The organism is Undibacterium sp. FT79W (assembly GCF_014284215.1).
GTDB classification, from domain to species: domain Bacteria; phylum Pseudomonadota; class Gammaproteobacteria; order Burkholderiales; family Burkholderiaceae_D; genus Undibacterium; species Undibacterium aquatile.
The window spans coordinates 288,357-393,839 of record NZ_JACOGB010000006.1 but is presented as its reverse complement, the minus strand read 5'-3'; the positions used below and the strand labels follow the sequence as shown (position 1 = coordinate 393,839).

Genomic DNA, 105,483 nt, shown 5'->3' with positions numbered 1-105,483 from the left:
GATTTCGATGAGCTTGGTACCCAAGCCATTGAGCAGTGCATACACCAGCACTACGTGAAACGCTATGACCAGCCCTATGCCCAGGAACTTCTTGCCCGGCTCTTGCTGGCGATCTGAAAAATCCATTAATACTCCTCCAACCCCACAAGGTCTACTATTGACTCACGTCAAAACGGTTCAAACAAAAACAATTATAAATACGCTATGCGGTCAGTAGTTTCCTACACAGAACGCACCGGTTTTTCTTAAGCAAAATAGAGACCAGAATTTCAATCCGTTATTCAGCTTTAACTACCGCAGCAACGACGATCAATTCTGCAATCGCAAATTCGCATTTAATCCAAGCGGATTACCGAGATCTGAATATATCCGAGCATCGGTTGCTCAAAACATTACACATTTACACGAATCAATTTATCAGACTGCGAAGTAAAAAAACCAACTTCGTGTAAATATTTTTGTCCAACGTAACTTGATGTAAATAAACTTATATTCTACAGAAAAATATGTAAATTTATCTGCCAAATTTTTCCGAAGGCGCATAAAACCATTTCTCGCCATCAACTGTCAATAGCTAGCAAATAGTATTCCACAGAAAAACAACAGCGATTATTCTGCCAAAAAAAGAAAAATAAAGGAAATGCATTAATTTGTGCCTTGCAGCATAAAATTAGTGCATGGCCCCCTCTATGAAAAACTTTCATAAAATTATTCGTTATTGAATACTCAGGGCTGAATAAAATTTACTTTCAATAGAAATAAAAGCTGAAATCCCACAAAAGTTGCGCCGGTTTCTCTTTGTTTTTTAATGCATGACAGCAAAAATTTTTTATTATCTGTCACTTAAATCGTGATCACTGTCTATAAATGCGCAAAATCGCACCATTTAAGTGCAATCAAAAGCAATAAAAATTTTCTTCCTATCTCCTTATTTCCAGAAACTTAAGATAAGGTTACGGCGCACTACTAAGAAATTCCTCCGCCTTTTCATCAGATTAACAAATGACTGCATCAGGTGGCCGGAATCAGTGCCACTGAGGTTGGTCATATCTGGAAGTTGGAGACATTGCTATATGAATTTTAAGTTCGCAAAAAACAAATCTGCCGAGGTCATGCATCTGCACGGATACAAACGGATGTGTGCCATCGGTAGTTTTCTCCTTATAGCTCTGTACTGCGGAACCAGTACCGCAACTACTCCGCCCAACAAAGACGCGGGTTTTGCCGATCCGACAAAAGTCTTAAGAACAATCTTTCCAGTTGCGGAAACCGGGTTCGATCCCGCTGCAACGCGCGACTTATATTCAAATACGATTAACGAAGTTGTCTTTGAACGCTTATTCAGCTATGACTATTTGGCCAGCCCTGCCAGAGTTATCCCGGAGACCGCTGCAGAGTTACCAGAAGTCTCTGCGGATGGAAAAAACTACACGATACGCCTCAAGAAAGGCATTTACTTCAGCCCGGATGACGCGTTCAAAGGAAAAAAACGTGAACTGACGGTGGAAGATTATGTTTACTCTTTCAAGCGCTTAATGGATCCGAAAATCGCATCAAGCCACCGCTGGTTGCTGGAAGATAAGATTATTGGTCTGGATGCTTATGCCGCCAAAGCGAAGAAAACCGGGAAATTCGACTACGACGTCAAAATTCCGGGACTGGAAATCGTCGACAAGTACACCTTACGTATACATCTCAGCCGCCCTGATTTCAATTTACCGATGATTTTATCGTATGCCGCGATGTCGGCAGTCGCACGGGAAGTCATAGAAAAATATCAGGACTTACAGGGCTTGGCGATGGCGAATCCAGTCGGCACCGGCCCTTATAAGTTAACAGAGTGGGTACGTGGCTCAAAAATGGTGCTGGACGCAAATCCAGACTATCGTCCCGTCTATTGGGACTACGCCGCCAGCGCAGATCCAGCGGATCAGCAAATTGTTAAGGCGATGAAAGGCAAACGCATGCCGCAAATCGGCAAAGTCATCGTCAACGTCATCCTCGAAGATCAGTCTCGCTTGCTAGCGTTTCAAAAAGACGAAGTCGACTTATTTCAGCTTTACGGCGGACTCGCCCCGCAAGTCATGAAAAACGGCAAGCTGAAACCGGAATTCGAAAAAAAGGGCGTGCAGCTCTCGCGCATTATCGATCCAGAGCTAACGATTTATTACTGGAATATGCAAGACCCTGTCTGGGGTGGCCTGAGTAAAGAAAAAATCGCCCTGCGCCGTGCGGTCGCCATGGCGCATAAAGTCGAGGACGAGATCCGGATTGTCGATAACGGCGAAGCGGTTCCCCTTGAATTTCCCATCCCTCCCAGCGTGGTTGGACACGATCCAAAATACCGCAGCAGCATTCAATACAACCCGGCGGCGGCAAACGCGCTGCTTGATCAGTTCGGCTACAAAAAAGGAAAAGACGGCTATCGCACCCTGCCAGACGGCCAACCACTGGAAATCACCTATACGGCGCAAACCGAATCACGCGGCAAATTACAAGCAGAAGTATGGAAGAAAACCTACGACAGCGTCGGCATCCGTATGAAAGTGGATTTCCGTCCTTTTGCTGAAATTCTGAAAGCAGAAAAGCAATGCCAGTTGACACAACGTATTTCGCCGTGGATTGCCGATTATCCCGACGGCGACAATTTTATGCAGCTGTTTTACAGCAAGAATATTCATATGAATAACAATGGCTGTGTTGCGATTCCTGAATACGACAAACTGTATGAAGCATCGCAAAAATTGCCAGCAGGCGAAGAACGTGACGCGCTGTATCACAAAATGGCGCGGGTAATGGAAGTCTATTCGGCGCAAAGAATCGGTTATGCACGCTATCGCAATATGCTCTCGCAAGCGCGGGTCATCGGTTATAAAAAGCATCCTGTGATGCATGTCGAGTGGACCTACATCGACATCGATAAAAACAAGTAATGCACCATCTTCTTCCGAATTACCAGGACATCTCATGACCGCTTATATCTTGCGCCGCTTGTGGCAAATGGCACCCACCATGCTGGGTGTGATTCTGCTGGTATTTTTTCTGTTTAACTGGGTCGGCGGCGATCCGGCCTACCTGCTGGCAGGCAAAATGTCTAACGTCGAACAAATTGCGAATATCCGCACCCAGCTTGGCATAGACCAGCCTTACTATGTTCAGCTTTGGATTTTTATCAAGCAAATTCTGACCTTTAATTTCGGCAATAGCTGGAGTACCGGTGAGGCGGTATCGTCGATTATCGGCAGCCGTCTCGGTCCTTCATTGACGGTGCTGATTCCACTGACGATCTTGGAAACACTGATCGCCATTGCGCTCGCGCTGGCCATTGCATTTAAACGCGGCTCGCTGACTGACCGTACTGTCATGATTGCGTGCACGGTTGGTATGTCCATCAGCATTCTGGTGTACATCATCGTCGGCCAGTACTTCTTCGCGTATCAGTTAAGTCTGTTCCCGGTACAAGGATGGGGCAACAGCTTTGGCGAAAATTTATTCAAATACTCTGCCCTGCCGATTTTGATTGCACTGGCGGTTGGTGTCGCGCCGAACCTGCGCTTATTCCGCAGTTTTGTTCTCGACGAAGTGAATCAGGATTATGTACGCACAGCGCGCGCCAAGGGCGTGCCTGAACGGCGTGTGAAATGGGTTCACGTGCTGCGCAATGCCTCCATTCCCATCATCACCCATGTGATGTCGAACTTACCTGCACTGCTGATCGGTGCATTTTTGATTGAACGCTTTTTCTCGATTCCCGGCATAGGCCGCGAAGTGATACTGGCGGTCGAACGCAGCGACTTTCCCGTCATCAAAGCAATTACCGTTTATGTCGCCGCAGCCACCATGATATTTAACCTGTTGACTGATCTGCTGTACCAGGCGGTTGATCCACGCGTGCAGTTAAAATAAGGATCACACAAGATGACTATGCAAACTCAGACTTCCCCGGGATTATGGACGCTCGCATGGCGTCGCTTGCGTGCCGACAAAATTGCCATGGTTTCTCTGGCGATCGTCACGGCATTTTTGCTGATGCTCATCCTGTCCGCCAGCGGCATGATTGCTGCCGACTGGGAGCAGGAAACCGGCGTCAGTTACGCACCGCCACACTTTATCGGCGCGGATGGGCCTGTAGAAAAAGCAGACGCTACTTATACGGCGCAGGCCAGCCCGGCGGAAAATCCGCTCGATCCTTTGAAAGATGTCTTGCGCGAATTGCGTCAGAAGACTTCCGGCCAAACTGAGTCACTGGATTTCTATGGCATCAGTGATCCGCTGGCAAAAGAGATGGCCGACATCAATACCGCACTAGCAAAGTCAGGCAAAGCCATCGTTGCAGAACGTGCAAGCACCCTCCCTTTTGGGGCCGACAAATGGGGGCATGACATTATCAAGAAAACGATTAAAGGCGCAGAAACCTCGATTGTGGTAGGTCTGGTTGCCGCCGTACTGGCAACATTACTGGGCACTTTATTCGGCGCATTTGCCGGTTATTTCGGCGGTCGCACCGATGATTTTTTTAACTGGTTTTACAGCATTTTCACGTCTATCCCTTACTTGCTGCTGGTACTTTCGGTTGCAGCAGTTTTACAGCAAAAAGGCGTTTCCACCATCATCCTGATTCTGGCCTTCACCGGCTGGACCGGTCCATTCCGCCTGATGCGCGCCGAATATATGAAGCACAAAGCGCGCGAATACGTGTGGGCTGCCGACGCCATCGGTGCGACCCATTTCCGTAAAATGTTCATCCATATTTTCCCGAATGTCAGCCACGTCGCGCTGGTGCAAGTATCGATACTGGTGGTCGGCTTCATCAAATCAGAAGTGATACTGAGCTTTCTCGGCTTCGGCGTTCCGGTCGGTACAGTATCGTGGGGCAGCATGCTCAATGAAGCCCAGAATGAACTAATCCTCGGTAAATGGTGGCAACTGGTGGCGGCGACCACCGCGATGGCGGTGCTGGTGACGGCATTTTCTATGTTCACCGACGCCCTGCGCGATGCGCTTGATCCTAAGCTGAAATAAGGAAGCACCATGACTCACTCTACTTCGCCATTACTTCAGGTCGAGAATTTACGCGTTTCTTTTCGTATCAATAAAAAAGACAGTGTAGAAACGGTCAAAGGCGTGTCATTCAGCATTCCTCATAACGCCACAGTCGCATTGGTGGGCGAATCGGGCAGCGGCAAATCGGTCAGCTCACTGGCCGTAATGGGCTTGCTGCCACCGGACACCTCCAGCATTGCTTCTGATAGCAAAATTCTGTTTGAAGGCCGCAGCCTGCTGGAACTCAGCACAGAACAACGGCGCGAGCTGTGCGGCAAAGACATCTCCATGATTTTTCAGGAGCCGATGACGTCTCTCAATCCGGTCTTCACGGTCGGCTTTCAGATCGCCGAAGTCCTGCGTCTGCACATGGGCATGAATGCCAAACAGGCACGTGCCAGAGCGATTGCACTGCTGGAAGAAGTCGGCATTCCAGACCCGCAATCCAAAGTGGATGCGTATCCCAGCCAGATGTCGGGCGGTCAGCAACAACGCGTGATGATCGCGATGGCGATTGCCTGCGAGCCTAAATTACTGATCGCCGATGAACCGACCACCGCGCTGGATGTGACGATACAAAAACAAATCATCGATCTGATCGACGCGCTGCGCGTGAAGCACAAAATGTCGGTGCTGTTTATTACGCACGATCTGGCACTGGTCGGTGAAATTGCTGATCACGTCATTGTCATGCAGCATGGCGTCATTCGCGAGGCCGGCACGGTGCAACAGATTTTCGAGCAACCGAAAGACACTTACACGCAGGCGCTGCTGCATTGCCGCCCTTCGCTCGACACCCGCCCGTGGCGCTTGCCCGTTATCGCCGATTTCATCCATCATCAAGGTGCCCTGCCCGCTCAAAAAGAACGACAACGCGGCATTCGCGGCGATGAAGAAATCATCCTCGAAGTCAATAATCTGGGGAAAAGCTTTTTTACACGCGATGGCTTTTTCGGCAAAAAAGAATTCAAAGCGGTCGAGAATGTTTCCTTCAAACTCGCCCGTGGCAAAACGCTGGGCGTGGTCGGCGAATCCGGCTCGGGTAAAACCACGGTGGGCTTAACGCTGATGCGCCTGCATCAGGCCACCAGCGGACAAGCGATATTTGACGGCAAAGATATCTTGTCGATGACGGACAAAGCGTTTTTACCGTACAAGCGCCGGATCCAGATCATCTTCCAGAACCCTTACGCGTCGCTCAATCCACGTTTCACCATTGGCCAGATCCTGATGGAGCCTATGCTAATACACCAGATCGGTGCCAGCAATAATGAAAGAGTGGCGATGGCAATGCAGTTGCTCGATAAGGTAGGTTTACCTGCTGCGGCCTTTCACCGTTATCCGCATGAGTTTTCCGGCGGCCAGCGTCAGCGGATTGCGATTGCGCGCTGTCTGACGATGAAACCGGAAGTGCTGATCTGCGATGAATCGGTATCGGCGCTGGATGTCTCGGTGCAGGCGCAGGTGCTGAATCTGCTGCAGGATTTGCAGGAAGAATTCGGCTTATCTTATATCTTCATTTCGCATGATCTGGCGGTCGTGAAATACATCGCCGATCAGGTCATGGTAATGAATAAAGGCAAGGTGGTGGAACTGGCTAATTCGGATGAGCTTTATCTGCATCCGCAACAACCTTATACCCAAACGCTGTTGCAAGCGATACCGCGCGGGCTGCAAGCAGCGCATGTTAACGGCGGCATCTGAGCAGACGATGGAGTAATGATGCCCCGGGCGAATCTGACCCGGCCCTCTGCAAATAATCTTTTTCGGGGAGTATGCTTAAAAACAGCTGAATAGTCCGAATAAACATTGGGCATTAAAAATATACTGGGGGGAGTATATTTAGAGTAAAAATACCAGTTGATCACGCTTATTTTTCTGTGCACATCAGCTGTGAAAAACGAAATCAAGGTATGCATGTTAGGCGAAGTTAAGCCAGTCTTTCGCAATAAAGAAGCATGGATAGGGGATGTTGTGATCGCGATCAGAAACAAAGGCCGCCCGCCGGTGCAGCATTAAAACATCCGGGCTTGCACTTGTCCCCGACTGATCGTCCAGATGCCATCATTTGATTGAAAGTTAGTATTTGCCCGATTTGCGCGAAGCATCTACAATTCCGACCTGTTGTTGCCACCCCGCTATCCGGAAAGCAACGAAAACCGGCTTAATAAGAAGCTGGTGAAAGTAATCAGTAAAGGAAAATTTTTAAAAACCTGCTTGAAAGTAAAACAGGCTTTTAAAAATGACCGAAAACCACATCGTAATATTGATGCGGCCTTTCAAGGCATTTTCGGCTAACAGCCGCATCCGCATTACGACAATACCTGGAGTCAACATGGCATTTCTGCAAGGCAAAAAAATTCTGATCACCGGCTTACTGTCGAATCGCTCTATCGCTTACGGCATCGCACAGGCATGCAAACGCGAAGGTGCTGAACTCGCATTTACCTATGTCGGCGATCGTTTTAAAGACAGAATTACCGAATTCGCAGCAGAATTTGACAGCAAACTGATTTTCGATTGCGACGTCTCCAGCGACGAACAAATCGACGCTACCTTCAAAGATCTGGCACAGCATTGGGACCGTCTTGACGGTCTGGTTCATGCAATCGGCTTTGCCCCGCGCGAAGCGATTGCCGGTGAATTCCTCGACGGCTTTTCACGCGAAGCTTTCCGCATCGCACATGACATCTCTGCCTACAGTTTCCCGGCTATGGCGAAAGCGGCCCTGCCTCTGTTGCGCGAAGATTCTGCCTTGCTGACGCTGTCTTACCTCGGCGCTATTCGTGCGATTCCGCATTACAACACGATGGGTCTGGCCAAAGCATCGCTGGAAGCATCTGTACGTTACCTCGCAGAAGATCTCGGCAAAAAAGGCATACGCGTCAATGGTATTTCTGCTGGTCCGATCAAAACACTGGCAGCATCTGGCATCAAAGACTTCGGTAAGCTGCTGGGCTTCGTGGCTGACCATGCACCACTGCGTCGCAATGTGACTATCGAAGATGTCGGCAATACCGCAGCATTCCTGTTGTCGAATCTGGCCAACGGCATCACCGGCGAAATCACTTATGTTGACGGTGGCTTCTCGCATGTGATGGGTCTGAATGTCGATTCTTACAACCATTAAGAAGCGCTATATACTGACATTTAAAAAGGTGCACTGGCTGCACCTTTTTTATCGCCTGTCGTATTGTCGTACGCCGTCAATTTCAACAAGAATCTCTCGTGATCGTTTTGCAATCGATTACACTTGGACAAAATCAACGTAGCACCACCCTTCGTCATACGCCACGAATTCACTCAATACTATGCGCGCCGTTTTTCAGCTTCCCACAAAACTGACTCAGCAACTGATAGTCCTGATGATTTGTCTGATCGGCCTTGCCAGCAGCAATCATGTATGGGCAGAGAATGACGGATGCCATCCTGCATGGCCGGCCTGGTCGAATTTCAAAAAAACATTTATCACCACCGATGGCCGCGTGATTGATCACAGTGGCAGCATTAAACCTACCGTCTCCGAAGCACAGGCTTACGCGCTGTTCTTTGCCCTGATCGCCAACGACAGGGACAGTTTTGACACACTCCTGCGCTGGACAGAAAACAATCTCGCCTACGGTGATCTGACCGCCCACCTACCCGCCTGGCAATGGGGCAAACGTGCCGATGAAACCTGGGGCATCATCGATAAAAATGCGGCATCCGACGCCGACTTATGGATCGCCTACACGCTTGGCCTGGCGGGCGATGCCTGGAATGAAAAGCGCTACACGGCGCTCTCAAAATTACTTGCGCAACGCATCCTGAACGAAGAAACGGCGAACATCCCCAAACTGGGCTTGACGCTGTTACCCGCGCCAACAGGATTTGCGTTAGCGGATAAGTCCTGGAAGCTCAATGCCAGTTACCTGCCGATTCAACTCTTGCGCTGGTTTGACAGCACAGATAAAGATCCGCGCTGGAAGCAACTGCTGGCCTCATCCATGCAAATTATTTCTGGCTCGGCTCCGCAAGGCTACGCCGCAGACTGGATCCTGTTTCATCCCGACCAAGGCTTCACCGCTGACATCAACGGCGCAGAAAAAGGCGATGGCGGTTACAACGCCATCCGGGTGTATTTATGGGCGGGAATGATGAACGAGCACGATCCTGATCGCGCCACCTTAATCAAGGCATTGTCACCAATGGCAAAACTGACTGAAATGAAAGGCTACCCACCGGAGTTCGTCAACATCTTGACTGGCGAAGTAAAAAGCCCGGGCTCATCCGGATTTTCTGCCGCACTGATACCCTTCCTGCAGGCTGGCAAAGCAAGTAAAGCGCTGCAACAGCAGGAATTGCGATTGGAAGCACAAGCCATCAAGGCCGACGCATATTACGATCAGGTCTTATCCTTATTTGCCCTCGGCTGGCGCGAAAAACGCTATGCTTTTTCTGCAAAAGGAAAAGCAGAAATGGCCTGGCAGAAGAGCTGCAAAAAAATCAGATAAGCCGCCCGCACGCGATGAAACTCGCCCTTTCAGCTAAGACAGGCCGCTGCAATTGTTAAAAACTGGTGCTAATTTTCGTAAAATCATGTATCATTTCGTTTTTGCACTGCAATAAAACGCAGTAAAGAAAACTGTAGCATCGCAAGCCTGTGCATCTCCGTACCGGAGTTAGCATGTAAAAGCCCTCCCGCCCTGCATGTCTGGTTACACCAAAGACATCATCCTGGCGCAAAGCTTTTGTGCCGAAATCTCATTGTCGTCCGTTGTTGGATTCTCTGTGTTTATTTCGTTTGGTTGGCGCTGCATTTTTGCGCGCGTTTGTTTCTCATCGCGCTAAATTTTTACGAAAGTATTCCATGAGTTTTGAAGCACTAGGCCTCCACGCCAACCTGATCCGCGCCCTGACAGATTCCGGCTATACCAAGCCAACACCAGTACAGGAACAAGCCGTTCCCGCAGCGATCAACGGACGTGACCTGATGGTCTCTTCCCAGACCGGCTCCGGCAAAACTGCGGCATTCATGCTGCCAGCCTTGCATAAATTGATTTCCGCTGAAGTCGTTACTTACGACAACAGCAAAACACCAAACCAAGAACGTCAATCCGCCCGCTCACGTGGCGACCGTCCTCGTTTCGTCGCAGCAAAACCAAAAATGCTGGTACTGACGCCAACCCGCGAACTCGCGTTGCAAGTCACAACCGCAACTGACAAATACAGCGCCTATTCACGCCGTATCAAAGCCGTATCGATTCTGGGTGGCATGCCTTACCCAAAACAGATGCAGTTGTTGTCGCGCAATCCTGAAATTCTGGTCGCAACTCCGGGTCGCCTGATCGACCATATGGATTCCGGCAAGATCGACTTCTCTGAATTGCAAATGCTGGTACTCGATGAAGCAGATCGCATGCTGGACATGGGCTTCATTGATGACATCGAAAAAATCGTTGCCGCGACACCCGCCACCCGTCAAACCATGCTGTTCTCTGCGACGCTTGATGGCGTTGTCGGCAACATGGCAAAACGCATCACGACAGATCCTATGGTGATTCAGATTGCAGGCTCTGCCAGCAAACATGAAAACATCCAGCAAAAAGTTCACTTCGTGGATGATCTGTCCCATAAAAATCGTATGCTCGACCATTTGTTGCGCGACGAATCCATGGATCAGGCCGTAGTATTTACTGCGACTAAACGTGATGCAGATACGATTGCAGATCGCCTCAATATCGCTGGCTTTGCCGCTGCTGCACTGCATGGCGACATGCATCAGGGCGCGCGTAACCGCACACTGGACGGTTTGCGTCGTGGTCAGATCCGCGTATTGGTCGCAACTGATGTTGCTGCCCGTGGTATCGACGTACCAGGCATCACCCACGTATTCAATTACGACTTACCTAAATTTCCTGAAGATTACGTACACCGCATTGGCCGTACTGGTCGCGCAGGCCGTAAAGGTCTGGCAGTATCGCTGGTCAATCACGCAGAAGGCATGCATGTCAAACGCATTGAGCGCTTCACAAAACAATTGATCCCGGTCGATGTGATCGAAGGTTTTGAACCGAAGAAAACAGCATCTGCACCACGCTCTGCCGCGCGCAAACCAGGTGGCTGGAAACCGGGCGACAACCGCAAACCAGGCGGTGGCGGCTTTGGTAATAGCAAACCAGGTCAACGCTCATTCAGCAAACCAGCTGGTGCAGGCACAGGCGCTGCGCCACGTAAAGAAGGCAGCGGCGGCTATAAAGGCAATCGTTCCAGCGAAGGCAGTACACGTCGTTCATTTGGCGACTATTAATCGTCTGCTGGACGAAGCTGAACAACGGACGGTGCGGCTTCATTCTGCTGCATAGTACGTCGATATAGCTTTTGCCAGATAAGCAATATCACAAAAAAGCGATCACTACGGTGGTCGCTTTTTTTATACTGAGCGCCCCGGCGTATAATCATTAACTTGATGAACGCACTATCCTGATGATCTATGACCACCAACATTGAACCTGCTGTTCGCCTGACATCGTTTTCCCATGGTGGCGGTTGTGGCTGCAAAATCGCTCCCGGCGTCCTCGCTGAAATTCTCAAAAAATCAAGTGGCTTTCCAGTACCACCCGCTTTAATGGTCGGCATAGAAACGGCCGATGATGCTGCGGTGTATAAACTCAATGACGAGCAGGCGTTGATCGCCACCACCGACTTTTTTATGCCCATCGTCGATGACCCATTCGATTTCGGGCGCATCGCCGCCACCAATGCCATTTCCGATGTCTATGCCATGGGTGGCACGCCCATCATGGCGCTGGCACTGGTAGGCATGCCAGTCAATCAACTGCCGCTTGATGTCATAGGAAAAATCATTCAGGGCGGAGAATCCATTTGCGCCGAAGCCGGCATTCCGATCGCCGGCGGCCATACGATAGATTCGGTTGAGCCGATTTATGGTCTGGTCGTCATGGGCCTGATACATCCATCAAAAGTGAAACGCAATGCGGATGCCAAAGCTGGCGATAAGCTTATCCTTGGTAAACCTATTGGCGTAGGCATCTTGTCTGCCGCGCTCAAAAAACAAGCGCTGGATGACGCGGGTTATGCCAGTATGATCAACAGCACGACCAAGCTGAATCGCCCGGGGCAGCAGCTATCCCAACTCGACGATGTGCACGCGATGACAGATGTCACCGGTTTTGGTCTGCTCGGGCATTTATTAGAAGTCTGCCGCGGCGCCAATGTCACCGCCAGACTCAGCATGCAGGACATCCCTTTGCTGGACAAAGTAGAGCAACTCGCCACCGAGGGTTTTATCACCGGTGCCTCTGCCAGAAACTGGGCCGCCTACGGAAATGAGGTCAGACTGAATGCCGGTATCAGCGCTGCGCAACAGGCATTGCTGACCGATCCTCAGACCTCCGGGGGATTATTAGTTTCCTGTGAGGCGTCAGCAACAGATGCTGTTTTAACGATTTTCCGTGAAGGTGGCTTCTTTGAAGCGGCCGTCATTGGTGATATTGTTGCAGGCTTACCTGCAGTTGAAGTTAACCCCTGATTTTTTTGAATAGCCCGAAGATATGAATCAATTAGAACAACTGAAGCAATATACGACTGTCGTTGCCGATACCGGCGATTTTCAGGCAATCAAGGCCTACACACCGCGCGATGCCACCACGAATCCATCGCTGATTCTGAAGGCTGTTCAAAAAACAGAATATAAACACTTGCTGGAAAAAGCAGTCAAAGATACTGCAGGCAAATCCATCGATGAGACGATCGATCATCTGCTAATCGCCTTCGGCCTGCAAATTCTGAACGAAATTCCCGGTCGTGTTTCAACTGAAACCGATGCCCGCCTCTCTTTTGACACCGAAGCAACCGTCGCTAAAGGCCGCCAGTTAATCGCGATGTATGAAGCCGCTGGCGTATCACGCGAACGCGTATTGATTAAAATTGCCTCAACCTGGGAAGGCATACGCGCCGCAGAAATACTCGAGAAAGAAGGCATCCGCTGCAATATGACCCTGCTGTTTTCACTGGCACAAGCGATTGCCTGTGCAGAAGCTGGCGCGCAACTGATTTCACCATTTGTCGGGCGTATCTACGACTGGTACAAAGCAAAAACCGGTCAGGAAATATTTGGCGCTGATGATCCAGGCGTGTTATCCGTCAAAAAAATCTACACTTACTATCGCAAATTTGGCTACAAAACCGAAGTCATGGGTGCCAGCTTCCGCAACACCTCGCAAATTCTCGAACTGGCGGGTTGCGACTTATTGACGATCAGCCCGGATTTACTGCAAAAGCTTGCTGATACCAACTCGGTAATCACACAAAAGCTGAGCGCAGAAGCGGCAGCCTCTTCTGATCTGGAAAAAGTCAGTATGAATGAAAAAATATTCCGCTTCCAGCTTAACGAAGACGCGATGGCAACCGAAAAACTCGCGGAAGGCATACGTGCGTTCTGCACAGATACAGTAAAGCTGGAACAAATGATTGCAGCACTAAAATAAGTGTCACTGAACACGTCAGCGTATTCAATCACATTGCACGCACAACGGCTGCACGATTGCTAAACAATTGCGGTAGCGCTGTTGTTCATTTTTGATCTGCAGCACAGCAACAAAACCATCGCAGGGATAGAATTTTCTATCCCTGTTTTTATATCGACATCCGTATGAAAAAAGTCATTAATCTGACAAGCTGGAACCGACGCGAACACTTTGCTTTCTTTTCCCAATGCGACGAGCCATTTCACGGCATCGTCGCCAATATAGACTGTGACGCCGCCTATCAATATTGCAAGCAAACAAAAACGTCTTTCTTTCTGTTTTATCTGCACCGCGTTTTACAGGCGATCAATGATACCGAGGCAATGCGCTATCGCATCGAAGATGGTCTGGTCGTTGAATATGCGCGGATACACGCGAATGCCACCATCAGCCGCGCAGATAACACCTTTGGCTTTTGCCCGATACAGTTTCACGAGGATTTTTCCGTATTTTCAACAGATGCGAACAGTGCGATGGTCAAAGTAAAAAATGACACAGGTCTGTGCTTTACCGATGAATGCAAACGCAATGATGCCATTCATTTTTCTGCGATGCCGTGGATTAATTTTACAGGTATCACGCATGCACGCCGTCATGATGGCATGGATAGCGTACCGAAAATATCAGCAGGAAAATGTCATCTGCAAGATGGAAAAATGCAGTTACCTGTCGCCAGCTTCGTTCACCACGGACTGGTTGATGCTTACCACATCCATCAATTTCTGAGCCGACTGCAACAGAGCATGAACGAACTACCAGAAGCATAATTCTGGCATGCCCCACAGCCTATATTCCATGCGGGCTGGCAAGGCACAAGCCAGCCCCCACCAACACCAGCGTCAACACTGCAGCATAGAATAGTTTGAAGGTGAAATACCCTCAAGCCCCGCCAGATAAGACCAGATCAACGCCGCGATTGGCTAACTGATCAGCGCGTTCATTGCCTGGGTGGCCTGTATGCCCACGCACCCAGCGCCATTCAATCTGATGCGTCAACTGTGCCGCATCAAGTTCCTGCCAGAGATCGACATTCTTGACCGGGGCCTTAGATGCCGTTTTCCAGCCTTTGGCTTTCCAGCCAGTAATCCACTCTGTAATTCCCTTCAACACATACTGACTATCAGTATGTAAAACGATATGACATGGTCGCTTCAGTGCACCCAGCGCGCGGATTACCGCCATCAACTCCATGCGGTTATTAGTGGTTTCCCGTTCACCGCCGAATAACTCTTTTTCTTTCGTTCCTGCAACCAACAGGGCACCCCAACCACCGACACCAGGATTGCCCTTACAAGCACCATCTGTATAAATTTCTATCTTATCCATATTTATTTTTTTGCTTTATTTGCGACCGGAATGGCGGCACCGCGTACAACACGCTTCTGCTTCAATGCAGGCCCTATCATGCGCATGCCCCGCACCCGTTTAATTGCCTGCATGACGTAGACTGAGCCGAAATACGGCCACCATCGTTGTCCGGCTTTTTCCATGAATTGAAAACGATGCAACCATTTTTCAGTATGGCAAGACGGCGCGTAACAGCCGAAATGAACTTGCCCGATTTCCATATTTAATAATTTCAGCCAGTCTTTCAAACGGGCCGGGTTGATGAACTCACCGTCATGCGGCAGATAATAGTTTTTATTCAGCCGCCCGACAAATTGTCTTGCGCCCCACAAACTGGTCTGATTGAAACCCGTCACGATCAACCTGCCTTCAGGAATCAACACCCGTTCTACTTCGCGCAACATCTGATGCGGCTCCGCAGCAAATTCCAGTACATGCGGCAAAACGATGAGGTCTATGCTCTGCGTTTCAAAAGGCAGTTCAGAAAAATCATGCGTCACCACGACCCGGCTCGCACTTTCTTCCGTCAGATTCGTTAAATCCGGATTTGAACACCATCGATGCGGCATACGACTCGCCGCCAGTGCGTTAATCTGCGGCAAGCCGATCTGCAACGCATTAAAACCGAATATATCGACCGTGATCTTCGCCAGCAAGGCTTCTTCCCAGTCGCGAATATACCGTCCCGCAGGTAACTCCAGCCAGGTATCGAGGTCTATAATGTTCTTTTCCACAGCTTCCATACGTGTCTATGACGAATTCTCTGAGTATATTGACTGTGCCCGCTTTTGACGACAATTATCTGTGGGTCATCCACGACGGCAAACATGCGGCAGTCGTAGACCCCGGAGATGCGGCCCCTATCTTAAAGACGCTTGAAGCACATCAACTGACATTGTCAGCCATTTTACTGACGCATCATCATAGTGATCATATCGGCGGCGTTCCGGCGTTATTGCAGCACTTTAACGTGCCAGTATATGGCCCTGTAAATGATGGTATTCAGGCGGTCAGCCATCCCTTAGCAGAAGGCGACATCGTTGATATCCCTGAGATGAGCTGGACGCTGCAAGTGATCGCGGTACCGGGTCACACGCTGGGGCATATCGCCTATTTTGCATCAGCGCAGCACTGGTTATTTTCCGGCGATACACTCTTCGCCGGTGGTTGCGGGCGCGTGTTTGAAGGAACGCCCGCACAAATGTTGTCTTCACTTGATAAACTTGCTGCCCTGCCCGACGATACGGCGGTCTATTGCGCGCATGAATACACGCTGTCTAATTTGCGCTTTGCCAAAGAAGTTGAACCCGATAATCAGGCCATCGCAGAACGTTTACTCCGCGAGCAACGCAAAAGAGATGAAGGTATACCGACAGTGCCGGGACAGATAGGACTGGAAAAGCACAGCAATCCATTTTTGCGCAGCCGCGAACCTGCTGTTATTGCACGACTGCTAAGTGCAGGAAAAATATCTGCACATCAAGATGATGCTTCCACTTTTGCCGCCTTGCGCGAGTGGAAAAACAATTACCGATAATATCGAGAAGCCGCATCTGGCCCTCAGCACGGCTTCAACAACGTTACTGATTTTTTCATGTCTGAACAAGTTCAATCCTTAAAATCCCTGACCTTATTTTGCAAGGTCGTCGACAACTACGGCGACATCGGTATCTGCTGGCGTCTGGCAAGACAACTGGAGCGCGAACATCACATCAACGTCCACTTGTGGGTAGATGATCTGCGCAGCTTTCAGCGGATTTGTCCTGACGTAAAACTGAATATCGATACGCAGAACGTCGCCGGAGTCACCGTACATCACTGGCGCGACCAGAACGGTACATTTACGCCGGAAGATGTCAGCGACATCGTCATTGAATTTTTTGCCTGCGACATTCCACCCTCCTACATTCAGGCGATGGCGCAACGGCAGCCTCGTGCGGTATGGCTGAATCTGGAAGGTTTAAGTGCGGAAGCATGGGTGGAAGGCTGCCATACGCTGTCATCGCCTCACGGCTCACTGCCACTCACAAAATATTTTTTCTTCCCAGGATTTAACAGCAAAACCGGCGGACTCCTGATAGAGTCAGAATTAGAGCAGCAGCGTCAGCAATTTATATCAGACCCGGCGGCAATCACTGCGTTTCTCTCCGGCTTAGGATTAACCACAGACGAAATTAACTCGCTGAAGGTTTCACTTTTCTGCTACCCACATGCCCCGGCAGCCGCCTTGTTTGATGCATGGAAAAATAATGCAACGCCCATCACCTGCCTGGTGCCGGAAGGTGTTGCTGAGGAAGCGGTTAAGGCGTTCACAGGCAAACCCGCAACTGCTGGCAGCGTTACCACGATCGGTGCACTGACCATACGCGTACTGCCGTTTGTACCGCAACCTGACTATGACAAACTGCTGTGGGCGTGCGATCTGAATTTTGTCCGCGGAGAAGATTCGTTTGTCCGTGCGCAATGGGCAGGCAAACCATTTATCTGGCATATCTATCCGCAAGATGAAAATTTGCATCATGTAAAGCTGAACGCGTTCTTGCAATGTTACGGAGTTAATAGCAACAAGCTTGCGGCGATGATGCTCGCCTGGAATGCTGTGACGCTCCCCCCTATTCAGTGGGAGACCGTATGGCATGCATTGGCAGCAGACATGCAACAAATGACTGATCTGGCATTGCAATGGCAGCAGCAACTGATTGCCAATGGCGATATGACATCAAATTTACTGAAGTTTGCTCACACAGTTCATCAGCAAAGTGTAAATAATGAATAAAAATAAGGTAAAATACGCGGTTAATTTTTAATGTGTTTTTCAAATTGAATCAAACGGGCTTGCGGGGCGTTCTGCCAGTAGGCGACAGATGATTTTTATGCAACCTACTTTTTATAATTATTCGCTATGAAACCTGCAAAAGAAATTCGTGTTGGCAACATTATTATGGTCGATAGCAAGCCTATGATCGTCTTGCGCTCTGATGTCAACGGTTCAAGCCGCACAGGCTTCACCTACAAATGGAAGATGAAAAATCTTCTGACAAACAGCCCACAGGAAAGTGTTTTCCGTGGCGATGACAAATTTGACGTTGTTGTCCTCGACAAAAAGCCAGTAACTTATTCTTACTTCGCTGATCCATTGTTTGTATTCATGGATGCTGACTACGAACAGTATGAAATCGAAGAAGAAAATCTGGGCGATGCATTGCATTACCTGAAAGACGGCATGGAATGCGAAGCTGTTTTCTATGATGGCAAAGCGATCTCTGTTGAATTGCCAACAACGATTGCACGTCAGGTTGTGTACTCTGAGCCTGCAGTTAAAGGCAATACTTCCGGTAACGTATTGAAAGAAGCGAAGATCGAAAATGCGATCGAAGCGCATCAACATACCGTACAAGTGCCGCTGTTCGTCAGCCAGGATGACGTGATCGAGATCGATACACGCACAAACGAATACAAACGTATCGTTCGCAACTGATTTCATCAGAATCAAAAAAAGCTACTCACTGAGTAGCTTTTTTTTCGCCTGCTTTAACTGACTTCAGCATCCTCGTCCGACCAATTTAAGCATGTGAACGAGGAAGTGGAGGCAACAAATCAGAATGCAGGAACAACAGCACCTTTGTATTTTTCTTCAATGAATTTCTTCACTTCAGGAGAATTCACAGCTGCAATCAGCTTTTTAAATGCCGGGCTGCTTTTATTATCGTCACGTGCCACCAGCAAATTTGCGTACGGAGAATTGGCATCTTCAATGAACAAAGAATCTTTCACCGGATTCAGCTTTGCTTCGATAGCGTAATTTGTATTGATCAATGCCAGATCAACCTGGTTCAAAACGCGTGGCAAGGTTGCCGCTTCCAGTTCTTTGAATTTCAGATTTTTCGGATTCTCAATAATATCTTTTTTGGTTGAAGAAATATTACTTGGATCTTTTAATTTCAACAGTCCCTGTTTCGCCAGTAACAACAAAGCACGCCCCGAATTTGACGGGTCATTTGGAATAGCAACAGTCGCACCATTCGGAATATCCGCTACTTTTTTGTATTTAGAAGAATAGGCCGCGAATGGCTCAACGTGCACTTTAGCGACGGGCACTTCGATATCGTTTTTATGGCTCTTTTTAAATTCATTCAGATAGGGCTGATGCAAAAAGAAATTTCCATCCAGATGTTTTTCGTTGACCTGAACAGCAGGCTGAACATAATCAGTGAATACTTTGATTTTTAAGTCCACACCTTCTTTCGCCAGAAGTGGCTTCACAAACTCAAGAATTTCCGCGTGCGGAACCGGCGTTGCTGCGATAGTCAAGGTATCAGCAGCAGATGCTGCGCCGGAAGCAAGCAAAGCTGCTGCGCTGAAAGTGCTTGCCAACAAGCTAGCTAAGTGACGTTTAAAAGAGAGAGCCATAATTTATTATCCTTAAATTTATATAAATGAAATTACTTACGGGTAAATCGCAACACCAACTTGTCTCCGAAGAATTGTAATAACTGCACCAGCACTATCAGTATCGTTACCGTTACGACCATGACGTCCGTCTGAAATCGTTGATATCCAAAACGCAGCGCCAGATCACCAAGGCCACCGCCGCCTATCACACCAGACATCGCGGCATACGACACCAGGGCGATTGTCGTTACAGTTCCCGCCGCCAGCAGGCCAGGCAAGGCTTCAGGTAGCAAGGCGTGAATAATGATCTGATGCGTTTTCGCTCCCATCGCCTGACAAGCTTCAATAATGCCGCGATCCACTTCACGTAAAACGTTTTCTACCAGACGCGCAAAAAAAGGCGTCGTCCCGATGACCAGCGGAGGAATAGTGCCCGCGACACCCAGTGATGTACCCACCAGCAACAAGGTGAACGGAATCAGGACAATCAGCAAAATAATGAAAGGAACCGAGCGAAGAATATTCACCACAAACGATAACAACGCATAAATACCGCGTTGCTCTAACAGCTGATTTTTACCGGTAAGGAATAGCAATACACCCAAAGGCAAACCCAGTAGCACCGTAAAAAATAAAGAGAAACCCGTCATCGTCAAGGTATCCAGTGTCGCCTGTGCGATGTCTTCCCAGTCTATGTTTGAAAAATCCATCAGTGCGCTCCTTCAATGATTTCTGTACGCACATCGAGGTCCCGCAACAAATTCAATACCACCGCAATTTGATCCGGCGCTCCCGACAATTCCACTAACAGTTGGCCATACGGCGTGTTCTTGATGCGGGAAATTGTTCCCTGCAAAATCGTGATATCCGCTTTAGTCTGCGCTGCGATACGACTCAGTATCGGTTCATGCGTCGCCGCGCCGACATAGGTCAGACGCAGCAACTGGCTGTTTTCATGACGCTGAATTTTCTGCAACAGGTCGAGATCAAGCGCCTGATTTTCTGCGACCAGACTTTGCGTTACCGCATGCTGTGGATGCAGGAATACATCGGCGACATCGCCACTCTCAACAATCTCGCCAGCGTCGATCACCGCAACCTGATCGCAGATTGTGCGTATCACCTGCATCTCATGCGTGATCAGCACGATCGTCAATCCCAGTTTCTGGTTGATGTCTGACAGCAAGCGCAGAATCGCCTGCGTCGTTTCAGGGTCAAGTGCTGACGTTGCCTCGTCACACAACAAAAGATGAGGGTAATTTGCCAGCGCACGGGCAATACCTACCCGTTGCTTTTGCCCACCCGACAATTGCGATGGAAATTTATGCCGCTGATCACTCAGTCCGACCAATTCCAGTAACTCATCGACGCGCTGCTGACGCGCATCTTTACTGTAAGTACCGGCGAGCTTGAGAGGGAAATCTATATTTTCAGCAATAGTTTTTGCGTTCAACAAATTAAAATGTTGAAACACCATGCCGATACGTTGCCGCAAGCTGTGCAACTGTTCTGAATTAAACCGGGTGATGTCTTCACCTTCAATCAGAACCTTGCCGCTGCTTGGGCGCTCAAGTAAATTCAACGCTCTCAGCAAAGTACTTTTACCGGCTCCTGAGCGTCCGATGATGCCGAAAATCTGCCCCTTGCGAACAGTCAGATGTATGTTGCGTAGCGCATGTACTTCACGCCCGCCAACCTGATAATGCTTTTCTAATTGCTCAATATGAATCACTGAATCTCAAACCAATAAATAACGAATGATGGATTTTATCGAAGATACCAAATTCGTTCCAATCATATAAAGTAACTTGTATATACAAAAATTCGTATAAGCGATGCAATGCGTGCATCCAGCACTTCAGAAAATCTCATTCATGATTGTCGGGGCAAAAAAAAATGCGGCCTCAGCCGCATTTTTTCTTCGATTAATGAGAATCAGGATTTCGACAAGACACCCTGACAAGTCGCCTTCTGGCCACCGTTTGCTGGTAATTTTGCACATATACTATCTAGCTGTGCATGCACTTTCTGGAAAGTCACCTGGTGCTTTCTATCTTTGTTCCACTCGCCTAATTTCTTGCCCATTTTTTCAAGATAAGCATGATTGCGCTGATAAAAAGCATTTTCTGTTTTCGACAATTCAGCAAAGACACCTGAAACTGCTTTTTCAATACGCGCATCGTCTTCTGGCGTCAGTTCGATCAGACCGACCACATAATTCGAACCCCATTGCAAGCGGGTTGCAGGCCCTTTTGCTGCGTTATATGCCTGTTCATACCAATTCACTGCAGCCACTTTATCGCCACGCTTCTTCGCGTTCGAGCCCAAGGTTGACATGAAATAATACGGCGAATGCGAGCGTTTTAATTCTGCTTTCAGCAAGGTATCCGATGCATCCAGCAAATCCACATTTCCTAATGCATAGGCAGCGGAACTGACCACCGATTGCCGCTCATACGCGTCGCTAGTAGCCTGCTCGATTTGCGACACACGCTTCTGCACGTCTTTTTGCAAGGCTGCCGACGGTTTAGCATTATCAAGCTTAGCCAGCGCGATCTGCGCAATGATGGCGCTCAGTCTGTCTGTTTTCGATATGCTGTTATCGTCAGCGAGCTTACTCAGGGCGACATTCCATGCCGCAGTGAGTTTGCCACGCTGCTCTGATTTTGCGGAAGTTAAAAATTCCGTCAGCTCCGCCGCCGAACCAGCGACAAGATCAAGGTTGTCACGTGCAACTTTCGCATCTGCAAGTGACTTGATTAAGCGCTCAGTGGCCTGCTGTTTGTCAATGGCAGGAACTGTCTGCCCGGGTCTGGCATTGGCAGCCGCAAATAAGGCTTTCAAATACAGACGCGTTGCATTTAATCCAGCTGGACTTAACTCGGACAAACGCAATAACGTCGCTGGCAAATCTTTGTTGTTCACCAGCTTTTGCTGAGGATCATCCCATGAATAATCCGCCAACAGGCTCCAGTCATCCTGCTTCAGCGACTTATTCCCCGCTAAAGCCAGCTTTAAGGAATCAGCCACCGATGCAGAGGTATTCAATGCCAGCGTCAGCACCTGCAGATAGCGCTCAGAATCGACCTCGCCTGGCAAGCGGGTAATTTCAGTTCCATCCGGCTTGAACAATATCATCGTCGGGTAACCACGCACTTTGAATTGCGCCGCAAATTTCTGCGCCCCCGGGCTATCGCCATCCAGATACACAGGAATGAAATGCCGTGACTTATCAATGAATTCCTGACGATTGAATATCGTTGCCTTGACTTGATTGCAGGGCGGGCACCAGACCGCTCCCCAGTAAAGAAATAACGGTTTATTGGTAGACTTTGCTAAGGCGAAAGCCGCATCCACATTATTATCTTTGCGCCATTCGATACCACCCGCTTGCGTAGCATGTGCAGAAGCACTCGCAGTTTTATCCAGCGCGACGGCCAACGGTGCAGCCAACGTACCCACTAGCAGCGTTACCAGCAGGCTCGCAGAGAAAGAAGCATTTGTTTTCATAGAGTAAGTAAAAATACAAACAAGGGATTGAGTGTAGCAAAATTATGTCTGCGAATACGCCTTCTGGAGCACATCACTTAGATTGTTTTCACGCAACGATATACAGAAAAATTATTGTTTCATATTCGATAAATGCATTTTTCATCTAAGTAAAGAAGAATACTATCGTTTCCTTCTGCGCTTAATTTATGGAAGATAGCGGTAACTTATATTTGGGAGATCGCACATGAAAACAAACTCAGGTTTGCAAGCGCAACGTCGCTTAAGCATTGTCGGTATCGTTGCACTGATTGGTGCCAGCCTGCTTGCCCCCTCGCTCACTGCTCAGGCTGCCGAGCCGCTGCTGAATGCGTCTTATGATGTCACGCGTGAATTATTCAAAGAAGTGAATCCGGCTTTCGTCGCGGAATGGAAAAAGAAATCCGGAGAATCCATCACGATTAATCAGTCACATGGCGGCTCCAGCAAGCAGGCACGCTCTGTTATCGACGGTCTGGCAGCATCAGTAGTCACGATGAATCAGGCAAACGATATCGATATCCTTGCGGAGAAAGGTCTGGTTCCGCAAGACTGGGCGAAATCATTCCCAAACAACTCTGCGCCATTTTATTCGACCATGGTGTTCCTGACGCGCAAAGGGAATCCAAAACGCATCGCCAGTTGGGATGATCTTGGCAAACCTGGCGTCAAAGTGATCATTCCCAATCCCAAGACTTCCGGCAACGGACGCTATTCCTACCTCGCTGCGTGGGGCTCGGTTATTAAGAGCGGGGGTAACGAAGCACAAGCGCGACAATTGGTTGATCGTCTGTTTAAAAATGTTCCGGTACTCGATGCCGGTGGACGCGGCGCGACCACTACTTTTACGCAAAGGGAAATCGGTGACGTCTTAGTTACTTTTGAGAATGAAGTGCAACTGGTCAAGCAGGAATTTGGCGACAACTACGATGTCGTTTATCCGAAAACATCGATACTCGCAGAATCACCGGTCGCCGTTGTCGATAAAGTTGTTGATAAACTCGGCACACGCAAAGTAGCAACAGCGTATCTGCAATTTTTGTACAGTGAACAAGGACAGGAAATTGCCGCCAAACACTTCTTCCGCCCGCGCTCGGAAGTCGCATCTAAAAAATATGCAGCCAACTTCAAAGCGATCAATCTCTTCACTGTCGATGAAGTTTTCGGTGGCTGGAAACAAGCACAGAAAAAGCATTTTGACGATGGCGGTGAATTCGACAAACTATATCAAGCCAAAAAATAAATAACACTCGCCATGTAAAAAAGCCCTGTTGATACAAACAGGGCTTTTTTTTATTGATGAAATGCGGGTGAAAAGTGTCACTTCTTTTGCAGATACACTTTAATTTCCTTATCGGAGCGGCGGATATGCAAAGACAACCAATCCCGTAAAACAGACGAAAGCTGCGATGCTACGGTAATGCTTCCCGCTTCGTACTGGCTCTGTAATTTATTCAGTCGTTCCGTAAATTGATGATGTCCCTCTTTGTGCCGCTCCAGATTTGGAAATTTCAGTGTCGCCATCGCTTGCTCTTCACGAAGAAGATGATCTTTTGTGTAGGTGATCAGTTCACTCATGATTGCCTCAATTACTTCCTGACCGCGCCCGACACTGGTCGCTGTATGCAACTCATTGACCAGATTGACTAGTTTTTTGTGATCTTCATCAATCGGCCCGTTATCGATCACCATGTCGTCGGCCCACTCAAAATATGCCATGTCCGTATCCAGATTAAACGTTGAGTAACGCAGGCGAAGCGCGTGAGAAACCAATTGATGAATTTGTCGTACCTAACTTAAAAATACTGACAGCCTGCACCAGAGAGTTTGCCTGATGATCCAGAGACTGGGTTGCGGCCGCGGCCTCTTCTACTAATGCGGCATTTTGCTGCGTTACCGTATCCATTTGAGCGACCGCTTGATTCACCTGTTCAATGCCAGTCGTCTGCTCTTTACTTGCGGTCGTAATTTCTCCCATCAGATCCGCCACACGACGCACGTGTACCACGATCTCATCCATGGTGCTACCTGCCTGCTCCACCAGTCGGCAACCATCACTCACATTACCTACCGAATCAGAAATCAGCGTTTTGATTTCCTTCGCGGCATTCGCAGATCGCCCGGCAAGCGAACGAACCTCGGATGCCACAACCGCAAAGCCGCGCCCCTGCTCACCCGCGCGGGCGGCCTCAACTGCCGCGTTGAGCGCCAGTATATTAGTCTGGAACGCAATACCATCAATGACGCCGATAATGTCCGCAATCTTGCGCGAGGAAACATTGATTGCTTCCATCGTCTGCACAACTTCACCGACGACGGCACCACCTTTAGCAGCGACCTGAGCCGCTGATTCGGCAAGCCGGTTGGCATGCATGCCCGACTCAAAGTTATCTCTCACCGCTGATGCCAGTTGCTCCATCGAGGCCGCAGTTTGCTCAAGTGCGCTGGCTTGCTCTTCGGTACGAGAGGAAAGTTCCATATTGCCGTCTGCGATTTCATGTGTGGCGGCAGCCATCAAGTCTGTACCGCCGCGCACCTGATTTACGATGTGCACAAGGCTGTCGTTCATTTCCTGCATGGACTGCAATAACTGACCACACTCATCTTTCGTGGTGATCTGCGCTTTCGTCGTCAAATCACCCGAAGCAACGGTACGGGCAATATGCACTGCCTCACTGAGTGGTCGCGTAATTGAGCGCGAAATAAACCACGTCAGCCCGACACCAACGAATAAACCTGCGATAGTCAGCACAATCAGCAATGCAGTGGCCGAGGCAATACGATCCCGCACTTCCCCACTACTGTTAACAACAATTTTTTTCTGTAAATTTGTCAGGGCAACGATAGGTTCTTGCAATGCATCCAATGCCGGTAATGTCTCGCTGTTCATCGTCTGAATTGCGCCGGTTTTGTCTCCGGCATCTATCTGTTTCAGCACTTTTGAAAACGAAGCGACATACGCTGTCCGTCGTTCGGTCAAGGTCGCCAGCAAGGCCTGACCTTCAGGTAAATAAATCAGCTGTTTCAGAGTGTCTAAGGCAGCACTGATGACCTGCTTATTCGCCTCAATCGATTGCTTGACTCTGCCGGCCTGAGTGGCGTCATCCGCAATCAGAAGCTCCATCGTATTCCGCGCATTGGCCCGGGTAGTGGCGTTAATGACATTCGCTGCCTCGGCTTTTACCCAATCCTTTTCAATGATTCTGCTGTTCACGGCATTCACTTCTGCGAAACGTTGCAGCCCTGTGCCACCCATGCCCAGCGTCATTAAAATCAAAATACCAAAACCGATCGACAAACGAACGCCTATCTTTAAATTTGCAAATGCGTGCATCGCTCATCTCCTTTTTTCCAGATAGCTTCACGGCAAAACTCTCAATACTACACAGGCGATTTTAATGGGGCGAGATTGCGCATGATATACATCAATAGAACTACTCCAGACAATTCATCGAACTACGCAGAGATTGTTTTATCAAGATGGAGATTTTCACCCACAGTAAACATGGCTATGCGCAGGTGAGCAAGCGGCAACATCATGCAGCTTAAATCAGATGAAGAGGGTCTCGCTGTATTGCTTACCAATATGCGAACTGGGGCGCGCTGCCTTACCGATAATTTTTCATTGAGTGATAAGGCAGAACACAAGAATAATGCAGCTCATGAATGTATCCCGACTTCAACGAGCAAAACCGACATCACAATAAAAAAAGCCAGCTTAATAAATTAAGCTGGCTTTTACCTGGCGTCCCCAAGGGGATTCGAACCCCTGTACTCACCGTGAAAGGGTGATGTCCTAGGCCTCTAGACGATGGGGACATATTCTGTCCTTGTTACTGACCTGCACTTACCTGACAACCGGAAGTGGATTTAAAGCTGGCGTCCCCAAGGGGATTCGAACCCCTGTACTCACCGTGAAAGGGTGATGTCCTAGGCCTCTAGACGATGGGGACATATTCTGTCCTGGTTACTGACCTGATACTGCTTTACTTGCTGCCCACAATAAACATACTAAATTTATTGGCGTCCCCAAGGGGATTCGAACCCCTGTACTCACCGTGAAAGGGTGATGTCCTAGGCCTCTAGACGATGGGGACAGCAAGTATTTTCTGTTTCGCATACTGCCTAATGGCAGTGCACTTTTTTGGTGGAGGTAAGCGGGATCGAACCGCTGACCTCTTGCATGCCATGCAAGCGCTCTCCCAGCTGAGCTATACCCCCGACACAGAATAGAAGCGAGATTATAGGGGATGAACGCTTTATTGTAAAGCCCTCACCCGCTCTCGCTATCGATTAATCAGCAGCAATCACAGCAAGGCGCTGCAAAACAACTTCGCGACCAAACAATTCGACAACCGCATCAATTGATGGCGTCTGCAACTGCCCGGTTAACAGCAGACGTAATGGCATCGCGAGTTGCGGCATCTTCAACGTATGATCTGCCAGCACCTGCTTCAGTGCAGCAGACAAAGCGGCTTTATTCCATTCGACTGTTTTGCAAGCTTCTGCGTATTGGCGCAATGCTGGCATCACTGCAGCAGTCACATGTTGCGTCAGCAAAGCAGCATCCGCCGCTGGCTGACGATAAAACAGCATGGCCGCCTGCCCCAGTTCCACCGTCGTATTCGCGCGCTCTTTCAGCAAAGCAATCACTGCAGGTAAGGCTGGCGCGTCGGTGAATACGGCGCCATCTTTTTCCATCTGCGCACGGATTAAATCGGCAAGACGCTGATTATCAGCAGCTTTGATGTAGTGGTTATTAATCCAGGCCAATTTTTCAGGATTAAATTGCGCCGCAGAACCGGATAAATGGGTCAGATCAAACCAGCTGCACATCTGCTCCATAGAGAACAATTCATCGTCGCCGTGACTCCAGCCCAGACGGGCAAGATAGTTCAGCATCGCCTCGGGCAGATAACCTTTGTCGAAATAATCCATCACGCTGACCGCATCGCGGCGTTTGGACAGCTTTTGACCATCCGTGCCCAAGATCATAGGCACATGCCCGTATTGCGGCAGCGTCGCGCCAAGCGCATTCAGAATATTGATCTGACGCGGCGTGTTATTCACGTGGTCGTCACCACGAATCACGTGGGTAATCTGCATATCCCAGTCATCCACCGCGACGCAGAAATTGTAAGTTGGCGTGCCATCCGGACGCGCAATGACCAGATCGTCCAACTCTTTATTGCTGATCGTGATCGTCCCCTTGACGACATCGTGCCAGCTAACGTCGCCATCCAGAGGATTCTTAAAACGGATCACTGGCTTACGATCTGCAGGTACCGCTGGCAGCGTTTTGCCGGCTTCCGGGCGCCATGTACCGTCGTAACGCGGCTTATCGCCGGCAGCACGTTGACGCTCGCGCATCGCCTCGACTTCCTCAGGTGAGGAATAGCAATGATAGGCACTGCCATTAGCCAGCATTTCCGCCAGCACTGAACGATAACGTTCCATACGCTGCATCTGATAAAACGGGCCTTCATCATGCTGCAAACCCAGCCAGTTCATACCATCCAGAATCGCTTGCACCGCTTCCGGGGTGGAGCGTTCAAGATCGGTATCTTCAATACGTAAAACAAATGTGCCGCCATGATGGCGCGCAAACGCCCAGCTAAACAAAGCGGTACGGGCACCGCCAACGTGAAGATAGCCAGTCGGGCTGGGAGCAAAACGGGTACGAACGACAGTCATGAGATGAATTGCACCGCGTGCTGCGTCAGCCTGTAGCAGAAGCAACACCAGTATGCGGGTAAAGTTAAAACCAGCATTTTACCGTTTTCAGCGCGGCGAGGATACCGACTACGCCTGCACTGTAAAAAGCTGAAGAAAGTGAGCGTCAGACAGAAACCGAAGCTGGCGTTGTTTCAGCAAACAACTCTGGCTCGAACTCAAGACGCTGCGGATGCGTCAGCAACAGAAAATGTCGCCCTGTGCAACGGGAAAACAGGCTCATGCCTATCTGCGATGCGACCTGATGCCCCATCTCGGTAGTACCTGAGCGCGACAATAAAATGGGAATGCCCATCTGCGCCCCTTTTATCACCATTTCAGATGTCAGGCGACCGGTACTGTAAAAAATTTTGTCGCCACCATTAACGCGATCCAGCCACATTTTTCCAGCGATCGCATCAACGGCGTTGTGACGACCGACATCTTCAACAAAATATAACAGTTCACCCTGATTTGAAAATAAAGCGCAGCCGTGAACCGAGCCGGCTTTTTTATATACCGACTGCTGGGTACGGATGGTATCGATGATTTTATACAGTGCGGACTGGCGAATACGGGCATGGTCCGGCAACACAATCTGATCAACCTCATCCATCAGACCACCAAACACGGTGCCCTGACCACAACCCGTGGTCACAACACGCTTTGAAGTCCGCTCTTCAATGTCAGTCACACCGGTATGCGTGACGACCGCGGCCGCAGACACTTCCCAATCCACCTGTACCGAAGCGATATCGGTGATCTGGCGCAGCAGACGTTGATTGCGCAGGTAGCCAAGTACCAATGCTTCCGGGTTGCCACCCATGGTCATCAGCGTCACCAATTCACGCTTATCAAGATAAACAGTTAATGGGCGCTCTGCAGGAATGGAGATCAGATTAACGCGACCACGCTCATCGGTGACCTGCACTTCTTTGGTCAGCGCGACTGAGGATCTGGACAGCTCTGGCATATACGGAGAGTCAGGCATTATTTTTTCCGGCCAGGAGGGCATAAATCGGTGAAAATATACTCCCCCGGAGTATATCTGGCAGCCCAATATCTACAAGGAGATTAAGGGTGAAATGCCATTTTAAGGGGGGAGTATGTGTGTTTTACGAGGGTAGAACTTACTTTTTCGGCACGACAGGCGCATTGCCTGCAGGCGTTGTTGCGGCAACAGCTGACGCAGCCGAGGCACTAGCAGGGGTTGCGGCGACTTCCGGCACATAAGGGCCAGGGTCGGTGCATGCCGGCGTTGCCACCACCGCTTTGGCGTCTTTTCCCTTCAGATAAGCCGCCGCCACTTTGTCTTGCGATTTGCAAAGCTGATAGGCCGCTACTTTATCCGACCAGGCTGTTTTTGCTTTGGCTTCCGCCGCCTTTGCTTTTGCTTCCGGTGTCGGTTCCGGCAATTTAGCGAAGCTGACCGTTGCAAACAAGCCCGACAGCAACGCTACGCACACCGATGTCACCGACCATAAATTCTTAGATTTCATTTTTTCTCCAACTCAACTAGGCGTTGACCACGGCTACTTTGGATTCCGCTGTCGCCGTCGTACTGCGCACACGCGGAATTTTTCCTTGCTCAATATCGGCATACCAGAGATCGTGATGCTCTTTCGCCCAGACGTCGTCAACATAGCCGGTACGCATGGATTCATAAGCACCTTCCATCCCTATCGTACCGAGATAGATATGACCAATCACCATACCAGCAGCAAGCATCGCAGCAGCAATATGCACAATACTGGCAATCTGCATGTAAGCACGGCTGTATTCGAACCCCGGCACCAGTTTATCGAGCACAAAGCCGGATGCACTGACAATCAAACCCAGGCCAACGACGCCACCCCAGAAAATTATTTTTTCACCGGCATTGAAACGATGCGAACTCACATGTTCACCACTGAGTAACCCACCGAATTTCGCCATCCATTTAATATCCGATGCCGACGGCAAATTATCGCGGGCAAATTTGATAAAGAACAGAATGATAGACACCGTGAATATCGGGCCGACAAAGTTATGAATGTTCTTGCATAAAAATGCCAGCCAGCCGAACAGCGTCAGACCGAAGAATGGCAACAGTATGTGCTTACCGAACAGCATCACAATACCGGAGCTTGCCAGAGCAACGAAGCTCAAGGCCATACTCCAGTGCAGCGTACGTTCAGTCGGCGTGAAACGCTCAATCAGACGGCCAGTGCGCGGACCATCGAGACGAATCTGACCGCGAATCAGATACATCGCCGCCACTGCGGCTAACGCCGCCAGCAAAATGCCACCGCCTATCATCGTCAGCGGGCCATTCCGATATTGACGCCATGCCTCACCTGCTGTCGTCGCGCGTGCCTGACCGGGAAATTGCGTTTTCCCCTGTATCAGCACGCCCGCCTCCAGCGCTGGCAAGCTCGAATAATGCTTGGTGCCATCCGCCACCAGACGATATGTTGGCGCCAGATTGCCGGGTTGTGTTTGCGTGCGCTCGGCCTGATTTTGTTTCAGGATATCGACCGACTCAACGCCTGGCAATTTTTCTGCCGGAGCCGTAGTTGCCGCCGCATTTGCCGGTGCTGCAGCCTGCCCGGCATTCTGCGCAGATGCCAGTGCCGCGGTCAGTGCCAAGGTCAGCGAAAGAATCAAAGATCTCATGTCAACTCCTTGGATTAATTGGTTTTGACATACTCGTTCTGGTATTGATTACGAGCACGGATCTGGTTTTCCCATGCCGTTTTATCGCCGGGAGTCCACTCTTTCACAACGAAACCGTTGTGCGCGCCCTTCCATGCTTTTTCATCGACCAGACCACGTTTGGTTGTGCTTGCCTGATCACGTTCGCCACAGGCGGACAAACTCATCAGCGCAAGCAAACCTGAAATAATCAACATTGTCTTTTTCATGATTTATTTCTCCGTGGCTGGCTGCAGCTCAGGCTTTGCCTCTGGATTAGTTCCCTTGCCATAGGCAGTACCCCAACCCCAGACTTCACTGCCCTTACCACGCTTGACCACGCGGGTACGGAAAATATCGGCGATCACATCGCCATCGCCACCAAGCAGCGCTTTGGTCGAACACATCTCAGCGCACAAAGGCAACTTACCTTCGGCAAGGCGATTGCGGCCATATTTTTCAAACTCTTTTTCAGAGCCATCTTCTTCTGGCCCACCGGAACAGAACGTACATTTGTCCATTTTGCCGCGCAAACCAAAGGTTCCGTTTGAAGGGAACTGCGGCGCACCAAATGGGCAGGCATAAGAACAGTAGCCGCAACCGATGCAGATATCCTTATTGTGCAAAACCACGCCTTCGTCGGTACGGTAAAAACAATCCACCGGACAAACCGCCATACAAGGCGCGTCAGAGCAATGCATACAGGCGACGGAAATCGATTTTTCCTGACCAATAACACCGTCATTGACAGTCACCACGCGGCGGCGATTAACGCCCCACGGCACTTCATGTTCGTTCTTACATGCTGTTACGCAGCTGTTGCATTCGATACAGCGCTCTGCATCACAGATAAATTTCATTCTTGCCATTTTCTTCTCCTGTGAAATTACGCTGAGAACCGTTCGATATTACAAATCGTGGTCTTGGTTTCCTGCATCATCGTGACCGAATCGTAGCCGTAAGTCGTTGCGGTATTCACTGCCTCACCGCGCACGATAGGCATCGCACCTTCCGGATAAAATTCTTTCATATCCTTGCCCTGCCACCAGCCTGAGAAGTGGAAAGGAATAAACGCGGTATCTTCCGCTACACGTGGTGTCACCAATGCTCTGACTTTGATGCGCGCACCAGTCGGCGTAGAAACAATCACATATTCACCATTACGGATACCGCGGTCTGCCGCCGCTTTAGGATTGAGCTCGACAAAGTTTTCCTGTTGCAATTCCGCGAGCCACGGGTTGGAACGGGTTTCCTCACCACCACCTTCGTATTCCACCAGACGTCCGGAAGTGAGGATGATAGGGAATTTTTCGTACAGTTTTGCTTCGATGTTTTTCTGCTGCACTGACTTGTACAGCGTAGGCATACGCCAGAACGCTTTTTTGTCATCGTGAGTAGGATATTTCGCGACCAGATCAGGACGTGTGCCAAACAAAGGTTCACGATGCTGAGGAACAGGATCAGGGAAATTCCAGACGATTGCACGAGCCTTCGCATTACCAAAAGGATGGCAACCATGCACTTTCATGACCACGCGCTGAATACCACCAGACAAGTCAGTTTTCCAATTTTTACCTTCTGCCGCTTTCTTTTCTGCCTCGGTCAGATCATCCCACCAGCCTAACTTTTTCAGTAAAACGTGGTCAAATTCAGGATAGCCAGTGGTGATATCAGCGCCGAGAGAATGGGAACCATCTTCTGCCAGCAAACTGACACCCTCACGTTCGACACCGAAGTTCGCACGGAAGTTGCCACCACCATCCATGACATGCTTGGAGGTGTCATACAAATTAGGAGAACCCGGATGTTTGAGTTCTGGCGTACCGTAACAAGGCCATGGCAGACCAAAGTAATCACCCGTCATATCGTAACCACTGACAGGATCTTTGCCGCCTTTGCATTTGAGCGTTTTCACATCAAACAGATGCATGTTGCGCATATGCGCTTTCAAACGCTCAGGAGATTGACCGGTATAACCTATCGTCCAGGTACCGCGATTAATCTCTTGCAACATGGATTCTGGCTCTGGCTCCATCATGCCGCCTTTACCCGGCACCATTTTCAGCTTTGCCACCAGCTCTTTGGCAAAACCGAGTTTTTCTGCCAGCTGATACATGATCATGTGGTCGGTGCGGGATTCAAACAGCGGCTCAATGACTTTTTCACGCCATTGAATTGAACGGTTCGACGCAGTAACCGAGCCCGATGTTTCAAACTGCGTTGCGGCCGGCAACAGGTACACTTGGCGCTTAGGATTGAGTTGCTGATCTTCCGTTTTCATCGCGGCCATCGCAGCTGTCGCCGATGGATAAGGATCAATCACCACCAGCATATCGAGCTTATCGAATGCTTTTTTCATTTCCAGGCCGCGCGTCTGCGAGTTCGGCGCATGCCCCCAGAACACCATCGCCTTGACGTTGTTTTCCTGATCGATCAGTTCATTCTTTTCCAGCACAGCGTCAATCCAACGCGATACTGTCGTGCCTGATTTTTCCATCATCGCTTGGGAAGCAAATTGCTTCTTGACCCATTCGTAATCGACGCCCCAGACATTACACCAGTGCTTCCAGGCGCCCGTTGCCAGACCAAAATAGCCCGGCAGTGAATCAGGGTTCGGCCCCACGTCAGTTGCGCCCTGCACGTTATCGTGACCACGGAAAATGTTCGTACCACCACCGGATTTACCAATATTACCGAGCACCAACTGCAGCAGACACGAAGCACGCACGATCGCATTACCTATCGTGTGCTGGGTCTGCCCCATGCACCAGACCACTGTCGATGGGCGATTCAAAGCCATTGTCTCAGCCGCCTTGTAAACCTGATCTTCAGGTACGCCGCAAGCCTCTTCTACTTTTTCCGGCGTCCACTTCAGCGCTTCTTCTTTAATTTTTTCCATGCCGTACACACGGTCATGGATATATTGCTTATCTTCCCAGCCATTTTTGAAGATGTGATACATCATGCCGTACAAAAACGGAATGTCTGAGCCGGAACGAATGCGGATATATTGATTTGATTTTGCCGCAGTACGCGTGTAACGCGGATCAACCACAATCACTTTGCAGCCGTTTTCTTTGGCGTGCAGCAAATGCAGCATCGACACCGGATGCGCTTCCGCCGCGTTCGAGCCGATATACAGCGCTGCTTTCGCATTCTGCATATCGTTGTAGCTATTGGTCATCGCACCGTAGCCCCAGGTATTCGAAACACCGGCAACAGTGGTGGAGTGACAGATACGCGCCTGATGATCGGTATTATTTGTGCCGTAAAAAGACACAAACTTACGCAACAACATCGCCTGCTCATTATTGTGTTTCGATGAACCGACGAAGAACGTCGAATCAGGGCCAGACGTCTTTTTGATATCAAGCAGCTTGTCGGCAATTTCAGTCAAGGCCTGATCCCAGCTGATACGCTGATACTTGCCGTTGACCAGTTTCATCGGGTATTTCAGACGATATTCACCGTGACCATGCTCACGCAAAGCAGCACCTTTCGCGCAATGCGCGCCAAGGTTGATTGGTGAATCAAAGACCGGGTTTTGTCTGACCCAGACGCCATTCTCAACGACGGCATCGACTGCACAACCAACGGAACAGTGCGTGCAAACAGTACGGCGTACTTCAATTTTTCCGCCAGTTGCAGCACCGGACACGGAAGCTTTTGCTTTTTTAATCAGCCCTAATTGCGACGCCGCGATACCAGCGCCAACACCAATACCCGAGCGTTTCAAAAAGCCACGTCTGTCCATGGTCGGCAGTGCACGTGCGAGCGACTCCGCAAGTCCGGATGAAAAACGTGTTTGTGCACGCGACGCAGCGTCACCTTTACGAGTTAACAACATATCTTCACCTCAGAATTAAATAGTGGTGGTACGGTAGTATTTCTTCACGTGCTCAGTCAGGCGATAACCTGTGCCCTCAGGCTCTGCTGGAGCTGCCAGCGTTTCAATTTTATCCTGTACCACAGGCGCCGCTTTCAGCGCTAACAAGCCTGCAGCAGCCACACCTAAACCACCCAGCAAGCTACGGCGTTTAATTTTTTGATCCATGTTCGTCTCCGATGTCGACAACTAAACCTGGAGACTGATTGAAAAGCGATCAAGGATTGATCGCTGAAACCGGTATGGTAAGTATGGTAAAACACTCAAACCAGTTTCGCAGCTTATTTCCTCTCTGAAAAGGAGGAAAGCAAGTGCGCGCGTCTCCGAACTTTCAGCAGTCTACTCCATTCAAAAAAAAGATTCCCGACAGGAAAATCAATATTTAATACTATTTAACATTTGCAGAACAAAAACTTTTGATTACAACAAAAAAATAAGTAGTAACCCTTATTCCATATCAAAAGATTGCATTTCCACATCAAAGAAAACTTTTGCCAACTGTGCCAGGCTTGCATAAAAAGAAGCCTGCGGATGCGCAATAATCGCGTCGCACATCGTTCCTACCCAGCTTTGCATGTGTGTCGCAAAGAACTGTTTTTGTGTTGCCAGATTAGCTTGCAAAATGTCGTCCGATGCGATCAGGTAACGCATCACCTCACACAGCGAGGCAATATGATCCTCAGACTCGACAATATGTTCCGCACGCTCCAGCCCCAGATTCTGCAAATCAGTCCGCAATGCTGCCAGCGGCTTTTCCATCAGAAAGCCACTGAGGTAATACGAACCGTACAGCAAAACTTCAGGCTTACCGGTGCCGACAAAAAGCTGTTCATATTCATCCCGAACCAATTCTGCGTCGGACTTTCTTGCTGTCTCTATGAAATGCGTCCAGGCCTCACCCAACACACCCTCGCCATTGGTTTCTGCGCCGCTCAGCACTTGCAGCAAATCCTTTGATGGCGGCGCATACATCAGGGTAGCAAGCAGGCCGTATAAATCCGCGCGCGCCGTTTCTTCGCCCTGATCGGCAGTTTCAAATTTAATCTGTGTTTCCATTTTTCTGTATTTCCGGTAATCGTCTTAGTGCGGACGCTGCAAATCAGCAGCACTCATCATATCGACAACGCGACAATCAGGGCACATACGAATGCGATCGAGATGTCCTGCAAATGCACTATGCGCCCCAAGTTTTTGCACCATGGTTTCTATCATCTGCGCTGTCGCAAACGGCTTGCTGCAGCGTATGCAATGAAATGGCTGCGCTTCATTTAACACACGTACCTGTTTGGCGGCATCGTTCAGCAATAACCTTGGGGTCAGTGTTATTGCATGTTCCGGGCAAGTATCCTCACACAAACCACATTGCACACAATTGCGCTCGATAAAACGTATCTGTGGAGAATTAGCGTTATCCATCAAAGCCGAACTGGGACACGCACCTACGCATGACATACACAAAGTACAGACGTCCTTATTGATCGCCACTGATCCATATAAAGATCCGCTCGGCAAAGCCACTTCATCGACCGCGGCCGGTGCATGCCTGAGTAGATGATCGAGTGCAAAGTCCATGCTGACGCGCTTATCTTGCGCAACATTGAACAATGCTGGCGGTGGCACTTGCGCAGGCTTTAACGCATACAAAAACGACGACAATTCGGCGGATGAACCTGTTTCCAACAAATGAATATGCTGCCCCTGATAACCGAGTCCTGACAAAATCGCCTGCGAAATCTGTATCTGTTTTTGCAGAGCAAGGCGATATTCTGGCGCCTCTTCATCCGTCAATAAAATCGCGACAGAAGCAGCGCCATAACAAATCGCTGACAACCAGATTTCTATGCCTGTCGATGCCGTATGATGCAGCGCCATCGGAATCACCCGGGCAGGCAAGCCACGCCCACCCGCCTGCGCAGACTGACCTGTCTGCTGAACTAAAGTAGCGCCAGCTTCTTTGCTATGGAAAAGAATTGCCGGCGCCTTACCACCCGCTTTTGCATACGCGGACAACATTGTTTTGATGTGCAGGCCGGTGTCGGGTGCGCGCATATAGGCGTAGCTCATCGCACCGGTAGGACAGACCGTGGTGCAAGCACCGCATCCGGCACATAAATTTGGATTGACCAATACCTTGTCGCCCGCAGCTGATATTGCGTCCGTAGAGCAAACATCCAGACAGGCATTGCATCCCAACTTGCCGCTGCGACTATGGGCACAGAGTTTTTCTTTGTAGACAAAAAACTTAGGCTTCTCAAACTCACCGATCAACTGTGACAATTTCAACACCGCATCAAACTGTGCCGCCACATCATTGCCCGGCGCAAAATATCCCTGAGGCTTATCCGACATAGAGAACAAGGCTTGTCGTGACAAATCCAATATCAGATCACACGCGGTATCACGAACAACCGCCATACGCTCAAAATCAATCGCGCCGATCACACCGCAAGCCTTGACGCAATCACGGTGATTACTGCATTTATCCAGATCGATCTGGTAACTGAAGTCGATCGCATTTTCCGGACAAACATCAATACAGGCATTGCAACGGGTGCAGGTTTCCAGATCAATCGGATTGCTTTGCTGCCAGCTCACTTCAAACTGCCCGAGGAAGCCGCGCAACTTGATCGCACTACCAGACCAGACGGGGAACGTCCGGTCTGCCAGTCGCTCACCATGTGCCGCGCCCTCTGTCAGTAAAACGCTTACCGCCATTTGCGCAGACAAGCGATGCGCCCACGGCAGGGCAACATCTGCGGAACCGATAATCAACAGATTTCCCTGCGACTGATAATTCACCGTGGGTACAGGTTCGGGCGCAGGCAAACTGGCCGCGGCCAGCAAGGCTGCCATTTTTGGCAGGCTTTGCTTACGCTCCTCAGACCATCCGGCACTCTCACGTAAATTCACAAATTTTATTGGCGCAACACTGGTTTGCGCCAACTCAGAAAACAAAGCACGCTCCTGGGTACAACCGACGATCACGTCATCAACGCCTTGCACTGCGCTTAAAAAATTTCCCACTTCGCGGCGACATAACATATCGCTGACCTGCACATGTTCCGCACCAATTGCCTGCGCTAATTGCGCGGCTGCAGCAGCATTTAAAGGCAGGGTTTTATTACAACTACAAATTTTTATTTGCGGATTCATTCTGATCGCTCTCATCATTATTTTGCTGCATTATTTTGCTGGCCAATTCGGTACTCTGCGGGACTGGTGACACCTGATCTGACAACGGCAATTCCACCAGCGCAGGCTCAGCCACAAGTTCTGCAGCCAACGCACTTGGTCCCGCTTCACTGTCAGTGCTCGTTGCTTCGCCCTCAACAGGAACAGGATCAGGATCGAGCAAACGCTGCAAACCTTGCTCCAGATGTGCCAGCGGATTCAACAAGGTCTTGGCATGCAACAAAGACTCCAGCATTCCAGGCGGTAATGGGTCGGCTTTACCGTAATCATCAATATAAATATCCAGGCCATCCATGACATTGAAGTGAGGATTGGAAAACAGTTTTTTCATCGCTGAGCGACGCACTGACTCATCGACATCTTTCGCCATAAAGCGTGAAAAATCAGATTCATCACGCAATGCCGCCACGTCAGCCATGTCCGGTGCTTTATCTGGATTTTTTTCAACATCACTTGTGTCAACAGGAGTCACGACAGCCAATTGCTCCGGGCGCGCATCAGATACGGCTTCCGGAGTCATATCCTTTTCAGCGCCACGTTTACTCCACCGGCTGAAAAAATCGCTGGCTGCCATATCAGTTTGTCTTCCTGTTGACCGATGCTTCAGCAAGCGCCATTTTCTGAACGCCTTCGCCACCCTCGAAGGATGGACGTTTACGAGGTTTTTTACCTTCATAGCGGAAATACTGCTGCGTGTATTCGGCAAGCCAGGCGGCAACGTCTGTCGATAAAGGCAAAATATCGACTTGTTCACCGCCGTCTATTTGCCGCGCCGCCTCGTCATAAGAGAGCGAGACAGATTTAGGTACGGCCAACTCGACGCCATCAACTTCTTCCATGCGCCACATCACGAACCAGCATGGTGTTTCAGAGCTGAGATTCAGAAAGTAACCAGGCGTCTCATCGACATGCAAGCTTGCAGAAAAGCCAGGGAACAGCCAACGCTGCTCACCATCACCATTCATCAACTGATGTATTTTGGCATCAGGGGTATCAGCCAGAATTTCCAGTGGCTTCCATTGAAATGGCTGCCACCGGTTATTCATCGGCATACGCTGCATGATCACACTCAGCGTAAAGGGTAGCTCGGTATTTTTTTCCATCGTGCTGGTATTATAGAGAAACAGAGTTAAGTTTCGAGAATAAGAATCCACCATCTCCCATGCAAGCCCCCCTCCCCGTGCGCGATGGCATCGCGCCAAGTTATTTATGGTTACCTGAAGGCCAGTGGAGCAACATGATCAGCTTCCTGACCTCGCATTTCCCAGATGTCGGAGAAGCGACCTGGCTTTCTCGCATGGAAAGAAATGAAGTAGTCGATGCGCATGGTAACCCATTACAAAAGAACAGTTTAGCCAAGCGTGGAATGTGTATTTTTTACTATCGCGAAATCGATAGTGAAACCATTATTCCATTTGAAGCGCACATCCTGCATCAGGATGATCACTTACTTGTCGTCGACAAACCGCATTTTTTACCGGTCACTCCCGGCGGACGCTTTTTGCGTGAAACACTGCTAGTCCGGCTAAAAAAGAAAACCGGCTTGCAACAGCTAACCCCGATACACCGCTTAGACCGGGAAACAGCGGGCGTGATTCTGTTCTCGCATAATCCTGAAACCCGTGGAAAATATCAGGCGCTATTCCAGAAACGCAGCATAACAAAGACCTATCATGCTCTGGCACCGGCCTTACCCGCGCAAACATTTCCTCTTATCCACCGCAGTTGTATGACCGAAGGTGAGCGTTTTTTTACGATGCGTGAAAGCGATGGCGCAATCAACTCCGAAACCCTGATTGAGATTGCAGAACAACGCGGCGATATGAATCTGTATCGGTTAACACCCGTTACAGGGAAAAAGCACCAACTGCGGGTACATATGGCGAGTCTGGGAGCACCGATAGTAAACGACAGCTTTTATCCCATCGCACAAGCGTGCAAAGGCGACGACTTCAGCGCACCTTTGCAATTACTGGCAAAGAGCATCGCTTTTGATGATCCACTGACCGGCGAACGTCGGACATTCTCAAGTCATCGCGAACTTTAAGCATGCAACGAATAGTCGCTCAGGGACAAATCTATTGACATCAAAGCGTCATAAGGCTAATATGTCGGTCTTCGGAGTGTGGCGCAGTCCGGTAGCGCACCTGGTTTGGGACCAGGGGGTCCAAGGTTCGAATCCTTGTACTCCGACCAGAATTTTAAAAATCATATAATTGATTTTTCATCTTGAAGCGATACTATTTAAGTATCAGTGAAAAGATAAATGCAGTTTAGTTTTTCGGAGTGTGGCGCAGTCCGGTAGCGCACCTGGTTTGGGACCAGGGGGTCCAAGGTTCGAATCCTTGTACTCCGACCAGTTTAAAAGGATCGTTGATTTTCAACGATCCTTTTTTCTTTTTGCGTCAGCTTATATATCAATTGCCACATATCCCCGCTCAGCAATTCACTTGCCGGATAAAGCAGAAACAAAACAAGTCTGCGGTTATTTGGAGAATCTGGCCAGCAGCCGTACATCGCTGCCCACTTTCGCTACATCATGCAACACTAGTTGCTGCGCCTGATCAACATGCGTCAACAATGGCAGCACGAACATACCGGCCCCCTCTCCCAATAATTTAGGTGCCAGATAGATCAGTAATTCATCTACACAACCGGCAGCAATCAATGCGCCATTGAGTGTCGCACCAGCTTCCACATGCAATTCATTGATTTGCCGTCGTCCCAGCTCAAGCATCAACAATGGCAGGCTAAGCCGCTCACTAGAATCAGGCAAACAAAGCACTTCCGCCCCCAACGCCTCCAGCGCCAGACGCTTTGGCAGGTCGTCAACCGCACAGATCACTAAAGCACCGCCACCTTGCAGTATTTTTGCAGATACGGGGATTCTTAAATGCGAATCCAGCACGATGCGTAAGGGCTGACGCCGCGTATCAATACCGCGCACATTCAGCAAAGGATCATCTGCTAATACCGTGCCGATACCTGTCAGTATCGCATCTGCGCGGGCGCGCCAGGCGTGACCATCGTGTCTGGCCTCTGCGCCGGTTATCCACTGGCTCTGACCATTTGGTAATGCAGTTTTTCCATCAAGACTCGCCGCTGCTTTCATGCGCACCCACGGCTTGCCAGTTTCCATGCGGGTAAAAAAACCGATATTCATCTCGCGGGCGCGATCCGCCAGATCAGCGTGGGTCGCACACGCTACTTCGATACCCGCCGCCTGCAATATCGCCAATCCACGTCCGGCGACTTGTGGATTGGCATCACCAACAGCCGCCACAACCCGCTCCAGCCCGGCATCGACCAGTGCGTTTGCACATGGCGGCGTGCGCCCATAGTGACTGCAAGGCTCCAACGTCACGTACGCGGTTGCCCCCCGGACATCCATACCATTGGCAGCCGCATCACGCAGCGCCTGAACTTCTGCGTGCGCCTGCCCCACCGGCTGGGTCCAGCCACACCCGATGGCAACACCGTCGCGCACAATAACGCAGCCGACTTTAGGGTTCGGCGAAGTCTCGATGGTAGCGCGGGAGGCGAGCTCCAGCGCTACCTCCAGCCAATGACGATCTGCTTTTTTATCTACGGAAGACATCCATATCCACCAATGTGATCAGGTGTGCTGAATACTGATACTCGGAAATTTACTGGTCATGTCTTTCGCCTTTTCAGCGACTTTTACAGCCAGTTTGCGGGCAATTTCTTTGTAGATTTGTGCAATTTTTCCATCTGGATCAGCAACCACGATTGGCTTTCCGGAATCAGCCTGTTCACGTATCGCCATCGTCAATGGCAAACCGCCAAGAAAATCGACGCCGTAATCCGCGCACATTTTCTGGCCGCCACCCTCACCGAAAATCGCTTCCGCATGTCCGCAATTGGAGCAGATATGCGTACTCATATTTTCAATGATGCCCAGAATAGGAATGCCGACTTTTTCGAACATTTTCAAACCTTTGCGCGCATCGAGCAACGCAATGTCCTGCGGCGTCGTCACTATCACGGCACCAGTCACCGGCACTTTCTGCGACAAGGTCAGTTGCACGTCACCAGTACCAGGCGGCATATCGACAATCAGATAATCCAGATCGCGCCAGTTTGTCTGCTCCAGCAATTGCTGCAAGGCCTGCGTGACGATAGGGCCGCGCCAGACCATAGGCTCGTCCGGATCAATCATGAAACCGATGGAGGACACCTGCAGCCCGTGATTCTCCAGCGGCTCCATCGTTTTACCATCCACAGTCTCTGGGCGACCATTAATCCCCATCATCATTGGTTGCGACGGGCCATAAATATCCGCATCCAGAATACCGACCGCAGCACCTTCAGCGGCCAGCGCCAGCGCGAGGTTTACCGCTGTCGTCGATTTGCCGACACCGCCCTTACCTGACGCTACCGCAATAATGTTCTTCACATTCGGCATCAGTTTGATGCCGCGCTGAACTGCATGCGCGACAATTTTCGATGTCACATTGACGCTGACATTACCCACGCCCGGTAATGCACGCACAGCGGCAATCACACTCTTACGTATCAGGTCAAACTGACTTTTTGCCGGGTAACCCAACTCCACATCGAGGCTGACGTCATCGCCATCGAGCTTGATGTTTTTCGCGGACTTGCTCTTAATCAGGTCAAGCTGGGTATTAGGATCAATCACTTTTGATAAAGCATTTTTAATATCGTCAACGGTCAGTGTCATGTCATTCTCCATTCAATGTCCGCAAGTCTAGCGCAAAACGTGAAAAGACTGCGGATAGCCCTGCGCAAAGACTGAGTTTTAGCCCGCACTTCAAATGCAATTCTGATGATGAAAGTCTGAAAAAAAACAAAAAAGGAAAGATAAGGCTGGAACTCATCTCAAGGACGAACGAGCGATGCCTGCAGATATCGCCGATCACAGGTATGCTGAGAGCATTCCACGCATTGCATCGTTTTCAAAGAAAACCTTATGAGCAATTACCCGCTGACCTTGCTATACGATGAATCCTGCCCGCTATGCAAACTTGAAATCGATAATCTGAAGGCACGCAACGATAAAGATTTGCTGAAGTTTATTGATATTTCTGGCGAACAGTTTGACACCAGCCCCTACGGCATACCGCAGGCAGAACTGATGCGCATCATCCATGCAATCAAACCCGATAACAGTATCGTGACCGGTGTCGCCGTTTTCCGGCTGGCTTATGAAGCCATCGGACTAGGCTGGATCACAGCGCCAACCGGATGGCCGCTGCTAAAGCCCTTGTTTGACTGGCTTTACATTCGCGTCGCTGACAACCGCTACCGCCTGTCAAGCCGCGTGACCGGATACTTATTCGAGGTGGCAGCGAAACGCGCGGAAAAACGCAGCCGCAGATGCAAAGATGATCAATGCTCTGTGAAATAGTGCTAGCGATGACAACACAAATTCAAGGCCAGGAACATTGATCCACACGGGCATCAACAGCCAGGCGTACGACGGAGAACCGGCGAAAAAACCGCCACCGCATACAGCAACACGCGACCCCAGAACGTCGGGCCAATAATTTTTTGCTGCATCAGCCCTCTGACACGCTGCCAGCGTGAGAGATGATCAAACTCGGTCAGATAGGTGAGCGTCGATGAAAACTTTGCAGGAATAACTGGAAATTGTGCAGTGAACAGTTTTGCCTGGCGTATCGCATCCTGTAAATTTTTACGGGCCAGCTGTAATTTTCTGCGTGGAGAAAATAGCTTCTCCCAAAAACTGCTGACACTGGCACCGACCTGATTATTGTCATGCTGACGATAAAACATGGTCGCCTGACCGACATGACCGATATGCCCGAAAACACCGGCTACCAGCATCAGCCACCAGTCATGCATCACAGCGCCACCAGGCACCGGCGATGCCATTTCCAATAAGCGACGGTTCAGCATCATGGTGCAACCGGGTGCGACGTTATACAGAAACATGGACTCTGGACGGACGTAACCAACCGGATCAATTTTCTGATACGCAAAAAAAGAAGAAGAAATGACAGCGAGCTGATGATCCGTGACCGCCAGATCGGTGAACACCAGCAGTGGCACTTCCGCCCCGAATTGGCGTTCGAGCTCCTGCATTTTCTGAAAACTCAGGGCGATTTTATTGTTGTGCCAGACATCATCCTGATCAGCCAGCATGACGTAGGCAGCATCCGTGTGCGCCAGCGCATGATTAAAATTGTGAATGACACCGCGCTGGTGATTGATGTGCAATTGCACCTGAGTATGTGTGTTGCAGATATTTCTCACGATCTCTACAGTCGCATCTGTTGAAACGTTGTCGGAAACAATCAGCTTACCGAGCGAGGCACCAACAGCAGACAAGTCATTGGCAAAAATCGAATCGATCTGAGCGGAGATGTATTTTTCTCCGTTATATGAAGCTAAAGCAATATCTATCGTCGGCATGGGGTGGCGCGGGAAAAAGTAAGATCAACAAGTAACGGTACAGACTACGGTGAAGGAATGCTTAAAAAAAATCACCATAAAACAATACCTTTTTTTCTTGCTGCGATAATCATTGCGACGGTAATCAGCATTTCCGTTAAATACAGACTAATGATCAAACCTGTCGATTGATAACGATACGTCAGATAGCAGGCATACAGCGCGTGCAGCGGCCCGGCAACCAGATAGATTTTACTCAGTATCCTGCTTTCACCAACAGCAAGAAAACGCCACTGAGAAATAATCGTCGCAAAGCCAATCACCAGCGGCAGAAAAGCAAGTGCCTTCAGATACATTGCTGCTGGAGCAAAACTTACGCCAAGGTAGCGCAATGCAATAACATCGGCAAAACAAAACAGGACAAGCCCACCCGCTAACTGCACACCTAACAGTATGTAGGAACCACGCCGGATCAGCGAGCGTGACTCGTCGCTTTTATCGGACTCTTTATGTAGTGCGGCGATACGGGGAAACAAGGCGGCGGCGATAGGCTGAATGAAACCTTGAGCAGCGACGCGGATTTTATCGGTCGCTGCAAAATAGGCGACCTGATCGGCACCGGCAAATAGCTTCAATAAAATGATATTGATCGTCGTGTAAAAACTGGTGGAAATATTCGACAAAAAGACTGGCCACCCCTCTTTTAACATACCCCATATGCTGCGCAAACTGATACTGGCACGCACCAGTATCTTAGTTTGCCTCGCGTAGTAAAACGACATCACAGCGGCGACAACACCCGGGATGTTTTGTAGCACCGCTGCCATCACCAGATCATCTGTCGTTTTAACCAGAACAAAAACCAGCGGCAAAGGCAGCAGGCGCGATGCGGCTGTAATCAGGGCGAGCGCCCGCATTCTCTCTAAGCCCTGAAATAACCAGGTCGGAAAAAGTGCATTGCCTAAAACGCCGATAAAGCATGCGAGGAACAACACTGCGTGCTGCTGCACGTCTGCAAAAACGGCAATCAGCAACAGACAGGCCAAGCCGCCTGCGGCAGACAAAATCAGTTTCACGGCCAGCGTATTCGCAACGACGCCGGAAACAGCAAGCTTATCTCTACTATTAATCGCAATCAGTCTGGTTGCCGTAATCCCGAAACCATAATCCGTAATCAAAATAAAATACTGTATCACTGCCTGGGCAAAACCCAGAGCGGCAAAGTCCGGCACACTTAACACCCGCGTCAGATAAGGGAGAGTCACCAGTGGTGCCAGATAAATCAGGCCCTGTACAAAAACGAGGTAAAGAATATTTTTTGTTATCGATGTCATTATTAAGATTAGCGTCACCGGGCTATCACCGATCTCTCGGCACATGAGAGACGTGATCATACCTTGTCACAGTGCCTGCAATATTGCTCCTGGAAAAAAAACTGCCATTTTTTTCTTCCACTGAAAAACTTTACATCGATTTGTCCCAAAGCAAAGGAAAAAACGGCCCGGGCTCAGGCAGCTTGTTAAAATACGGCCTTCCTTCGCATTTAGTCCACCAGGCGCATGAATACCTACCTTGTGGCCGCTACCAATCTATGTCTACGCCTTCCAACCTGTCGCCCTCCCTGCCTACCATCGTTGATACGGCTGCAGGTCATTTAAAAAACATACTGCTCACAGCGTTTGAGCACAGCCCGGAAAAAACTGCCGTCATCGTCTACGATCAGAACTCACCTCTGGCAACGATATTGACGGCGGCTTACCGCACTTGCCTGCCAACGGCCACCTTCATAGACTTTGATGCGGTTGCACCGGCATTCATTTTACAAACGCTGGAGCAATTGCAAGCGTCAGATCTGGTCATACTGATTCAATCGACGAATTTCCGGCTTGAAGCTTATCGTTTGCGTGTGGAGCTGTTTAAAAAAGGGCTGAAAGTAATAGAGCATCCGCATCTTGGCCGTATGGACGGCAAGGAAGTGGATTATTACATTGACTCTCTGGCATACGATGCTGGGTATTACCGGGTTGTGGGTCCAGCGCTCAAAGCAAAAATTGACAAAGCCAGCAACGGCGTTATCGACAGTGGTGGCGAACAGCTTATTTTCGGCGGCAAGTTTGAATCCGCCAAGATGAATATCGGCGACTATCGTGAAATGAAAAACGTCGGTGGCCAATTTCCTATTGGTGAAGTGTTCACCGAATCCGTTGATCTCGAAGCGGTGAACGGACGCGTGCGGATTTTTGTGTTTGGCGACACCACATTTACTGTCAATCGACCGGAAAAACCGATCACACTGATTGTCAGTAAAGGCCAGGTCGTCGATGCGCTTGATTCCACGCCGGAATTTGACCGCGTGCTGGCCAATATCCATGCGGATGATGGCGTGATCTGGGTAAGAGAACTGGGGCTGGGAATGAACCCCGCGTTTTCCAAAGACCGTACCGTACGTGACATCGGCACCTATGAACGCATGTGCGGCATTCACCTGTCACTGGGTTCCAAACATGGCAGTTATGCGAAACCGCATATCAAACGTGGCGAAGGTCGACACCATGTCGACGTCTTTGCCATCACTGAATCAGTCAGACTTGATGACGAGGAAGTCTATCGTGATGGCGCATGGGTCGTCTGACACAGGCGATACTCGATTAACTCTCTATTAACAACAAAAATCCGGCCAGCCCAGGGGCAGTTATCTGACTCAGGGCGACGTTACTGTGCAGGGTAAGGTAAAAGAACGCGAAAATACCTGCTCGCTCAGCACTCATTCCAGCAAACACACTTTCAGCCAGAGTTTCGCTGGTAGAATAATGCCCTTGTCCGTAAATAAAAAAGTGCATCAACCATGACCCGCAAGCTCTTCGTTACCACCGCCCTTCCTTACGCAAATGCTCCGTTCCACCTCGGTCACATTATGGAATACATCCAGGCTGATATCTGGGTAAGGCATCAGCGAATGTCGGGTAACGAAGTACATTTCGTCGGTGCGGACGATGCGCACGGAGCGCCGATTATGATTGCGGCAGAAAAAGCCGGCATTTCTCCACAAGAGTTCGTTGGGAAAATAGCGGCTGGTCGCAAGCAATATCTCGATGGCTTTCATATTCAGTTTGACAACTGGCATTCGACCGATGGCCCGGAAAATCATGCCTTGTCGCAGGATATCTACCGCAAACTTAAAGCAGCGGGCTTCATCACCAGCAAGACCATCGAGCAATTCTATGATCCGGTCAAAAACATGTTTCTGCCGGATCGCTACATCAAAGGTGAATGTCCTAAGTGTGGCGCAAAAGATCAGTATGGCGATTCCTGCGAAGTCTGCAGTGCCGTTTATGCGCCAACTGAACTGAAAAACCCGTATTCAACACTCACGGGTGCTACGCCAGTGATGAAGTCATCCGAACATTTTTTCTTCCAGTTATCGAACCAGAAATGTGTGGACTTCCTGCGTGGCTGGGCACTACAAGACAATCGCCTGCAATCGGAAGTTGCCAATAAATGTAAAGAATGGCTGGAAGGCGACGGTGGTTTAGGTGATTGGGACATCAGCCGCGACGCCCCTTATTTTGGTATTGAAATTCCTGATCAGCCGGGCAAATATTTCTACGTGTGGCTGGATGCGCCAGTCGGTTATCTGGCATCGTTAAAAAATTACTTCAATAAAACCGGTCGCGATTTCGATGCGTTCATGGCGGACCCGACCACCGAACAAATCCATTTCATCGGTAAAGACATCACTTATTTCCACACCCTGTTCTGGCCTGCGATGCTGAAATTTTCTGGCTACAAAACGCCGGATAACGTGTATGCCCACGGCTTCGTCACTGTTTCCGGCGAAAAAATGTCGAAATCGCGCGGCACAGGTATCTCGCCACTGCGTTATCTCGAAATCGGCATGAATCCTGAATGGCTGCGTTACTATTTCGCCGCCAAACTGAACGCCAAGGTAGAAGATCTGGATTTGAATCCGGATGATTTCGTGGCGCGCGTGAATTCTGATCTGATCGGCAAATACATCAATATCGCCAGCCGCGCTGCAGGCTTTATCACCAAGCGTTTTGACGGCGTTGTTACCAGCGACTGGGCGACAGCAGATGACGCGTTTATTCAGCATCTGCGCAATGCTGCGCCAGAAATCAAAGCGCTGTTTGAGTCCCGCGAATATGGTAAAGCACTGCGTGCTGCGATGGAACAAGCCGATTTGGTTAACGCGTATGTCGATGCAAACAAGCCTTGGGAACTGGCAAAGAAACCAGAGAACGATGCAAAATTACAGGAAGTCTGCAGCCGCTTGCTGGAAGCCTTCCGCATTCTGACGATCTTCCTGAAACCAGTACTGCCGCAACTGGCAGCGCAGGTAGAGGCGCAATTGGATATCGCGCCTTTGCAATGGGCAGACGTCAATACCCCGATTCCGTATCAACATAAAATTCATCCATACGCACATCTGATGCAACGTGTGGATATCAAGATTTTTGATCAGTTATTTGATGCACCTGTTGCAGACGCAGCACCTGCAACAGAAGAAAAAACGTCAGACATCGAAGCACTCGCCGAAGAAATCAAAATTGATGACTTCGCCAAAGTGGATCTGCGCATCGCGAAAATCGTCAATTGCGAACATGTGGATGGCTCTGACAAATTGCTGCGTCTGACGCTGGATGTAGGCGAAGGCCGCACCCGCAACGTATTTTCCGGCATCAAATCAGCTTATCTGCCAGAACAGCTGATAGGAAAATTCACGGTCATGGTGGCCAATCTTGCGCCAAGAAAAATGAAATTCGGCATGTCCGAAGGCATGGTACTGGCAGCCTCAGCGGCCGACGAAAAAGCCAATCCCGGCCTGTACATTCTTGAAGCCTGGCCAGGGGCTCAACCAGGAATGCGCGTCCGTTAATTTTTCTGCCAGCATGAATATAGCTCTACGCGAAGCAGTCCCCGAAGATGCGCAACTGATTGCGCATCTGACCCGCAGTTGCTGGGCAAATAAAGTTGCCGCCAGCTCTGCCGGGCACCATGAAAATGCGGACGATGTTATTGCCGACTTATGTCAGGGCGGAGGCTTTGTGCTGTTGATCGACGATATGCCAGCTGGCTCAGTCCGCTGGACCGCTCTCGACACCGATGCGAATGTGTGGGAAATACGGCGCATGGGCATATTGCCGGCCTTTCGCAATCAGTCGCTATCACAACATCTGCTGGAAGCGGTCATCCATGCAGCGCAAAATGCTGGCATCACGGAACTCAGGCTAGGAGTCAGGACCGATCAACCGCGCTTGTTAGATTTATACACCGCATACGAATTCGAACTGGCTCCGGAACTCGACTACGCCCACGCCAATCCCCGCGAACCAGCACCTTATGTCATGCGTCGCGTTCTGAAGAACTGACCTGTCCGTTGATCCTCATCTGATCGCATTGCACTATGCAGACAAAGAACTTTTACCAAAATCTGATGTCTTGATACTCTCCCTATCCGGAAATAAATTCATGAACAGCATAACCAGCACAAGCAACGCCAACGCAGCGTCCGCAATGATTACCCCTATTCCAGCCCGGCTACAGCAACTCCGTGCAGCCATGAAGGCGCATAGCCTGGATGCTTACATCATCCCTTCTGCTGATCCGCATTTATCCGAATATCTGCCTGAACACTGGCAAGGACGTACGTATCTTTCAGGCTTTACTGGCTCGGTCGGCACGCTGGTGGTGACGGCTGATTTCGCTGGTTTATGGGTGGATAGCCGTTACTGGAGTCAGGCCGAAAAAGAGCTGGCACCAACGGGCATACAGATGATGAAAATCGCTTCTGCTGCCGCGACCTTACATATCGACTGGCTGGCACAACATCTGACGAGCGGGCAAACCGTCGGTGCTGATGGCTTCGTACTCGGTCTGGCAACCGCCCGCGCACTGACATCTGCGCTGCAAGCAAAGTCTGTCAGGCTCGATACCAGCAAAGATCTGCTGCAAGATATCTGGCAGGATCGCCCCAGCTTGCCACTCTCTCAGGTATACGAACACAAAGCACCATTTGCTGTCATCAGTCGCAAAGATAAGTTGACGCAGGTACGCGAACAAATGCGATCAAAGGCTGCCGATTGGCATTTTGTCTCCACGGTGGATGATATCGCCTGGATATTCAATTTGCGTGGTGCCGATGTCAGTTACAACCCGGTGTTTGTCGCACATGCGCTGATCAGCGCAGACAAAGCGACGCTGTTTGTTTCCAAAGGAAAAATTGACCAGGATCTCGCTGCGGTTCTGGCTCTGGATAAAATAGAAATTGCGGATTATTCAGAGGCGCAAAGCGCTCTGCGACATTTACCGGCAACAAACAGCATTTTAATTGATCCACGCCGCATTACTTACGGCTTTCGTGACACGATTCCTGCTTCAGTCCGCGTCGTTGAGGCGATCAATCCATCCGTGTTTGCCAAGTCACGAAAAACGGCGGAAGAAGCTCAATTCGTGCGGGAAGCGATGGAGCAGGACGGTGCCGCTTTGTGTGAATTTTTCAGTTGGCTCGAAGCCAGTCTGGGCAAACAAGCGATCACAGAAATCACGATTGATGAGCAAATCTGCGCAGCACGTGCTCGTCAGCCGCATTTCATCTCCCCCAGCTTTGGCACGATTGCCGGATTTAATGGCAATGGCGCGATGCCACATTATCGCGCAACACCAGAATCCCACGCCGTTATTGAAGGCGACGGTCTGTTACTGATTGACTCTGGCGGGCAATATCTGAATGGCACCACGGATATCACCCGGGTGATGCCGATAGGAACGGTGTCGGAAGCGCAAAAACGTGATTTCACGCTGGTGCTCAAAGGTATGATCAATCTGTCGCAGATGCAGTTTCCGCGCGGTACGCCATCACCTATGCTGGATACCGTTGCGCGCGCACCGATATGGCGGGAAGGTATCAATTACGGTCACGGAACGGGCCACGGCGTTGGTTACTTCCTGAACGTCCATGAAGGCCCACAGTCGATCTCAGGAGCACTAGCGGAAGCCCATACTGCAATGGAAGCAGGAATGATTACGTCCAATGAACCTGGTATTTATCGTCCCAATCAATGGGGCGTGCGTATCGAAAATCTGCTATTGACCGTGCCTGCAGTGACAACGGAGTTCGGTGACTATCTGAAATTTGAAACGCTGACTTTATGCCCTATCGATACACGCTGTATCCTGGTTAATTTGTTACGTGATGACGAAATTGACTGGCTGAATACTTACCATGCAATGGTGCTGGCACGGCTGACGCCAAGAGTCACTGGCGCAGCGCTGAGCTGGTTGCAGGAACGCACAAAAGCAATCAGCAAATAACAAAGCCGCAATCTGTAGGAATGATTAAACGAAGCCACATCCAATCAAGATGTGGCTTCGTTTTATTCGGGTCGCCATGCACGACAAAACTGCAAAAAATCCTGTATATGCCGGGACAATAGTTTATGCGGACTATATATCAGATAAAAATGACGCTTCAGTGGCGGAAGTTTTGTTTCCAGTTCATGTAATTTCCCCAGCGCCAGCAAATCCGCAACTACCACACGTGACAGGCAAGCGATCCCAAGACCCGCAGCCGCCGCGTGCATAATCGCTTCCGATGTACCGAACTCGCCCGCCAGTTTTAAGTTTTTCAGATGTGGCAACAATACTTGCTCGACATTTTCACGCGTGCCGGAACCGCGCTCCCGTAACAACCAGGACGCGGAACGCAACTCCCTGATACCAATGCTGCCATTCTTTTGTGCCGCATACGGATGTTCCGGTGAGCAAACAATGACCATTTCATCCTCAAACCACGGTTCAACCAATAAATCCGTGCGATGGCAAGGCCCCTCAATGAAACCAAAATCGACTTCGTAATTCGCGACAGCGCTGACAATATCAGCCGTATTCGCGATGGTCATCTGCGGATGAGATATGGTGTGCTGAGCAGAAGCAGTCAGTTGTGAATCAGTTACTGGACTGGCAGCCAGCAAAGCCGGCAAGCAATAACTGCCTATCGTTGTACTGGCACCGATCCGGATACACGACCAGTTGGCATCCCCCGACGAAAACTGCAGTTCTATCGAATTTGCAGCATCGAGTATCAGGCGCGCCTGCGGCATTAATAGACGACCATTGTCGTTTAACAGCAAACGCTTACCGACACGGTCAAATAACTGCGTGTTGAGCATATGTTCCAGCTCATTCAGTGCGGCACTGGCAGCCGATTGTGAGAGTGCGACGACATTCGCCGCAGCCATAGTGCTGCCCTGCTCTGCCACTGAAACGAATACTTGCAATTGACGCAGACTGATTTTCATAAATTAACCTGTTTTTTAGTTTAATTATACAAAATTAATTCGTTTTATTAGTTTAATAAAAAACGATATTCTGCGCTCATTCACAAAAAACAGATCATTATGATTCGCACCGATTCAACCAACTCACCCAAAAAAATTTCTCTGGGTCGATATGCTCCCGGCTTACTGTTATGCGCAACACTGGCGACAATCGCTATGTCGCTCAGCAAGTTAGTCTGGATGCAAAACCATGGATTAAGTAATCTGACTACCGCAATATTGTTGGGTATGATCGCGGGCAATAGCCATGCCATATTTCAGCATCGCGGGCTGGAGCAAGGCATGATGATTTCCAAACAAACATTGTTGCGCGCTGGGATTATTCTGTACGGATTACGCCTGAGTTTCAGGGACATTCAACAGCTCGGCGGCACAGCATTCGCTATTGACGCGCTCGTCCTTGGTACAACGTTCGCCATCGCTTTATTTCTCGGAAAAAAAGTCTTTGCGCTGGACGACAAATTAACGGTCTTGATTGGGGCGGGAAGTTCTGTCTGCGGTGCGGCCGCAATCATGGCGACGAGCCCAGTCATTAAAGGAAAATCAGATGATGCCAGTATTGCGATCTCTGGCGTGATGATATTTGGTACCATCAGCATGTTGATGTATCCACTTATTTTTGAATGGAACAGGCATGTCCAGGTCATTCCGCTTTCGACATCTGGCTTTGGTATTTACGTAGGTTCGACCATGCATGAAGTTGCGCAAGTAATTGTTGCCGGCAAGGCCGTGAGTGACTCGGCGGGCGATGCTGCTGTCATCACAAAAATGCTCAGGGTCATGATGCTGGCACCATTTCTGCTCCTGCTGCCATTCGTATTGCGCTTACTTAAAAAACACAATACGAAGGTAATACGACCAACTGATAGCAGCGAAAGCAGAATAGAAATTCCCTGGTTTGCCTTCATGTTTATCGGCGTCGCTGCAATCAACTCCGTATTGATCATTCCAACTGAAATCAGAACCGTGTTGACGAACACCGATAATTTTATTCTCTGTATGTCTATGGTTGCTTTGGGCTTAAGTACAAAAATCAGTACCTTGCGACAAGCAGGAATAAAACCAGTATTGCTCGCCATGAGCTTGTGGCTGTGGCTGATCTTTGGCGGGGCTGCAATCAACTATGTGTGTAAATAATGTTCAGCTTTTGCATCAGTTTGTCGCCAAAAACTTTTTCAAGGCAGTATTCATCTGATCCAGTTGAGTAAACAATTCCACTTGCTTTGCCGCGGCCATACTCAAATCATTCGTCTTACCGAAATGCTCTAATTCCCTCGCCAGCGACTCAACCGGAACCGCGCAAAAATTACCAACCAGCCCCTTCAGTGTGTGTGCAGAACGGTACAGTAACTCGCTGTCTTGTCGCGCCACGGCATCGGCAATTTCTGCCTTGTACTGGTCACAGGCGTCAAGAAAAGAATGGGCGATAATGTTGACGATCTCCGTGTCGGCATTCAGTAAAGCCGCCTCATAATCAAACGATGTGTTTTCTGTCGGCATATCTGTCTTTGAAGGTAGGTTATTCATGTCAGTTTTCGCACTTTGCAGTGCCTGCTCTGCGGTCACTTTGGTATTCTGCGCCAATTGTTTCAGTAATTCTCTCAACAATTCCGCCCTGATAGGCTTGGATAGATAGTAATCCATACCCGCTTCATGACATCTTTCCCAGTCGCCGGGCATGGCGTTGGCCGTCATTGCAATGATAGGGGTATGTCGGCCATCGCCATGTGAATTTTCAGCGTCGCGGATACGTTGCGTTGCCTCGACACCTCCCATTTTCGGCATCTGCATATCCATCAGAATGGCATCAAACGGCTGTCGTGAAAACTGCGACAGCGCGTCCAGACCATTTTCTGCCACAGTAGCAATATGACTCCATTTATTCAAGAGCGCGAGAATCAGTTTCTGATTCACCGGATTATCCTCGACAACCAGAATGCGTAATGGCGGAGAAGAATATTTCGTACTATCCAATTGATCCTGAACACCCGGCGTCGTTTTTTTATTCTCACCGTTCACGACGGTACTGATGGCATCGTAAAGCTCGGACTGACTCACAGGTTTTAAAACGTAGTTTGTCATGCCTAATCCCTGGCAATCCAGGAAACCCTCACGCGAGCCTGCGGATGAAAGCAACACTGTTTTAGACTTTAATTCTTCATATTCTGAAGCAAGCCGGGTCAAAAATTCAAAGCCGCTCATACCGGGCATACAGACATCAAGCAGAATCACATCGATATGTTGCCCATCAGATTGCATCTGCGTTAGCAACCGTAGCGCCTCGTCTGCAGATGTAGCAGCAACGGGCTTTATCTTCCATTTTCTCAGCGTATCGGAAAAAAATAAGCGATTAACAGCATTGTCATCAACAATCAGCGCAGTCATGCCAGCAAAATCCATCACTCGTTTTGAAGCGCGATCTTTTTCAGTTTTTGCCAAGCTGATCGTAAAGTAAAACGTGCTTCCTTTCCCCGGTTCGCTATTGAGCGCGAGCAAGCCGTTCATACAATGAACCAGTCGAGATGAAATTGTCAGGCCAAGGCCAGTCCCCCCATATTTACGCGTCGTTGACGTGTCCGCCTGACTGAATGCATCAAAAATACTGCTTTGTTTTGCTTCCGGAATACCGATGCCGTGATCCGTGACAGCAAAATAAATGCCGAGTCGTGACGTGTTTTCATGTGCCAGTTGGACATCAACAATCACCTCACCTTTTTCACTGAATTTAATCGCATTTCCGACCAGATTCGTCATGATCTGACGCAGGCGCCCAGGATCACCGATCACGATTTCTGGGATAGCCGCATCTATTTTATAGACCAGTTCTATGCCTTTTTCCGACGCTCTGAGCGACAGCGCCCTCAAACACGAAGCAACCAATTCCCGTAAAGAAAACTCGATTCTTTCCAGCTCTATCTTTCCGGACTCAATTTTCGAAAAATCCAGAATATCGTTGATGATACTCATTAAAGATTGGGAAGATAATTTAACCAGTTCAAGATATTCACGTTGTTCACCACTGAGATCGGTATCCAGTGCCAACTCCGTCATTCCGATGATGCCATTCATCGGCGTTCTGATTTCATGGCTCATTGTCGCCAGGAACTCGCTTTTTGCTTTATTCGCTGCCTCTGCATCATTTTTTGCCTGAAGCAGATCGGACTCAAACCGGAGTCGCTCAGTGATGTCCCTGCACGATCCATAGATGCTGCCATCAGGCAAAAGCGCGGCATTCAATTCAACCGGGATGGTATCCCCATCTTTTTTCAGCAAGGTAATCTCGGCACGGAGATGCTTCTCCTCCAGGATATGACACAAAAAATTGCGCGTCGCCAGCTCCCGGTCTGCTAACGGCAATAAGTTATACATACTGCTGCCAAGCAGCCCGACTCTGGAGTAACCCAGCATATTAGCGGCAAGATCATTCACATAAACCAATTGCTGACTCGTGTTCGCAACAAACACCGCATCAGCAGCATTGTCGAGCAACATCCTTTGTCTTGCCTCACTGTCCCGAAGCGCCCGGTCTGTTGCTAAACGGTCTGAAATATCTTTAAAGACAGCGACGGAACCAACTATCTTGCCATGATCAATAATTGGCGATGCGACTATCGACACAGGAAAAAGACTGCCGGACTGATGCTGGAAGTATTCGAGATCAGAACGAAATACTTCACCGGACATGATTGTTTGATGTATCGGACAATCCTGATTCTGAACATGCGCACCATCCGGACGTATAGAGTGCACCAGATCGTGAAGTATTTTCCCTTTCAAATCAACCAGATTTCGCCCCAGAATTCGCTCTGCCTCAGGGTTAAGAAACGTACATACCCCTTGTGCATCCAGCGTGTACACACCTTGTCCGAGGTTATGCATCATGTTTTGCATCAGCGTCTGATTGGATTCTATCTTTTCACGTAAGCGCCACTGTTCCGTGATATCAGTGCGAATGGAAATATATTGATATGGTCGCTGATGACTATCCAGAAAAGGAACGATAGTCGCATTTGTCCAATAGTAGCTACCATCCTTTGCCTTATTACGAATTTCCCCGTGCCAGACATGACCACTGGTAATCGTGCTCCACATATTCTGAAAAAAAGCCAGCGTATGTAATCCGGAATTAACGATACGATGGTTTTGCCCTATGAGTTCAGCGGAACCGTACTTACTGATCTCGCAAAATTTTTCATTGACATAAATGATCGTACCACTGGAATCTGCCACACTGACAATGGCATGCTGATCTAATGCAAACTGCTGTTTTTGTAGCGCCGTCAACGCTGACTTCAGCTTATCTGAACTGATATTTTCATCAGAACTTTTTCCCGATGAAAAAAATAATTGATCGTTCGTCGCTTTCAAGGTCGGCGGAATTTGATTGCCGCTTTCACACTCCTGCTGCAAGCTGGCATTTGCGTGCGATAACGCATCTGAATTTGGCCTGAGACGCTGCTTGTACTCAGCCAATTCACTATCTGATCGCTGATAGTCCAGATCGATCTGGGCAAAAAAATGCCGCAGGCCACGTAGCACCTGTCTCGTACTGTCGCTCATCGCTGGCAGGTCCGGCAGTTGCGTCAATTGCTCCAGCTCTCCCAGCACAGTTTCTAGCTGCTCCACACTGTGTATACCAAGCGAGTTACTGTTTTGAAGCAAAGATAATATATGTCGCATCAAATACTCTTTGCAGTCGCGGTATTGATCATGATCTGATTATCTATCGGCAGGGTTTTGATTGAAGGGGGACAGCAGCACGTTTCATACGAAAAATAATATCTGTTTTTTGTACACAAACATGCCAAACCGCTATGGAAAAATCATTTTTTATTAATTCTAATCATCCTTGTACAGATTTTTGACCGCCAATATCCTATCCAACCCGGCAAAGAAGGCATCGACGCATAAAGGGTCAAAGTGCTGACCAGATCCATCACGTAAATGGGCAAGCGCATCTTCGTTATTCCATGCTTTTTTATACGGACGTTCAGATGTCAGGGCATCAAAAACGTCAGCAACGGCGACGATTCTCGCAAACAAGGGAATTTTTTCACCAGCCAACCCGTTCGGATAACCGCTACCATCGAATTTTTCATGGTGTGCCAACGCGATCTCCGCACCAGTCGTCAGCAGATTGGACGAACTACCCGCCAGGATTTCATAGCCAAGCAAGGTATGCTGCTTCATCACAGAAAATTCATCTGGTGTCAGCTTGCCAGGCTTTAATAAAATGCTGTCCGGGATGCCCACTTTACCGACATCGTGCATCGGTGCTGCCTCCAGAATTAAGCGTTGATCCTCTGACGATAAACCTAATTGCTCGGCGATAATCTTCGAATAGTTGGCCATGCGGAGAATATGGGCACCGGTTTCCGGATCTCGTGACTCGGCGGCTTTTGACAAGCGAAAAACAGTTTCTCTTTCCCGCTCTAAAATTTCAGTAGTCGCCTTTTTTACTGATTCATCAAGCCACATCGCCTTGTCCTCGAGAAAACGCTGGCTTTTACGCAAAGCCAGCATATTCCGGGTTCTTGCGAGAAACTCAATTTTATCGATAGGCTTGATCAGAAAATCATTCACCCCGGCATCAAGTGCCTGGTAACGTAATTCGAGTTCATTGTTGGCGGTGATCATCAGGACGGGAATGTCGTGACACCCTTCCAGCTCACGAAAACGCCGGATAAATTCAATGCCATTCATTGCCGGCATCATGTAGTCGACCATAATCAGGTCGGGTACATTGTTGGCGCACCATGCGAGCGCCGCCCCCGGCTCACTGAAACTTACCGACTTACATTTATCTATTTTCTTTAATAGCAAACACAGCAATGTAACGTTGATTTGTGCGTCATCCAGCACCAATACGTTCATTTCCATTAAACATCCCCCCAGAGTACATCTGGTCAGCAAAACCTCTGCACAACTTCTGTCAGCAGCAATGGTTTTGAGTTTAACTTATCTGTATTCAGGAGAAATAGGGAATAACAAAATTTATCCTTTCACCGGATAAATAATGCCATAGACAAAAGCAAGCAGAACACTACTCTTCGATAGCGATATTTGCGGGGAATTGCACGGTGAATTTGCTGCCAACGCCGGGGGTCGATTCGATCAGCAGTTGCGCTTTATGTCGCAACAGTACATGTTTAACAATCGCCAATCCCAAGCCGGTTCCCTGTGTTTCACGCGAGCGACTTTTATCGACCCGGTAAAAACGCTCCGTCAGACGGGAGATGTGCTCAGGACTGATGCCTATGCCGTTATCCGTGACAGAAAATTTTGCCCCGTGAGGAGTGTTGATCCAGCTGATATGAATTTTTCCTTCTTCTGGTGTATAGCGGATAGCGTTTGTCACCAGATTAGTCAGTGCACTGCGTATTTCATCCTTGCTGCCACGGATGTCGGGACCATCGATTTCCAGTGTAATCAGGTGGCGTCCGGCGGAAAGCGCCTCTGCTTCCTGCAAAATTTGCTCCAGCAAGCCGCGCATATCAATGGTTTCAACACGTAACAAGTGATCCATGGATTCAAGGCGTGTCAATGTCAGCATATCCTCCACCAGGCGCTGCATACGCTCGCCCTGCTCCGTCATCAGTTTCAGATGCGAATGGCGGATTGTGATATCCAAATCCGGTTGTAAAGAAGCAATTTCCAAAAAGCCGTTAATGACCGTCAAAGGAGTGCGTAACTCATGGGATGCATTCGCGATAAAGTCGCGACGCATCATATCAATACGTTCAGATTCTGTAATGTCGTGCGTCACCAGAATCTGACGCCGGTTTTCAAACGGAATAATATGTGCGATCAGCTTACGGTCACGAAATGACAGCGTCAGTGGCGTTTCATAGCGCCCCAGAATAATGTAGTCCATAAACTCGGGCGTGCGCACCAGGTTTGTGACGCGCATTCCTTTGTCTTTTGCCAGACTCAGCCCCAGATGACTTTCAGCTGCGGGATTACACCATTCAAGAAATAGGACGTCATCCATGATGACGACGCCATCAGGTAACAATGTCATTGCCTGACGAAAGCGTGCCAGCCATTCAGTCAGCTCTGCCTGATTTTTTTCATCTCCCCTGCGCGATTTATAAAGCCGGGAAAAAATATCCGTCCATGCGCCCCAGCCATCCGGCAAGCGTGAACTGGCGGGATTATCCAGCCAGTCCGCCAGTCTTTGCAGATAAAAAAGCTGTAACAGAACCAGCCCCGACATCGCAATAAAACCAAGCAATAATCCGGTTACAGCCCCCCACAGATACGCGGCGATACCGGTAGCAATGATAATAAGCAAGGCGCGAATAGAGCTGGAAACCCAGAAAACAAGACGTGGAGACATGAAAATCCCTGATATTTTTTTAATTTTGGGTAGAAATGATGGTACACAAAACCGGATTGACTGAGAAACAATATTCAATGCCGATCAAAACAAGTACCGATACTGATAACACTACTTTCAAATATAAAAAAACAACCACACTCATACTATGTTGAATGTGGTTGTTTTTCATATTTCAGTCTGGCTGCCCACAACGAGAGCCCATTACTTTTCGGACAGCATATAACCAACGCTACGCACTGTTTTAATCAGCGACTCTGCAGATTTCAAGACTTTACGCAGACGCAGAACGTGCACGTCAACGGTACGCTCCTCAATCACGACGTGATCACCCCATACTTTATCAAGCAATTGGCTACGTGAAAAAACGCGCTCGGGGTGTGCCATGAAAAACTTCAGTAATTTATATTCTGCATGACCAATATCGACCTTCTGATCATCAATTTTGACGGTACAGCTAATCGGATCAAGTACGACATTACCTGCCGCCAATGCGGTCTGTGCGTGTTCAGGACTCTTGCGGCGGAGTAAAGCCTTCATCCGCGCAGTCAATTCACGAGGAGAAAATGGCTTTGTGATGTAATCATCTGCGCCATGATCCAAACCAGCAATTTTATCTTCCTCCATACTTTTCGCGGTCAGCATAATGACGGGAATTTCATTAAACTGGCGGTCAGAGCGAATTTTGGAAAGCAATCGTAATCCGCTCTGGTCAGGCAGCATCCAGTCGAGCAGAATCAACTGCGGAGTGCGACGTTGAATAAAATCCCACGCCTCAGCAGTATTATTGACGGCGAAAGTATTCCAACCTGCAGCACGCAGGGTAAAACTGACTAATTCAACAATCGCTGGTTCGTCTTCGACAATTAATATTGTGGTATCAGCAGCCATTATCTGTATTTGATTTTTTAGTGTTTCTGATCTTGTTTGACAGCGACATAATCCGAATGACGGATATCTTTGCCTTCAACAATGTAAACCGTATATTCGGCAATATTTTTCGCGTGATCAGCTATTCGTTCTATCGCTTTTGCGACCCATAAGGTGTCGAGCGCTGAAGAAATCGTACTCGGATCTTCCATCATAAAGGTAATCAAATTACGCATAATGGAGCGGAAATCATTGTCAATAATTTCGTCCTGGGCAATCAACTGAACGGCTCGTTCACCATCGAGCCGGGCAAAAACATCCAATGCCTGGTGCAACATATCGGCAACGCTGGCGGCCAATACACGAACGGTGTCATGGCCGTTAAACATAGGGATGCTGCGCCGATTGAGTTGACCTTCTTTCGCAATACGGGCAATTTTGGTTGACTCATCACCAATACGCTCAAGGTCGGTAATCACTTTCCCGGTCGCGACAACTGTACGCAAATCATTTGCGGCTGGCTGACGTTTCACAATCAACTGGCTGCACATGTCATCGAGTGCAACCTCTAACCGGTTCACTTCCAGATCAGACTGAATGACGATTTCAGCCTGTTCTGCATTGCCTGTACGAAAACAGGACATCGCATCATGGAAATGGCTTTCTACCAAACCGCCCATCAACAAGACCTTGGAACGTATCGTTTCCAGATCACTGTCGTATTGTTTTGAAGAGTGTTCGCCTGTCACAGGTTTCTCCTGAATTCTTGTAATCGCGATAAATATAATTAACCGAAACGACCGGTAATGTAGTCTTGTGTTTCTTTTTTGACCGGATTCATGAAAATATGATCCGTCTCGCCAAACTCGACCAACTCACCAAGATACATATAGGCGGTATAGTCGGAACAACGTGCCGCCTGTTGCATGTTATGCGTAACGATGGCGATCGTGTATTCCTCTTTCAATTCATTAATCAGCTCTTCGATTTTTACGGTCGAAATCGGATCCAGCGCAGAAGTTGGCTCATCCAGCAAAAGCACATCCGGCTTCACTGACACACCGCGAGCGATACAGAGGCGCTGTTGCTGACCGCCAGACAGACTTAAGCCACTTTTATTCAGTTTATCTTTGACTTCAGTCCAGATCGCCGCTTTTTTCAGAGCCCATTCAACGCGCTCATCCATCTCGCCCTTAGAAAGATTTTCATACAAACGCACACCGAATGCGATGTTGTCATAAACGGACATAGGGAAAGGCGTCGGCTTCTGAAATACCATACCGACTTTGGCACGTAGTAAATTAATATCCTGATCGGCATCGAGAATATTTTTGCCGTTGTAAATAATCTTACCTTCTGCACGTTGGCCAGGATATAAATCGTACATACGATTTAAGGTGCGCAACAAGGTTGATTTACCACAACCTGAAGGACCAATAAAAGCAGTGACTTTTTTATCGAAAATATTCAATTTGATATCGCGCAGGCTACGGGTAGTACCGTAGAAAAAATTCAGCCCGTCGATCTCGATCGCTTTTTTCTGTGTATTTGCTGGAGTAGTAGTCATATCGATGCTCGAATTAATGCTGTGTTTTTTGGTTAAACAAGGTACGCGACAAAATATTCAGAAGCAGAACACTGAAGGTAATCAGTAATGCACCGCCCCATGCCAGTTCACGCCAGTTATCGTAAGGACTCATCGCATACGAATAAATGACGACAGGAAGATTTGCCATCGGACTATTCATGTTGGCACTGAAAAACTGGTTGTTCAATGCGGTGAAAAGCAAAGGTGCTGTCTCACCGGAAATCCTGGCCACAGCAAGCAAAATACCTGTCACCACACCGGCTTTGACTGCGCGCAATCTCACCAGCAGTGCAACTTTCCAGCGAGGTGCACCCAATGCAAATGCAGCTTCGCGCAGACTTGCAGGAACCAGCCCCAACATATTATCGGTAGTACGGACAACGACAGGAATCGCAATTAATGAAATCGCCACGCTGCCTGCCCAACCGGAAAAATGTTTGACGTTAGCCACATAAATGGCATATACAAACAAGCCGATCACGATGGAAGGTGCGGACAACATAATGTCCGTCACAAACCGGGTGATACCGCCGAACCAGCTCTTATCGCCGTATTCAGCAAGATAAATGCCCGCCAGAATCCCGACCGGAGTAGAAATCAATGTTGCGGAACCAACCATCAGAAAACTACCGACGATCGCATTCATCAAACCACCGCCATCACTGCCCGGAGCCGGCGTTGATTCAACAAACATGGCAAGATTAATCGCAGAAAACCCTTTAATTAACAAGGTAAAGAGGATCCACATCAGAAAAAATACGCCAAACACCATCGCAATTGAGGATAAGGCGATACCAAGCCGGTGTACCAGCAAACGGCGGCGATACACTGGATTTTGCGCTGCCTGAGCTTTAGAAATATCCATTATTTTGTACCTTCTTTTCTGCTCAAACCGAGCAACATCAATTTAGCGGCAGATAACACTATGAAGGTGATCACAAATAAAATTAAACCTAACAGGAATAAAGATGATGTATGCAAAACTGTTTCAGCTTCCGCGAATTCGTTCGCAAGCGTGGAGGCAATACTATTACCCGCAGCAAATAAGGACCAAGACAGTTTATGTGCGTTACCAATCAGAAAGGTCACCGCCATCGTCTCACCCAATGCACGCCCCAGGCCCAACATAACACCACCAACAACGCCGATTTTTGTGTATGGCAAAACAATTTTTCTGACAACTTCCCACTTAGTACATCCCAGACCGTACGCCGACTCTTTCAGCACTGGTGGCACGACTTCAAAAACATCCCGCATCACGGAAGAAATGAAAGGAATAATCATAATCGCGAGAATCACACCCGCCGATAAAATGCCCAGCCCTATCATAGGACCAGAAAACAAAACGCCTATCACTGGCAATTTACCCAGTGTAGAGGCCAGAGCCGGTTGGATATATTCGGAAAATAACGGAGCAAAAACAAACAAACCCCACATGCCGTAAATAATGCTCGGCACCCCCGCCAAAAGCTCGATGGAAGTTCCCAGCGGACGCTTCAGCCAAGCCGGGCAAATTTCAGTAAGAAACAGGGCAATGCCAAAACTGACGGGAAAAGCAATCAGCAAAGCAATTACAGAAGTAGCGAGCGTTCCGACGATCGCGATCAGACCGCCGTATTTATCATTCACCGGGTCCCACTCTATTGTGGTAATGAATGCAAAACCAAATTCTTGCATCGCAGGAATCGCGCGCAGGAATAACGAGGCAATAATACCCAGTAGTACAACTAAAACAAGCGCTGCGAAACTCAGAGTCAGCTTGTGAAAGAAAAAATCTTGCCAGCGTTGACGACGCATCACTGCCGCCATTCTTGCGGCACTCAGTTGTGCGGGCTGAGTGTTCTCAGCGTTCGATATATTCTGGCTTGATGATGGTGCTGTCATATTGACGGAAAACGTTGGTGTAGGCATAGGTGTCTTTCCACCGAAAGGCGACTCAGGACACGCCTGAATCGCCTCACTTAAAATAGCTCTGCTAATTCATCAATCGAATCAGTGAACCGTATTTACTTCGCATTTACTTCATTTATTACTTCAATTACCAAATCGCTTTTGCAGACGCGTCTTTGATTTTTGCTTTCCAGCTTTCTTCAATCAACTTAACAACCGGTGCTGGCAAAGAAACGTATTCCAATTCAGCAGCCATTGCACCGCCATTTTTAAATGACCAGTCGAAAAATTTCAGAACTTCCTTACCCTTTGCAGAATCAGCCTGAGTTTTGTGCATCAGAATGAAGGATGCACCAGTGATAGGCCATGTGATTTTACCTGGTTGATTTGTCAATACCAGATACATGCCAGGCGCTTTATTCCAATCAGCGCCAGCAGCCGCTGCTTTGAAGTTTTCATCATCAGGTTCAGCAAACTGTCCATCCGCATTTTTCAATGTGGTGTAAGTCATTTTGTTCTTTTTAACGTAGGCATACTCAACGTAACCGATTGAGTTTTTAATACGTTGAACGTTGGCAGCAACGCCTTCATTGCCTTTACCGCCCAAGCCTACAGGCCATTTAACCGCAGTAGAAGAGCCCACTGCTGTTTTAAACTCTGCATTCACTTTACTCAGGAAATCTGTCCACAAGAATGTGGTACCAGAACCATCAGAGCGATGAACAACAGTAATATCTTCCGCTGGCAATTTTACGCCTGGGTTAATCGCGACGATTTCCGCTGCATTCCATTTAGTAATCTTACCCATGTAGATGCCTGCGAGAAGATCCCCGGTCATCTTCAATTTACCTGGAGCGATACCTTCGATATTCACGACAGGAACAACACCACCGATAATCGCAGGAAACTGCATCAACCCTTCAGCATCCAACTCTTCGATTTTCAAAGGCATATCAGAAGCACCGAAATCAACAGTTTTCGCCTTGATTTGCTTGATACCGCCACCGGAACCGATGGACTGATAATTCAGACCGTTGCCAGTAGCTTTTTTGTAAGCTTCAGCCCATTTTGCGTAAATTGGGTAAGGAAATGTAGCGCCAGCACCAGTAATATCAGCTGCGTGAGCAACAGAGAATGTAGCAGCCACACCAACTGCTGCGACCAGGGATTTAATGACACGATTGATTTGCATGTTCACCTCTAAGGTTAAATAACAGGTATTCGTTACTACGAGACGGACTTTACAATCGAATTATGACAAGATAATGACTTACCAAAACAACCCTGAAATATTTAATTTCATAATGATTTTTTGTCATAAACTTGTCACACCACATCACTAAAATAGTGAGTTACATATATATGACAGTCTTTATGACACGCAAACACATATGCCGAATCAAGATGTAATGAACTCCGCAACTGACAGTGACGCCAAAGAGGATAGCTTAGGCGACACGCCTAAAGATGCCGCCCAGGGTGTAAAGCAGGCCAGAGGCACCAGTTCGAGTAAAGCAAGTTCCACAGAACCTTCCAGAGCCGCCATTTTTCTTGACCGGGAAATGTCGCAGATCGCATTTAACTGGCGTGTGCTGGCTCAGGCTGAAGACAAAAGCATTCCATTACTTGAGCGGCTTAAGTATTTATGTATTGTTGGCAGTAACTTAGATGAATTCTTTGAAGTCAGGGTCGCCAGTCTATTGGCACAGAATACAATTGACGGAGAGCTGGTTCAGCACCCTGCTTTTCTGTCAACACTGAAACGGATCAGCTCTGAATGTCACCAGTTAACTGAACGTCAATATGAACTGCTGAATCAGGAAATTCTGCCGCAGCTATCCAAAAAAGGGGTGCATCTGCTGCGTCACTCTGAGCGGAATGACGCACAAAGAGCCTGGGTTAAATCTTATTTTGAACGAGAGGTGCGGCCTTTACTGACGCCAATCGGTTTGGACCCTGCACATCCTTTCCCGCAAGTCGTTAATAAGAGTCTTAATTTCATCGTATCGCTGGCAGGAAAAGACGCGTTTGGTCGCGGCACTGCAATCGCGATTGTTAAAGCACCCCGGGTTTTACCCCGCATCATTAAACTTCCAGATGAGTTATCAGTAGACGGTCAGTCTTTTTGCTTACTTTCATCTGTGATTCACTCTCACATTGCAGATTTATTTAATGGCAGAGATGTCATCAATTATTCGCAATTCCGCGTCACCCGCGACAGCGATTTGTGGGTTGACGAGGAAGAGGTAAAAAACCTGCGTCAGGCATTGCAAGGCGAATTACAAACAAGACAATTCGGAGCCGCAGTACGGCTGGAGGTCGCAAAGAACTGTCCAGAAGATTTGTCGCGCTTCTTATTGGAACAATTTTCTCTCGATCAGGACAGACTGTATCCCGTAGATGGCCCCGTCAATATGGTGCGCCTCAGCGAAATTGTCGATCATGTTAAACAACCGAGTCTGCGCTTTCCGCCTTTCTCGGCAAAAGCGATCGGCAAATATTCACACACCGATATCTTCACCTTGTTACGCAAGCAAGATATCTTGCTGCACCATCCGTTTCAGCCGTTCCAGACCGTCATCGACTTTATCCGCTCAGCGTCGCTGGATCCAAACGTGGTTGCGATCAAGCAAACCATTTACCGCACCGGCATGAACTCTGATCTGATGGAGTCACTGATTACCGCTGCCCGCTTAGGTAAGGAAGTCACCGTCATCGTCGAGTTAATGGCGCGTTTTGACGAAGAAGCCAACATCAACTGGGCAGATAAACTGCAACGTGCCGGCGCACAAGTCGTCTATGGCGTAGTGGGATTAAAAACACACGCAAAGCTTGCATTGGTGATACGGCGTGAAGAAGCGGGCGTTCTCAGACATTATGCCCACTTAGGAACAGGCAATTACCATCCATCGACTACCCGTTTCTATACAGATTTTGGCCTGCTGACAGCTCATCCCGGTATCGCGGCGGAGGTGAACGAAGTCTTCATTCACCTGACAGGTCTGACCAAGCCCAAAAAACTGGAATACCTGTGGCTGGCGCCATTTGCATTGCAACCGCAAATCATCAAAGCCATTCGTAACGAGGCTCGTATTGCACGTGAAGGCCGGCCAGGTCGCATTATTGCAAAAATGAATGCGTTATTGGATGAATCGGTGATTCGCGCTCTGTACGCAGCGTCTGCGGATGGCGTAAAAATTGATCTGATTATCCGTGGTGCATGTGCCTTGCGTCCCGGCGTACCCGGCTTATCAGAAAACATACGTGTCCGCTCGGTCATTGGTCGTTTTCTCGAACATAGCCGGATTTATTATTTCCGCAACGACCTCGCACATGACGTGCATCTCGCCAGCGCCGATTGGATGAATCGCAATTTATTCCGACGGATCGAAGTTGCTTTTCCGGTATTGGAGAAATCCCTCAAGAAACGCATCATTTCTGAAGGGCTGGATCCCTATTTGAAAGACAATGTCAACGCTTGGGTACTTGGCTCTGATGGTCAATATGAACGCAAAAAAGCGCGTAGCAAACAGGCCAGCTTCTGTGCACAACAATATCTGATGCAACAACTTGGATCATTGTCAGCTTCGGAAGACGAATAATGGATTTAATACTCTGGCGCCATGCGGAAGCTGAACCGGCAACCGAAGAAATAGCAGATGAATTCAGAAAGCTGACAGGCAAAGGGGTTAAACAGGCTGGCAAAATAGCGTACTGGCTGGATAGTACGCTGCCTGAAACATGCCGTATTCTTGTCAGCCCGACGATACGCACCAGAGATACTGCCGATGCCCTTGTTGCTTGCGGCAGAAAAGTCAAAATTGTTCCTGAACTGGGACCACAGGCATCAGCGCAAGACATTCTACGGATTGCCAACTGGCCAAATAACCGCGAGCCGGTCGTCATTGTAGGTCATCAGCCATGCCTGGGACAGGTCGCCGGACACTTACTCGGTCACGTCTCGCAGGGATACAGCATACGAAAAGGAAATGTATGGTGGCTATCGCAGAAACAACGCGAGGCGGAAGAGGTAACAACCTATCTTAAAGCGGTGATGTCACCTGATCTGGTTGTCAGATAACGGCAATTACGAAGGAAATAACATTTCCGGTCATTTCCAGTAGAACCCAGCTCGCAGCTATAAAGTCCAGGAGCGATCAGCAAGGCCGGGCTTCGCAAAAATCAAACCGTGACGCTCGTTGCGCTGACATCAAGTTGAATATCAGCGATATTGTCAGCCACATCATTATCAGTCGGATGCATCACGTCATGCCAGGTGATCAGACGTAATTCACCTTTTGCATCTTCGACTAACGCAGATAAGCTCTCAACCCAGTCACCGTCATTGCAATACAGGATGCCGCCGATATCACGTATTTCTGGTTTGTGAATATGCCCGCAAATAATGCCATCAACCCCGTTTCTACGCGCCTCTTCGGCCAGCGCATCTTCAAACTGAGTGATATAACTGACCGCATTTTTTACCTTTAATTTCAGGTATTGCGACAGCGACCAATATGGCAATCCGGCTCTGGCGCGCCAGTTATTAAACACCTGATTGAATTTCAAAATCACGGTGTACAAACTATCCCCAACATAGGCTAGCCATTTGGCGCAGGCGATCACACCATCAAATCTGTCACCATGCAATACCAGCATACGTTTACCGTTTGCGGTTGTATGCACCAGTTCGTCGCGCACTTTGATACCGCCAAAATCCAGGTCGATGAACTGGCGGATCGATTCGTCATGATTCCCGGGAACAAAAATGACATTTGTACCCTTGCGCGCTTTTTTCAATACTGTCTGTACTACATTATTGTGCGTCTGATCCCAATACCAGCGCCGTTTGAGCTGCCAGCCGTCGATAATATCGCCAACCAGATAGAGTGTTTCCGATTCTGTCGCTTTTAAAAATTCCAACAGTTTTGCAGCCTGGCAGCCGCTGGTTCCCAAATGCAGATCTGAAATCCATATCGTCCGGAAATGCGTGATATCACGCTTTTTCGTATGATGTAATTTCTTATTCAGGAACTGGTCAGCGGGCTTCAATCTGCTTACTCCTCAGTGCCGTAATGACGTGCATAGCGATTATCCAGATTAGACAATGGCAGCATCACAAACAAATCCGCACTATGGAAATCAGGATCCCAGGCGGGGTCTCCACACACCCAAGCGCCGGCTCGCAGATACCCTTTGAGCAAAGGAGGAATTCTGGCGACAACATTGCTGGTATCGATTTCGTCTAAGGGAAAAGGTACGTGTGGTGTCACACGATATTCCAGTGGACAAAAATCACTCGCCGATAAACTACGATAAATTGCCGCAGCATTTTGACCACCATCAGTCAGACTGATACTGGCGCAGCCAATCAGATGCGAACAACGTTCACGACGCATGTAAGCGGCCAGGCCAGCCCACAGCAGCATAATGACGGCACCACTGCGATAATCAGGATGGATACAGGCACGTCCGGCTTCGGCAACACTACCGCGAATATTCTGTAACCGGGATAAATCAAATTCAGTCTCAGAGTAATAACGTCCCATCTCGCGCGCAGCATTTGGGCCAAGAATTCTGTAGGTACCGACGACTTTCAGCGTCTTGCTGTCACGAACAATCAGGTGATCACAATAGGTGTCGAACTCATCTTTATCCAGCCCCTCAGGATTGGACAGCGCCGACAGGCCCATACTTTCTATGAACACCTTATAACGCAAACGTTGAACTTCTTTGACCTCTTCTGCGGTCGTCGCCAAACTCAGATTGAGTTTAGAAAAACTGGGATTAGCATCCGCTGGTATCGTGAGTAATCGCATTCCTCGTCCTTGTGTAGTCTCAAGATGTCATTCATTCGACGAACGAAGAATAGAGGACGATTACTTCAACAAGATGACAGTTAGATGTCGGTTTTATGACAGACAAAAATACAACGGCGCTGAAGATCCAGAAACGGTCTTCAGCGCCGCAATAAGTCAGAACGAAGGGAAAATCGTCTGCCTGGAGCAGAAATTACTTCTCTTTTTTAGGGCGTCCAGCCTTGAGCGGAGATAAATCGTTGATTAGTTTTCTGAGATTGGGAATATCTGTGTTATTGAGCAAAACCAGGCCTATTCTCAATAACTGACTCTTTTTGACTTCGATACCAGCCTTCAGGCAAGCTTTTTTTACCTGACCAAGCACGGCATATTCCGCTTCAGGCATGGTAAAGCTGTCACGTACCAATTTCGGCTTTTTCAACTTTTCTTCCGACTGCGGAAGCGATTTCGCGGTTGATGGTTTTCTTGCCGATGGTGTTACTGCAGCTTCCACTTTGGCGACTGTTTTTACACCCACCGTTTTCTTTGCTGTTGACGCAGCAGCGACCTTTTGTACCGGGACTTTCTTAGTAACAGACGTTCGCGGAGTACTTACTACTTTTTTAGGTGTAACCGTAGCCATTTCAGCCCCCAATTAAAAAACTTAGAAATAATATAAACAATATATCGTTAAACAACAAAGGTAAAGAATAACTTCAAGACATGACAAGGGCATTACCAATACGCAACAAAGCATACATCCGCCCTATTCTTTTTAATCGATCACCACAATCAACTGCGTTAAATCAATTCTGTCGATATCAGGCCAATTTTTATTTATTGAGAATGCAGATTCAGGCTGAAAAAGAGAATTCTTCTGGAGTTGTCTGGCTATTTCTTCGTAGGGCTATCCGGCATGATCACCTCGGGCATGGCATTCCGCCATTCTGATGGTGTACACAACTCCCATCTGACATTCGGCGCATAAAACAAAGCCGCCTGAGTTCTGGACAGATGATAAAAAGATGGTTGCTGAACCACCTTCACAACACCGTTACTGACAAAATATTCCAAAGAAAATCGTGGATAAGCCATCACCAATCCACCACTCACAAATGACACGTCTTCTGGCTTGATAATCTCTGCAACCTCAGCTTCACTTGCGCCAGTCAGCACATTCTTTAAACGTAACAAGGTTTTTTGGAAATGATCCCGGTCAACCGAAGAATCCCAGGCAGAACTCAGTTTTCTAAAAATACTCAAAGGGTTCGTCCCCATATCGACCAGAGAACTGACCTGCGACAGCGTAGGATCATTGACTACTTCAACAATGCTACGCAAACCAGATTTACCGGTGAAGTGCAGATCAACGTCGCTTATCGGAACACTGGCGTCCAACAAGGTTTCTGTCCAGATATCAGCATCCTTGGCCCAATGATGCTGCACCGCAGTTGCATAACCTCGGCAACTGTAAAATGCCATCGCATCTTGTTTTGACACTTGTGCAGTCAGTTTATTTTCGACAAAAATCAAACCGCCGATATCACCTTCGGTGAAAGCCATATATACAATGGTACGGCCTTTCGTATCATTGGCTTCAAAGCGTTCGCGCAGAAATTCTGCCGGAATCGCACTGACAATCTGACGTGCATTCAGCGTTGTATCAAGTCTGATTTCCTTACCGCTAGCACTGGAACGCATTACGCCGACCTGATCAGCGCTTTCCGCGTGCAGACAGGGGCTGAAGCTGGTCGCCACGATCACCACTATTGCCGGGGTAAACAATGAACGCCGCATACTCATTTTTCTGTCAAGGTTGCAGGCGAAGATACAAGATTCATTTTTTTACATCGCCAGATATTAAGGTTGATAAGGTGCTTGGCATACGTCAATCCATCGGCACAGTTCTGTAATGATTGACCTCTGCAGCAGTCACGAATGCAGCTTTGTTCCCCCAGCTGTTTCTGATGTAGCTAAGCAAGATAGCAACCTCGCCGTCACTTAATACAGGTCCAAATGGTGGCATGCTGTAAGGTCGGGGATTTAATTGAGTTGCAGGAGCAAAACCTCCTGCGAGTATTATCCGCAAAGGATTAGCAATTGAATTCATCTGCAAGCCAGGATTCCCTTTGAGAGCCGGGTATACAGAGACAAATCCTTCGCCCTGAGTACCGTGGCAATCCATGCAATGCGTTTTATACAGCACAGCGCCTTGCTGCATCATTTGCTTTTTCGTTTGTTCATTGCGATCAGGCTCGCTCAACGCCTGATCAAGCGCACTGACGCTATCCGCTTTCGTTACTGGAATGGCCTGTAAATAGGTGATCATTGCGCTGATATCAGCATCGGTCAGATATTGCAGGCTATCAAAGACCACTTCTGCCATCGGCCCGCTCATGACAGATTTGTGGTTAACGCCCGTTTTGAGTAAAGTCGCGGCCTCATTTTGCGTCCAGTTCTGCAAGTGCGCTTCATTGGTGTGCAACAAGGACGGCGCATACCAATGACTCTGCGGAAGTTCCCCGCCAGAAAAATCACTTACCCCATCATTCGCACCGAAAACATTACGCTGACTATGACACGCACTGCAATGTTCCAAACCCTTTACCAGATATGCGCCTCGATTCCACTCAGGAGATTTTGTTTTGTCTTCTGCAAATACTGCAGGTTTGAAATACATGGCACGCCAGAATGCCAGCAAACGCCGCTGGTTATAAGGAAAGCGTAATTCATGATCCGGATTTTTCTGAGAGATCGCTGGTATCGTCTTCAGAAAGGCAAACATCGCCTCTGCATCCGCTCTGCTTATCTGAGAGTAATTAGGATACGGGAAAGCAGGATATAAGAGCCGCCCGTCCTTTGCCTTACCAAAATGCAAGGCAAGCCAGAAGTCATTGAAAGTCCAGCTCCCAATACCGGTGAGACTATCCGGGGTAATGTTTGGTGAAACAAAATTACCATATTCCGAACGCAATATCCTGCCGCCAGCGTAGGCAGCACCGCCCTTGACCGTATGGCACCCAAAACAGTTACCCGCCCTTGTCAGATACTCACCGCGACGGATGAGTAGCGCCCTGTCGGTCGACGTAGCGACAGACACCAAAGACGCATTCCCATCAACCCTGTAACCGACAAAGTAAGCGTACTCACTGATACCCGTCAGCAGGAATAGAACGACAACAAAAAAACGGATAAGCATTTTCTTCATACAGAGGTCGTCTCCAGAACAACTCGCATCGCATTCATCATTTTCCGATCAGCTTGTCGCATCTTATGATATTCAAAGTGGCAAAACTTTACTTACGTCATTTCAATGATGTATGAAACAGCCAGACCGATAGCCATCAAAATCCACAAGCCCAGATAACCAGGTTCTGTTATCTATTTAATTTGCTTATCCTCAGAAACGCTGCCGCATTGCAGAGGTAAGCGAAAGCGAGGGATATCCTTAGCGCTGACAGCAATCCCGTTGTCCGGCACCATTTGTGAGGCCAGCCAGGCGGATACGGCAGCAATATCCGCAGGTGCCAGCCTTTGCGCGACCTGCCGCATACAGTCAGGCGCATGCGCGCGCCGACTGCCGGTCTGCCAGGCACCCAGCTGAGCAACAATATAGTCTCTTGGCAAGCCGAGTACGCCCGGAATAAAAGGAGCAACTCCGGTCATTTTTTCGCCGTGACAAGAGATACATGCCGGTAATTTTTTCTGCTGATCCCCCTCCATCACCAGCTCACGCCCACGCGCCAATATTGCCAGGCTAGCCTCAGTTGGCTGTGGAGACGCATAAGGGGGGTGCTGATCAGCAAAGAAAGCCGCAATTTCCTGAAGATAGGCATCACTTAAGTTACTGAGCAGAGAATTCATCAGTGGATACCGGCGTTGACCATCCCTGAAGTTTTTCAGCTGATGCAATAAGTATCCTTCTGGTTTTCCGGCGAGGCGAGGGTAATAGCCATCGCTCGCCGCCCTGCCCTGCACCCCATGACATGAGGTGCATGCTTTCAAACGCTGCGCCAGCGTATCGGGAATATTCTGCGCCAGCGAAGGCAAAGCAAATATTCCCCCCGCCAGCAAAATACAGTTAAAAAAATTACGATGATTGAGCATGGTGCGTCTCAGAATAAATTAGCCATCTTTTTTATAAAAGCCGAATGCCTGCGACATCTCATTTCAGCTCAAGCACTGCGCGGTTCTATCTCCATCTATTATCGGTATTAATTAAAAAATATGCATAATTTTTCCATTCCGATTTTACTCGTCCGCCCGCAAAGCCTTTAAACACAAGGTTCTCCCATGAGGCGCGAATTAAACGCTACAATGCGCACCTCATTTTTATTTTCAGGAAACGCATACAAAACTTGTCAAGCGGTGCCAAGCCGAGGATAATCTCGCCCTCGCGTCTCTTTCCGAGAACCAGTTTGAGCAAAAAATGATTGAATCGCTTTCACCAGCGTAGCCCGCTTTTACCAGCGGGCTTTTTCATCCGTGATACCGTTGATCGTCAGTGCAGACGACCAACAGATTATCACCATTGCCATCGCCATACACTATTGACAAGACTTTGTTGTCGCACTCGACTTTGTTACATGAAAACCAGCTTAACTGACTCAACTATTCCCGCTCAAAAAACTGGCGCCACACTCACTCTGGGTAAAAAAACCCTGCAGCTGAATCGTGCTGCGGCAGCTGCGCCATCCAACGCAGAAACGCCGGCAACGCCAACAGCGGAAAAAATGGAAGAATCTCAAATTAGCACACCAGCAGCACCCGTCATGGTCGTGACGAAACGCCGTTCACGCATGCAGCCCGTCATGGCTGAAGCGATCATTGCTCCGGCAAAAGCGTTAACAGCGGAAGACATCGAAGCAATGAGCAGTATGCCTTTTGATGAAACCGAACTGGTAGTCGTCGATAGCTCCAGCATCGCGGCAGAAACACTGCCGCCCACTGACAACGCAGAAGCACACGCCGAGCAAACAGCTGAAGTGCCTGCAAAGCCAGAAGTAAAAACAGAAATTCGCGCTGATCTGAAAGCGGGATTGCAAACTTTATCCGGCGCAGACATTGCAAAGCCGCGTGCCGCCGTTATCCGCAAAACAGAACCCAAAGTCGCAAAAAAATTACTTCTGTCAGATCAACTTGGCGCGAAACCGGCACCGACGACGGTAAAACGCGAAGCACGCATAGGCTCAGGTAAATTTGCACCGGCAGCACCCGTCACAACACTGAAACCAGTAGCTCCAGTTGCTGCCCCAGTCAGTGCTTCGTTGCGCACTGCCAGCATTGCTGATAAACCTGTATTTGCAGACGCGCCGCGAGCACCAGCGCTGTCAACACATGTGACGCCAGTGTCGACCACTCCGGTTCAGGCAAAAGCCACAACGACCGTTGCAACTCCGGTTAAGTCAGAGCCGGTAGCGAATACAGCAGCCGCGTTCAGCAATATCGATACGTCAAACTATGTCTTATCCGGTAGCAAGGAACCTGCAAAACGTGGTCGGAAACCATCGGAATTTCAGTTTGAAAACGACGAAATACAAGCACTGAATGCCGCTGAATCTGCAGAACTGAAACGGGCAGCCAGAGCAAAAAGTAAAAAATCAAGCGGCGCTCTCAATGAAGAGCAACTGGAACAATATCGCAAGCAATTAACAAAGTTAATCCGCCTCGGCAAAGACCGTTCGTATCTGACCCATGCTGAAATTAACGATCACTTGCCGGAAGAAGTCGCTGACCCGGAAATGATTCAGGACGTTATCAGCACGCTCAATGACATGGGCATTGCGGTGTACGATAAAGCGCCCGATGCTGAAATGATGTTGCTGACCGATAACGTCACAATTGTCGTCAGCGATGACGAAGCTGAATCCGTTGCAGCGGCGGCACTGGCTACTGTTGACTCTGATTTCGGTCGCACGACCGACCCTGTGCGCATGTATATGCGTGAAATGGGTGGCGTCGAACTGCTGACCAGAACTGGTGAAATCGAAATCGCCAAACGCATAGAAGACGGCCTGAAAGACATGGTACAAGCGATCTCCGCATGTCCTGGTACGATCAGGGAAATTCTGCTGATCGCAGAAAAAATTGAAAAAGATGAAGTACGCATTGATGACATCATTGATGGTCTGCTCAATCCTGAAGAAAATGATGTGTCGGCATTATTGCTAAGTGATGGCGACGACACGGATGAGGTTGACGACGACGATGACGCTGTCAGCGATAACGTCGGCGGCATCAGTGATGAACAATTACAACAGTTAAAGGCAGGGTCGCTGCAAAAGTTTGCGGTTGTCGCTAAGCGTTTTGATGACATGCAAGCTGCACGAGCCAAAGATGGCTACGGCTCAACCGCCTACGTGGCCGCACAACAAGCGATTTCCCGCGAATTGCAAGGCATGCGTTTCACGGTAAAGACGGCAGAAAAGCTTTGCGATACTTTGCGCAAACAAATGAAAGATTTGCGCAACACTGAAAAGCAAATGCTGGAACTATTAGTGAATAAATGCGGCATGCCACGCGCCTATTTCGTGGATATGCTGCGCACACATGCAACCAATACGGCGTGGCTGGAACATGAAATGCAATCGGTTCAGCCTTATGCTGCAGTCCTGTCACGCCAGATTCACGCGGCACGGGAACTACAACAGAAATTCATCCAGCTGGAAGAACGTGTTGAGCTGCCGTTAAGTGCTTTGCGCGACATCAATAAGCAAATGATCGCCGGTGAAAAACGTTCCAGCGAAGCAAAGCGCGCGATGACGGAAGCGAACTTGCGTCTGGTGATCTCCATTGCAAAAAAATATGTGAACCGTGGCTTACAATTCCTGGATCTGATTCAGGAAGGTAATATCGGCCTGCTGAAAGCAGTAGATAAATTCGAATACCGTCGCGGCTATAAATTCTCTACCTACGCAACATGGTGGATACGTCAGGCGATTGCCCGCGCTATCGCGGATCAGGCGCGTACGATACGCGTGCCGGTACACATGATAGAAACCATCAACAAGATGAACCGCGTCAAGCGCCAACTCCTGCAGGCAAGTGGTCTCGAGCCTGAGCCAGCCGCGATTGCCGAAAAAATGGGCTTACCGGAAGTGAAAGTACGCGAAATTCTGAAGATCGCAAAAGAACCAGTTTCTCTGGATGTGCCTATCGGTGATGATGGTGACTCGCAGCTCGGTGATTTCATTGAAGACAGTATGACAATGTCGCCGATGGCTGCCGCGATGCAAGCCTCGGTTCAGCAAAAACTGAAAGAAGCACTCGACTCATTAAGCCCGCGCGAAGCGAAAGTATTGCGCATGCGTTTCGGTCTTGAAACCGCGAGCGAATTTACCTTAGAAGAGGTAGGTAAACAATTTGAAGTGACGCGCGAACGGATACGTCAGATCGAAGCGAAAGCAATGAAGAAATTACGCCATCCGGGTAAAGCTGATCATCTGAAAGGCCTGATGGAAAATCAGTAAGCAGAATCAAGCTTCGATGCCGATGCTGTTTGCATCACACAGAAAAATGCCGCTGGTCTCAGCGGCATTTTTTATGTCATCAGAAATGTTAAGGCAAACTCTACCTGTTCTACTCGCTGTGCAAGACTTCCCTCTATCAGTAAATGAGGAATTTCACGCTCTTCAAGCTCCTCCAACACGCGCTCATGAATTGCCTGTCGCACTGCAGGCGACTCTCTTTGCAGGCCATCTGCAACCCAAGGCAGATCAGGTGCCGTCACCACGGTGAAGTCATAATGATGCTGATCTGCCAACGCCATCAGCTCATCACCAGCTGAAGAAAAATAATAGTCGCTATAAATTGCAGTCATCAATGGTGTGGTATCGCAAAATAACCATTCATTCGCCTTCGGCGCCATTGCATCCTCGCGCTCTAGCTGCGTGCGTGCAATCATCACTTGCTCACTTTCACGCGGAACACGCTGTTGCGTTTCGACAAATTCACGCAAATACTCGGGTACCCATACGGTCTGATAGCGCTGCGCAAGCGCCTCTGCAAGCGCAGACTTACCGGATGATTCTGCACCTAAAATTGCGATACGCTGTGTATTCGACTTTACTGCTGACATGTTTTACTCCAGGCGCGTAGCCCCATGATCGCCATGACGACAAACACCGCATACAAGGCCGCGGTCAGCATCAGGTTTTTATATACATACAAACCGACATACAGGACATCAACAACAATCCAGATAAGCCAGTTTTCAATTTTTTTTCTGGACAACAAAACCTGCCCAAGCAAGCTGCCAGCGGTCAGAAAGCCATCCGCCAGAGGAACATCAGTATCGGTATAACTCTTTAAAAACCATGCCAACGCCGCAAATCCCAGACCCCATGCGATGACGGCAAGCCCCCTCTCGCGAAAGCCGAGTGCAGATACCGGCAACCGGCTACTTCCATCAATGCCTCGCCACCACAGAAACCAGCCCCACACAGAAACGATAATAAAGACCCATTGCAGTCCCATATCGCCATATAACCGCGCATCAAAAAATACGCTGGCATACAGACCGGAAGACAATATCGAGAATAACCAGGCCCAGTGTATCTGGCGAATGTTCAGCGCAACGGTTACCACCGACAAAATAAACGACAGTAATTCGAGCAAGGTCGTCGTAAAACCGAAAAATTGAACGGTATCATTCATAAGCAGGCGCAAAAATCAGTGCAATTAAAGAGTGCACGCATTATCAACGATAGGAAAAATTGTGTCATGCAGATCAGTTGAAAACAGGAAAAAACCGATGCCGCACATGAATTCGTTACGCGAGTCTGCGTTTTTCCTTTATATTGCTGAAAATTCCCCGTCGTCTTCGTGCAATATGAAAAAACAATCTGGCTTCACTCTATTAGAAATTCTGGCAGTTATTGCGATCATCGGCATACTTGCTGCGATGGCTGCCCCATCGTATTTATACAAAGTCATCCGCGAACAAATCGAAGCGGCGATGCCGTTGGCTGATGTGGCGAAGAAGCCGGTAGAAATGGCCTGGCTCGCAGGGCAGAAATTCCCGACTGACAATGCTGCTGCAGGATTACCCTCTTCCGACAAAATCGTCAATAATTTCGTCAGCGACGTCAGCGTGGAAGAAGGTGTCGTTCATATTACCTTCGGTAATCGCGCCAGTAATTCGATAAAAGGCAAAGTGCTTTCTTTACGCCCGGCCGTCGTTGAAGATGCGCATGTTGTCCCTGTAACCTGGGTCTGCGCTAATGCGCAGGCACCGGACAAAATGACAATTAAAGGCGCAGATAAAACAACGCTGCCGACCCAGTACCTGCCCTTCATTTGCCGTAGTAAAGCAAAATAAAAAACGCCGACTGATAACGCCGGCGCTTTTATTCACAAAAGCAAATTCAGGTCTTTAGCGCCCTCAGAATTTATGTTCCAGCATCGCCCTGACAGCCACCGTGGTTGGGGTGTAACGAATTTGCTGAGATGTTCCATTCAACTGGTTAACCACGGTGTTGGATGAGACATTATCCTGATGCAGCAAATTCGCCACTGAAATTCTTAAATTGGTCTTAGGATCAAATTTCCACAGTGCGTACAAATCCAACACCCGTTTCGGAACAGAATACGTGGTTTGTTCAGCAGATATCCGTACTAAACCGCCACTCTGATAACTGGCATTGCCACCGATGGTCAGGGGAACTTTCGATAATTTGTAATCCATCCCGATATTTGCACTGACTGGTGTTTGTGAATCCAGTCGATTATTCGGTCCCGGTACCGTTTTCAAATCGGACCAGTTCAACGAGAGATTGGCACGAAAATCGATCGCTGGCGCATCACTCATGATTGAACGCAACGGAAATTTCCCATCCAACTCTATCCCTTTTGTCGTTGCCTGACCATCATTGGCTGGCGAAGTAAACCAGATGCCGTTGATCTGATCCAGTTTAGTACGGATGATATCGTCAATTTTTCTCACATAAACGCTGGCGCTCAGCGTTCCACCATCTGCAAGATAATGTTCAAATGCCGCGTCAATACCCCATGCCAGCTCAGGTTTCAGATTCGGGTTACCAATGCTGTCAGGACTCGTCTCGCTATTATTATTCGACTGGTAGCGACGAGGAATTAGCTGCCCGCTGCTTGGTGCCTTGTAAGTACGTGTCAGACCAAGACGTACCTGATCATTTTTACTACCGGGAATCTTCCAGAGCGTCTGTAATATCGGACTCAGCACACTCGACTTATTGGTGACTTCATCATAGCCCGTTCCCTGATTACGTGTTTCAATTGCCTCCCAGCGCAAACCGGCATAGACGGACCATTGCTTAGTCACATTCCATTCATCCTGCGCAAACAAAGCGACGCGTGTCACGTCTGCGTCATAAGTTTCATTGAGCGGCAAAGCAATCAGATTGCTGCCAGGAGCAACGATATCCGTCTGCAGGCGATGCTCATTACGCTTGCTGTAAGCGCCATCCCAACCAAAAACAAAGGCATGGTCTTCTACGAACGGCGCTGAATACTTACCCGTCGAGGTAAAGCCTTTATCTGATGCGTCAGACGTGCTTTTCCTGTCCAATATCTGATTCTTTTCCTTACCATACCCCAGCAAGCCAACATCTGAATTACGGCGATTAAAATTCAGGCCGAATTTGACTTCCAGTTTGGCACTGTCAGCCAGTTTATGTATCCAATTAAGATCGCTACGCACCATCGCAAAATCAGATTCTATGCGCTGCAAATCACTGAAATAGGTCGGTAATTTTTCGAGTAATGGCAGGCTTGTCTCGCTCGTATAGCCGGCAAAGCGATTGGCATTCACAAAGCTCTGGCTGGTCAACGTATCACCATTCGCCAACGAGATATTGACTCTCGGTGACAGGCCTATGCCATTAAATGTCCCCCAGCCCAGCTGATCGGTTCTGGTTTGCTTATTCGGCTTGCCGCTAACATCTGCCCCTGATTCAACGATCGTCGATGGCCGTTCATATTGACCATGATTGAAGTTACCGGAGACAGAATAAGAATAGCGCCCTGCTTTATCTGAAATTTGCAGATTCACATTCTCGGAAAACTTACCGCCGTCTTCAGATGCGCCAACCTTGACCTCGCGCTGTGCAGTCTGCACTGCGCGCTTCAGCACAATGTTGATTGCCCCCGCAATCGCCTGAGTGCTTAGCTCTGCTGTTGCGGCACGGATAATCTCTATGCGTTCAATCAGATCCGGCGAGATAGAATCCAGAGAAAAGCCCGGCGGACTCGGCTCACCGTTTAGCATAATCTGCGTATAACCTGATCCCAGGCCACGCATACGGATCTCGCCACCACGCCCCTGCACACCGCCCATGGTAATACCCGGCAATCGCTTCAATACGTCACCGACCGTAGTATCGCCGTAACGAACGATGTCTTCCTGTGTCACGACGATCTTGGTTGCAGTGTCCTGACGACGTTCATCATAATTTTTGGCCCCCTGCACTTCCACCTTCTGCATCGGTGTATCCAAAGCTTTTACTGGTGCTTTTTTGGGCAGCTTAGAGGAGTCAGACTCAGAAGACGCATTTTTACTCTCCTGAGCAATGGCGATGGTATTGAATCCAAGCAGAATAGAGACAGCAATAACACTTAATGGAAAGCCAGGTGTACGCATAGAAATAAGGGAATGAAAAGATGAAGCGATTAATAAAAATGGCCTCCCTCAGACCAATAGCAATAAATAAAGTTCACCAGAAAGAAAAATCCAGCAGCAACCTTGCCCGATGGACTGATAAGAACGGAAGACTGACTCTATTGGATTGCGATGACATCACTTTCAAGTGATATGTGAGGAGCGACCAGAGGCAACAATAAAGTAAAACTGGTACCGGCACCAGGTATGCTTTGCAGGCGAATTTCTCCCCCTAAGACGTCCGTCACGAGATTATAGACAATGTGCATACCCAGGCCTGATCCGCCTTGTCCGAGTCTGGTAGTAAAAAATGGGTCAAAAACTCGCTTTTGGTCCGCTTCGGTAATACCCACGCCGTTATCCGCAAAGACAATCTCAACCTGTTTTTCATTCAGCAAGCGACTATTCACCGACATTTCGCCATCATCTCTGCCGTCAAACGCGTGTATCAATGCATTTGTCACGAAATTAGTCAGAATCTGTCCTAAGGGCCCCGGGTAACTATCCATTTCGATTTTTTCAGCAAAATTCGTTTTTAAAATGTGCGGTCCCTTTTTATACATAGGAGACAGCGTCGCGATGATCTCATTGAGTACCGTGGCAAGATCAAAAACCCTGCGCTGACTGCTGGATTGATCAACGGCAACCTGCTTGAAACTGGCGATCAGGTCGCGCGCAATACTCAAATTCCGCATCAATAATTCAGTTCCATGCGTCGCTACCTCAATGTACTGATTCAGTGCCGAGCGCTTCAATTGCCCATTCGTCAGCGTCTGTGAAAACTCCATGGTCTGATCTTGCAAGGTACTGGCGACCGTCACACTATTCCCTAAGGGTGTATTCAGTTCATGCGCAATGCCTGCGACTAACGAGCCTAACGCCGCCATTTTTTCTGAGCGTATCAATTTTTCCTGTGCCCGACGCAATGACTCCACTACGGAAGCCAATTCCGCATTCGCATCCTCCAGATTCTGAGTCCTCTGCCTGACGCGAATTTCTAACTCTGCCGACATCTCCCGAATTTCTTTTTCCACCTGATATTGCCGCGTCACATCCATTAAAGAGAAAATAAATACAGTCTTTGAATTCATATTCAGCAAGCGTGCCGACATGAGGCAAATGACATCAACGCCAACGCTGTTTCTCACCACAACTTCGATCTGATTTATCTCTTTATGATTCAACAAAGACCGGATAGCGGCATCAGGCTGCTCCGGAGTCACCCAAAAATCACGCATCTGCACATCTGTGATGACGTGACGACGATCAAATTTAAACTGCGTCGACCATGCGTCATTGACTTCCATCATTTGATGCGAACTCACATCAATTAACCCCAAAGGCAGGGGCGACAACTGAAACAGCGTGGTATATTTTTTTTCATTCTCCCGCAACATTGTCTCAGCTATCTGGCGCGCATTTTCTGTCGCTATTTCCATATCAATATTGCGTGAAGTCAGCATCAGATATTCGCATCCGTTTAAGCTGAAACGCGTACCTGAAATACGGCACTGAAATATGCGCCCGTCCTTGTGGCGAAATGCCGCTTGCACATTTCTTACTTCTGCCTCATGTGCAACGCGTACGACGAATTCTCTTCTTTGTTCCGGATTGACCCATAAATTCAATTCAGTCGAGGTACGACCAATGGCCTCCTCACGTGAATACCCTGACATTGGCTCCCAATTACGATTCACATCGAGATATTGACCGGTATCGAGTCTGGTAATTGTTACGGTATCGGGAACCAATTGAAATACCGTTTCAAACAGAGCGACACGATCCTCAGATCCGGCCACTTCTTTGAAACGGTTTTGTGTTTCAGGCTGCGAACCTGTGAGACCGCTGCTAGCTTGGTTTGATTGACGCAACATCAGCGCCATCGTCGAAAACGCTAATACGAGCTGAATGCAAAGCAATACATTCTCGACAACAAGCTGCTCTGCTGCCTGTCCGGAATAAAAAACAGAACCGAGCAACAACATTGCCTCTGCAAATAACAATCCAGACAGCAAATAGGCGATGTGCTTTCCCTGACCATACTCTTGCTCGAAGCGGAAGCGCATTGACAGTACCGTTAATGCTGACAGACACATTAGCAAAACAGGGAAAATCGTTTCTGACAGTGATACCAACAATGGCGATGCCTGATAGAAATGCGTGAAAAAAAGGCAGTAACTGGCAAAGAAAAATACAATCAGGAGCGGTTTCAGATCATTTTTTTTCTGCGTAAAAGTACGCAGGCCAAGATAAAAAAGAAATGAAAAACCGAATAGAAAAATTTTCTCAAGTACGATGGTGAGCACTGGCCAGACGCGAGAGAAACTCAGTGCCTGAGCACAAGCCAGACACAGATATGCTGCACACCAATGCGATAAGGGGTGTGGCAATTTAAAAGGTGGTTTCAGGAAAATCAGAGCCAGCGACGTCAACAAAAACAAAATGATTGACAAGCCATTGAAGGAGAACATGTTTGTCGGCAACATAAAATACTAAATATCCTCCGAAATCGTCACGCCCCTTTAATACAAATCAAGAAGGTGGATTTTTCGCTTCCCGATGACCGCAGCAGCGTGTCATGATTCCTGCATTCAATCAGTATTAAATCTGTTGAATACTAACATTTGCCAAACAACATCAGAAAAATAAATGACTTATTACAACAAGTTTCGGCTCAAATAACATCAGCCAATCAGAGTATTGATAAAGATTGGCACTTCACATAAGATAAGAACTGAAAACGAATATTTTCAAGCACCAGGGAGAGCACTGATGGAACAACAACACAGTCACATGCCCGGCTTGCGAAAAGAAAGCACCGATTACGGTATGGGCAACAGACAGACGAAAGATCGTCTCTCGCTATGCAATATTGATTTTTTTATTTCTTATTGCCGTCGAAAAAATGCCTCGTCGCCAGATGAGACGCAAGACGACATCATCGACTTTCTCGAAGAAGATGAACCGAATTTTTCTCTGGGAACTGCTGTTCATCCATGGAAAATCCTGATTACAGACGACGATAGTAACGTTCACGAAACAACCGTACTTGCGTTAAATGGTGTTCGTATTCATGGTCGTCCGCTGGAATTCCTGCATGCGTACTCTGCCAAAGAGGCAGAAGAACTGATTGTTCAGAATGACGACCTGTCTCTGATCTTACTCGATGTCGTCATGGAAACAGTGGATGCGGGACTGGAACTGGTCAAAGTTGTTCGTGGCAAATTAGGGAAAAATGACATCCGGATTATCTTACGCACTGGTCAACCGGGCTATGCGCCTGAAGAAAAAGTCAGCAGCCAGTTTACAATAGATGGCTACACGACTAAATCACAATTAACCCGTTCGCTTCTGATTTCTGTGTTGAACGATACGCTGACGAATACGAAGGCGCTGTCGAAACAATTACCGAATTAAACATGCTCATAGTAAAAATACCGCTCTGCTGACGGTATTTTTTATGAACCGCCATTCAGCGAAATGATGTTAGTCTTCGCCATAGTGGCGTTCACTGCATTATTTGCGCAGCTAAAACAGATCGTCTCTCGGTAAATTGAGCGAAGCTCATCCGCCCGATATAATGGCCTTCCCGTCCAGAGGAATGCCATGAAATCAATTACCTGCCTACATCCCAAATATCTGATTCCCGTTGAACCCAAAGCGACTGTGTTGCTTGCCCATTCACTGGTAATGCAGAACGGAAAAATCATAGCCGTTCTCCCAGAATCAGATGTACGCCTGCGTTATCAGGACGCCACGCACATTGAATTGAAAGAGCATGCGCTGACCCCTGGCTTTATCAATCTCCATGCCCATTCTGCCATGAGCCTGTTGCGTGGTCTGGCAGATGATCTGGCTCTGATGGATTGGCTGAATCACCACATCTGGCCAGCAGAAAAGAAACATGTGTCAGATGAATTTGTACTTGATGGAACTCTGTATGCAATGGCTGAGATGATCCGTGGCGGAACAACCACAGTCAATGATATGTATTTTCATCATCAGGCGGTGGCGAAAGCGGGACTGCAAGCAGGAATGCGTACAATAGTCGGCTGCAGTATTCTGGAATTTCCGACCGGATTCGCACAAAATGCGAGCGAATATCTGGATAAGGCGATTGAAGCATCAACCGCATTTGCGAATCAGGAAGGTGTTGGATTCAGACTCGCGCCCCATGCGCCTTATACCGTTGCAGATGATACGTTCAGAAAAATTATTGAACTATCAGAAAAACATGGCATGGGAATTCACTGCCATATTCATGAAACCGCAGAGGAAGTGAGTGACAGCCTGAAACAACACGGCATGAGGCCGCTGCAACGTCTGCATCAACTAGGATTATTAAGCAATCGCCTGATCGCCGCGCATATGGTGCATGCTGAAGATGATGATATTTCCCTGCTGTCCCGTACCGGTGTACACATTGCGCACAATCCAGCCAGCAATTTGAAGCTCGCTTCAGGCTTCGCCCGTATCCATGCAATGCAGGCGGCGGGCATCAATGTCGGCATAGGCACTGATGGTGCCGCAAGTAATAACAAACTGGACTTACTGGGTGATCTTCGTTTAGCAGCTTTGCTCGCAAAAGCGCAGTCAAATGACCCCACCGCGCTGGATGCGCACTCAGCATTAGAGATGGCAACGTTGTCAGGTGCCAGAGCGCTGGGGCTGGAAGATCAGATAGGTAGCCTGATTGCAGGAAAACAGGCCGATATTATTGCTATCGATCTTTCCGCCATTGAAACTCAACCTGTTTTCGATCCCGTATCTCAGATTATTTATGCAGCGGGCCGGGAACAAGTCAGTCATGTCTGGGTCAATGGGCAATGCTTAATGGAAAATCGCCAGTTAACAACTTTAGTTGAACCGAATTTGCTTGAAAAAGCAAAGTGGTGGCAGGCACGTATTGTTAATGATTGACCAGGTATCTGGTGCCAGTTAGAGCCTGCGTGTCGGTTTGCGATTGCGAAGGGCAAAGACCTGTACAAGCATCATGTTTGCCCGATTTTCAGGAAACAGACACCTGCATGCATTTGCGCAGAGATCATTCCGACCATCTTTTACTCTCGTTCACAATGAAACGTTTACCATTTTATTTAACATTTTTATTCAGCAGCAGTATCTGCCTGGCAGCGGAAAATCTTAGTACAATTGCCGAACAGAGTAACTTTCAAAAGACCGGGCGTTACGAAGAAGTCGAAACCCTCTGCCGTAATTTCCAGAAAAATTACCCTAAGCTAGTCCGTTGTCAGGAATTCGGACGAACACCAGAAGGCCGTCCGATGCTGGCGCTCATCACCACCAGGACAAATGCGTTCACACCCTATCTCGCAAAAGAAAAGCATATTCCCGTGACCTTGATTCAGGGAGGAATTCACGCAGGAGAAATTGATGGAAAGGACGCTGGATTTCTTGCTTTAAGAGAGTTGCTGGACAACACGGCAACAAACGACATTTTAGATAAACAGGTGTTTATTTTCATTCCTGTGTTCAACGTTGATGGACATGAAAGGTTTGGTCGCTGGAATCGACCAAACCAGCGCGGGCCTGAAGAAATGGGGTGGCGAACCACGGCACAGAACTACAATCTGAATCGTGATTACGTCAAAGCAGATACCGTTGAAATGCAATCTATGCTGCGCCTGATCAATCACTGGGACCCTTTGGTTAACGTTGATCTGCATGTCACTGACGGGGCAAAATTTGAGCATGACATTTCCGTTCAGGTGGAACCGCTGCACGCAGGAGATGAAGGCTTAAAAGCAGCAGGCAAAAAACTGCAGGAAAATGTACTGGCCGATCTCAGCAAGACGGGCTCTTTGCCTCAACCGTTTTACATGTCGTTTGACAAGGAAGATGATCCAGCGTCTGGATTTGTTGACGGAGTACCTGCACCGCGCTTTTCACACGGCTATTTTCAATTAAGAAATCGCTTTGGCATACTGGTAGAAACCCATTCCTGGAAAAATTACGCGACCCGGGTGAGAATTACCAAAAATACGATCACCTCCATTCTGGAACAAATTGCACGATACGGTAATGAATGGGAAAAAATCGCGTCAGAAGCAGATTTACGCTCAATAAAAATGGCAGGCAAACCTGTCCCTGTCACTTACAAGACGACGGATAAATCTCACCTGATTGATTTCCGGGGTTATGCATACACCAGAAAGCCGTCAGAAATTTCCGGTGCATTAATGACGAGATACGACGAAAGCAAGCCACAAATATGGCAAGTCAAACTGCGCGATGAAATTATCCCTGATACCTACATCACGATGCCGCAAGCGGGATATATTGTTCCGGCATCCTACGCCAGAATCGTCATTCATAAATTAAGAACTCACGGAATACAATTTCAATCACTCGGCAACGCGCTTAACAACATCGCGATAGAACGCTACAACACGACGAAAGCGATATTGTCACCACTGTCAACGGAAAGCCATCAAACACTGCAACTAAAAGGGGAATGGACTGGCGATCAGGCGTCTTTTGGCAAAGGTTCTTTATTTATTCCCTCTGCTCAACCGAAAGCTGCGCTGGTCGCCGCGCTATTTGAGCCACAGGCACCGGATGCACTCGTCAGATGGGGTTTTTTCAATAATGCTTTCGAGAAAAAAGAATATATGGAAGCATACGTCGCGGAAGATGTTGCACGCGAACAGTTGGCGGCTAACTCTGAACTCAAATCCATCTTTGAAAAAAAACTGAAAGACGACGCTGAGTTCGCAAAAAGCCCGCAGGCGCGTTTAGAGTTCTTTGCCCGTCGCCACTCATCCTGGGATCAGCAATATCAACAATACCCGATCTTCAGAACAAATATTTTTCCCAAATAAAAATTAAATGAATGAGGAACAAAACGCCTCATTCATTGAATTAAATCAGATTACAGGACTTTCGCAAAACCGCCCCAGCGGCGTTATGGCTCCTGGCCTTACACTTGTACGGTCTTCGTCGGCATGCATTGCCGGGACAACTTTGCGTAAGTCCTGATTAGTGGAAAAATAAGTAAGCAACAAAAATCGCAGCGATAACGCCGGCAAAATCAGCGATCAATCCCACTGAAATCGCATATCTGGTTTTACGGATACCGACAGAGCCAAAATACAGTGCGACGATATAAAAAGTGGTGTCTGCAGATCCCTGAAAAATACAAGCTAGGCGTCCCACAAAAGAATCGACACCATAGGTTTTCATTGCATCCACCATCATCGCCCGTGAGCCGCTGCCGCTCAAAGGCTTCATTAATGCGGTGGGTAATGCAGAAGTGAAATCCGTATTGACTCCTACCTGTGTAAAAAACCAGTTAAAACCGGCGACAACAAATCCCAACACGCCAGAATTTCGCAGTACTCCAATCGCCACTAACATCCCGACCAGATAAGGGATAATCGTCAACGAGGTTTGCATCCCCCCTTTTGCGCCTTCGATAAATGCCTCATAGACATTCACCTTTTTACGCATGGCGCCAAGAATGAACGCAACAATAATCGAGAACAACAGCAAGTTACTGCTCACCTTAGAGAAAACCTCAATTTCTGCGCGGCTCATGTGCTGACTCAGATACCAGACCATGCCAATAATAAAAGCACTGATGCCACCGAGCCAGGACATCACTACCCGGTTAAATAAATTGATTCGCTGACAAATAGCCACGGCGATCAGACCGACGACAGTTGCGACGTACGTCGCGATCAGACATGGAATAAAAATATCGGATGGGTCTTTCGCTCCGAGAACCGCGCGCTGCGCCATGATCGCCAGAGGAATCAGAGTCAGGCCCGAGGTATGCAAAACCAAAAACATGATTTGCGCGTCACTTGCCTCGTCTTTTTTTGGATTGAGCGTTTGCAGACTTTCCATCGCCTTCAGACCAAACGGCGTCGCAGCATTATCGAGACCGAGCAGATTCGCCGAAAAATTCATCACCATATGCCCGTTCGCCGGATGACTCTGCGGAACGCCCGGAAAAATTCTGGCAAAAAAAGGCCCAATAATTTTCGCTAATAAATTGATGGCACCCGCTTTCTCACCAATATTCATAATCCCTAACCACAAGGTCATGACGCCAGCCAACGGCAAAGCAATTTCCATCACACCTATTTTCGCAGAGTCAAAAGTACCATCGATAATTCGTTTGAATACCTCAACATCGCCGAGAAAAATCCACTGCCCTAAAGCGGCAATAAAGCTGATAAGAAAAAAACCTATCCAAATATAATTAAGTGCCATAGCGCCAGAATATAAGATTGCAAGTGGAATCTTTTTAACATGAAAACAAAGTACCGCCGAATGATTTTTTCGGATTCAGGTATAAGTACGAGGTATAGCAGTAACAGTTTGTTGCAGTATTTTCCTGAGTATTTATTTTCTTTTGTCAGCGAGGGCGAGTCACAAGACGTTATCTGATCACCCCATTTCAGGAAAATGACATGTCTAATTTCAGATTTAAAACAGTCACCGCCATCGTTGCCTGCGTGCTCACTGCCGGCGTCTGGCAGATTGCGGAAGCTCATGATCACGGCTGGCGCCATTGGCATCACGACAGGTATGAAGCAGAGCCAGTCCGGAACTACAATTATATTTATTACCCGTCACGTCAGGTGTACTTCTCGCCACAATCACAAACATGGTATTGGTCCGATGGACGCAGATGGGAAGCAAATAACCGACTACCTTATTTCATTAATATCGATGCGCGTTTCGGTGGCATTCCTGTCGTACTGAGTTCACCTCAACCGTATGTGTATCATCAGTACGTCGAACAAAACTATGGCCGGCCCTGGCGCGAGCGTGAGGTCTGGCGGGCAGATCGGTATGAAGAGCATGAGTGGAGAGAGCGACGCAGACATCATCACAGAGAAGACTAATGCTTGATTTAGTTGCCGACGAGTCCGGCCGCAATATTAATAGAAAACCCCAGTACGGCAACATTGAAGAAAAAACTCAACACAGATTGTGCCAATACCGTTTTACGCGCGCTATGAGAAGCGACAGAAACATCGGAAGTCTGTGCGGCAACCGCAATCGTGAACGAGAAATAAAGAAAGTCCCAATAATCTGGCATCTGTTCGTTATCTGGAAAACGTAATGCTCGCTGCTGTTCCGGAGAATTGTAAAACAACAGCGTGTAATGGAAGCAAAACACCACACCAAGTAAAGCCCAGGAACCCAAGACGGTGACTCCTGCAAATATATATTTAAGCGCCCGCAGGTCTGGTGCTAACGCGCGGGTGCCAGTCAGTTCTATCACAATCGCCACAAGACTGATCGTTGCTGAAATTGATAATAAGGCGAGGACAGCAACCGCACTGTTATCTTCTTGCATCGCCATCTCGCGGACATGGTAATTTTTTGCACGAACCATCAACCATGCCATCAAAGTGAGATACGACCACACGCCGATATTCCAGCAAAATAACGCACGCGTTGAAAATGCCCAGGTCTCGGGTAAAAATACTGCCACTATTGTCGCGATCAAAAAAGTAGCCACCAGACGTGGCCTGTGCAATAAAAGATTACTCACTGTTTCCGACCTTTATATATATTTGTGAACATGTATCAATAGAAACTTTCAAGATGAGGTGTAGTATAGCCACTGAGATAAGCAGTTCGCCTAGATGTATGCAAAGAAAGCATGATCACTCTGTTGCAAAATGTAGATTTTTTTAAATGAAGAACATTTCGCGTTTCCAAATATCCGGCAATATGTGTGATGAGATAAGCACCTGAATCGGGAGCCTGCAAAATGAACAAACATAGTCATTACTTATCGCTGAACAAGGTTACTGCCGGGATGATACTGGCAGATGACTTGCTTGATAAGGTCGGTCATATTCTGCTTCCTGCCGGAACAACTTTAAGCGAAAACATGCTGCATTCCCTGGCGACGCATGGAATCAGTCAGCTATGCATAGAGAAAGACAACACCCCCAGCCCGGACGAGCTGGAAGAGCGTCAACATAAAATTGAACGTATTCCATTGTTGTTTCGGAAGTATCCTGCCGAAAGACCTCTGAATCTGCTACAAAAATACATACAGCATTACCGCGAAGGAGACTCAACATGAAAACAGATGTTGAAAAAAATGCGCTTCTGCAGGACATGATCAAGCATATGAAAGATCTGCCAATGCTGCCAGCCGTTGCGCGTGAGCTGGTCTCCGTTCTGGAAGATGAAAACAGCAGTCTGGATTTAATCAACGAAAAGATTGCGATGGACCATGCCATCACTGCCAAGGTACTGCGTCTGGTCAACTCATCACATTTTGGTGTTAATTCAAGGGTAGTGACGATTCAGCAGGCAACTGCCTTGCTCGGTGTTGAAAAGATCAAGAATCTGGTTCGTCTGACGATACTTGCCAACCGTAGCTCAGCATCTTACTGCGAGGGATTTAATTTTCAGGCTTTCTGGCGACATAGCGTGGCAACCGCCATTTGTGCTGAATTAATTTCCCGGGCACTTCACATGAAACATGATTTTGCGTTTACGGCAGGACTTTTGCATGACATTGGTCGCTTGGTTCTGGTGACCTATTATCCTGAAAAATATGCAGAAGTCATTAAGCATCGGCAACTCAAGGATTGTTATTTGCTTGATGCGGAACGTGAAATCATGGGCATAGACCATGTCGATGCGGGGCTGGCACTAGCGCAGCAATGGTTTTTTGCAGAAGCAATTCAGGATGCGATCAGAGGCCACCATTGCCCGGGCATAGCCGGTATACATCCACTGGCATCTGTTGTTCACGTTGCAGATGCTGTGGTGCATGCGCTTGATCTCGCCGATGAAAAAAATGATGTTGTCCCCTTGCTGTCAGCACATGCTTGGGATACGCTAGCCCTTAGCGAAACTGAGTACCTTGGCATATTCCGTGAAACTGAAATGCGGGTTGAGGCACTGAATCAGATTTTAATTTGAACACGATTATTGACTCATGTATCTGGATAAAACGATTTTGGAACAATTGATGTATTTTAAAGATGCGAAATACCGGATCGACGATATTCATTTATTTCGCGATATAACTGATGAAAATCTTCAGCTCATCCGGAATATCATCAAAGACTGTCCGATCGTAAAAGCAAGAGCCGGACAAATCGTACTGGATGCAAACAGCTCTGGCTCCCGTCTGTTCATCGTACTGAATGGAGCTCTCGGCATCACCAAGCTCAATGAAGACAATAATCACATAGAAAATTCCATCACACAGTATCTGCCTGGGGAATGTGTCGGTGAAATATCCGTGCTGGATGAGGAAATTCATTCAGCAACAATTTCTGCATTATCCGATAGTGACCTGCTTGTCATTGAAGCTGAAACCTTATGGCAGCTGATCGATCAATCTAACGGTGTAGCACGCAACCTGTTGCAACTTTTATCGTTCAGAATCCGTACTGCAAACGCGCAAATCCGCAGCAGGCAAAAAGTCGGCGAATTCTATCGCCAGTTATCCATGGTTGACGGCTTGACCGGACTGCATAACCGCGCCTGGTTGAATGCACAGCTACCACCGATGATAGAACACGCACATGTGAGTGGTAATCCACTCAGTATTATTCTGGTCGATCTGGATCATTTTAAACGCTTCAATGACGAATACGGCCACTTGCTGGGTGATGACGCATTGCAAACAGCGGCTAAAGTATTGAATGCGGGATTACGGCCAACCGATTTTGCCGCTCGCTATGGTGGTGAAGAAATGATCGTCATTTTGCCGGGAACCACTCAAAAAGCGGCGATAGGGGTAGCTCAGCGTTTGTGTACCCGCTTGAGCAAGACCAAAGTATTCCCTGATGCAAAAAAGCCGCTGCCACATATTACAGGTTCTTTCGGCATTGCGACACTTCAAGCAGAACAAGACTTTTTGCAATTGATTTCAGTCGCGGATGCGGCGCTGTATCGCGCGAAAGATGCAGGCAGAAATCAAGTAGCAGCATGATCGTTTTGCAGGCGCAAGATGAAAAAAAGGGTTCGAATATCGAACCCTTTTTTATTTCAAACCACTGTTTTTATCAGAAGCTGTAACCGACCCCGAGCGTCACAACAACAGGTCTGAAATCAATTGTCGTTTTGCGCTCAATACTGCCAGTAATCGCCGTCAGATCGGTACTTACTTTCGCGGCAACTATAGCACCAGTGACAGACCAGCGATCATCAAATTGATACTTGATACCAATGTGACCGGCGAGACCAAACGACTCCTTCAGATTCAGTTTTGTCGGCCCACCAGTAGCAATATCATTCGACGGGGTTGTAGTTGCATCAAAAAACTGCGTGTAGTTAAGGCCAAGCCCAACAAACGGACGCATCTTTTCAGACGGCGCACCAAAGTTATAGTTCACGAACAGTGTTGGTGCCCGCTGCTTAACTTTTGCAATGACTCCGTATGGCCCCATCGTACCGCGACCATAAATCTTATGCTCAGGCGGCAAACCGGCAGTAAAATCAAGATCGAAATGATCGTTCAATTTACGTGTAAAACCAAACATCAAGGTCTTGCCATCACCAACAGTCAAGCCCGCCGGTTGTGGCGTCAGATAGGCCGGGCCATTACTTGTAAAATCCGGCGAATTGGAATGAACCCAAAGTCCAATGAGGCCAGCGTTCACTGTGTTGTCGTAAGCAAAAGCAGAAGAAGCTGACAAAGCTAATGCCAGTGCTGCGATCATTTTAGTTTTTTTCATGGTCATCCTCCCGATTATTTAGCCAGAACTTGTTGGAAGAAACCACGTGCTGCAGCATTACAGAACGGTGGAACCAAAGTGCCGTGATACACGCTGGCAACCGCAGTAGCCGGATCTTGTTTTGCTGCAACCGCAGCAGCAATAACACCTGCTTTAGACTGAGCAAAACCAACTTTTGCGGCAGCAAAAGGATCCGCTGCGCTGGTTGGATTTGTATCCACATCAAGCGTTGTCAGATATGCACTTGGGAAACCTTTGGCGAGGAAAAATCCTGCCGTAGCCTGCGTGCTGGCAAAAAACACTGTAGGATCGCTGCCACCACCGCATAACATGACAGGAACGTTTGGAACGTAATTACGCAAGTCGTTTTTGACTCCGGCTTTACGGAAAGCGTTAGCTGGTGAACAATTCAACGGATCCGCTGGATTTGTACCACATGGATTTTTCTGAGCATCTGCAAGGTAGGCATTGCGATAGCTCGTTTTAATCAGGTTACCATCACCAAAAAATCCACTGAATGCAGGCGTTGAAGGGCCTGGCAAAGAGTCTTTAGCAAACATCGCTAAAGAAGGCAATTTACCTGAGGTGAACAAATCGGTCATTGTCAATCCACCTGGAATCAGGGTTTCAATTCCTATGGCATATTTATCTTCATAAATCTCATTCGCCGACGCGTAAATGTTGCCATAAGATTTCTGCCATGCTGTCGTTATCATTGGCAAAAATACGGTGCCACCTGCATTCGGACTACCCGCAAAAACAGCATCACCCAATAAAGCCATCGCATACGGACCAGACATACCGGCTAAAGCTGTGACTTTAAACTCGGATGCATATTTTTGCTGCATAGCACGTTGCGTTGCCATCGCCACGTGACCGCCCTGAGAATAACCAGCGATGACTAACTTACCTGAGTCCTGCGCATTAATTCTTGGAAATGCAGCACGGGCAGCACGTAATGAATCCACCATATCGTCAGCTTGTTGATCGGCGTTCAGATAAGGATGATAAGTCAGTGACGATACGTCGTAACCAGCAAAATTTGAAGCAACAACGATAAAGCCTTGCGCTGCATACATTGCAGCAACCAGAGATGCTTCCGAGTTATCTCTCAAATTAGCCATGTTGAAAGACTTCTCAACTGTTGTGCCGTGAGCATATAACAATACTGGACGTGGACCAGTACATGCCGGGTCAGTGCCAGAAGGAACCATGATCGCGCCTGTTGCATCAGTTGCTTCGTTTGCACCGCCAACAGTTGCGTATTTCATGTAGTAAGTGGAAATTTCACACTTAGGAGTACCAGTCACCTGCGTCAAACCAGGCTTTTTGGCTTCCAGCATTGCTTTAAAGACGACTGGATCTAATTTTGTGAGCGCTGGACCACTTGCTTGTGGAATTGGCACAAGATTAGGCGGGTTTGCATATAAGGTTCCGCGGGCAACAGAAGTATTAATAGCCGGGCCTTCGCTGCCACTGCCACCACAAGCCGATAAAACGGCCGCGGACAACAGGCTGAGCGCAATTTGATAATGACGCATGAGTGTCTCTCTCCTATAAGAATTTGTATGTAAGTTACTAAAAACGCTGACTTAAAAGATAAAGGAACGAGCGTTCTAAAAACTTACCGCGTAGTATGTCACCTGCGCAGATGTATTAATAGCTACATTGATAAATCTAGAGGAAACATTCTTAAAATGTTTACACCCTAAATGGAATAATAGATGTAGATGAATTGACAGTATAAATTCACAATTGTTTTCGGCAAAGGGGCTTGGCCGTTAATCTTCGCAAAAGCGAACCACATCTGAAAATATTTCCAGATGAAACCAACGGTTCAGACTGGCCTGAATCGGAAATTCACAGTCTTGATGCAGGGCGTAGTCCAGTGCACTTTCAAGACTCTCTCCCTGAAACAATTTACTTAACACTGCCCACTCCGTCTTTTCCAATCGATGGACTTGTGGTTTCCAATTCTGTCTTACGATCAATCCATAGTTTGGTGGCCCCGCCAGCAATGGAAAAGCAATAACGTCGGATTGTTGGTGCGCAAGCCAGATATCAAGCCCACGCAGGGACGATGCATACAAACTCACCGCCGGATGATTTTGTAAAATTGCAGAGGATAAATTCAGGCCACGCGGCACCGTTGTTGCGATAAACACCGGTAAGCTCAAAGCCGGAGAGTTCGCCGCGTAATACGAACGATGCAGTTGCCACTCTAATCTTGCGACGTCTGCAAAATACGGATAATCAGTATTGCTTTCCGACAGTGCCAAGTACAAAGGTAGCTCCGCACCAAACTCATTCAAATCACCAGACTTCGAAGGATAGGCATATCCATACTCACTTGCCATTTGCCAAAAAAAATCATTCCCGACAAGTTGATGTAAAACCGGATAAGCATTTTTTAACGTGGCATACCATATGGCTGCCAGATTATTGCGGCAATATGAAAACCTTCTTAGTGACAATTCGGTTAACGGCAAATCCTCGTTGACCGTGCTTTGTCGTTGCAACAGTGCCTCCGCAAATTGTGCCTGTACGCTCGCAAGGTCACGCGCCGTCATACGAGTCCTTTAACCTGAAATGGCCTGGCTGACCCGGTCTGAATTTGCATTGCTTTTTCAGCTTCACCGAGCAAAACAGATAGCGCAGGAATATCGGTGTCCCATTCGATCAGTACCGGGACATCAGAGCCTAAGCTTTCACATACCTGCGCGTATAACTGCCACACTGGCTCCGCAATACAACAACTATGATTATCAATCAGACAGTCATCCTCCTGTAAATGACCGGCTAAATGTATCTCTCCCACAGAACCTGCGGGTAGTGAAGTAATGCAGTCAAGAGCCGAGAGTGCGCTCTCGTGGTGATTTACCTGATTCACGTATAAATTATTAATATCAAGCAAAATGCCGCATCCCGTGGATTGCACCAGTTGGCATAAGAACTCAGCCTCACTCATCTCATCATGCTGAAAACGAACATAAGTAGAAACGTTTTCAATCAACACGCGCTGCTGCAACTGATTTTGTAAATGATCAACCCGATCGCAAAACAAGTGCAATGATTCCCGGGTCAAAGGCATGGGTAATAAGTCGTTCAAACTTCGTCCGGCTACCGCGCCCCAGCACAGATGTTCGGAAACCAGACAAGGCTGGATATATCCGATCAGTCGTTTCAGCTTTGCGATGTGTTCTTGTTGAAATCCATGTGCCGAGCCCAGCCCAAGGCCAACGCCATGCAAGCTGACCGGATAGTTTTTACGTAACTGCTGCAAAACATGAAGATCGTACCCGCCGTCGCCAAAGTAATTTTCCGCATGCACCTCCAGCCATTGAATATTCACCGGCGCAGTCAGAAAATCCTGATAGTGCTGCGTACGCAGGCCTACACCGGCGCCGACAGGATGAGGATACATGGACTCGGAAAATTTTCCGTGCATATCTGCAGGATCAACTGAATAGATGTAACGAGTAATTAAGAGCTCTTAGGTACATCCGTTTTTCCACCCATTTTTTCGCACGTGCCTGCCGGTACTTTTTTCCACTCATCAGGATCATTGTCTTTCTTGGCCTGACCCGCGCAGGAATGCGAGCCTGATTTCGACGAACAATCGTTCTGCCCCGCTTTCGCGATACCGTAACACTTCTCTTTCTTCACAGGCTCAGCCGCAGACGCATGAGATGAGCCGATCAAGCCTGCAAGTGCGGCGGTAATTATTGCTTTATTCTTCATTTGTATATCCTGAAAAGTAAAATAGTCTGATGTAAAGATGGCGCACTACAATCTCTGATAACGACATCTGACCACAACAAACATAACAAAGGACATCATCGGGTGCAAATAAAAAGTCAGCCCGGCTCGCCATATCGAGTAATAGTAAAATCAAATCGAGGTGGCGACAATGTTTTACTCAGCGATGAATTTTATCGTCTGTATGCTGGCAAAATATCAGTTGTGTATGAAACGCGCAGTCAGATCAGGCAAATTCCCGACTCAGCTTGAATTGGTGTATGCTGCGCCCTTTTTTGAATGCCTGAACGGAGATCCTATGCAAAAACTGAGTTTTAGCCTGAATGGCGAATTTGTAGAATTAAACCAGTTACTGAAATTAGTCGGCATCTGCGAAAGCGGCGGCGCTGGCAAAGTCATTGTTGCCAGCGGCGATGTCAGCGTTGACGGTCAACAGGAATTGCGTAAAACAGCCAAAATCCGTGCAGGTCAGATTGTCCGCCTTGGCGATGTAGAAATACGCGTCCTCGCTGACTGATATTAATCAGGCAGACGCTTTTTCCTGCACATCACCAGAGATAGAATCTGCCGTCAGATTCGCCATAAAACGGGCAAGCATATTGTCCATCGTATCAACATGATGTTCAAACCAGTGCGGCAACTCTTCAGCAAGACGCGCCGCCAATTCATTATCGCCCTCCTCTTCAACACGGCGACGCACCTCGCGCATCACTTCCAGCACAGCTTCGTGTTCTTGTCGGTGACAACCCGCAGGTGGAAATGCCGTTTCTTCCATCCAGCGATTTTCCTGTTCAAAATGCTCAATCGAGTGCGCGATCAGTGCATCCAGACGCTGAATAAATGTATCAGGATTATTTTCAGACAATGCCGCACATAATTCGACGAATTCATGATGAATATCGTCCATCGGTGCGTAACTTAAATTCAGCCGGTCTGACCAACCCCAGGTATTTTGTGTCATGTTTTTTCCTGTGCAATGAAGTAGCGAGATTATGGCTGATCAGTTCAAAGATTGCTTGCGAAAGATCATCTGACAAATAAAAACAGCGCACTTAAAAGTGCGCTGTTTTGAGAAATGTATTAACTACTTTGCTGCTGAGCGGCAATATGACCAGTTAAGCTGTGGTATTGATGTTCTGTCCAAGATGCGGCGGAAGATTTTGCACCTGATTCGCATTCGGAATCGCCTGAATTAATGCGGTAGCGTTTTCAGTCTGGAGATCCATTGCTTTTTTTAACACAGCAATACTCACTGCCTGGCTGGTACCAACATCTGCGAGCGTCGTTGCAACATTTGCTATACCTGTAACATCCATGACAATTCTCCTTATCAAACGTTTCTATTAACGGCTGAAGATAAGGTTTACTTTAATTTTATTTTAAAGATGTCGAAAAATTTTTCTCGTGCAATTCCGCAAGTATCCATTTCAGCACATCTGTCGTCTTGTTTAAATCCAGCCAGGCCAGGCCAGGGCGAAGATTCTCTGGTGCGGCCACATCCGAAGCAACTGCAACAATATGCGGATCATCAGGAAAAATGGCAGGTTTGCCAAGCGCCGGGCGATACACTTCGATTTTGGGAATGGCTTCCCATTTATATCCTTCAACAAAAATCAGATCAGATGCCGACAATCTTGGCAAAATATCCATCAGCGCTGGCTCACTCTCTCCACGCAGTTCGCGTGTCATAACATAACGATAAGGCGAAACCAATAAAACCTCTGCCGCGCCGGCGGTGCGAAAGCGCGCACTATCTTTTTGGGGTGGCTCAATAATGATGTCATGGTGACTATGCTTTACCACATTGACACTATGACCAAGAGTACACAACTCCTTCACCAGAAATTCCAGCAGCGTCGTTTTTCCGCTGCCTGACCATCCAACCACACCAAGTATGTTCTGAGCCATCTGCGGCACCCTAAAATAATAGTAGCGCCAGTATAAACATATCTGTCGCAAACAAAAGCAGAGTCAGCGCCCTCCCTCTTTTATTGTGAAATTGCAATGTAGTCATGTAGTAACAATTCAATGGCAAACTTCTGTGCACCGCAACAATCGACAAAAAATCAATATGAGAGTCCTCTCAAGCAAGCTTGCCATCATTCTCGTTTTCATCAGCAATCTGCTCAGTTCTGTGGTTTATGCTCAGGACAACCAGATTATTATCGGGCAGGCCATTGATTTATCTGGCCCGAATGGCAGTATCGGCCGCGACTATGTGGCTGGTATCACCACCTATTTCGATAGCATCAATACCAGCGGCGGCATTAATGGACGAAAAGTGAAGTATCTCGCCAGAGATGATCAGGGCATCCCGGCACAATCGGTCAAAGCAGTCGCTGAATTGCTGGAAAAAGATAAAGCAGAATACATGCTGGGCGGTATCGGTGCACCAGTGACCGACGCCGTTGTCAGCTCGCCTAAATTTGTACAAAGTGGACAAACCTTGTTTGCACCATTGATAGGCTCTGTCAAAAGCTATGGCAATCGTGTCTTATTCTGGCGCCCCAGCCCTGAGCAGGAAATGCAATATATTTTCTCTTACTTTGACAAACTCGGTATCAAAAGTGTTGGCATCGCTGTGCAGGAAAACAGCGTCAATCAGGACATGTTTCAATACGTGAGCAACGAGGTGAAAAAACGCAAAATGCAGATGAGCGGCATTGTGCACATCAATAATTCTCCTGCCGATATTGAACGTGAATCAGCCGCATTGTCGAAAGCAAATCCGAATATCGTCATCGTCGTCGCAGATACCTTGAGTACGGGTTTGTTCTTAAAAGAATTCCGTAAATACGCGCCAAGAACATTTGTCGCCGGGATGTCACTGACCAACCTCGATACGCTGGCAGAAGTCGCCGGTGCCAAATCACTGGAATGGACCGTGTTTTCGCAGGTCATACCAAATCCTCAAGGCAAGAAATCCATCGTGCAGATCGAGCACAGCAATATGATGAAAAAATTCCGTGACGAAGATTTATCCTCACTGACATTTGAAGGTTTCGTCGTCGCCAAGACCCTCGCAAAAGCGATTCAGTTATCGAAATCAGGTAAAGACGGTTTGCAATCCATCGCCAACCAGAAATCGACGATGGATCTGGGAGGCATACTGCTGACTCCGCACGAAGGCAGTTACCGGATGTCGAGTTACGTTGACATCGCCTTATTCCGCAAAGGCGGCGGCCTTATGTTCTGATACTCTGATGCTCTGCCGCCGGTTCGTATAAAAAAAGCCTCTCAAATCGAGAGGCTTTTTTTGCATCCATTATTTCCGCATCTGTCAACGGATCAGCCGCTGTTTCTCAAACCGGCAGCAATACCATTAATCGATAAATGTATGCCGCGACGCACGCGTTCATCCGTATCTCCCTGACGGAAACGTTCGAGCAACTCAACCTGTACGTGATTCAGTGGCGATAGATAAGGGAAACGATTCCGTATCGAACGCGCCAGCAAAGGATTCGCTGCCAGCAATTCATCCTGCCCGGAAATGGATTTCAATACCTCTATCGTTAAAGCATGTTCAGCCTGAATACGCGGGAAGATCCGTGCGCGCAAGCTGTCATCCTTGACCAGTTCCGCATAGCGGCTGGCAATGCCGATATCACTCTTGGCCAGCACCATTTCCATATTCGATAGCACGGTACTGAAGAAAGACCAGTCGCGGAACATCGCTTGCAAGGTCTGCAAACCATTGTCCGGATGCGCCTGAAAATAGGCCTGCACAGCAGCGCCGAAACCGAACCAGCCTGGCAGCATCAGGCGGCATTGCGCCCAACTGAAAACCCATGGAATCGCGCGTAAATCTTCAATCGCTGTCGATTTTTTGCGTGACGCCGGACGACTGCCGATGTTCAGACCGGCAATTTCAGAAATCACCGTCGATTCCCAGAAATACTGCTCAAAACCTTCGGTCTCGTAGACCAGATGGCGATAAGCTTTAAAGGCATGCGCAGATAACTCTTCCATTGCCGATAAAAACTCCGGACGCGGCGGCGCTTCTTGATGCGCCAGCAAACTCGCTTCCATCGTCGCGGCGGCCAGCACCTCCAGATTGCGGCGACCGACTTCCGGATTACCGTATTTGGCAGTGATCACCTCGCCTTGTTCCGTCAGACGAATCTGCCCCTGCACTGCACCGGCAGGCTGCGCCAGTATTGCCTGATAGCTGGGGCCACCGCCACGACCGACAGAACCACCGCGGCCATGAAACAAACGCAAACGCACCTGATGTCGCGCGAACACCTGAATCAGATCAAGTTCAGCTTTATACAATTCCCAGCCGGAAGTCAGGAAGCCGCCATCTTTATTACTATCCGAATAGCCCAGCATCACTTCCTGCGCTTGTTGACGACTGCCAAGCAAACGCGCATAAGCAGGAATGCTGAATAATCTATCCATGACCGGCGCACTGTTCTGCAAATCCTCGATGGTTTCAAACAGCGGAATGATATTCACATCGAGACGCCCTTCTGCCGGATGCAGCAAACCCGCCTCTTTCAGCAGCAAAGCCAGTTCCAGCATATCGGAAACGCCATCCGTTTTTGAGATGATGCAATTCGGTACCGCTCCATCGCCGTAGCGTTGTTTTGCCGTCGCAGCAGCGCGGTAAATCGCGAGTTCCGATTGCGTTTCTTCAGAATAAGTCAGATACGGCGATGCCAAAGGTCGCGCCGAACTGATCTCTTTCACCAGCAACTCGATTCGCTGATCTTCATTCAACGACAGGTAATCGATTTCCGGATTGGCAGCCTGCAACAGCTCGGCAACCACGCGTTCATGCACGTCGGAATTCTGGCGCAAATCCAGCGGTGCCAGATAGAAACCAAACACCCGCACCGCACGGCGCAGATGGCGCAGACGGCCTCTGGTGATCGCCGCAGAACCATTGCTGATTAAGGATTGGTGAATGATATCGAGATCGGCTGCCAGCTCTTCGGCATACGCATACGGCGCCGCGTCACCACTGGGCGGTATCGTCGGCAACAGACCGAGCAATTGTGTATAAGTCGCGGCCAGACGCGCATAAATACCGCTGATCGCGAGGCGATACGGTTCATCGGCACGGTGCGGCGAATGATCGGGTGAGCGCTGAGCGAGCGCCAGCAAATCGTCTGAGACTTTCACCAGCAGAGTTGCCATCGACAACTGCGAACCCAGCGTGTGTATCTCTTCAAGATAAAACTTGAATGCACGCGTCGCCTGCATTGCCAGCGTTTTTTCCAGAATGGGGGCGGTCACGAAAGGATTGCCGTCGCGGTCGCCGCCGATCCAGCTGCCCATTTTCATAAAACTCGGCAATTCCATTTGCTGCAATGACGGATCTTTGGATGCCAGCAAATCTTCCAGCCCCGCATACAGATGCGGCAATTCGCGCAGGAAAGTGTAGTCGTAAAAACTCAGACCGTTTTCCACTTCGTCGAGCACCGACAACTTAGACATGCGCAGCATGCGCGTCTGCCACAGTGTGAGCACGGCGCGCGCCAGCGCTTCCTCATTCGCGCTTGATTCTTCCGGCGTCAGTTGCATGCGATCACGTTCATCCAGCAAACGGGTAATCACCATCTGGCAATTCAGTATGCTCTTGCGTTGCACCTCAGTCGGATGCGCGGTCAGCACCGGTGCCACCTGCGCATGCTCAAAAAAATCCAGCAACTGCTGCGTGCTGTGACCAGTGTTGTACAAAGCGTCGATCGTAAAAGCAAGACTGCCCTGACGCGGCGCTGAACCGGCGATCTGATGTGCACGCGAACGGCGGATATGATGCTGATCCTCGGCCAGATTCACCAGATGTGAAAAATAGCTGAACGCCCGGATTACTTGCGTGGTCTGGTCGTTGGTCAGCGTATTCAGGGTAGATTCCAGCTCGACGCGTGCGGCCTGATCGGCGTCACGACGAAAGCGTATCGAGTTCTGCCGCACCCGTTCTATCAGGTCGAAAGCCTCGTCTCCATGCTGATTTCTTACCGTATCGCCTAACAGGCGCCCCAGCCGGCGAATATCTTCACGCAGGCTCTGGTCTTTATCATCGTCTTTATCGGTCATGTTGAGTTAGTAATGGAAGTGAAAATACATGCTGGGAAAATTGTACGTTAGCCGGGTCAGCAGATTGATGAAAAATCTTGCCGCTTTTTCGCAATCTCACGCGCATCGCCGGATAGTCAATGCAGTCATTTTTCTGAATAATGTCACCGGATTCCGGCGACATTCAGATAATTTCAACCCACCTCAGAAAATGATCAGTTAAACCGAGCATACCCAGCAAGCTTGACGACAGACTTACAGCCTAGCTATGTCTACCGCCGCTTACACAGCCGAAAACACGGCTGCAGCGCCCCCCCCGCCTGCTTAAGTAAATCGTTTGCAACTGATTTCAGGCAGCTTTTTTGAGTTTCTGACTGCGTTTGACTGCCTGCAACAAACCTTTGGTCGAACTGTCGTAGTCTTCCTTGACTGCCGCCGGATCGAGGCTGATCAATTGCTGCGCGAGTGATTTACCCAGCTCTACGCCCCATTGGTCGAATGCATTGATATCCCAGATCACCGATTGCACGAATACTTTGTGTTCGTACAGCGCAATCAGCGCGCCCAGTGAGCGCGGCGTGAGGCTATCCAGCAGCAACGTCGATGTCGGGCGATTGCCTTCGAACACGCGCGGCGCCAACATTTTTTCCGGCAAATCACCGAGTTCAGCGCTTACTTCTTCCTTGCTTTTCCCGAGTGCCATCGCTTTCGACTGTGCGAAACAATTTGCCAGCAAGGCCTGATTATGTCCGGGCAAACCTGCATCGTCGTCTGCGACAACAATGAAGTCCGTTGGGATAATCGTCGCGCCCTGATGCAGCAATTGAAAATACG

At 48.5% G+C, this 105,483-nt stretch carries 90 protein-coding genes and 6 tRNA genes (1 of these 96 cut by a window edge); 36 read left to right on the top strand and 60 right to left on the bottom strand.

Going from position 1 to position 105,483, the window contains the following annotated elements; all coding sequences use genetic code 11:
• Window positions 1–1,073 precede the first annotated feature (1,073 nt).
• The 10 genes from H8K38_RS13185 to H8K38_RS13140 all read left to right on the top strand — a co-directional run bounded on the left by H8K38_RS13185 (window position 1,074) and on the right by H8K38_RS13140 (window position 14,338).
• On the top strand, window positions 1,074–2,933 hold the full coding sequence (locus H8K38_RS13185; protein ID WP_255422960.1) for an ABC transporter substrate-binding protein: 1,860 nt from the start codon (window positions 1,074–1,076) through the stop codon (window positions 2,931–2,933).
• Between the two features lie 34 nt (window positions 2,934–2,967).
• Window positions 2,968–3,906 (top strand): ABC transporter permease, encoded by a 939-nt coding sequence (locus tag H8K38_RS13180; protein WP_186885273.1) that lies wholly within the window; start codon window positions 2,968–2,970, stop codon window positions 3,904–3,906.
• Window positions 3,907–3,918: 12 nt separating this feature from the next.
• Window positions 3,919–5,022 carry an ABC transporter permease gene (locus H8K38_RS13175; protein ID WP_186885272.1) on the top strand — a complete coding sequence of 368 codons (1,104 nt, stop codon included), beginning with the start codon at window positions 3,919–3,921 and terminating at the stop codon, window positions 5,020–5,022.
• A gap of 9 nt (window positions 5,023–5,031) precedes the next feature.
• Window positions 5,032–6,747, top strand: coding sequence for an ABC transporter ATP-binding protein (locus H8K38_RS13170; RefSeq protein ID WP_186885271.1), 1,716 nt, complete (start codon window positions 5,032–5,034; stop codon window positions 6,745–6,747).
• Window positions 6,748–7,378: 631 nt separating this feature from the next.
• Window positions 7,379–8,173 carry an enoyl-ACP reductase FabI gene (fabI, locus tag H8K38_RS13165; protein WP_186885270.1) on the top strand — a complete coding sequence of 265 codons (795 nt, stop codon included), beginning with the start codon at window positions 7,379–7,381 and terminating at the stop codon, window positions 8,171–8,173.
• A 181-nt stretch (window positions 8,174–8,354) separates the two neighbouring features.
• Window positions 8,355–9,536: a cellulose synthase complex periplasmic endoglucanase BcsZ gene (gene bcsZ / locus H8K38_RS13160; RefSeq protein ID WP_255422959.1), complete on the top strand. Its 1,182-nt coding sequence runs from the start codon at window positions 8,355–8,357 to the stop codon at window positions 9,534–9,536.
• A gap of 356 nt (window positions 9,537–9,892) precedes the next feature.
• Window positions 9,893–11,332: a DEAD/DEAH box helicase gene (locus tag H8K38_RS13155; protein ID WP_186885269.1), complete on the top strand. Its 1,440-nt coding sequence runs from the start codon at window positions 9,893–9,895 to the stop codon at window positions 11,330–11,332.
• 183 nt (window positions 11,333–11,515) lie between these two features.
• On the top strand, window positions 11,516–12,574 hold the full coding sequence (selD, locus tag H8K38_RS13150; RefSeq protein ID WP_186885268.1) for a selenide, water dikinase SelD: 1,059 nt from the start codon (window positions 11,516–11,518) through the stop codon (window positions 12,572–12,574).
• Window positions 12,575–12,596: 22 nt separating this feature from the next.
• Window positions 12,597–13,532, top strand: coding sequence for a transaldolase (gene tal, locus H8K38_RS13145; RefSeq protein WP_186885267.1), 936 nt, complete (start codon window positions 12,597–12,599; stop codon window positions 13,530–13,532).
• Window positions 13,533–13,696: 164 nt separating this feature from the next.
• Window positions 13,697–14,338, top strand: a complete 642-nt coding sequence (locus H8K38_RS13140) for a CatA-like O-acetyltransferase (RefSeq protein WP_186885266.1) — start codon at window positions 13,697–13,699, stop codon at window positions 14,336–14,338.
• Between the two features lie 112 nt (window positions 14,339–14,450).
• Here H8K38_RS13140 and rnhA read toward each other — a convergent pair whose 3' ends face one another.
• Together rnhA and H8K38_RS13130 are read right to left on the bottom strand one after the other, a co-directional pair.
• Entirely contained in the window at window positions 14,451–14,897 is a 447-nt protein-coding gene (gene rnhA, locus H8K38_RS13135) for a ribonuclease HI (RefSeq protein ID WP_186885265.1), read from the bottom strand.
• A 2-nt stretch (window positions 14,898–14,899) separates the two neighbouring features.
• Complete coding sequence (locus H8K38_RS13130) at window positions 14,900–15,661, bottom strand: class I SAM-dependent methyltransferase (protein ID WP_186885264.1); 762 nt, start codon at window positions 15,659–15,661, stop codon at window positions 14,900–14,902.
• An 8-nt stretch (window positions 15,662–15,669) separates the two neighbouring features.
• Between H8K38_RS13130 and gloB the strand changes: the two genes are divergently transcribed.
• The 3 genes from gloB to H8K38_RS13115 all read left to right on the top strand — a co-directional run bounded on the left by gloB (window position 15,670) and on the right by H8K38_RS13115 (window position 18,396).
• Window positions 15,670–16,455, top strand: a complete 786-nt coding sequence (gene gloB / locus H8K38_RS13125) for a hydroxyacylglutathione hydrolase (protein WP_186885263.1) — start codon at window positions 15,670–15,672, stop codon at window positions 16,453–16,455.
• Window positions 16,456–16,512: 57 nt separating this feature from the next.
• Entirely contained in the window at window positions 16,513–17,694 is a 1,182-nt protein-coding gene (gene earP / locus H8K38_RS13120; protein WP_186885262.1) for an elongation factor P maturation arginine rhamnosyltransferase EarP, read from the top strand.
• Window positions 17,695–17,820: 126 nt separating this feature from the next.
• Entirely contained in the window at window positions 17,821–18,396 is a 576-nt protein-coding gene (locus H8K38_RS13115) for an elongation factor P (protein ID WP_186885261.1), read from the top strand.
• Between the two features lie 119 nt (window positions 18,397–18,515).
• On the opposite strand, the gene H8K38_RS13110 is transcribed toward H8K38_RS13115, so the two are convergent.
• The 4 genes from H8K38_RS13110 to H8K38_RS13095 form a co-directional block, all read right to left on the bottom strand.
• The gene (locus tag H8K38_RS13110) at window positions 18,516–19,328 is read right to left on the bottom strand and encodes a MetQ/NlpA family ABC transporter substrate-binding protein (RefSeq protein WP_186885260.1); all 813 of its coding nucleotides are present in this window, start codon (window positions 19,326–19,328) and stop codon (window positions 18,516–18,518) included.
• Window positions 19,329–19,360: 32 nt separating this feature from the next.
• Window positions 19,361–20,020: a methionine ABC transporter permease gene (locus H8K38_RS13105; protein ID WP_186885259.1), complete on the bottom strand. Its 660-nt coding sequence runs from the start codon at window positions 20,018–20,020 to the stop codon at window positions 19,361–19,363.
• Window positions 20,020–21,042, bottom strand: coding sequence for a methionine ABC transporter ATP-binding protein (locus H8K38_RS13100; RefSeq protein ID WP_186885258.1), 1,023 nt, complete (start codon window positions 21,040–21,042; stop codon window positions 20,020–20,022). The genes H8K38_RS13105 and H8K38_RS13100 overlap by 1 nt, the downstream gene beginning before the upstream one ends.
• Window positions 21,043–21,245: 203 nt before the next feature.
• On the bottom strand, window positions 21,246–22,820 hold the full coding sequence (locus H8K38_RS13095; RefSeq protein WP_186885257.1) for a thioredoxin fold domain-containing protein: 1,575 nt from the start codon (window positions 22,818–22,820) through the stop codon (window positions 21,246–21,248).
• A gap of 226 nt (window positions 22,821–23,046) precedes the next feature.
• On the opposite strand from H8K38_RS13095, the gene H8K38_RS13090 reads away from it, so the two are divergent.
• Complete coding sequence (locus tag H8K38_RS13090) at window positions 23,047–24,081, top strand: sulfate ABC transporter substrate-binding protein (protein WP_186885256.1); 1,035 nt, start codon at window positions 23,047–23,049, stop codon at window positions 24,079–24,081.
• Window positions 24,082–24,158: 77 nt separating this feature from the next.
• On the opposite strand, the gene H8K38_RS13085 is transcribed toward H8K38_RS13090, so the two are convergent.
• The 18 genes from H8K38_RS13085 to H8K38_RS13000 all read right to left on the bottom strand — a co-directional run bounded on the left by H8K38_RS13085 (window position 24,159) and on the right by H8K38_RS13000 (window position 39,404).
• Window positions 24,159–24,557 carry a bacteriohemerythrin gene (locus tag H8K38_RS13085; protein WP_186885255.1) on the bottom strand — a complete coding sequence of 133 codons (399 nt, stop codon included), beginning with the start codon at window positions 24,555–24,557 and terminating at the stop codon, window positions 24,159–24,161.
• 13 nt (window positions 24,558–24,570) lie between these two features.
• Window positions 24,571–26,172, bottom strand: coding sequence for a methyl-accepting chemotaxis protein (locus tag H8K38_RS18640; protein ID WP_186885254.1), 1,602 nt, complete (start codon window positions 26,170–26,172; stop codon window positions 24,571–24,573).
• A gap of 409 nt (window positions 26,173–26,581) precedes the next feature.
• A tRNA-Glu gene (locus tag H8K38_RS13075) sits at window positions 26,582–26,657 on the bottom strand.
• Window positions 26,658–26,715: 58 nt separating this feature from the next.
• Window positions 26,716–26,791 (bottom strand) — tRNA-Glu (locus H8K38_RS13070).
• A gap of 68 nt (window positions 26,792–26,859) precedes the next feature.
• Window positions 26,860–26,935 (bottom strand) — tRNA-Glu (locus H8K38_RS13065).
• A 48-nt stretch (window positions 26,936–26,983) separates the two neighbouring features.
• Window positions 26,984–27,059: transfer RNA gene (locus tag H8K38_RS13060), tRNA-Ala, on the bottom strand.
• Window positions 27,060–27,131: 72 nt separating this feature from the next.
• Window positions 27,132–28,532 (bottom strand): glutamate--tRNA ligase, encoded by a 1,401-nt coding sequence (gltX, locus tag H8K38_RS13055; RefSeq protein ID WP_186885253.1) that lies wholly within the window; start codon window positions 28,530–28,532, stop codon window positions 27,132–27,134.
• Window positions 28,533–28,677: 145 nt separating this feature from the next.
• Entirely contained in the window at window positions 28,678–29,541 is an 864-nt protein-coding gene (locus tag H8K38_RS13050; protein WP_255422955.1) for a formate dehydrogenase accessory sulfurtransferase FdhD, read from the bottom strand.
• Window positions 29,542–29,680: 139 nt separating this feature from the next.
• Entirely contained in the window at window positions 29,681–30,049 is a 369-nt protein-coding gene (locus tag H8K38_RS13045) for a hypothetical protein (RefSeq protein WP_186885252.1), read from the bottom strand.
• Window positions 30,050–30,065: 16 nt separating this feature from the next.
• Window positions 30,066–31,205 carry a formate dehydrogenase subunit gamma gene (locus tag H8K38_RS13040; RefSeq protein ID WP_186885251.1) on the bottom strand — a complete coding sequence of 380 codons (1,140 nt, stop codon included), beginning with the start codon at window positions 31,203–31,205 and terminating at the stop codon, window positions 30,066–30,068.
• Window positions 31,206–31,219: 14 nt separating this feature from the next.
• On the bottom strand, window positions 31,220–31,453 hold the full coding sequence (locus H8K38_RS13035; protein WP_186885250.1) for a hypothetical protein: 234 nt from the start codon (window positions 31,451–31,453) through the stop codon (window positions 31,220–31,222).
• Between the two features lie 3 nt (window positions 31,454–31,456).
• The gene (gene fdh3B / locus H8K38_RS13030; protein ID WP_186885249.1) at window positions 31,457–32,092 is read right to left on the bottom strand and encodes a formate dehydrogenase FDH3 subunit beta; all 636 of its coding nucleotides are present in this window, start codon (window positions 32,090–32,092) and stop codon (window positions 31,457–31,459) included.
• A gap of 17 nt (window positions 32,093–32,109) precedes the next feature.
• Window positions 32,110–35,070, bottom strand: coding sequence for a formate dehydrogenase subunit alpha (locus tag H8K38_RS13025; RefSeq protein ID WP_186885248.1), 2,961 nt, complete (start codon window positions 35,068–35,070; stop codon window positions 32,110–32,112).
• A 15-nt stretch (window positions 35,071–35,085) separates the two neighbouring features.
• Window positions 35,086–35,277 carry a hypothetical protein gene (locus tag H8K38_RS13020; protein ID WP_186885247.1) on the bottom strand — a complete coding sequence of 64 codons (192 nt, stop codon included), beginning with the start codon at window positions 35,275–35,277 and terminating at the stop codon, window positions 35,086–35,088.
• Window positions 35,278–35,556: 279 nt separating this feature from the next.
• Window positions 35,557–36,165 (bottom strand): molecular chaperone, encoded by a 609-nt coding sequence (locus tag H8K38_RS13015; RefSeq protein ID WP_186885246.1) that lies wholly within the window; start codon window positions 36,163–36,165, stop codon window positions 35,557–35,559.
• Window positions 36,166–36,189: 24 nt separating this feature from the next.
• Complete coding sequence (locus H8K38_RS13010) at window positions 36,190–38,262, bottom strand: 4Fe-4S binding protein (protein WP_186885245.1); 2,073 nt, start codon at window positions 38,260–38,262, stop codon at window positions 36,190–36,192.
• Window positions 38,237–38,875 (bottom strand): DUF3306 domain-containing protein, encoded by a 639-nt coding sequence (locus H8K38_RS13005; RefSeq protein ID WP_186885244.1) that lies wholly within the window; start codon window positions 38,873–38,875, stop codon window positions 38,237–38,239. The genes H8K38_RS13010 and H8K38_RS13005 overlap by 26 nt, the downstream gene beginning before the upstream one ends.
• 1 nt (window position 38,876) lies before the next feature.
• A complete protein-coding gene (locus tag H8K38_RS13000) occupies window positions 38,877–39,404 on the bottom strand; it encodes a DUF3305 domain-containing protein (protein ID WP_186885243.1) in 528 nt (175 codons plus the stop codon).
• Window positions 39,405–39,463: 59 nt separating this feature from the next.
• Here H8K38_RS13000 and H8K38_RS12995 point away from each other — a divergent pair, with 59 nt between their 5' ends.
• The 3 genes from H8K38_RS12995 to H8K38_RS12985 all read left to right on the top strand — a co-directional run bounded on the left by H8K38_RS12995 (window position 39,464) and on the right by H8K38_RS12985 (window position 40,660).
• A complete protein-coding gene (locus tag H8K38_RS12995; RefSeq protein ID WP_186885242.1) occupies window positions 39,464–40,348 on the top strand; it encodes an RluA family pseudouridine synthase in 885 nt (294 codons plus the stop codon).
• A 72-nt stretch (window positions 40,349–40,420) separates the two neighbouring features.
• Window positions 40,421–40,497, top strand: a tRNA-Pro gene (locus tag H8K38_RS12990).
• Between the two features lie 86 nt (window positions 40,498–40,583).
• Window positions 40,584–40,660 (top strand) — tRNA-Pro (locus tag H8K38_RS12985).
• A gap of 126 nt (window positions 40,661–40,786) precedes the next feature.
• Here the strand turns inward: H8K38_RS12985 and ribD are convergent.
• Window positions 40,787–41,899, bottom strand: coding sequence for a bifunctional diaminohydroxyphosphoribosylaminopyrimidine deaminase/5-amino-6-(5-phosphoribosylamino)uracil reductase RibD (gene ribD, locus H8K38_RS12980; RefSeq protein WP_186885241.1), 1,113 nt, complete (start codon window positions 41,897–41,899; stop codon window positions 40,787–40,789).
• A gap of 18 nt (window positions 41,900–41,917) precedes the next feature.
• Entirely contained in the window at window positions 41,918–43,006 is a 1,089-nt protein-coding gene (gene apbC / locus H8K38_RS12975; RefSeq protein WP_186885240.1) for an iron-sulfur cluster carrier protein ApbC, read from the bottom strand.
• A gap of 249 nt (window positions 43,007–43,255) precedes the next feature.
• Between apbC and H8K38_RS12970 the strand changes: the two genes are divergently transcribed.
• Window positions 43,256–43,693: a thiol-disulfide oxidoreductase DCC family protein gene (locus tag H8K38_RS12970; RefSeq protein ID WP_186885239.1), complete on the top strand. Its 438-nt coding sequence runs from the start codon at window positions 43,256–43,258 to the stop codon at window positions 43,691–43,693.
• A 53-nt stretch (window positions 43,694–43,746) separates the two neighbouring features.
• On the opposite strand, the gene H8K38_RS12965 is transcribed toward H8K38_RS12970, so the two are convergent.
• Both H8K38_RS12965 and H8K38_RS12960 read right to left on the bottom strand, forming a co-directional pair.
• Window positions 43,747–44,721: a glycosyltransferase family 2 protein gene (locus H8K38_RS12965; RefSeq protein WP_186885238.1), complete on the bottom strand. Its 975-nt coding sequence runs from the start codon at window positions 44,719–44,721 to the stop codon at window positions 43,747–43,749.
• Window positions 44,722–44,792: 71 nt separating this feature from the next.
• A complete protein-coding gene (locus tag H8K38_RS12960; protein ID WP_186885237.1) occupies window positions 44,793–46,034 on the bottom strand; it encodes a flippase in 1,242 nt (413 codons plus the stop codon).
• 257 nt (window positions 46,035–46,291) lie between these two features.
• Between H8K38_RS12960 and H8K38_RS12955 the strand changes: the two genes are divergently transcribed.
• The 4 genes from H8K38_RS12955 (at window position 46,292) to H8K38_RS12940 (ending at window position 52,032) form a co-directional block, all read left to right on the top strand.
• On the top strand, window positions 46,292–47,332 hold the full coding sequence (locus H8K38_RS12955) for a hypothetical protein (RefSeq protein WP_186885236.1): 1,041 nt from the start codon (window positions 46,292–46,294) through the stop codon (window positions 47,330–47,332).
• Between the two features lie 213 nt (window positions 47,333–47,545).
• Window positions 47,546–49,597: a methionine--tRNA ligase gene (metG, locus tag H8K38_RS12950; protein WP_186885235.1), complete on the top strand. Its 2,052-nt coding sequence runs from the start codon at window positions 47,546–47,548 to the stop codon at window positions 49,595–49,597.
• A gap of 13 nt (window positions 49,598–49,610) precedes the next feature.
• Entirely contained in the window at window positions 49,611–50,090 is a 480-nt protein-coding gene (locus H8K38_RS12945) for a GNAT family N-acetyltransferase (protein WP_186885234.1), read from the top strand.
• Between the two features lie 100 nt (window positions 50,091–50,190).
• Window positions 50,191–52,032, top strand: coding sequence for an aminopeptidase P family protein (locus tag H8K38_RS12940; RefSeq protein WP_186885233.1), 1,842 nt, complete (start codon window positions 50,191–50,193; stop codon window positions 52,030–52,032).
• Window positions 52,033–52,094: 62 nt separating this feature from the next.
• Here H8K38_RS12940 and H8K38_RS12935 read toward each other — a convergent pair whose 3' ends face one another.
• Window positions 52,095–53,018 carry a LysR family transcriptional regulator gene (locus H8K38_RS12935; RefSeq protein WP_186885232.1) on the bottom strand — a complete coding sequence of 308 codons (924 nt, stop codon included), beginning with the start codon at window positions 53,016–53,018 and terminating at the stop codon, window positions 52,095–52,097.
• A gap of 99 nt (window positions 53,019–53,117) precedes the next feature.
• Between H8K38_RS12935 and H8K38_RS12930 the strand changes: the two genes are divergently transcribed.
• Window positions 53,118–54,194, top strand: coding sequence for a YeiH family protein (locus H8K38_RS12930; protein WP_186885231.1), 1,077 nt, complete (start codon window positions 53,118–53,120; stop codon window positions 54,192–54,194).
• 15 nt (window positions 54,195–54,209) lie between these two features.
• Here the strand turns inward: H8K38_RS12930 and H8K38_RS12925 are convergent, their stop codons facing one another.
• The 9 genes from H8K38_RS12925 to pstS form a co-directional block, all read right to left on the bottom strand.
• Window positions 54,210–57,737, bottom strand: coding sequence for a PAS domain-containing hybrid sensor histidine kinase/response regulator (locus tag H8K38_RS12925; RefSeq protein WP_186885230.1), 3,528 nt, complete (start codon window positions 57,735–57,737; stop codon window positions 54,210–54,212).
• Window positions 57,738–57,896: 159 nt separating this feature from the next.
• Entirely contained in the window at window positions 57,897–58,937 is a 1,041-nt protein-coding gene (locus H8K38_RS12920; RefSeq protein ID WP_317889276.1) for a two-component system response regulator, read from the bottom strand.
• 163 nt (window positions 58,938–59,100) lie between these two features.
• The gene (gene phoR / locus H8K38_RS12915; protein ID WP_186885229.1) at window positions 59,101–60,396 is read right to left on the bottom strand and encodes a phosphate regulon sensor histidine kinase PhoR; all 1,296 of its coding nucleotides are present in this window, start codon (window positions 60,394–60,396) and stop codon (window positions 59,101–59,103) included.
• Between the two features lie 204 nt (window positions 60,397–60,600).
• Window positions 60,601–61,287: a phosphate regulon transcriptional regulator PhoB gene (gene phoB, locus H8K38_RS12910; RefSeq protein ID WP_186885228.1), complete on the bottom strand. Its 687-nt coding sequence runs from the start codon at window positions 61,285–61,287 to the stop codon at window positions 60,601–60,603.
• Window positions 61,288–61,304: 17 nt separating this feature from the next.
• Window positions 61,305–62,015, bottom strand: coding sequence for a phosphate signaling complex protein PhoU (phoU, locus tag H8K38_RS12905; protein ID WP_186885227.1), 711 nt, complete (start codon window positions 62,013–62,015; stop codon window positions 61,305–61,307).
• Window positions 62,016–62,053: 38 nt separating this feature from the next.
• Window positions 62,054–62,833, bottom strand: a complete 780-nt coding sequence (gene pstB / locus H8K38_RS12900; protein ID WP_186885226.1) for a phosphate ABC transporter ATP-binding protein PstB — start codon at window positions 62,831–62,833, stop codon at window positions 62,054–62,056.
• Window positions 62,834–62,846: 13 nt separating this feature from the next.
• Entirely contained in the window at window positions 62,847–63,719 is an 873-nt protein-coding gene (gene pstA, locus H8K38_RS12895; protein WP_186885225.1) for a phosphate ABC transporter permease PstA, read from the bottom strand.
• Window positions 63,719–64,738, bottom strand: a complete 1,020-nt coding sequence (gene pstC / locus H8K38_RS12890) for a phosphate ABC transporter permease subunit PstC (RefSeq protein WP_186885305.1) — start codon at window positions 64,736–64,738, stop codon at window positions 63,719–63,721. Before pstC ends, pstA begins: the two co-directional genes overlap by 1 nt.
• Before the next feature lie 154 nt (window positions 64,739–64,892).
• Window positions 64,893–65,936, bottom strand: coding sequence for a phosphate ABC transporter substrate-binding protein PstS (gene pstS, locus H8K38_RS12885; RefSeq protein ID WP_186885224.1), 1,044 nt, complete (start codon window positions 65,934–65,936; stop codon window positions 64,893–64,895).
• 217 nt (window positions 65,937–66,153) lie between these two features.
• On the opposite strand from pstS, the gene ppk1 reads away from it, so the two are divergent.
• Window positions 66,154–68,346, top strand: a complete 2,193-nt coding sequence (gene ppk1, locus H8K38_RS12880) for a polyphosphate kinase 1 (RefSeq protein WP_186885223.1) — start codon at window positions 66,154–66,156, stop codon at window positions 68,344–68,346.
• Window positions 68,346–68,825 carry a histidine phosphatase family protein gene (locus H8K38_RS12875; protein WP_186885222.1) on the top strand — a complete coding sequence of 160 codons (480 nt, stop codon included), beginning with the start codon at window positions 68,346–68,348 and terminating at the stop codon, window positions 68,823–68,825. The genes ppk1 and H8K38_RS12875 overlap by 1 nt, the downstream gene beginning before the upstream one ends.
• A gap of 101 nt (window positions 68,826–68,926) precedes the next feature.
• Here the strand turns inward: H8K38_RS12875 and H8K38_RS12870 are convergent, their stop codons facing one another.
• From H8K38_RS12870 to H8K38_RS12845, 6 genes are all read right to left on the bottom strand, one after another.
• Window positions 68,927–69,775, bottom strand: coding sequence for a UDP-2,3-diacylglucosamine diphosphatase (locus H8K38_RS12870; protein WP_255422970.1), 849 nt, complete (start codon window positions 69,773–69,775; stop codon window positions 68,927–68,929).
• A 26-nt stretch (window positions 69,776–69,801) separates the two neighbouring features.
• The gene (locus H8K38_RS12865; RefSeq protein WP_186885220.1) at window positions 69,802–70,563 is read right to left on the bottom strand and encodes a GNAT family N-acetyltransferase; all 762 of its coding nucleotides are present in this window, start codon (window positions 70,561–70,563) and stop codon (window positions 69,802–69,804) included.
• A gap of 193 nt (window positions 70,564–70,756) precedes the next feature.
• A complete protein-coding gene (locus H8K38_RS12860) occupies window positions 70,757–71,185 on the bottom strand; it encodes a hypothetical protein (RefSeq protein WP_186885219.1) in 429 nt (142 codons plus the stop codon).
• A gap of 248 nt (window positions 71,186–71,433) precedes the next feature.
• Complete coding sequence (locus H8K38_RS12855; RefSeq protein ID WP_186885218.1) at window positions 71,434–72,339, bottom strand: hypothetical protein; 906 nt, start codon at window positions 72,337–72,339, stop codon at window positions 71,434–71,436.
• A 91-nt stretch (window positions 72,340–72,430) separates the two neighbouring features.
• On the bottom strand, window positions 72,431–73,750 hold the full coding sequence (locus tag H8K38_RS12850) for a cytochrome c (protein ID WP_186885217.1): 1,320 nt from the start codon (window positions 73,748–73,750) through the stop codon (window positions 72,431–72,433).
• Between the two features lie 173 nt (window positions 73,751–73,923).
• The gene (locus tag H8K38_RS12845; RefSeq protein ID WP_186885216.1) at window positions 73,924–74,649 is read right to left on the bottom strand and encodes a cytochrome c; all 726 of its coding nucleotides are present in this window, start codon (window positions 74,647–74,649) and stop codon (window positions 73,924–73,926) included.
• A gap of 1,175 nt (window positions 74,650–75,824) precedes the next feature.
• Between H8K38_RS12845 and rpoD the strand changes: the two genes are divergently transcribed.
• Window positions 75,825–78,011: an RNA polymerase sigma factor RpoD gene (rpoD, locus tag H8K38_RS12840; RefSeq protein ID WP_370587098.1), complete on the top strand. Its 2,187-nt coding sequence runs from the start codon at window positions 75,825–75,827 to the stop codon at window positions 78,009–78,011.
• A 71-nt stretch (window positions 78,012–78,082) separates the two neighbouring features.
• On the opposite strand, the gene H8K38_RS12835 is transcribed toward rpoD, so the two are convergent.
• Entirely contained in the window at window positions 78,083–78,619 is a 537-nt protein-coding gene (locus H8K38_RS12835; protein WP_186885215.1) for an AAA family ATPase, read from the bottom strand.
• A complete protein-coding gene (pnuC, locus tag H8K38_RS12830) occupies window positions 78,607–79,197 on the bottom strand; it encodes a nicotinamide riboside transporter PnuC (protein ID WP_186885214.1) in 591 nt (196 codons plus the stop codon). The genes H8K38_RS12835 and pnuC overlap by 13 nt, the downstream gene beginning before the upstream one ends.
• A 175-nt stretch (window positions 79,198–79,372) precedes the next feature.
• On the opposite strand from pnuC, the gene H8K38_RS18490 reads away from it, so the two are divergent.
• Window positions 79,373–79,861: a pilin gene (locus tag H8K38_RS18490; RefSeq protein ID WP_186885213.1), complete on the top strand. Its 489-nt coding sequence runs from the start codon at window positions 79,373–79,375 to the stop codon at window positions 79,859–79,861.
• A 63-nt stretch (window positions 79,862–79,924) separates the two neighbouring features.
• Here H8K38_RS18490 and H8K38_RS12820 read toward each other — a convergent pair whose 3' ends face one another.
• Entirely contained in the window at window positions 79,925–82,159 is a 2,235-nt protein-coding gene (locus tag H8K38_RS12820; RefSeq protein WP_186885212.1) for a TonB-dependent siderophore receptor, read from the bottom strand.
• 137 nt (window positions 82,160–82,296) lie between these two features.
• The gene (locus H8K38_RS12815) at window positions 82,297–84,663 is read right to left on the bottom strand and encodes an ATP-binding protein (protein WP_222610845.1); all 2,367 of its coding nucleotides are present in this window, start codon (window positions 84,661–84,663) and stop codon (window positions 82,297–82,299) included.
• A 286-nt stretch (window positions 84,664–84,949) separates the two neighbouring features.
• Between H8K38_RS12815 and H8K38_RS12810 the strand changes: the two genes are divergently transcribed.
• From H8K38_RS12810 to H8K38_RS12800, 3 genes are all read left to right on the top strand, one after another.
• A complete protein-coding gene (locus H8K38_RS12810) occupies window positions 84,950–85,594 on the top strand; it encodes a hypothetical protein (RefSeq protein WP_186885210.1) in 645 nt (214 codons plus the stop codon).
• A gap of 189 nt (window positions 85,595–85,783) precedes the next feature.
• On the top strand, window positions 85,784–87,097 hold the full coding sequence (locus H8K38_RS12805; RefSeq protein ID WP_186885209.1) for a TRZ/ATZ family hydrolase: 1,314 nt from the start codon (window positions 85,784–85,786) through the stop codon (window positions 87,095–87,097).
• 155 nt (window positions 87,098–87,252) lie between these two features.
• Entirely contained in the window at window positions 87,253–89,016 is a 1,764-nt protein-coding gene (locus tag H8K38_RS12800) for a M14 family metallopeptidase (protein WP_186885208.1), read from the top strand.
• 157 nt (window positions 89,017–89,173) lie between these two features.
• Here the strand turns inward: H8K38_RS12800 and H8K38_RS12795 are convergent, their stop codons facing one another.
• Window positions 89,174–90,412 carry a nucleoside recognition domain-containing protein gene (locus H8K38_RS12795; protein WP_186885207.1) on the bottom strand — a complete coding sequence of 413 codons (1,239 nt, stop codon included), beginning with the start codon at window positions 90,410–90,412 and terminating at the stop codon, window positions 89,174–89,176.
• Window positions 90,413–90,612: 200 nt separating this feature from the next.
• On the opposite strand from H8K38_RS12795, the gene H8K38_RS12790 reads away from it, so the two are divergent.
• Window positions 90,613–91,050 carry a hypothetical protein gene (locus tag H8K38_RS12790; protein WP_186885206.1) on the top strand — a complete coding sequence of 146 codons (438 nt, stop codon included), beginning with the start codon at window positions 90,613–90,615 and terminating at the stop codon, window positions 91,048–91,050.
• An 8-nt stretch (window positions 91,051–91,058) separates the two neighbouring features.
• Here H8K38_RS12790 and H8K38_RS12785 read toward each other — a convergent pair whose 3' ends face one another.
• Entirely contained in the window at window positions 91,059–91,706 is a 648-nt protein-coding gene (locus H8K38_RS12785) for a DUF1345 domain-containing protein (RefSeq protein WP_186885205.1), read from the bottom strand.
• Between the two features lie 222 nt (window positions 91,707–91,928).
• On the opposite strand from H8K38_RS12785, the gene H8K38_RS12780 reads away from it, so the two are divergent.
• The 3 genes from H8K38_RS12780 to H8K38_RS12770 are packed head-to-tail and all read left to right on the top strand — an operon-like array spanning window position 91,929 to window position 94,121.
• Complete coding sequence (locus H8K38_RS12780) at window positions 91,929–92,249, top strand: hypothetical protein (protein ID WP_186885204.1); 321 nt, start codon at window positions 91,929–91,931, stop codon at window positions 92,247–92,249.
• On the top strand, window positions 92,246–93,100 hold the full coding sequence (locus H8K38_RS12775) for an HDOD domain-containing protein (protein ID WP_186885203.1): 855 nt from the start codon (window positions 92,246–92,248) through the stop codon (window positions 93,098–93,100). The genes H8K38_RS12780 and H8K38_RS12775 overlap by 4 nt, the downstream gene beginning before the upstream one ends.
• A gap of 49 nt (window positions 93,101–93,149) precedes the next feature.
• Window positions 93,150–94,121 (top strand): GGDEF domain-containing protein, encoded by a 972-nt coding sequence (locus tag H8K38_RS12770; protein ID WP_255422954.1) that lies wholly within the window; start codon window positions 93,150–93,152, stop codon window positions 94,119–94,121.
• A gap of 73 nt (window positions 94,122–94,194) precedes the next feature.
• On the opposite strand, the gene H8K38_RS12765 is transcribed toward H8K38_RS12770, so the two are convergent.
• The 5 genes from H8K38_RS12765 to H8K38_RS12745 all read right to left on the bottom strand — a co-directional run bounded on the left by H8K38_RS12765 (window position 94,195) and on the right by H8K38_RS12745 (window position 98,607).
• A complete protein-coding gene (locus H8K38_RS12765) occupies window positions 94,195–94,866 on the bottom strand; it encodes an OmpW family protein (protein ID WP_186885202.1) in 672 nt (223 codons plus the stop codon).
• 14 nt (window positions 94,867–94,880) lie between these two features.
• Window positions 94,881–96,407, bottom strand: coding sequence for a S9 family peptidase (locus H8K38_RS12760; RefSeq protein ID WP_186885201.1), 1,527 nt, complete (start codon window positions 96,405–96,407; stop codon window positions 94,881–94,883).
• 240 nt (window positions 96,408–96,647) lie between these two features.
• Window positions 96,648–97,436 carry a DNA-binding domain-containing protein gene (locus H8K38_RS12755; protein ID WP_255422953.1) on the bottom strand — a complete coding sequence of 263 codons (789 nt, stop codon included), beginning with the start codon at window positions 97,434–97,436 and terminating at the stop codon, window positions 96,648–96,650.
• On the bottom strand, window positions 97,433–98,290 hold the full coding sequence (locus H8K38_RS12750; protein ID WP_186885199.1) for a DUF692 domain-containing protein: 858 nt from the start codon (window positions 98,288–98,290) through the stop codon (window positions 97,433–97,435). The genes H8K38_RS12755 and H8K38_RS12750 overlap by 4 nt, the downstream gene beginning before the upstream one ends.
• 59 nt (window positions 98,291–98,349) lie before the next feature.
• The gene (locus H8K38_RS12745; RefSeq protein ID WP_186885198.1) at window positions 98,350–98,607 is read right to left on the bottom strand and encodes a DUF2282 domain-containing protein; all 258 of its coding nucleotides are present in this window, start codon (window positions 98,605–98,607) and stop codon (window positions 98,350–98,352) included.
• A gap of 316 nt (window positions 98,608–98,923) precedes the next feature.
• On the opposite strand from H8K38_RS12745, the gene H8K38_RS12740 reads away from it, so the two are divergent.
• Window positions 98,924–99,142, top strand: a complete 219-nt coding sequence (locus H8K38_RS12740) for an RNA-binding S4 domain-containing protein (protein WP_186885302.1) — start codon at window positions 98,924–98,926, stop codon at window positions 99,140–99,142.
• 6 nt (window positions 99,143–99,148) lie between these two features.
• Here H8K38_RS12740 and H8K38_RS12735 read toward each other — a convergent pair whose 3' ends face one another.
• The 3 genes from H8K38_RS12735 to mobB form a co-directional block, all read right to left on the bottom strand.
• Entirely contained in the window at window positions 99,149–99,586 is a 438-nt protein-coding gene (locus H8K38_RS12735) for a hemerythrin domain-containing protein (RefSeq protein WP_186885197.1), read from the bottom strand.
• 154 nt (window positions 99,587–99,740) lie between these two features.
• Window positions 99,741–99,941, bottom strand: coding sequence for a YjfB family protein (locus H8K38_RS12730; protein WP_186885196.1), 201 nt, complete (start codon window positions 99,939–99,941; stop codon window positions 99,741–99,743).
• A gap of 58 nt (window positions 99,942–99,999) precedes the next feature.
• The gene (gene mobB, locus H8K38_RS12725) at window positions 100,000–100,533 is read right to left on the bottom strand and encodes a molybdopterin-guanine dinucleotide biosynthesis protein B (protein ID WP_186885195.1); all 534 of its coding nucleotides are present in this window, start codon (window positions 100,531–100,533) and stop codon (window positions 100,000–100,002) included.
• A 163-nt stretch (window positions 100,534–100,696) separates the two neighbouring features.
• Here mobB and H8K38_RS12720 point away from each other — a divergent pair, with 163 nt between their 5' ends.
• Window positions 100,697–101,821: an ABC transporter substrate-binding protein gene (locus H8K38_RS12720; protein ID WP_222610843.1), complete on the top strand. Its 1,125-nt coding sequence runs from the start codon at window positions 100,697–100,699 to the stop codon at window positions 101,819–101,821.
• Window positions 101,822–101,913: 92 nt separating this feature from the next.
• Here H8K38_RS12720 and ppc read toward each other — a convergent pair whose 3' ends face one another.
• Together ppc and pgi are read right to left on the bottom strand one after the other, a co-directional pair.
• On the bottom strand, window positions 101,914–104,670 hold the full coding sequence (gene ppc / locus H8K38_RS12715) for a phosphoenolpyruvate carboxylase (protein ID WP_186885194.1): 2,757 nt from the start codon (window positions 104,668–104,670) through the stop codon (window positions 101,914–101,916).
• Between the two features lie 328 nt (window positions 104,671–104,998).
• Window positions 104,999–105,483, bottom strand: the 3' end of a protein-coding gene (gene pgi, locus H8K38_RS12710; RefSeq protein WP_186885193.1) for a glucose-6-phosphate isomerase. Its footprint extends 1,150 nt past the window's final position; 485 of the gene's 1,635 nt are visible here — the last part of the coding sequence; its start codon lies beyond the right edge, outside the window — the gene reads right to left on this strand; it ends in the stop codon at window positions 104,999–105,001.

Coding starts and splice junctions, on each gene's coding strand:
- H8K38_RS13040 (WP_186885251.1), bottom strand. CDS start 31,205: ATGAGATCTTTGATTCTTTCGCTGACCTTGGCACTGACCGCGGCACTG.
- H8K38_RS12955 (WP_186885236.1), top strand. CDS start 46,292: ATGTCTACGCCTTCCAACCTGTCGCCCTCCCTGCCTACCATCGTTGAT.
- H8K38_RS12930 (WP_186885231.1), top strand. CDS start 53,118: ATGATTCGCACCGATTCAACCAACTCACCCAAAAAAATTTCTCTGGGT.
- H8K38_RS12775 (WP_186885203.1), top strand. CDS start 92,246: ATGAAAACAGATGTTGAAAAAAATGCGCTTCTGCAGGACATGATCAAG.
- H8K38_RS13005 (WP_186885244.1), bottom strand. CDS start 38,875: ATGGCAGCCAGCGATTTTTTCAGCCGGTGGAGTAAACGTGGCGCTGAA.
- H8K38_RS12800 (WP_186885208.1), top strand. CDS start 87,253: ATGAAACGTTTACCATTTTATTTAACATTTTTATTCAGCAGCAGTATC.
- H8K38_RS13015 (WP_186885246.1), bottom strand. CDS start 36,165: ATGGAAACACAGATTAAATTTGAAACTGCCGATCAGGGCGAAGAAACG.
- pstA (WP_186885225.1), bottom strand. CDS start 63,719: ATGGATATTTCTAAAGCTCAGGCAGCGCAAAATCCAGTGTATCGCCGC.
- H8K38_RS12795 (WP_186885207.1), bottom strand. CDS start 90,412: ATGGCACTTAATTATATTTGGATAGGTTTTTTTCTTATCAGCTTTATT.
- pstS (WP_186885224.1), bottom strand. CDS start 65,936: ATGCAAATCAATCGTGTCATTAAATCCCTGGTCGCAGCAGTTGGTGTG.
- H8K38_RS13010 (WP_186885245.1), bottom strand. CDS start 38,262: ATGAATCCGCAAATAAAAATTTGTAGTTGTAATAAAACCCTGCCTTTA.
- pnuC (WP_186885214.1), bottom strand. CDS start 79,197: ATGAATGATACCGTTCAATTTTTCGGTTTTACGACGACCTTGCTCGAA.
- phoR (WP_186885229.1), bottom strand. CDS start 60,396: ATGTCTCCACGTCTTGTTTTCTGGGTTTCCAGCTCTATTCGCGCCTTG.
- gloB (WP_186885263.1), top strand. CDS start 15,670: ATGACGAATTCTCTGAGTATATTGACTGTGCCCGCTTTTGACGACAAT.
- H8K38_RS13095 (WP_186885257.1), bottom strand. CDS start 22,820: ATGAAAACAAATGCTTCTTTCTCTGCGAGCCTGCTGGTAACGCTGCTA.
- H8K38_RS12850 (WP_186885217.1), bottom strand. CDS start 73,750: ATGAAGAAAATGCTTATCCGTTTTTTTGTTGTCGTTCTATTCCTGCTG.
- mobB (WP_186885195.1), bottom strand. CDS start 100,533: ATGGCTCAGAACATACTTGGTGTGGTTGGATGGTCAGGCAGCGGAAAA.
- H8K38_RS12720 (WP_222610843.1), top strand. CDS start 100,697: ATGAGAGTCCTCTCAAGCAAGCTTGCCATCATTCTCGTTTTCATCAGC.
- pstC (WP_186885305.1), bottom strand. CDS start 64,738: ATGACAGCACCATCATCAAGCCAGAATATATCGAACGCTGAGAACACT.
- H8K38_RS13170 (WP_186885271.1), top strand. CDS start 5,032: ATGACTCACTCTACTTCGCCATTACTTCAGGTCGAGAATTTACGCGTT.
- earP (WP_186885262.1), top strand. CDS start 16,513: ATGTCTGAACAAGTTCAATCCTTAAAATCCCTGACCTTATTTTGCAAG.
- H8K38_RS13000 (WP_186885243.1), bottom strand. CDS start 39,404: ATGGAAAAAAATACCGAGCTACCCTTTACGCTGAGTGTGATCATGCAG.
- H8K38_RS12740 (WP_186885302.1), top strand. CDS start 98,924: ATGCAAAAACTGAGTTTTAGCCTGAATGGCGAATTTGTAGAATTAAAC.
- fdh3B (WP_186885249.1), bottom strand. CDS start 32,092: ATGGCAAGAATGAAATTTATCTGTGATGCAGAGCGCTGTATCGAATGC.
- H8K38_RS12815 (WP_222610845.1), bottom strand. CDS start 84,663: ATGTTGCCGACAAACATGTTCTCCTTCAATGGCTTGTCAATCATTTTG.
- H8K38_RS12780 (WP_186885204.1), top strand. CDS start 91,929: ATGAACAAACATAGTCATTACTTATCGCTGAACAAGGTTACTGCCGGG.
- H8K38_RS13140 (WP_186885266.1), top strand. CDS start 13,697: ATGAAAAAAGTCATTAATCTGACAAGCTGGAACCGACGCGAACACTTT.
- H8K38_RS13045 (WP_186885252.1), bottom strand. CDS start 30,049: ATGAAATCTAAGAATTTATGGTCGGTGACATCGGTGTGCGTAGCGTTG.
- tal (WP_186885267.1), top strand. CDS start 12,597: ATGAATCAATTAGAACAACTGAAGCAATATACGACTGTCGTTGCCGAT.
- ppc (WP_186885194.1), bottom strand. CDS start 104,670: ATGACCGATAAAGACGATGATAAAGACCAGAGCCTGCGTGAAGATATT.
- H8K38_RS18490 (WP_186885213.1), top strand. CDS start 79,373: ATGAAAAAACAATCTGGCTTCACTCTATTAGAAATTCTGGCAGTTATT.
- H8K38_RS12935 (WP_186885232.1), bottom strand. CDS start 53,018: ATGAAAATCAGTCTGCGTCAATTGCAAGTATTCGTTTCAGTGGCAGAG.
- H8K38_RS12745 (WP_186885198.1), bottom strand. CDS start 98,607: ATGAAGAATAAAGCAATAATTACCGCCGCACTTGCAGGCTTGATCGGC.
- H8K38_RS12845 (WP_186885216.1), bottom strand. CDS start 74,649: ATGCTCAATCATCGTAATTTTTTTAACTGTATTTTGCTGGCGGGGGGA.
- fabI (WP_186885270.1), top strand. CDS start 7,379: ATGGCATTTCTGCAAGGCAAAAAAATTCTGATCACCGGCTTACTGTCG.
- ppk1 (WP_186885223.1), top strand. CDS start 66,154: ATGAACTCCGCAACTGACAGTGACGCCAAAGAGGATAGCTTAGGCGAC.
- H8K38_RS18640 (WP_186885254.1), bottom strand. CDS start 26,172: ATGCACGCATTTGCAAATTTAAAGATAGGCGTTCGTTTGTCGATCGGT.
- H8K38_RS12920 (WP_317889276.1), bottom strand. CDS start 58,937: ATGGAAATGAACGTATTGGTGCTGGATGACGCACAAATCAACGTTACA.
- H8K38_RS13175 (WP_186885272.1), top strand. CDS start 3,919: ATGACTATGCAAACTCAGACTTCCCCGGGATTATGGACGCTCGCATGG.
- phoB (WP_186885228.1), bottom strand. CDS start 61,287: ATGGCTGCTGATACCACAATATTAATTGTCGAAGACGAACCAGCGATT.
- H8K38_RS12765 (WP_186885202.1), bottom strand. CDS start 94,866: ATGAAAAAAACTAAAATGATCGCAGCACTGGCATTAGCTTTGTCAGCT.
- H8K38_RS13025 (WP_186885248.1), bottom strand. CDS start 35,070: ATGTTGTTAACTCGTAAAGGTGACGCTGCGTCGCGTGCACAAACACGT.
- H8K38_RS12940 (WP_186885233.1), top strand. CDS start 50,191: ATGAACAGCATAACCAGCACAAGCAACGCCAACGCAGCGTCCGCAATG.
- H8K38_RS13085 (WP_186885255.1), bottom strand. CDS start 24,557: ATGGCATATTTTGAGTGGGCCGACGACATGGTGATCGATAACGGGCCG.
- apbC (WP_186885240.1), bottom strand. CDS start 43,006: ATGACACTGACCGTTGACGATATTAAAAATGCTTTATCAAAAGTGATT.
- pstB (WP_186885226.1), bottom strand. CDS start 62,833: ATGACTACTACTCCAGCAAATACACAGAAAAAAGCGATCGAGATCGAC.
- H8K38_RS12790 (WP_186885206.1), top strand. CDS start 90,613: ATGTCTAATTTCAGATTTAAAACAGTCACCGCCATCGTTGCCTGCGTG.
- H8K38_RS12760 (WP_186885201.1), bottom strand. CDS start 96,407: ATGCGTCATTATCAAATTGCGCTCAGCCTGTTGTCCGCGGCCGTTTTA.
- H8K38_RS13180 (WP_186885273.1), top strand. CDS start 2,968: ATGACCGCTTATATCTTGCGCCGCTTGTGGCAAATGGCACCCACCATG.
- ribD (WP_186885241.1), bottom strand. CDS start 41,899: ATGTCTTCCGTAGATAAAAAAGCAGATCGTCATTGGCTGGAGGTAGCG.
- H8K38_RS12730 (WP_186885196.1), bottom strand. CDS start 99,941: ATGGATGTTACAGGTATAGCAAATGTTGCAACGACGCTCGCAGATGTT.
- bcsZ (WP_255422959.1), top strand. CDS start 8,355: ATGCGCGCCGTTTTTCAGCTTCCCACAAAACTGACTCAGCAACTGATA.
- H8K38_RS12805 (WP_186885209.1), top strand. CDS start 85,784: ATGAAATCAATTACCTGCCTACATCCCAAATATCTGATTCCCGTTGAA.
- metG (WP_186885235.1), top strand. CDS start 47,546: ATGACCCGCAAGCTCTTCGTTACCACCGCCCTTCCTTACGCAAATGCT.
- H8K38_RS12875 (WP_186885222.1), top strand. CDS start 68,346: ATGGATTTAATACTCTGGCGCCATGCGGAAGCTGAACCGGCAACCGAA.
- H8K38_RS12835 (WP_186885215.1), bottom strand. CDS start 78,619: ATGTCAGCAGTAAAGTCGAATACACAGCGTATCGCAATTTTAGGTGCA.
- H8K38_RS13130 (WP_186885264.1), bottom strand. CDS start 15,661: ATGGAAGCTGTGGAAAAGAACATTATAGACCTCGATACCTGGCTGGAG.
- H8K38_RS12735 (WP_186885197.1), bottom strand. CDS start 99,586: ATGACACAAAATACCTGGGGTTGGTCAGACCGGCTGAATTTAAGTTAC.
- H8K38_RS13155 (WP_186885269.1), top strand. CDS start 9,893: ATGAGTTTTGAAGCACTAGGCCTCCACGCCAACCTGATCCGCGCCCTG.
- H8K38_RS12925 (WP_186885230.1), bottom strand. CDS start 57,737: ATGCGACATATATTATCTTTGCTTCAAAACAGTAACTCGCTTGGTATA.
- H8K38_RS13105 (WP_186885259.1), bottom strand. CDS start 20,020: ATGGATTTTTCAAACATAGACTGGGAAGACATCGCACAGGCGACACTG.
- H8K38_RS13115 (WP_186885261.1), top strand. CDS start 17,821: ATGAAACCTGCAAAAGAAATTCGTGTTGGCAACATTATTATGGTCGAT.
- H8K38_RS12965 (WP_186885238.1), bottom strand. CDS start 44,721: ATGCCGACGATAGATATTGCTTTAGCTTCATATAACGGAGAAAAATAC.
- H8K38_RS13050 (WP_255422955.1), bottom strand. CDS start 29,541: ATGCCTGACTCTCCGTATATGCCAGAGCTGTCCAGATCCTCAGTCGCG.
- H8K38_RS12960 (WP_186885237.1), bottom strand. CDS start 46,034: ATGACATCGATAACAAAAAATATTCTTTACCTCGTTTTTGTACAGGGC.
- H8K38_RS13020 (WP_186885247.1), bottom strand. CDS start 35,277: ATGGATCAAAAAATTAAACGCCGTAGCTTGCTGGGTGGTTTAGGTGTG.
- gltX (WP_186885253.1), bottom strand. CDS start 28,532: ATGACTGTCGTTCGTACCCGTTTTGCTCCCAGCCCGACTGGCTATCTT.
- H8K38_RS13110 (WP_186885260.1), bottom strand. CDS start 19,328: ATGGCTCTCTCTTTTAAACGTCACTTAGCTAGCTTGTTGGCAAGCACT.
- H8K38_RS12995 (WP_186885242.1), top strand. CDS start 39,464: ATGCAAGCCCCCCTCCCCGTGCGCGATGGCATCGCGCCAAGTTATTTA.
- H8K38_RS12945 (WP_186885234.1), top strand. CDS start 49,611: ATGAATATAGCTCTACGCGAAGCAGTCCCCGAAGATGCGCAACTGATT.
- H8K38_RS12970 (WP_186885239.1), top strand. CDS start 43,256: ATGAGCAATTACCCGCTGACCTTGCTATACGATGAATCCTGCCCGCTA.
- H8K38_RS12855 (WP_186885218.1), bottom strand. CDS start 72,339: ATGCGGCGTTCATTGTTTACCCCGGCAATAGTGGTGATCGTGGCGACC.
- H8K38_RS13035 (WP_186885250.1), bottom strand. CDS start 31,453: ATGAAAAAGACAATGTTGATTATTTCAGGTTTGCTTGCGCTGATGAGT.
- H8K38_RS12865 (WP_186885220.1), bottom strand. CDS start 70,563: ATGCGATTACTCACGATACCAGCGGATGCTAATCCCAGTTTTTCTAAA.
- H8K38_RS12810 (WP_186885210.1), top strand. CDS start 84,950: ATGGAACAACAACACAGTCACATGCCCGGCTTGCGAAAAGAAAGCACC.
- H8K38_RS13090 (WP_186885256.1), top strand. CDS start 23,047: ATGAAAACAAACTCAGGTTTGCAAGCGCAACGTCGCTTAAGCATTGTC.
- selD (WP_186885268.1), top strand. CDS start 11,516: ATGACCACCAACATTGAACCTGCTGTTCGCCTGACATCGTTTTCCCAT.
- rnhA (WP_186885265.1), bottom strand. CDS start 14,897: ATGGATAAGATAGAAATTTATACAGATGGTGCTTGTAAGGGCAATCCT.
- H8K38_RS12750 (WP_186885199.1), bottom strand. CDS start 98,290: ATGTATCCTCATCCTGTCGGCGCCGGTGTAGGCCTGCGTACGCAGCAC.
- H8K38_RS12820 (WP_186885212.1), bottom strand. CDS start 82,159: ATGCGTACACCTGGCTTTCCATTAAGTGTTATTGCTGTCTCTATTCTG.
- H8K38_RS13185 (WP_255422960.1), top strand. CDS start 1,074: ATGAATTTTAAGTTCGCAAAAAACAAATCTGCCGAGGTCATGCATCTG.
- H8K38_RS12755 (WP_255422953.1), bottom strand. CDS start 97,436: ATGACGGCGCGTGACCTTGCGAGCGTACAGGCACAATTTGCGGAGGCA.
- H8K38_RS12860 (WP_186885219.1), bottom strand. CDS start 71,185: ATGGCTACGGTTACACCTAAAAAAGTAGTAAGTACTCCGCGAACGTCT.
- H8K38_RS12770 (WP_255422954.1), top strand. CDS start 93,150: ATGTATTTTAAAGATGCGAAATACCGGATCGACGATATTCATTTATTT.